Below are 115343 nucleotides of genomic sequence, written 5' to 3'. Positions count from 1 at the left end.
AGGGAGGGCAACTGCGGATTCTGCTCTGCAACGACGCCTCTGAGAGTGAAGAGGGTGCTGACGTAGTCGATGACTTTTGTGCTCTGCTCACGCTGGAAAAGGGGATTGCGTAGCCGTGCGGCTACAATTTTCCACCAAAACAGCTTGGGGGATGCTAAGCTAAATAATCGACGGTTATTGGTGGTTTACATCCGTTTTTTTGACTCCGAACCACTCCGTTTCTGATTTTGCTCGTCTAAACCAGCGAAATTCAACCTGGAGTTCCAGCCTGGAGCCGAACTGCTATCCTTTAAGGCGATGCCAAGAATGAATAGGAAGCGTTGCGGCGGACGCATCGGCTTCTTTTGAAACATTCTCGATTCGGCTCGGTCAAATCCGAGGTAGTCACTGGCAATCAAAACGAAAGTGTGTTCACGGATGGTCTCAAATCGAATGCAATCCACAACAAGATACGAACCCAACCCGACGATCACGCTGCACGGATCTCCGCATACGAATTCCGACACCGAGTTGGTCCGTCGGTATGACGATTTGACCCAATCCCAAAAAGTGAGTTGGACCGGTCACCATCACTTGCTGAGACTTCTCGGACGTGGTGGTCAAGGGGAAGTTTACTTGACCGAGTATCGCGGGACGGATGGATTTACGGTTCCTGTTGCGATGAAGGTTTTTTCCCCCGAGCGTTATACCGATAGCCGCTCCTACGAAGAAGCGATGGCTCGCGTGGCAACGATCGCTGCTCGCGTCGCTCTGATCCAACACGACAATTTGCTCGACGTCCAAAACTTTTTCGAACGTCATCGCATCCGAATCATGATGATGGAATGGGTCGATGGCTACGATTTGAGGCAACTCGTCTCGCCGCAATGTTTGGAACTTTTGGAACACCATGTCAGCCAACGGCGGTGGCGGTACATCAACGAAGTCATTCTTACCGAAGGTCCCGATCAATCGCGTTTCAAGGCTGGCATTGCCGTGGCGATTGTTCGCGAATGCCTCGCATCGCTGGCGGCACTTCACCGTGAAAACATTGTTCACGGTGATGTGAAACCGGCAAATATCATGCTCAAACGATCTGGCCATACCAAGTTGATCGATATGGGATCGGCATTTGATTACACCGATCCACCACGTGACAGTGAATGCACCCCAATCTACGCTGCGCCGGAAGTTCTAGAGAACAATCAAGTCACCCCCCGAAGCGACCTTGCAAGCGTCGGCTACGTTCTGATTGAATTATTGAGCGGCACGAATCCGTTCACGGGCAAAGAAACCTTGCGACAATTGCTACAGGCGAAACGCGAATTGCCATCGCGACTGCACACAGTCCTTCCGGAAGATGTGCTGCGCAACGAATTACTAATGAACTTCCTGCTCGGTTTGATTGCACCTGATCCGAATCGTCGCTTCCCAAGTGCCGAGGCCGCTGAGCACGTGGAACAAGGTGCCGCTGCATTTCATCGACAACTGATTCGCAGCGATATGGCCACCGAGTACGATAATGACATTCGCGTATGGCTCGAAGAGTTACGACAACTCGAGAGCTTTGACCAATGAGTGAATCGAATTTCTGGAGAACCTTACTGCATAGGTTTTGACCCTGATGGACCAACAACACTTGGATGTGGCAATAGCAGCGGCCCAAGCCGCTGCGGTGGAATTAATGGCCCGGCGCGATGATCGCGTCGTCCACGAAAAGGCCCCTAAAGATCTTGTGACCGACGCCGACTTGGCCGCACAAAAAGCGATTCGCTCGATCCTTCTTGAGCGGTTTCCTGACTATGCGTTTGTCGGCGAAGAGGAGGGCGAGACCGAGCCCCCGGAATCGGTTCGCCGGGGCGATGCGGACGCACCGCCGTGCTGGGTCGTCGATCCGCTCGATGGCACTGTCAACTACGTCCATCGTTTACAGAATTTCGCCGTTTCCATCGGACTCTACGCAGCAGGCAAAATGCGTTTAGGCGTCGTTTACGATCCGGTCTACGAAGAAATGTTTACTGCGATCGATGGCCAGGGAGCCACCGTGAACGGACGCCCCATGAAAGTGAGTGGTTGCCGCGACCTTGGCGAAAGCCTTTTTTCATGCAGCTTTCCCGCTGGGATCAAAAGCGACGCGCCGGAGGTCAAGCGATTCATCCAAGTGCTCGAAAAATGTCGCTCACTAAGACGGCTAGGCTCATGCGCGCTGAACATGTGTTACGTCGCCGATGGCCGGCTCGACGGATATTGGGCCACCAGTGTTCAGCCTTGGGACGCAGCGGCCGGGACCGTGATCGCGCGAGAAGCCGGAGCTGCATTGACGCAGTACGATGGCTCGCCACTGGACGACTGGTCACCCCGGTTTTGTTTGACAGCCACCGAGGAACTGCAACAAGAAATGGTTGCTCTGCTGAGCTAGGTTTTCACCGCTAGCCAGGCTTTCACAGCTAGCTAGGCTTTCACAGCTAGCTAGGCTTTCACAGCTAGCTAGGTTTTCACAGCTAGCTAGGTTTTCACAGCTAGCTAGGTTTTCACAGTGAGCAAGATTGTCACCATGAACGAAAACGATACGACGGCTCCCCATTTGCATTCGCTCGGCAAAATGACGGTCTTTTATATTCCGTCACACAAATTGGATGACCCGAGGTTCTATCTCGACGGTTTAACCGCACGGTCGGCCATCCATCGTTTCTTGATGAACCGATATCGTGCTTACACCCAAACGCCAACTCCCGTGAAAGGCTACTGGACAAACGAAAGCAACGATATGGTTCACGATGTGATGGAACGGTTCGAAGTGTCGTTCAATGTTGAATCGGAATTTGACCAGCTGATCGAATTCTTAGTCACTCTTCGAAAGCGGCTAAAAGAACAAGCAATCTACGTCACTCGAGGCGACCGTAGTTACTTGGTTCAGTAGAGTGGTGATTCTGGCGTTTGCTGCAGCCCTAGGTGCTAAAAGCGAATCGTGAGCGATCACGACCAATCACTCGGACAACCCATTTCTTGACCGTAATCTTGCGATCATGGCAAAAACGTTCCCAGTGACAAGACATAAACTGAATACGAAGTAACCGAACACGACATTCAGATTCCCAACATTCGCTGGGTCTTCACTACCTTCGACAAGCTCTGAATTGAGCGGCAAGGCGAACGCTGCAGAAAAAGGACTCGTCACTCCGAACCACTCCGCCCGTGCGATCGACTCGTTTGGAAAATCCAGGATCGCTAAAAGCGACACTACCGTCGGCGGCCCGACGTACAACACCAACAACACGATGTAGGTACACATTAAAGCCATCGATGTTTTGCGTTGAAAAAGGGAACAGGTCAGCGCCACGACAGCGTTTACCAGGCAAACCACCGCCACGATTGCAAACATGCCAATCAGCGTGCCAACGTTGCTCCAGTAGCTATAATTCAGAATCCCGCCAAGCAGCAGTGGCCACAGCAGAAAGCTTGTTAGCACGGCTGAAATGCGGAAACCGACCACGAACTTGCCCCAGATAATTTGCCACGGCGTAAGCGTTGTGGTCAGCAGCAGATCGAGCGTTTGGCGTTCACGTTCACTCGTCATACTGCCTGCGAGGAACACCGGCCCGACCAACATGTTGAAAACGATCACATACATCGTGAACCATGCGATCTTTTCGTCGAGATAAAACAAAAAGACGCCCATCAACGGGATCGCTAGCAGCATGCTAATTTGGATCACCAGACGCAACATCAGCGTCCCTTGGCTGAAGATCTCGCTATGGATTTCTTTGTCATATACCGGGTTGGCTCCATCGGCCATCAACTCCGATTTCTTGGGCGGCGCAAACAAACGGTCGGGGAATTGGTCGGGCTGAATCACCAACCCCACCGCTTCTTCGGCTTCGCGTTTCAAGTCGACAACTTCGTTCCCCTCGCTTCCGACGTCAGGCGGATAAAGCATCCGACCGGCTGCGGCCGCACACATCAAAATCACAGCTGACAGTGCAAATGCGGGGATCACTAGCAGCGCCAATTTCAAACGCAATTCCCCTTGGCCTTCAAGTGAATGCCAGAACAAAATCGCAAGAATAACTAAAGGCAAAATAATCAAGTAGCTAACCACAAGCGAACTACTTGTACGAGAAAAATAGCTACTGCAAAAAACACCGATCGCGCCAAACAGAACCACCGAGACGATCAATCCGAGATAAGCCGCCAACACTTCGTAGACGCTCACTCCACCGAGCGGCAAACAGAGCACGATGATCGGCAACGACGCCAGGATCAACATCCCCAAATGTGTGAGACTGGCAATCATCTTGCCTAATACGATCGCGCCGGGCCGTAGCGGACTGGCCAGCAGCATCTCGTACGTATGTCGCTCTTTCTCTCCCGTGATCGTTCCCGCAGCAAAGCTTGGGGCCATCAACGACGCAATCACGTATTGCCCTAAAAAGAATAGATTAACAAGCTTCGCGGCCGATGGCGGGTTGCTCGTTAAATCCAATCGCTGCTCGCTCGGCCACGCCACCAAGACGACCGACGCAAGTAACAACTGATAGAGCCCGAGCAAAATGAACGCTCGGTGGGTTCGCAGGTTTCCCAACAGTTCGCGCTGTAGGACAGGGTTTTCGAAGATGTACATTACAAAGGTGTCTTTGACGATTCGCCGGCATGTTCAGTAACGTAAGTAGGAACCGCATATCCAGGCAATCGTGATCGAATTTGACTCATCAGCAGAAGGCCTTTTTCGATGGGAACTTCAAAGTGTTTGGTTCCACGAACACGATCGAGTTGGTGCAAATAATAAGGCGTGATGCGGTGGTCGACTAATCTCTCCAGAAACTCGACCAGCGAATCTTCATCATCATTGACACCGCCAAGCAAGACCGATTGATTCAACACCGGGATGCCTGAATCGCTCAACATACTAAGCCGGTTCAGGCAGGCATCGTCCAACTCGTTGGCGTGGTTAGCATGGACAACAAACCAAACATGCGAGTTCAGCCCCTTTAGTTTTTCACAAAACGCACTGGTGATTCGCTGGGGGATGACAATCGGCAAACGCGAATGAATCCGAATGCGTCGCACATGTTCAATCCGGTCAATTTGGTCGAGGAGTTCAAACAGGTTTTCATCGACAAGCGTCAACGGATCGCCACCGCTAAGGATCACTTCGTGAACATCGTCATTGGAGCGAATGTAACCAATCGCTGGCTTCCAATGTTCGCGTCGCGAACCCGCTTCGCTATAGGGAAATTCGCGACGAAAACAGTATCGACAATGGACGGCACAGGCCCCTGAGGCGATCAACAGGACTCGACCATCGTATTTGTGGATCAAGCCACCTGCGGCGAGCGATTCCATGTCGCCAACCGGATCCGAGACAAACCCAGGGTACTCGATCGCTTCGTCAGCACTCGGCAAAACTTGGCGAAGCAGCGGGTCGAGTGGATCTCCGGGTTGGATGCGACGTAAAAACTCCAGCGGAACAAAGGTGCTGAATGCCGGACGTGGCCCGGCTTCACCTACCCCCTCCTCTAAGGGCAATCCAAGCAACAATCGCAACTGCTCCGCCGATCGAACAGCGCGTCGCATGGCCGTCATCCAGTCGACAGACCAATCGATCGAATCGGGATCAAAAATTGGTGAAACACCTGCTGAACCGGGCGGGACAAGATCCGAAATGGTCGTTAGAATCTGGGCCGGCTGACCGGAATAAGGGGCCTCTGTCATGCAATCTGTCCGGTGACAACCGATTCCTATTAATAATGTTTTGACTCGTACAACGGAGCCATCGACTATGGCTACTTATAACACAAGTGACTTCCGCAAGGGGCTGAAGGTCCAAATTGATGGCGAACCGTACCTAATGACGGAAATGACATTCGTCAAACCGGGAAAAGGAAACGCCCTCTACAAGTGTAAACTCAAGAACCTGATTCGTGGCACCACACTTGACCGAACTTACAAAGGCGGTGACTCGCTCGATTCGGCCGACGTGGAAACCACCGAAGTTCAGTTTCTGTATCGTCAAGGCGAAGATTACGTGTTCATGCACGGCGATTCCTTCGAACAATATGAAGTCACTAGCGACGTCGCCGGTGAAATTTGGATGTATTTGAAGGACGGCATGTCTTGCACCATGACCCTCTACAATGGGAACGCCATCGCTGTCGAACCACCTAACCATGTTGAATTGGAAGTCGTCGACTGCGTGCCTGGCACCAAAGGGGACACTGCGACCAACGTCACCAAACCGGCCAAAGTCGAAACGGGTGCAGAATTTGTTGTGCCTGGGTTCATCAAGGTTGGCAACATTATCAAGATCGACAGTCGAACCGGTGAATACATCGAACGAACCAGCAACTGAGTTGGATTTTCTTGTGGCCACCGTCACCTGACAGTGGCTCAAGCGACACCCCCACGCTTTGCCAACCTAACCGCAACCCCCACGCTCCGCCGAGCGTAGCGACGATGGAAAGGTGAGTATCCTAGGAGCGATTGCACATGGTCAACACTCTCTTTCTTCCTGAGTTGCGCGAGATGCTGGCCGCGAACAATCAGGCCGAACTGGTGGAGTTCTGCAATACGCTCAATCCCGGCCGTACGGCTGAGTTTATGGAAGGACTCAGCAACGAAGAGGCTTGGGAGGTTCTACAGCATGCCGATCCATCGAGACGGTCGGAAATCTTTGGATACTTTGCCGAAGAACGCCAATTGGCGATGCTGCAAACTCACGAACCAGCACAAGTCGCCAAGCTAGTCGAAGAAATCCCGGAGGACGACCGGGTCGACCTGCTGCAAGAAATGCCGGAAGAGCGTGTCGATGAGATTCTGCCGCTACTTCCGATCGCGGATCGTCGGAACATCCAACGACTGCGAGCTTACGAAGGCGAGACGGCTGGTGGTTTGATGACCACGGAAGTCGCGAAACTTGCTCAAAACTTGACCGCTCGTGAAGCACTGGAAGAACTCGGTCGGCAAGCGGGCGAATTGGAAACCATTTACTACATATACGTCGTTGATGAAGACAACATGCTCCGCGGCATCGTTTCTACACGTCAATTGGTCTCGTCGCTCGCCAGACCAACCCGAACGCTTGGCGAGATGATGGAAACCGACGTGGTCGTCGCGCTCGCGACCGAAGACCAAGAATCGGTGGCAGAGAAAGTCGAACGCTACAATTTGTTAGCGATACCCGTTGTTGATTCAGGACGTCGACTGTTGGGCATCATCACCCATGATGACGTGATCGATGTCGTTCGTGAAGAATTGACCGAAGATGCTCATCGAATTGCCGCAGTCGCGCCGCTCGAGGACAACTATCTGCAAATCGGTCTATTCACGCTGACTTGGAAACGAGGACTTTGGCTCACGATTCTCTTTTTCGCTGCCTTACTGACTGCGTTTACGCTTCGTAGTTACGAGTCGGAGCTTGAGAGTTTTGCATGGCTTGTTTGGTTCATCCCGCTCATTATTTCGGCAGGTGGCAACTCGGGAAGCCAATCCGCCACGTTGGTGATCACCGCGATGACCAGTGGGGAAGTTGAATTCAGTGATTGGCATCGCGTTCTAACTCGAGAGAGTGTTGTATCGCTGATGCTAGGTGCTTTCCTGGCTTTCATTGGCTTTAGCGTTGCGATCTTTATCGCACCCTCTTTTCGCGGCGCACTGGTCATCCCCTTAACGCTGCTAAGCGTCATCGTTTGTGGGTGCCTGTGCGGTGCAACATTGCCAATTCTATTCAAACGAGCCGGGCTTGACCCCGCTTTGATGAGCAACCCGTTTGTCGCCGGAATTGTCGACATTCTCGGGATTGTGATCTACATCAATGTCGCGAGAATACTGATCGGTTAGTCATCCAATCCGATTCGGATTCCACTGCGACTGCTATCCCTTGCCGCGGCGAGGATGCTTGCCGATCGACAAACATCGTCGAGGTCGCTCATATTCCGCACCAAGCTAGTCACGGCGCGATAGAACTGAGTCAACAATTGTTGACCAACCGGCAATTCCGTTTCAAGCGATTCGAGATGTCGACCAGCATCGTCGAACCAAACCAAAGTTGACGGCAGGTCGATGAAGGCGACACCTCGTTCACAGCAAATTTGCATTGCCGATGGTGGACGAAAGCTGACTGCCTCGTGCCACGTCGGACGAATGTAACTGCCGCAACTAATTTGAGCGGTCACCGCAGGCTGGGTTTGCTGAGCTGCGAATTGCAAACTCATACACTCATAATCCGCCGGCGTTGCATGACTAAGACCGGTCGATACGACCGTCGCCGGCTCTCGTCCAACGACGTAACGACACCAATCAATTAACTCAATCAACTCGTGATGCAACAAATTGTCGTGGCTACAGGCTTGTTTTTGAGACGCGGTTTCCGAATGGATTCGGCGATGGCAGAACACCAATCGCGGCGGACCGAGGCGTGTCGCGATCAACTCTTTGAGCCGAAGCGTTGCGGGCGCAAACCGCTTAGGCAATTCGGTCATAAACGCGATGCCACTGCGATCAATCGCTTCGCGAATCGGTTCTGCTTCGGATGGATCAAAATCCAAATCTCCCGCCCAATAGATCGCTTTGCCTGCTTCGCATGCGGCCAACATCGGTAGCCATCCGAGCCAAGATCGCTGGAGCACAAACACGGCATCGATATCACATCGTGACACAAGTGCTTGAAAACCATCGACCGGATCGGCCTGGAATTCCGCAGCGGCGTTTTCCGCCAATTTTGACACAGGGCTATAGACCGCACGAACATCAAAACGATCATGTAGCATGCGAATCGCAGGGCGATGGCGGGTTTGCCAGGTTTCGCCTAAACCGATCAATCCAATTCGAAGCTTCATAGATAACCCATTGATACGGCACCGTGCGTCAAATGCAATGCTTCCAAGTGTGAAAATGGGTTAGTGGATAGCCCCGAAGCGTATTCTTATCGGCAAATCCGCATCTCAGCACTGCGAAATGGCAAATTATTCTGGGCCTATCTACCCGCCCCACAGCGGGGGCGCATCAAATTGCCGCTTCGTTTTGGCATGCCCCAAATCGTGTCTTCATAACAGTTTAGCGTCTCGGACATCACAAATCATCCTGGCAGACTGCAAAAAAACGAGACTGATGCAAGATCGATTTTGCGAAAAGTTGGTCGGTGACCCTTGTGGCGACCCAAGTGCCCCATAGAATCCTCCCAACTCATCAAAGTCACCTAAATGAAAATACTTTTCTAGCTATTGCATTATGTGATTTTGATGGTCCTGATGCCGCTGGACTATGGCAATGTTGCTTTGGTCTTTCGGAGCTAGTGTCAACCGGTACTCGCGTTGAATCAATCGAACTCTCTCTGACTTTTTTCCGTGTTTGGAAATGGCTTAGAGAGCCTTAAAGCGAAAGATTCGAAACCATGCGAGTCGTTGAAGGAACCTTCCGGGTGACACGATAGGAAATCTTGTCTCGCATTTTTGTGGTCGTCCATTTTCAACTTATCGATTCTTTTCCAGAGTGAAACGACGGATCGAACTTTTCGGTGTGGTGCCGATCCCACGAAGATGCCTTCCATTCGAAAATCTTGGGAGTAGGAATGGTCACGTTGCTGTTAGCCTTGGTTTTGTCGGGCGTTACAAGCGAACATCCGATTCAACATAAATACGAATCCGCGTATAAAGAGTCACTCAGAGAAGACAAGCCACTCATGGTTGTCGTCGGTGCACCATGGTGTCCGGCGTGTAATGTCTTGAAGAGTTCGACCATTGAACCAATGGCAAGAACGGGCGAACTAGACGATGTTTGTGTTGCTGTGATTGATAAAGACCAGAATCCTGAATTGGTCGAACAATTGACAAAAGGGGAAAAAATGCTTCCCCAAATCATTCTTTTCACGAAAACCGAATCCGGCCGCTGGAGCCGCCGCAAGCTAATGGGTTTTCAACCAAAACAGCCCGTCCGTAGCCTGATCAAAAAAGCGATCCACGATCTACGCGGCTAAGAGTGGTTGTCGCCACACGGTGGCGTCCATTTTCGATGGACTCCGCCGCGAGACGACGCAGCCGACTTCATGCTCAAACGAGCAAAATCCTCGCTCCAATGAGCGTAGCCAAAACGTCAGGTGGGAGCTCTTTCAGCTACTCGCCGTGAAGCGTTCACCCAGAAAAGCGTTGACTGTGACTCGGATTCACAGCCAACGCTTTTTTTTGTTAGATGCGGTATCATGGAAGGGAATCAAAACATTCCCTAACATTCCTAACATGGGCCTAACAAGGCAATCTCTCTGATGAACACGAAAGAGGCACAATAGCATGAATTTCCCCGAGGATTTGGATCATCTTGTGCGAACCGACGAACCACTTGCCCCGTTGGTATGGCTTGGGATTGGCGGTCCTGCACGCTTTTTTGCCGAGCCTGTCGACCAACAGGAATTGGCGAAAATCTATCAAGCAGCAACCTCTGCTGGGCTTGCCATACGCATCCTTGGCGGCGGAAGCAACGTGTTGGTCAGCGAAGCGGGTTTTGATGGTCTGGTCATCTCGCTGGCGGCGGCAGCGACCAGCGAACTATCAATCTCCGAAAACCGCTTGACGGCCGGTGCCGGTGCCAAGTTGTCGCACGCGGTAATCAAATCGGTCGGTGCCGGATTGGGTGGGCTTGAGCACCTCGTTGGAATCCCTGGCACCGTAGGTGGTGCAGTTTGTGGGAACGCCTCCAACACAGGCCGTGACATCGGTTCGGTTGTCGAGAGCGTGAAGGTGATCGAAGGTGATGGGACGACTCGAACGCTCACCCAGCAAGAAGCCGGTTTTTCGCATCGCAAATCGTCCTTGGTCGGAGTCGGGGTTGTCGAAGTAACGTTCCTATTGGAACCGCGAGATGTCTCGGCATTGACCAAACGCATGCAGAAACTTTGGATCAGCCGCAATTCGTCACGGCCGACCGAACAGCGACGAATCGCAATGCCCTTTGTCGATCCGGATGGAATGCCAGCAAAAGACTTGCTGCACAGCTGCGGCTTGGCCGGAGTCCGCGAAGGTGACGTATCACTTGATTCAGCGCACCCGCATTATTTGATCGCCCACGACGGTGCGACCAGCGACCAATGTTTACGCCTGATCCAGCGAGTTCGTGAACAAGTGTTACTGCAAACGGGGATCGACTTGCAGTTGAACCTGCAAATTTGGTAAAGACGGGCGAACTTGTTTGAAACGAGCTTTCGTTTCCAAAGTCAATTGGACCAGTCACCCCAACAACGGATGGGAAGGGTTGCAAACGTGGCGATGATATCGGATCGGGATCGTCCTCGCCCTATACGGGATTTGCTGAGGCGTTTGATTGTTGCTCCAGCGGCATTGTCATTCATTTGGCCCGTTTTGCTGATCCTATGCGGGTATATGGCTTGGGATCGATGGGGTGCCGAGCACGTTGCGAGCAAGTATTACGGTGTCGAATTGGCGAAAATTCGCATCACCGATCGGCCGATATTTGTTCGAACGGACGTGACTGAAACCGTTTTCCGGGACACGGCGCTTGATCAATTGTCACTGCTCGATGCTCAGGCGACCGCCAAGATAGCGTCAGCATTTGCCACGCATCCATGGATTCGCCGAGTCATTAGCGTACGAAAATTGCCTGGCGGCACGGTGGATGTCCACGTCGAATACCGAAATCCAGTTGCGATGGTGCTGGTAGCAAAGCCCGCCCCCAAGGAATCGGGGAGTTTTTTCTGCCCGATTGATGGAAACGGCATTCTTTTGCCAACCAGCGAGTTTGCTCCCTCCGAAACGCTCGATTACATCCATATTGAAGTTCCCGACGTTTACCCCACGGGCGTGGTCGGTGGAGCATTTGGCGACGTGCGGGTCGAAGCCGCCGCTCGATTGGCTGGTGTTTTGGCGCGACATCGTGACCAAACGCGAATTCGCAGTATCGGTGTGCATGGCGATTTGCGGCAAAATGACGTGCCACTTTTAGAGTTGACAACGACCGACAACCGCCGAGTTTTATGGGGAAGCCCCCCCGGGCTAGAACAGCGAGGGGAACGGACAGTCGAGATGAAACTGCAGAAACTGCTCAGCGGCGACAAAATCCCCAATTCGGACCTGCGAATTGCTACGATGCCCGAAGAATCCGTCCAAAATTAGGCTGCCGACCCAGAATAGGATTCATTTCGTAGCAAGCATGATCCTGCTCTGCTTTGGATCGCTCTGCTTTCGCATTGTGCAAGAATCTTTCGAACTGTCGTTTTCTTTTCGTTCGGGATGATAAACTAGTGCCTTGCAGCCTAGCGTGTAGGCTCTGAATGTTGGGACAACCTCCGAAAACGATACTTTAGTAACAAGAAAGTTGGCGGCGTGGGCGAAGAGCCTGAACTGATTGATCGAGCACTAAAAGGCGATCGAGATGCATTTGCGAGATTGGTAGAAGTCAACCAAGACCGCTTGTTTGCATCAATGATCCAAGTCACCGGTTCCGCCGATGAGGCTGAAGAAGTTGTACAAGAAGCCTTTATCCGAGCGTTTATCAAACTGGATACGTTCCAACGAAATAGCCAATTCTTTACTTGGCTCTACCGGATTGCGTTCAACAGTGCCCTGACGCGTCGACGTCGCAAGCGGGCACGCGTGTCGCTCGACCAATTCCGTGAACAAAGTGGCATCGAAATATCCGACGACCGCGTTGATAGCGTCGACGAACCGATGCTTCAACAGGAACGGATTGCGATGGTTCGGGCGGCAATGGACCAATTAACCGACGAACATCGCTCGATTCTCGTGCTGCGAGAAATGGAAGAACGGTCGTACGAGACGATTGCAGAGATTCTCGATATCTCGATTGGCACCGTCCGAAGTCGCCTGAGCCGGGCCAGAGCACAGTTAAAACTGGCGCTCGAAGCAATCGAGCGTGCGGAAGAATCTCGCTCCTAGTTTTTACTGCTCTTTACGTCCAAGTTGCTGATTTGCTACCGGCGAATGGGTCAAATTCGGCCGAACGTCGATTTGACCCGCAAAAGTCTCGCGATCGCCGCGAGACTCTCAACCGCCGTGTCATGGAGGATGGCGAGATGTCCGTTTGCGCAAAACTATTTTTTTTGCTCACCACTGCGATGGCACCCTCGGGGGCTCTCCGAGATAGCGGGACGACACGTCAGCAAGTTGACTTGATCGAACTGAATCATTTCATTGACGAAAATGGTCGCGAGGTGTTCCAGCAAGTCATCTTCTATGATTGGTCCAAACTCGATCGCCGATTTCATGTTCGCGCATGGCGACTCATCAAAACGCCGAGCCAATTGCCGGTTCGCAAGTTCGCCCCGCCTCGCTACGAATGCAGCTGGTACGATGACAACCTAAAACGGCTAGTCGTCGCTCGTTCGATGCGAGAAACGTGGTCCCAACAAGACCCCGAACGGGTCAACCGCCGCTTTCTTCCCGAAAGCCAACGCATTCCACTGTGGTCGCCGATCCCCAATGACCAAATCGATGGACAAATCGCCGAGCAAGTTGCCGAGTTAACCCCGTAGCGGCAGTCGCAGACGCTTCGGTTCCAAACCAAGGCTGTTTCAGAGAATGATCCAGCCAAACAATGATCCAGCCCAGACCGTAATCGCCTAACAAAGACATTACGCGTTCCTAACTCTTCGTTTTTTCCTGCACACGCGCCGCGTCTTGCATTCTCTTCACATAACCTTCGTGGCTGAACGAACATGCCTCGATCGATTCGCGATACGGCTCTAATCCATCACCGATCCAATCGAGGATGTTCATAATTTTCAGCGACGCATAGGAATCATTTTCGAGCAATTCGTTCCAGCACTTCCGCGCGGCTTCTTTTTCACCATCACGGTACAAAATCCAAGCCGCCATGATTCGAACGTGGTGCGAAGGGTCCTTGAGAGCCCCATGAAGAATCTTCGGATCCAGCGGTGTTTTTCCATGCAGATTGAAACAACCAACGATCGCCCAATACCGCACTCCCGCGTCCATGGCATTCAGGTTGTTGTAGAAAATGGAGACGTTATCGGGGTCTTGCTCCAGTGCGAGTGCTGCCGCTGTCTGGTAGACCTTTACGTCGTACAGCGACGGATCGCGCACCATCTCATAAATCGTCTTTCCATATTCTTCAGATCGCTTCACCACTTCGCTTTCCGGCAACAAGCCTGCATCAAAAACCTTAAGCTGCCATTCATCGAGAGCCTTGCTAAGTCGCGAAACCTCTTTTGCATACTTCGGTTGGTGGATCAAGTTGTGAACATTGTCCGGATCAACCGATGTATCGTAAAGCTCTTCCATCGGTTTCGTTTGAAAGAACCGACCCGTGATCGAATCGGTTTTGCCTTCACGGTAGTATTCTTCCCAAGCCTGAGTCGCTTTCATTCGCCACAAATATTGAAGGCGTTGTCCCCATGGAGCGTAGGGCATGTAGTTTCGAATGTATAAAAACCGGGTATCTCGCACGGCTCGCACATTGTCACAACGTTCGTCCATACGCCCACGGAAACTAAAGTGATAGTCACGCGTCTCTTTATCCGGGCCTAAGAATATTTTTCCTTGCAAATAGTCAGGCGTTTCCGCTCCACAAAGACTCAGCCATGTCTTGGGCATGTCAATAAAGCTGACAAGGTCGTTCACTTTTGAACCCAGATCGGCTGGCCGCAAATGCTTGAACTTCTCGGGGATGCGAATGATCAACGGGCAATGCGTGCCACTGTTGAACAAGTAACGTTTGCTTCGCGGCATCACCCCACCGTGATCTGAGTTGTGGATAACAATGGTATTTTCGGCCATCCCGCTGTCTTCAAGATTTCTTAGCGCTTCACCAATGTCGGCGTCCATCTTTTTGATTTGGTCGTGATAGTGGGCGTAGTTCTTGCGAATGTCCTCGATGTCCGGATGATACTTGGCTAGCTGAACCTCACCGGGATTATGCTCGGAATGGTCCACATCGCCAAAGGCCTTGGACTCGTGTGATTTTGTATTGTTGATCACCATAAAGAACGGCTGTTTCTGCTTGAGGACGTCCCAATTGACTTTGTTGGTATCCCACGCTTCTTTGTCATCGCGTCCACCGATGTTGTAATCCGTCTTGACTGCGTTACCGACAAAGTAGCCTGCTTCCTTGAGCAAGTCCGGGTAGTACTTGATCGTTTCATGAGGAATCGGATTCCGGCTACGCATCGGATGCGTCCCCATCGAAAGTGCATGCACGCCGGTAATCCAAGTGCTGCGCTGAGGAGCACAAACCGGTGCGTTGGAGTAGCAGTGCATGTACTGAACACCTTCGCCTGCCAATTTGTCGATGTTCGGCGTTTGAGCATACGGATTCCCATAGCATCCGAGCCAGTTGATGTTGTTATCTTCGCAAGTAAGCCAAAGAATGTTAGGGCGATCGGTGCCCGATGCGGTGAGGCTAAACAGCAGGCTCGTTGTAATCGCGAACAGGGTCAAGAAGGTTTTCATTGGAATCGACCGCACGAAGGAGGGGGAGGGAGTCAGACCAGTATATTCTAAGGCACTTAGTAATGCATTAAAACAAGAGACTACCCGAATTGATTACAAATTCATTCATCGCATCAACGACCGTCGCGGCGTAGATCGCAGTAGAAAAGGGGAGCGCCATCTACACCATCGCCGTTAGTTAACCGTGGGCGAAATCACTCGGGCAGCTTCAGCTTGCTTTTGTTGCTTTCGTAGAACTTCGTAATATCGACCCCCGACCGCTGTTCTTCCTCTAGCAATTTGATTCTCGATTCGAGTCGTTCAATCCGTCGAGCCATTTGTGGGATAATTTCGTGGTCACGATCCGGGGGAATGGGACGTGGTACCGCAGGATAACCGAGATGGCGTTGCATTGCCGCGAACAGGTAAAGCGGCTCCTTACGACGATTGCCAAACGCAATACGTCCTTCCTTCTCGCCGAACAAAAACGGTCCTTTCCCCTCAAGCGGCTCCTTTGCTTCGATCAACCGACGTCGGTATTCGTCGCTGGCTAAGAACAACAAATCGGCTAGGTCGATCAATCCCACCTGTGCTCGCAACATCAAAATCCATTTTGCCCAAGTGGCATCGTAGATCGGGTCGTTGCTCATCGCGGTGAGCCCTTTGTCATAGTTCAAACGATTTCGGCAAAGGGCCTCGAATTGATACAAGAACATCCCCGCCGGTGTCGCACCGGCCGCTCGGTACTTCGCATCCGCTTCAAGAATCTGTAACGCAGTAACGGTGTCGAAGCGCCCGGTTTCGCTTTCGGATTCCGAAATCAGGTAGGCTTGATAGGTAGTAAAATAGTGACTCAATCGCTGCATCGCAGGAGCCATCAAACCCGAATGCTTCAGCTCAGTCAGCAGATAATCGATTGCCATCGGCAACTTGGTGGTCGCTAACAACTCGAGCCGAAGCTGCTCAAGCAACTCCTGCATCGGCATCTGCTCACCAATACGTTCGCGCAGAAGTTGAAACAGATACCCTTGCTCTACGAATTCCGGGCGGTCGAGGAGGTCAGGATGACGCGGTGACGGTGTTTCGGTAGTCATGCTTTAAAGTTCGGGCCAGACAAGGCGATTTTGAGGTCAATGGAATAAAACGGGCTGGAGCACACATTTCAATCAATGGGTGATTCCTTTTCGTCAAATCAGCTATTCAAACGGGCTGGCTCGCGATGGTGCTGTACACTGCAACCTAAATTCTAACCAGTTATACTCCACTCTTCGGTTGCTCGATGCAATGAGGGTGTTGCATGGAATCCAAAAACCATTGTTCCCGCTGCGTGACTTCCTATAGACGCGGATCCCATCGATTGTTGGTAAACGGAGTTACATAACGACCCAGAGTGACTTTGTATGACCAAGAGCAATCCCTCATCGTGCCTGCTACTTTTCATGTGGAAGTGGCGGTTTGCTTTGCTTGCCTGCGCCGTGTTCTCGGCCTGGTTGTTGGCAGGTCCGTGGATTCTCGCCAAGACTCCCCTCCGAAATTGGCTTCTACGAAAAATCGCTGGTAGCGAAGAATTCATGATTGAGAGCCAAGACGCATCCTTTGGCTATTTTTCATCTTTGTCATTGAGTGGAATTCGTATTGAAACGAACGACAATCGGGCGAAAATCCATGTTGAAAAAATTGAGGCGGAGCGTTCTTGAGTTGGGTTGTCGGTGTCTCGGCCAGAGCTTGGCGATTTTCACTTTGAACGGCCCCAGGTTGATATATTGATCAAACCATCACAGCCGAAACCGGAAGAAAACACGAGTCCCACAAGTGTGCAACAAAGGACGCCGACCGACCTGCCCACGCTCGCAGCCAGCGTTCGGGATGCATCGGTGGTTATTCGCACGAGCTCAGCCGGTGAACCGCCGATAGAGCTCGAAAGCGTCAGCGTAAGCATGGAACTGCTTCGCCAGCAAAATCAATCGGTCCTTCATGTCGAACCAGCCACCTTGTTTGACCACCAACGAATTACACCCGAACTTTGTGAGCACGGTTTACAGTTGATCGCTCCCCTGTTGGCAGACCAAATCAGTACCGAAGGAGAGTTTTCACTGCGGCTTGAAAAATGCGATATTCCACTTCATTCCGACAACCAACCCAACGCTGCCTCCGCACAAGCGAGAGGTGAGCTGCAGTTGCATCGCGCCAATGCGGGGCTAAAGAACACCATCATTGGAAAGATCATTAGCTAGGTAACCAAGCATTTCGGTAGTGATTCGGCCGGCGACACTCTAACCGTTGCCAAGGACTTGATCGTGCAATTCGAAGTGCGCAACGGAAGGTTCTACCACGAAGGTTTGGCACTGCTATTACCACGAGGTGAATCGTCGATACGAATCGTCTCCAAAGGTTCCGTTGGCCTCGATGAAACCCTTGCCCTGCAAGTCACAATCGACCTGCCCCTGAATCGACTCGGCGACGGACCGATCGCCAATCGCCTTCGGACCGAAGGGGTGACTGTTGACGTCGGTGGAACTTTTGAGCAACCGACCATCCAACTTGAAAACAATGAAGGTTGGCTTGGTGAGTTACTCGGGACTTTTTCAAATGAGAATGATGAAGATGGGGAGCAATCTAATGAGGTACTTGAGCAAGCAGTCGGCGACATGATCGAAGGGTTAATGCAACGGGCTTCGGAAAAGGCTTCGGAGCGAGAAGGTTCCATCCTGCAAGAACCGTTGATCCCGAGACTTCGCGAGCGGTTCCTTAGACGTTGACTCGGACAGCAAGTATTTTAGGCTGCATTCGTTATATCTACCGTTATAATGATCCTTCCCACCGGTGGTTACACCTTCCTTCCCCAACGCGAAAGTCCGTCCTGATGATAAGGCTAAGTATCCTTCTCTGTCTTCTCTTAACCGCATGCACGACATCCGCTGGCGACACGATTATCCCGATTCCCAATGGGGATTTTGAAAAGGGGCTAGATGGATGGAAAATCCCCGCCAGCGAAAAAATCAGTTCACTATCGTCAGACAAGGCTGCGAATGGCAAGTATTCGCTGCGAATCGCGGATCACGATAAGAATCACGGATCGAATGTCACGGGACCAAGAGTCGCGATTCCGGGTAGTGGCTACTACCAAGTACGAGGCAAGGTCTTTGCCGTATCGGGCGAAGGTCTTGGATTGTACCTTCATGTTTTCGATAAAGACGGCAATACAATCAGCCCTGGCGAATACCACGTCTTTGCCCTAGGCGGCAGTGACAAAACATGGCGAAATTTCGAACACCAAATCTACCTTCCCCGAAAGGTTGCCTACATCGAATTGCAGATCCATAGCTATAACGCCGCAATAGTGGATGCTTATCTGGACGACCTTCACATCGTTCGTCGTGACATCGCCACTGATGCGCCACCGTGGAAGGGGCAATACAAGCGGAAGCCTCACGAGCAGGATTCGTTGACGGCTGCGGACGTGGTTGGCCCAGACGGAATCGTCTATCCCGATTGGCGTCACGCGGGTGTTCAGGGTGGTATTCCTAAGGTTGCGGCACAGGCACGTCTGGAGAATTTCGGTGGGATAGCGGATGACGGCAAAGACGATTCCGTCGCGTTACAGACAGCCTGTGATTCAGTCGGCAACTTAGGTGGCGGTGCCGTCATCCTGGGCAGCGGCAACTACCATCTCGACCAACCTGTCACGATCAAACACTCCGGTGTCGTCATCCGTGGTCAGGGGCACCCGAACACGCGGCTTCTCTTTCGCTTCGACATCCCCGCCCCAGGAGCAGCATTCTACGGTATCGATGACGGAAAAGTCGGAAACAATACCATCCTGCAACTTCATTGCCGGCCCACCGACTTGATGACAATGCAGATCGACTGTGATGGCAAAACGCTGGCATCATGGACGAGGAGTACCCATTCAGGGAACACCTACTCGATGTCGATGCATGGCCGCGAGATCAACCAAAAACTTGGCCAGGGCACCCACACACTCATAGGCACGGGAACCTATCGTGATGGGCAATTGGTCTCGTGCAAATGCCTGATCGACGCCAATCCCAACTATACCGAATCAACCCCGCAATCGCGTACGATCGATGGCGTCATTACGTTTTCAGGCAATGGAAAAAGCGGACCGCACATCAAGCTGCTCCAAGATGGCAAACGTGGCGATACAACACTGAACGTGTCCGATTCAAGGAACCTAACTGCTGGTGAGTACATCGCACTCGACGCGCCTGCAACGAAACGTTGGAAAGCAATCACCCAGAATCTTTGTAAGTGGGGCACCTACCGTCGCAACATTTACAAAATCGAGGCGGTAGTAGGCAACATCGTCCAAATCAATCAGCCCTTGCGGATCGACTTTCCTGTCATCGACGGAGCCTACGTACAGAAAACCCACCTGATCGAACGATGTGGCATCGAGGACCTTTACATCGAGCAGACTGCGAACCTGTGGATTACGACAGTCATGTTCAAGAACGCTTCCAATTGCTGGGGTCGTGGTGTGAAAATCAAGAATTGCGGTCGAAATCCAATCTACAGCAATGACGCAAAATGGTGTGAAATCCGTGACTGTGTCTTCGAGGATGCTTGGTTCAAGGGTGGCGGCGGCACTGCCTACACTGGCTGGGAACGGTCTTGGGATTGCCTGATGGAAAATGTCGAAACCTTTCGATTTCGACATGCCCCGCTGTTCCAGTGGGCAGCCAGCGGCAATGTGATTCGGAAGTCCGTATTTCACGACAGCGACGGCCAATGGCACTCGGGCTGGACCAACGAAAACCTGATGGAACAATGCGTAATCACGTCACGCCGAGGCCATGGCGCCTATGGCTACGGTTTGTGGGCATCGCCACCCGAAGATACCGCCCATGGTCCCAATGGCCCGCGAAATGTTGTCTACAACTGCGATATCACTAGCGAACGCGCTGGACTTTGGATGGGTGGTATGAACGAGAATTGGCTGATCCTACACAATCGTTTTTGCGTTGATAAGGGAGAGGGCGTGTTCGCGAAAACAAGCAGCTTTGACCATATCATCAAAGGCAATGTCTTTATTCTGAAAGACAAGCTATCGCCGATGACCACACTCGTAACTTCCGACTGCATCGGAGTCGAGTTGATTGACAATCAAATCTTTGGCGGCAACGGCACAATCGCAAGTGGCGATGGAACTCCCGCTGCCAACCAAGGCAACCGTAGTTTCCCACTTCGCGAGGCTGCACGTCCAACGCCGGACGTTCCATCCATCTTTAAGTGGCAACGCGAAAACCTTAACTAGTGTCCGTCCGGAAATTGCTCGAGTGGCTGATTTTAGCGGATTTCACGTCCGCTGAGTACTTCGAAGATTTAGCTCTGGGGCGGTTTTAGTGGCGAACAACGCTCGTTTTCTACGCCGTTTTCGCCTGGCGCGCAGACCGATAGCCTTCCGTTGCTCCGATTCCAAAGGAGTATTTGCCTACGCCGCTTGGCGATCACTCTGTGCCGAGGCGCTAATGGCATGATGCTTGGCAAGTAACAACTTGCCAAGCGTATGTAGGTTGCGACCAAGTACCGCCAAACCAAAGTAGCGCTCAAAGCCGATCTCACTACGATCACGACAACGTTTCAGCCCGTTGCCTCGCTGTAAAGCACCGATCGCTGATTCCACACCGCTGTGACGTAGACGTGTTTGATGAAACTTCACGCTTCCGTTTTTCAATCGTTCGGCGTACTGATCGGGAGCACGTGGTAAAACACAAACGTCATCAACGATCTCTTGCAATGCCGTCTCATTTTCATCGCTGTGAAAGCCTCGGTCAAACGACGCCGTTTCGATCTGACCCGAATGTTTTCGCTGAGCAATTCGTGTCTGCTCAACGACAACATCTTGGTCTTTGCTGGTGCGGTCCATCAAATGATAGTGACTGATGAATCCTGCGGCGTCTTCGTAGACCAAGACCAAGCGTCCATACTGATTCGGTTGCCCAGCTTTACCGCGACGGTACAACTGCGTGTGAGTTTCAAAAAGACTGAACAGCTTCTCGCTATTGGGAACTCTTTCGCCAAGGAGCACGCGACGACGAGCGGTGTCGCAGACCTGCCGAGTTAGTTGGATCCATCGCTCGATTGCCGCGATTTTGGAGACAATCGCCGTCGAGAACAACTCCGATTTCGCCGTTTTTACCAACTCGTCGGCTCGCGTGAGCAACTGCTCGGTTCGGACAAGCAGATCCATGTAGAGCGATTGCAATGCGTCTTTCTTGACCTGACTCTTGCTCGCGGCGATGCGTCCCATGTTCTGTTTGAGCTTCTTGATCTTCCTCGTCAAGTGATCGGACTGACGCCAGCCATCAATCTCAAGCATGCCAGCCAAGTCAGCGCAGAGCGGAACAAACTTGCGTACCCCATCGAAGATCAAACTACTTTCGGTCGGATGATGAATGTTGGTTTCGACAACGAACGAATCGGCACGAACCGAAGCGGCAGCCTCAGGTGCAATCTCCTGTCCGGAGGTGACGATGACTTGATTAAGCTTCTCGATCGTTGCAGGCTTGAGTTTGCACAACGTGTCGCGAATGCGTCTGAAGGTGAATTCGTCGGCGTCCTGCCAATCGCCAATTCCCATGATGCCTCTGAGCGAGCGATGGTTCTCGACTTGGTCTTGGAGTTTGTCGTAATCGAAGTTGCACCCCAACCGAACAGCCGCCAAAACAACGACGTGCCAGTCATCCATGCCGGGCCTGCCGATATCTCGACGAGAGTCTTCGTTGAGATCGGCTGCGACTAACTTGACAGCTTTGTGACGAAGCTTGTTGTTGGTATAAAGGAACTGCAGACCCGCGAGGATCGGAACGATTTCGTCGCGGCATTCCAAGTTGAGTTGTACTTGTGCGACAGGGCTGCAATCGAAGCGATGCTGAGATTGATAGTGCTTTCGGACCACGTTCACTCCTCGAAGATTTGCGTTTGAAATTGCTTTTAGTCAACAATTCCAACGCCCGAACCTGCTTGCGGGTTCGATCTTCGGGGAGCTTTTTCTCAAAAAACATCGCAGTTTATGCGGCCATTCAATTTTTGGACGGACACTAACTAGTGCTTTGATCTTGTCCACGCTTGGATTAGTGAACAAGGACGATTCCCTTGGTGCCAAAAACCAAGGGACCGTTCGGGATCGGCTGACACGTTACGGTGAAAAACCGTTGCCTACCGCAGTCTATCGATTCGTTCGAAAAAAGTCGCTTCGGGCATATGACCCAGCCAACCTCCACCATCATCCGCAAATTCATTCTGCTATTGACGCAAACTCGGTGCGACATTCGAACGCTCAAGTATGACTACAACCGATGGACATGAAACGCATCATTTTGGAGCGTCTGCGTGGCGAGTTCGACGAGATGCTCGTGATGGGTGAACAGGATCACTTGCGTTCGCGATGACAACTCGGACAACGTTACAAGGGATGCTTTGGATCGCTCGTCATCGAGATTCACCATGCAATCGTCTACGATCAGTGGCAACGCATGTCCGCGAGAGAGTTGGTGATCGATCGATGCGAGCCGAAGCGACAAGTAAAGTGCGTCCGCCGTTCCGGTACTCATTGCATTGGCTGGCACATCGGGTTCGGCTTCGGCATTTCGAACTCCAAATAACATCGCTTTTCCACGAGCATCGAAGTCGACTTTCAATGACTCGTATTCGCCCAATGTCAATCGCTGAAAAATGCCCGACGCCAAACGAAGCACTGGACCTGAATTTTCTTGACGATAATGGTCAATCGCTTGCTGCAAAAGCATTGCAGCGATCTTCACTCGCGAGTATTGCTCGACCTCATTTTCCATTTGCCCCGCTAACAACTGTATTGATTGGGACAACTCCGAGGCTCGCGAACTGCCGTCCATTTCCTCCAAACGATGCCGAAGTGCGCCGACCTGTTGCTGTGCTTCGGAAAGCTGATCTTGTGTGTTGGACAAATCGGCTTCAAGGGTTTCAATATCCAAATCAACGAGTTCGGATTGCTGCAACTCTACTTCTGCGGCGAATTCCTCAAGCGATGCTCTCCCCGACAAGATCCGCAGTTGTTCCTCGGTTCCCCGAAGTGACGTTTCAAATTGTTGCCGTTGTTTCGATCGCCGTTCGACTTCCGCCAAATCTTCTGGCGAAGAACAACCGGCTTCGTCACAGAGTTTTTGCAGCGTGACGGCTGCTTCCGCTGCGTTTTGCTTCGCTTCTTCAAGCTGGTTTGTGACGGTATCACGTTGGTGACTCAGCGCAACACGCTGTTTCGCAGCAGAGCGTTCCGCTTGCATCCGCTGGAACAATTGCTTCACGACACCGAACACGTCGCTTACCTCACCTTGATCGCTGGGCAGCGTGATACCAAGATCCTTTACGAGCCGCCGGACATCAGCCTGATAGGCTTCGTTGTCTTCACGGATCGATCGAATTCGAACCGCCAAGATATCCCGCTCTCGTTTTTGGTTTACCAATGCATCGATTTGAGCGACTTTTTCGACTACGACCGCAGGTGTCCGATCGACGTTTTCCGACAGCGCCGACGTCGCCTCGGCCCAATCCGTATGCCATTGGTCCAGTTCCTTTTGTCGTGACTCAAGCCGTGTCTGAACCTCGGGCAATTCGTCTCGGATCGTGTCCCGCTTTCGCAACAAGTCCTCGTGCCGCTTTTTCGCATCTCGCAATTCGCTTCGCAGGGCGCCAGCGGAATCGTACAAGGAGGCAAAATCATCACTTGGCTCATGGAGATCAAACAAGGTCTCGCCATCGGGCGTCACTGGAACCACCGATGGAGTCGATGCCAATTCGATCGCCCGTCTTAATCGCTTCGATGAAAGCTCTAACCGTTCTTTCATCTGCTCAAGCTGCTGTGTTTCCTCATCAAAATTTGCGACGGAATCGACCAATTGTGCATGATTGGTGATCCAGCGGTGCATTCGATCGGGAGTTGGAGCGATCACTCCGGATGCTTGCCACAAAGCTTGCCAATTGTTTGTGGCTTCTTCAACCGCCGTCTTGACTGTTTCGCCCTCTGATTGACAGGTAACCAATTCTTGTTCGATCGATTGCAACACCGCTTGAATCGAAGCTTGTTGGTGCAATTGTTCGTGATGCAGTCGCATTGCGTCGACAAGCTCGTCTGCTTTTCGAGTCCATTGTTGCAGTCGGCTCATTGTCTTGGTTTCCAAACGCCCCGCTTCGTTGTCCGCAATGATTTGGCAAAAAGCGTCATCACGTTCCCTACGGGCTTCGGCCAATTGCTCGGTGGTTGGTAACGACACGACCGATTGAACCGTTTGCAATCGTTCCTGCTGTTCCTTTTGTCGCGTACTCAGTTGTTTCCATTGATCGCTCACGCGTTTCAAAACACTTTCGCGTCGTTCGAGCTCTTCGGCCGCTAATTCGATGGACTCTTCGCTCGGTAATCGTAATTGAGCAGCCTCAGCAAAGGTGCCATCGAAACCATCTAGTTTTCGCGACAATTGAGTGCAACGAGATTGAAGTTTCGTTATCGTTGCGTTTTGCTGTGCCAGATCCGAAAGCACCGAATCGGGCGAACCAACCGATTCGAGAACCTGGCTGATCGTGTTAGGGTCCGCTGGAACAGACTGACGCTCAAGCAGCTGCTCCGTCTCCGTTAGCTTTTTCGATAGAGTCCGCGTTTGTTCATCGGCATCGTCACGCTGCTGCACAATCATCGCGTATTTCTGCGCCAGCTCATTGACTTTTGTTCGCACTGAATCAACGACTTTTAGACGGGCAACCGATTTGTCGATTTTCTTTTTGATTTCATCTTTGTCATCCCCTCCAATTTCGATCGAAAGCTCCTGCAACGCCTCTACCATTCGGCGATCCATGTTGGACCGTTTCCGTTCCAAGTCGCCACGATGTTTTCGAGCTTCGTCGCGTGCGCCAAGTCGTTCGAACAAGGATTCGATTTCGGCTTCATGGATCATGATCGATTCATCATCGCCGAGCGACCGTAGTTCACCGGCCAATTCTTCCAATCGATCAGTCAACGAAACCGTTTGCCGAGTGGCGATTTCACGATTCGTTTCGTATGATCGCCGTCGTTCTGTGAACGCATCATCCAATTGCGGCGCGTCCGCCAATTCCGCTAGAGAGTCTCTTAACGCATGCCACTGTGGCACTAGCGGCAACGCTTTTTGAATCGCTCGCAATTTAGCGAGCTTGACAACTGCCAATTTCACCGACGAATTCATTTCTTCGGTTCGGGCACATTCGTTTTTCAGTTTCGTTCGAAGGTCATCGAATTCACTCGGCGGGACCTTTAGCTCCTCAAGCTCCTTCTTCTTTGCCGCCATTTCACGAATCAATTGATTGAGCGAACCGTTGCGCCCACCAGAAACGAACAATTGCTTTCCAAGTTCAGTCAACTGCTGTTGCACCGCACGAAGCTGACTGACCCCCGCACCGGCCGCAAATAGGATTTCCCCTAGGTCGCCTTCGCCTTCAAGGATCGCCCTACCACCTTTGACCAATTCCTCATGCGACAAACCAAATCGATGTTCAAATGCTTCGCGATCGATTCCGCCCAGCATTTTCTCGAGCACCGAATCGTCGACCGGTTTATCGTCATTCGCGTCTCGAAGCGTTGCTGCGCGGCCGCGCCGACGAATACACTCGAGCGATCCGCTGCCGTTTGACAATACTCCACCGACGCGCATTTTGGCATTTGGATGAACATAGTTGTCCAGTGCCGTTGGTGGCATTCCGTAAAGCAACGATGTGATCGCCCGCAAACTCGTCGATTTGCCCGACTCATTGGGACCATAGACAATATGGAACGGCTTCCGAGCGGCAGAAAAGTCGATCGAATTATTGGTGAATCGTCCAAACGCCTTTAGATCTAATCGTTCAATTTTCATTGTTTTGTCGCTTCACTTCCCTGTATTCGCCCCAGTAAGTCTGCTGCTGCGGATTCGATGAGTTCATCGGTTTGATCAAAGTTCTCCGTCGAAAATGCGCCGCTATAGGCGTGCAGCTCCAAAGGCAGTTTTGTCAACAAAGACGACAATTCCCGCTTGACCAAATCCGCTCGGTCCTCTGACAACCGAATGTCGTCAACCACTTTGGCAACACTGGCTAGCGGACCTTCCAAATCGCCTACGTCGATAGTGTCGTTGGGCGTCGTTGTTTTCATTCGCAATTTTTCGAGCCACGCCTTTCCGTCTCCGTGAGCGACAGCGATGGCTCGTAAGGATGATTCGATGCGATTGCGGTTTTGGTGCAGTGCATTGTGAATGTTGCAAGGGCCTTCAACCGAGACTCGCGAAACGATCATCCGCCCGGCAGCTTCGCCAATTTTCTGATTCAACCAACTTTCGAATTGGTCGATAATTTCGTCAGTATGCTCGATCGAGCGAGCATCCAAGTGGCACACTTCCCAGCGCACTACATCGAGAGGATGAAAGCTATGTGTGGCTTCGTTACGTGAATCGATATCCACGATAATGCAGCCCTTTTCACCCGTTTCGCGAATATGGCGTCCTTGGACGTTGCCACTAAAAACGATCGGAGCACCTGCTTCGATTCCATGGCTGCCTCGCAAATGAACATGTCCCAGCGCCCAATAGTCGTACTCTTTGTCCGTCAATTGAATCGGCGTACAGGGCGAATAGCTATCGTGACCCTCGGCACCCGTCAAACTGGTGTGCAGCAAACCAAGATTGAACATGCCCGCATGCGGTTTCGGATAACGTTTGGACAGATCTTTTGTTTCTGCACGCTTACTAAACGACCGTCCGTGAACCGATATCCCTAGCGACTCGAAGGTACGGCAATCGACCTTGGCAGACGCCATCATGATGTCACTGCCGTCCGGGTTTTTGGGAAGTGGCAATGAGGATGTCATGATATTGGCGGCATCATGGTTACCACGAATGACCACCACGGGGATGCCCGCACCCACAAGTTTCGCAGCTTGACCGACGAAGAACAAACCGGTGTTCTGATCCCTCCAATCACCGTCATACAAGTCGCCGGCGATGACCACTAGGTCGACCGCTTCGTCGATAGCAAGCTCGACCATGTTTTCCAAAGCCCGTCGCGACGCACCACGAATTTGGTCCACCGGAGCGTCTTCGTAAGACTGTAGCTTCTGCAAAGGGCTGTCAAGGTGAATGTCTGCCGCATGCAAGACACGACGTTTCCCGTTTTTACTTTCCATGTCTTTTCCTATCCTCAATTCTTACTGTTGCTCTCAATCTTAACCTCAATGCTCCACTCCTTTATCCCCCCACACACCCCATCCATCCCGAACCGGATCGAATGCAGGGATCAAACCAGCCAACCTTCATCGAATTGTCGCATGTCTGGGCCAATACCGAGGGGATTGAAAGCTATATGATGTACGGGGGCTGTTTGTTTTAGATAGTCGTTGCGGATCGATTCGCACTCCGTCTCTGCTCTGACGTTGCGTGGCGGAATTGAATCTGAACTTTCTTTACCGGAACATCTGCATTTTCCATCACTTGATCTTTGTTGGACCAATCCGAGTGTCCTGATTCATACAAAACCGATCCGCTTTCCGTTGGGTCTTTTTCGCATCCCACGGCGTGGTAAATCAGTGATGCTGCGGTCTTTGTGCTGAATTCCTTTTTGTTGCTCGGTTGGACGACGATGTAAAGTGCTTGTTTGGCTCGTGTGATCGCGACATACAGTAAACACAACGCTTCGGTCATCGCACTAGCCCCTTGGCTTCCGAAGGCGTGTTGCCATTTTTTATCCAAAAAATGCCAGTAGTCTTGCCCAATATAACGCGTAATCCCTTGCGGCGATTCGCTCAGCGATTTCGCATCCGCAACGCAGTTCCCACTTGAACGGGTAAGTGGTCCATCGAGTTGCGGCAGTACCACAACGTCAAATTCAAGCCCCTTCGATTGGTGAACCGTCATCACCCGCACTTGAGCTTGCTGCGGGCGTTCGATGCGTTTTTCTCGCACCAAACGAACAAAATCGCGTAGCCGTGGCTGTGGATTATTTTCGTATGCAATCGCAAGCCGAGCCAATTGCCGCAGTCGCAGAGTATCTCGAGCGGTACAAATCGGCGCGAGCGTGCCGCACAGCCTCTCCACCGTTTGGGCGATTCCCCGTTGTTCCACCATTCGGCGAATTGAATCCGCAGTGAGCGTCGGATCCGCGACCAGAAGCGTTTGCTCTACATGAAAACGCCAGCGACCGTCGCCCGGATGCTCCGCCATCATCAGTGCCGACAAAACGGTCTCCACCGCAGCGGAATCCGTAAGCGGGTTGCCCCCTTCCTGGCTGACTTCCACGTTTAGCGATTCGAGCATGTTGATTAGTTGAGCCACCGCCGAGTTGGTTCGGGTCAGCACACCGATCTTTTTCCCAGACGCCTCCTTAGCGATTTCAGCAATCTGTTTCGCCGCATCCTCTAAACACGCATTGTCGTTCGCTTCCTTATCGCCACCTTCGACCTTCATGCTGGTTTGAATCCGGACATACCCTTTCAGTGACTTTTTGAAGGCCGTGTGGTCAGGGAACTGACTCGCAAAACGCCGGATGGCAGTTGCCTCGTGAGCGGTTTTGTCGGAAGGATCTTTTGGGTCACCTTCGGAGGAAAGCGGATGTCGCGATAGATTGCGAAACACAAGATTGACAAAGTCGATGATGTCGGGGCTACTTCGAAAGCTTTCGTTCTGTTCTGTCTCGGCGATGCCATCAATTTCATCCGTTACGGCATCAAATATTTCGGCAACGCCACCACGCCATCCATAAATTGCTTGCTTAGTATCCCCCACACAAAAGAAGGAACGACCGATTTGCCGCTCGGATCCGTCCTCGACTGCCGCCTCGACATTACAAGCCCGTACGGCCAACGGCCTAAGGACTTGCCACTGCGCAGGCGAGGTATCTTGGAATTCATCTAACAACACGTGGTCTATCGCGCCATCCATTCGATTGATCAATGCTTGTGGGTCAATCCCCGAAAAGAGCCGAGACAAACGCACCGCGACATCTTCAAAACTAAGCACACGCGAGGATTGCTTGAGAGTATTGACGTGAAAATCGTAGGCAGCCAAGATCTTCGCCGTTGCTTCGTTTTGCGAAACAAGAAGTCCTACCAATTCAGTGCGGACAGCCGCATAAACGACGTCGAGCGCATCATCGAGTCCATCAGGGAGCTTCGACCTACCAAACTTGACTTCCGCATGAGTCCGACGAGCCTTGGCAATATTCCGGATCAAGGTGTCGTCGACCAATGAATTAAAATCACCCGTTTCGATTGCATCCGCAAGCTTTTGAAGCTTTGCTCGAACCGTTTTTTGAGAGGGATCGGCTTGGCGAAGCTCTCCCGCGACCTTTGTGATCTCTTTTTGATCCGGTCTTTTCGGGGCAACCAATTTCATCCAAGCATCCGACGTGCTGCGACGATGGATACCATACGCAGTATCGACCACTTGCATCAATTCTCGCTGGATCGAGCGTTTAATTTCGCCCTTACCGAGCATGGTCAACATGGTCGTCATCTCGCTCGGGTTCAAAATCGAAACGACATTGCTGACCGCCCTCTCTTGTATCCAAACTTCCTCGATCTCGTCAGTCAACCGCCACGCAGGCGGCAAACTCAACTCGAAGGGGAACGAACGAGCGAGTTGAGTAAAGAGACTGTCGAGCGTGCAGATACGTAAACGGTGGATATTCTTGAGGATTCGGTGCAGTTGTTGCCGGCATGTTTGATGCTGCAGCGACGGGATCCCCACCTGTTCTTGAAGTGCTTTCAGAGATGCCTGATCGTTGTCATCCCCCGCTTTGGCGAGCACTTCCAATACACGATTCAATATCTCGCCTGCCGCTTTACGAGTGAACGTGGTCGCAAGGATGGTCTCGGGTGGAGAATCCTGCAACAAAATTCGCAATAACCGTGCGGTCAACTGATAAGTCTTTCCAGTACCCGCCGAAGCACGGACGAGTGTAGGGTGCAGAGCGCCGGTGATAGTTTTTGTAGTCACGTTGTTTTGTTAGTTGGGTGGGGTGTTGGCCAAACGCTCACATCGTTCCTGTTTGCAATATCATGTCATAGTCGTCGTATTGGATTGGCTTATCCGATGGCTGGAAGTCACCGTCACGGATTCTTCGCACACAGTCGTATATTAATTGTTGGGCTTGATCCATTAACGCTTCGTCAAATACTGCGATATTGATTTTTGTCTCGGCATCTTTGTCACTAATATTGAAGTAACCCAATTGCACATCCTTCACATCCGCTTCGATCCCAAGATAGGGAATCATCATGCGGTAAAGTGGCAACTGCAAATCGATCCACTCAGGGCCGTTCTCGGTTTTCTTCAAATGCTTCTTTTCCGGTTTGTGACCATGCGTCTTGTAATCAAGAATCGCCCATTTCCCTGATCCGGGGTGAAAGTCAATGCGGTCCAACCGGCCGCGAAGTCCCATCTTAAAACCGTCGACTTCAATGCAAGCTCCCATCTTTTTATCGTCAACCGAGGCTTCGGATTGCTTAATGAACCAACCTTCGGCCATCCGTTTGGATTGTTCCCTCGCTACGATGCTCAATCGTCGTTCGGCTTGACGAATTTGCAGAGCGACGGCTGTTGATGCGGCATAGCCATAATGGTCGTCCGCATAAGCGTGTAGATTTTGAAGTAAAAGCTTGTAAATATTTTTTTGATCGGATTCGTCACGGTCATCTGATTCGCCGAATCGCTCGAGTGCCCCGTGAATCAAATCGCCAAATTGGTTAGCTGCCAATTCGCTAGAAACATCGTCAAGAGGTTTGAGTTTCAAGACGTGACGCAAGTAGAAACGATAGGGACACGCCAAGTAATCACGAAACGCCGTAACGCTCATCGCTTTTACCGGACACTCACCGCTTGATGGTGGTAATGCCGGGATCGGCAGAGCAGCGGATTCGTTGGTGATGTCCCAGCGGTGTTCGACAATGATTCGCGGGCGTGGCACTTCCAACAGCGACCGGATCCGACGTGCGATGTCGATATCGGACGCAGCAGCCAATAAACGACTTGGCGGTGTGGGGGATCCGTCGGCAGAGTTGCGTCCGATGATGAAACGAACCGATTTGCGAGCTGAAAGAAGCAACTGCATGTTGTAGACATCACGTGCGTATCGCCGATCGTTGTCGGCCATGCGAAGTTGTGTCCTCAAATTGCCGGGCAAGAACGCGTCACTGGTCACCGCCGCTGGCACGAACGGATGATTCAATCCAACGACGAGCAACGCCTCCGCATCATCAAGTGCCAAATCGAGCCAACCGAGGATTTCAACATCGTCACATTCCATCGGCTGGACGACTCGCAATTCGCCGGTGCGATTGGCGATCATCTGCATGGCCGTGGCACCATCGATCTCGAAGTCCAAGTTTGCGTTGACTTCGCTAAACCGCTTTAAAAGTCGCAAAACCGATTGTAAAGCCATCGTGGTCCGGGCGACTTCCAGCGGAAAACTGTGATCGTCATCGTTTTCGCCCTCGTCGAATAGGCTCGCCAGCCATTTGGAGATCGTTTCACACCAACGGGCCAACGGACGTGTCGTCTTTTTGTTGCTAAAGGGGGTCAACCATTTTTCAACCAAGGTGGCGACCGCAATCGCTTGCGGGTAGTTGTCTTTTGCCTCCTTGGGCAAGTCCGCATCGATTTGGATGGGATAGTGGTTCGCTAGGAGCTGATCGAGTTCGATGAGCCAATCAACTTGTGCGTCCTTTGATTTCGCAGAACCTATTGATTTAGCAGGGTGCTTTCGCTGAGCAAGCGTTTTGGTAATCCAGTCATGCACATCGCTATGCCGGACGAGCGTCGCCAGCGATTGCCATGAGTGGCTTTTCAAATAGGCGGCCGCCAACTCAATCAATCGTCCCACCGCCGTACGACTAACGGTCCAACCAAGATGACGAAAAGTGTCGACCCCGCAACCTCTGAGTTCCAATTCGATCGGTCCGACTTGTGATTCATCCGTCACACCAATGGTGATTTCGTCGGCGGGGAAATCCGTCGCCAGTTCCGCCAAACTTTCCGCTACCGCGCTCGCTTGATCCGCGATGTCACCCGCCGGGATGAGTTGATTGTCCTCGACGGGCAACACGTAGTTGGTCCACTTTTCTGTGACGATACATCCGAACTGATCAAAACGATGCGTTTGGTTAGTCGGCGCGGCAACGAACGGCATGATCTCTGCTTGAACGGCATCGAGCATGGCGGTTTGAAGTTGACTGAGGTCACTGGTCCCAATCAACACAATTGTCTTGTCGGTATTGCATGCGTGGTTTTGCAGCGCATATTGACGCTCATGATGTGGGTCGGCTAAGCCAGCTTGATCGAGTGCTGTCAAAAAGCCGTCAAACAATTTGGCCAACAACTTCCATCGCCGCTTGTCGCTTTCGGCTTCAGAGACTTCTGCGACCGAAAGAAACGACAATTGATTCGACGCGAGCTCTTCATGCAGTCCCCGGATCGTAGCGGCAAGTTCCATCCACGAATCAACCTCATCGGAATGCGGCAATGTCGGAACAAGGGGGGCCAACTCATCGGGGTGGGCGGAAGCCAGGACCCGCGACCATGCTAGTGTTTGTTCAAACTCGATCGCCAGCGGTTTTCGTGGCCGGTAAAGTTGCTCGGGAAGTTGTCCGAGCGTCAAAATTTGGGGAGGGCACAGCGACAAGCCAGCTTCATCGGCACGATCGCCGAGCAATAGTTCGAACCGATGCGAGCCGAAGGAGGTAGGCAAGACACAGAGAAATCGAGAGAGGTTAAGCGCTTCGCCCGAAGCAAATCGTCTGGCAAGAATGTCGGCCACAAGCGGGATCAAGGGTTTATCCCAGCCGAGAAATTCAGGATCGCTGGAGGGAAACAGGGAATTCACGTTGTGTCTCGCGGGTGATTATTTGTATCTGTTCTGACGGGGCGTGATCCGTCTCACATCCGTTAGTTTCGCAAACCGTTTTGACAAGTCTGGTCACGGAGCAGCTGGATTTTCCGAAAATCCAGCCAAAAGGACAACGAGCAAGCTTCGCATCCAACCCATTTGCCCCATTGTTACCCCGTTAGGCATAACAGACGACCGGGATGAGAAAATTTACCGTCTGTACTGAATATCCGGGCTAAAGATAGCCGATAGACCTTTCGATATGGAAACCCAGGGAACCCACTTCCGTGCGCATGGAGGCGCACCGCAATGATCATCTGGTCCATCAAACTACTGAGTAACGTCCGAAAAGCGATCGCCGGTCGCCAATACCCACACCAACTCGCATGGGCGGTGGCGTTAGGCGTATTGCTAGGCATCATTCCTCACGGAAACCTAGTCGCGTTGGCGGTTCTGGTCGTCGTTCTTTCGGTTCGAATCAACCACGCGATGGCGGCGCTTACCGCGATAGGCGTCTCGTTTTCAGCAACGAAACTCGATCCCTATTCGCACCAAATCGGCGAATATGTGCTGTCGCATGAAGCTCTTGCGCCCCATTTGGCCAATGCATGGGGTTTGCCGCTCATGCCTTGGACCGAAATGAACAACACGGTCGTAATGGGAAGCTTTCTGATTGGCGTCGCTGCACTGCTGCCAATCTTCATCATCACTTATCCGTTCTTTCGCCTGTTCAAACCAAAACCAATCGAAGAACTCGATTCGCCCGCTCCCGTAACGGAATCGGCGTCGAAATCAGGGAAAGAAAAAGTGGTTGTCGTTGATGGAGGACACCAACGTGTTTCGGGTCCTCACCGGGTTCCCTCTCAAGCACCAAGCGCACCTTCGGCCGCTGACTTTCATCCTGCTGATTCGCACAGCAGCCAAGCGGTCGAAACTCGCATTGACGTGATACGCATGAAAGACTCTCCGGTCGCCGAAACACCGACCACGGAACAACCGACCGATTCCATGGATACCACTTCGGAGTCCAATACGGACACCGAATTAAATGAGCAGCAACCGATGGACGAAGCACTCAATTACTTGCTTCGTCAATTGCGCACCTCTCAGCAAAAGGATGCAGCATGATTCGCTGGAGTTTTGTGATCACCCGTTTGATCATCGTCGTCGCCATTGTGATGTTACTGCGTTGGGGCCTCGGCCCTGTCGCCAGCTACGTAACGATTAGCGGCTTAGAAAGTGCCACCGGCGCTAAAGTCGAAATTGGCAGCGCCCACGTTGGTCTGTTTCCACCAAGCATTCGCTACTCTGATTTTCACGTTGCCGATCCACGCGACGAGAAAGACATGCGGGATGCGTTTCGAGCCGAATCGATCGAGCTAACGCTTGATGGTGACGCACTGTTGCATCGCCGCTGGGTTGCTCGTGATGGCAAGATCACTGGCATCCAAATCGGATCGCACCGCGATTATTCGGGCAAACTTGATCAAACGGATGAGCCCGAACCGATCGATACGGGCGAACCATCGATCTTGACCAAGCTTTTAGACGCGACCACCAATAAGCTTGGCGACGAAGCGAGCGCGTTAACGGAGAACCTCGAAACGGTTCGCCGAAGCAAAGAAATCCGTAGTCGATGGGAAACTGAATACGAATCGCTCGTCGTTCGCGCCCGCAACCTTGAAGAACAAGTGCGTACCGTTCGTGACGAAGCTCGCGGAATCGACAATCCGCTTCGCGATTTACCTCAACTGCAACGAACGCTGGAAAAGGCTCGCGAAGCTCGCAATGAGTTGATGGCCGTTCGCCAAGCGATCGATTCGCTGCCGGAACGATTACAAAACGACCTCGCGTCACTTGATGAAGCGAAAAAGATCGACATGGCCAAGGTCGAAAAGTATGTGCCGGGTGGTCTCGAAGATTCGGACAACTTTGGCGTCGATCTGCTCAAACGCGCTGTGGGCGAGCAAGTCTCGCAAATCCGCAGCTACCTCGATGGCGGCCGGACGATTGCCAACTACACGATCGTCGCCCCCGAGACCGACCGAATTCGTGGTGAAGATATCGACTTGATCGGCAACGACCGGCTGCCCGATGTCTTGGTTCGCCATTGTGAAGTTGGTGGACTGATGCGAGCCAATGGCAACACATACGCGTTGACTGGCTTTGTCGAAAACATGACTCCCTCGCCTGAATTGCTTCGTGAGCCAAGCGTTGCAAAGTTGCAACTCGAAGGCCCCGAACTCGTCCGAGTCGAATACGTTCGTGACCGACGACGTGGTGCCGATGTGGATCTATTGACACTTCATTGGCCACAAACCGAGGCGAAGCCACTTCGCTTGGGCAACGAGCAGGACGCTGGCCTGCGTATCACAGGCGGCCAACGCGAGTTGTGGGTTCAATTGCGTAGCGAAGGGGACCAAGTGCAAGGACGGTTCGTCAGCAAGCAAACGGGATTGAAGATGCAACTGGCTCTCGATTCAAAACATGCCAAATCGGCGGCAGCTCAATCGATGCAAGCAAGCCTTGACTCAGTGGATCGAATTGAAATCGATGCAAATTTCGAAGGCAAATGGGAAGACTTGGCTTTAGACCTGCACACCAATCTTGGGCAAGTATTTCGTCGAGCGACCGAAGATGCCGTCAACGATCAATTGGCTGCCTCGCAAGCGAAGCTGAAAGCCAAAATTGACCAAGCTCACTTGGAACAAACATTGGCCCTTCGTGAATGGCTAACGTCACAGCAAAGCGAAGCGCGATCGCTGCTGGCGAGTGCCGACAAGTCGATCGAGGAAATGAGCCAAAAAGTGATGAACGAAGTAGGCGACGCCGACGTTTATCTAGGCCGGCTACGCGGTGCCCTGCAAAAACAACTTCGATAAACCGTACGACTACAGAACCGGGCCGGATTGGTTCGCGTAAATCTTGAAATCCTTTGCTGTTTGCTGTGGATCGAAGGCTCCTTCGTAGAGCATCACACGGCAAAGGACTCTTAGCGTACTACCGGCTTGAATCGTCACTCCCTCGGTCGGTTTGCCACCGACAAAGTGATGAACCCCGAATGGGTTGGCAGCGAACAATCCATACGTCCGCACATGCCAATAGCACGGGGACGCAAAACTTGATGGGTGGTAGAATACCGTGATGCCAACTTGGTCCCCATCGACAGGGCCATTGTAGTCAACCCAGTTGGATTTCTTTCCCCACGCCTTCGCGTCTTGAAGGCCCTCGGCATTGGTGATTTTACCACCGAGTTTTGAGTCGACTTTCATCGTTCCAGCGACACGGATTCCAAAGCTACCCTCTTTGGTGTCGCCAAAGTTCACGTCGCCATCGGTCGCTTTGAGTTGAATTTCGCAATCGATGATTCGCTTGTTGTCGAATGTGCTAAACCGAAATTGACGTGTGTCGCTTAGAAGCCGCTTATTGGCTGCGTCACGCCATTCGTTGTCGGTTGTGATCGTGACAACATTCGACTCTGGATCGGATGTTGTCGCACCTGCGAGTTGGATGATTTGTCCACAACCTTCCGTCTCACCCCAAAAATCGATACCGTTCACATCGCCGTGAGTGAACCACAATGAACGATGATGGATATGGTCGTGCTTTTCCCCACCAGTGGCATCCGACATGGGGTAATCACGCGTCATCCGCTGTCCGCCAGGCCCGATGATTGGATAGATAACCGACTTATGTCCACTTTTTGCGATGAACCCCGCGAAAAGTCGCTCTCCATCCGAGACCGTCCACCCTTCGGGTGCATCGCTAGGTTTAACGGATACTTTCGATGTGACGAGCGGTGACTCACCGTTCGCCATGGCTGGCATTAGGAACAACCCGAAAACCGCGAGATGCAAATACTTGTGAGCTGACATGATGCTTCTTGGGAACGATGCTTCTTGGGGACGATGCGAAAACGGCTGTAACGAGGACCATTGTAACTAGTTCGTCCCAAAATCGAAATTGGCCCCCCAATGAGTTAAACTGAGCGTTCCTGCCCTCCACCTTACCTCGCCGCGGGGTCCAATTCCATGAAAGTTCGTTTGCCAATCGATTCAATCTTGGCTGTTCTTTGGAGCATTCTCCTTGTTCCGCCCCCCGCTATGAAGGCCCAAGAAAATGAGATTGAAGGTTTTGATCGCCCCTTTGTGTTCTGCTATTTGTCCTGGGAAGGAAAGGTAGCAACCGAAAAGGGAGTGGCGGTGATCCGAGGTGTCGACAACCAAGGTGGCGCGGGAATCAATGGCAAATGGGATATTGCCGCCAATGCGGAGATGACCCCCGTACTACGCATCAAAATTGGCCCGGCCAATCAAGCGTCTGCGATTGTGCTATTACTAGGTGACTCCGAGCAGCGCCAAGGACGATGGACGTTTCCACTTCCTCAGCAAGCAACTTCCGAGTTCATTGAAATATTCCCGAAAGAGGGTGCGTCATTTTCCGAACCGAATGCGGTTGGAGATGATGGTGGCAAACCCGATCTTGAAAATCTGCGACAAGTGCAATTGATCGGTGATTGGTCCGGCGCCAAGGAGGTTGACGTGGAAGTCGATGCCGTTTTGATGCAATCGCCGAGCGAAGAAGTCCTCAACGCTCGAGCAGCGAAAAAAGCTCGCTTACTTGCCGAAGCGAATCAAAAAAAGCAACAACAAGAATCGCTCAAGGCACGATTCGGAAAGCGATCACAGACATCACCCACGGTGCAGCATATCTCGATGGTCGCCAATGATGTGATGGCAATTGAAATTCAAGCCGGCACGCTCATTCCAGCTGAATTCTCCAAATACGAACCAATCGCAGGAGATCAAAAGCGAGAAACAAAAAATGAGCAAGGTGAGATCAAAAAAGTAGAACTCTTACGCGACGACCAGATTGTCGGTTGGTTAATCGGTCCCGATCGTGGTTGGTTGACCACCTACGAACAAATCGCTGGTGATCCCCTACTCGACTTCGTCGCTGACAAACCTGAAACCTATCGAATCAAATGCGGTGACGACGCCGAATCAACGCCAACGTTGAAGCCAATTTCGGTCGGCCGAAAGAGTCACGTCAATGCTTGGGCACAGGGCCCCTCCACCGTTGGCGTCCGACACACGCTTTACCTGCGACTGCCAAAGCCTCTTACCGAAGGAAAAACGTACCGAGTTAAATTTGGGACGCTCAATACCCGCCGAAGTGAGATTGCTTTTGAGTTCCGCTCAAACAAAATCCGTAGCGAAGCGGTGCATGCTCACCAAATCGGCTATCGACCAGATGATCCGGCCAAGCAAGCCTTCCTTTCGTGTTGGCTTGGTACCGGTGGCGTGCTTCGGTTGCCCGAGTCGATGCGTTTTTCGCTTGTCGACGAAGCATCGGGTCGGATCGTTTTTGAAGGTAGAAGTGAGCGGCATTTTCCGGCGGATCAACCTGAGTTGATGGCTCGTGATGCGAACTTCAACGGCACCGATGTAGCTCGATGCGACTTTTCACGCTTTAGCGAACCGGGACGATACCGCGTTGTGGTCGATGGCGTCGGTTGCTCGTTCCCCTTTGAAATCGGTGATCACGTATGGCAAACGGCATTCTTAACACAAATGCGAGGACTGTATCATCAACGCAGCGGTGTGGAACTTGGGCCTCCTTACACCGACTTTCGCAAACCGCGTGACATGCACCCTGCGGATGGCTACCCGGTGACCCAATCGAAATATCGATCGGTAGAAAGCGGTGGCGAATCATTTGCGTCGATTGTTGACGGTGACACCGGAGAACCGCGTGCTGGTGGATGGGGTGGCTATCACGACGCGGGCGATTGGAACCCGCGTCGGGTCACGCACATGAAGACGACCATGGCGACACTTGAAATATTCGAATTGTTCCCCGACTACTTTGCTGCTTTAGAGCTAAACATTCCCAAGACAGAAGGCTTGCCTGACATCTTGACCGAAGCAATGTTCGAGTTCCAGTGCTTTGAGCGATTGCAACAATCAAATGGCGGCGTCGGTTTTGGAATCGAGAGTAAGGGCGATCCGCTTGTTGGCGAAGTGAGCTGGCTTAACGGTTTCAGCAGCTACATCTTGGCTCCCGATTATGCATCGAGTTGGTATTATTCCGCCGTAGCCGCGCGACTCGCACGACTGCTCAAACCCTACAACGCTAAGCGAGCAAACGTGATTCGCGACAGCGCCATTCGTGCTTTCCAATTTGCCGAACAAGACTATGCACGCGACAAGACGGCGGGCCATACAGCGAAACGTGACAACACATGGCAAGCCACGGATAGTCGCAATTTGGCGGCACTCGAACTTTACCGGCTAACAGGTGAGCCGGATTATCACGACGTCTTCCTCAAAGACTCTGCACTAACCGATCAAGTGCCCGATTTATTCGTTTGGGGAAAGCACGTCCAGCGCGAACAAGCGTTCATTTATGCAAATTTACCTGATGGACTGGGCGAACCGGAACGAAAGCAGAAAGCCGTCGAAGCGATCGAGGTGGTCGCTCAAAGGGCTCTGCAATACGCGGAGGGCAACGCATTTAACGTCACGACTTGCGATAGGGGAAAACCTCAATTCATCGGCCACTACACCGTGCCTGATGCCGCCGACCTAACGCGAGCCCACTTCTTGACTGGCGATCCTCGCTACCTGGCCGGAGCAGTGCGATCGACTCAGTTTCAAAGTGGATGCAACCCAAATAACCTTGTCTACATGACGGGGCTAAGTACGAATCCAGTCAAGAATGTATTCAAACTCGATGCGCGACGAACGGGACAAGCCGTACCAGCGGGCTTGGTTCCCTATGGCAACATTGACTTTCAAAAATGGCACGACAATGGAGTGATATGGCCGATTACCTGGGTGATCGGCAAAGCGACGGTGCCCGATGCCTACGCATGGCCGACCCACCAAGCATACTGGGATCTCGGTGGCTGGCCAATGCTTGAGGAGTACACCGTCGACAGGTGGGCTCCCAACGTCTTGGTATGGGGATATTTGGCAGCCCGCGAAAAGGAAATGCAACAATAAGAATGCGTAGAAGCAGAGCACTAATCGGAATCAGGTGTTTGAAAATCATCTACCGCATAGGCTTCGATCTCGAACGGGTTTTCCCGGTATCCGTCGCGGCCTTTTAGATACAAGAAAGAAAAAAAGAGCAAGTACATGGGCACGAATGCTGGTCCCCATCGTTCGTATTGCCGAACGTGAACGCGTTCGTGCGCGCGCGTGATGTCCAACGCGGCGGTCGTTTGGCCGAAGACGACATGTCCGAACGTGAGTGCCATCGCAGGAACATACATTCGGTGAAGAACATCACCGATTCGTGGGCCACTGATCTCGATCACACCCTCGATACGCTGAAAACGTCCACCTAGCAGAAGACCAATCGTGATCCCCGTCAATGTGTAGGGAGAAGCCCATAGATAGGCCGCAAATCGAATGAAACGTTGCAAAGTTAGCGTACCAAAACCGAGAACAGCCCGAGAACCAAGTGGGTTATTGTACCACCCAGGCTATCAGGCTGTTACTATTTTTGCGATTGATTGGCTGGTTGACCACGTCCGCTGGGGAACACCTACTTCCTTCGCAGACACACCTGCTCCGATTGCGAGTACACCTACGCGTCGGCCAGTTCTTCTTCGAGATCCGCCTCAAGGTCCTCACTCGAATCGAAATCATCTCCACCGTTGTCTTCTTCGGCATTCAAGTCGAGAGCATCGAATTGCTCGCGAGTCAGTTGGACATAACCCAGTGCCCGGATGACTTCGAGAACTTCGCTGCAAGTTGGGAACATACGTCCGGCAGCTCGTTTGTAGTCGTCCATCGCCCGCATGAACTCGATTTCTTGTTCGTTGTAGTCACGTTCGCAGGTCGTTGGATCGATGTGACGACGACGTTGCTTTTTACGGCGTGGCGTTTCCATCATGCCAGTATCGACAGCTTCTGGGTTCCCTTGGCGGCGATCATTGGTGCGGCGATCGAGAGTGATGATGTTCTGGTCCTCGGATTGCTCAGCAGCGTTGGCTTTAGACATGACTTTGTCCCTATGGGTTGGAAGAGCTCGCAGTGTCAAACTGTATCGAAAGCTCTCAAGGAAGCGGCGGTAGGTGTGGGGCCAAAAAAACATAGCACGCCGCTTGAGGGAAAATGGCCTATTGAGTCCACTTTTCTGCTTAGTAAAGCTTTAGCGACTGGCGAAAAGGACCGTCTGTGACGATTGTGCGTTGTGTAAGATCGGAAGCTCGGTTGGACTCCCCACTTCCGGCGCCCATCGGATTAGAATAGCAGCCCTTGGTCCACCTAAATTCAACCTCCGTTTCAAAGCGCATACGATGACCTCACTGAATCGCCGCCGATTTATTGGAACCACAACCGCCCTGTCTGTTGCCGCATCCGTTGGCTTTCACTCGTCGAGTGCCGCAGAGGAAAAATCAACTGTCAACTTTGCTCTCGTAGGCCTAGGCAGCTTGAGCACCAATCAAATTGCTCCTGCACTGCAAAAAACGAAACACGCAAAATTGGTTGGCATCGTCACGGGGACACCCAAGAAGGAAAAAATTTGGGCAGACAAGTACGGCATCCAACCGCAAAACATTTACAGCTATGACACTTACGACAAAATCGTCGACAACGAGTCGATCGATGTGATCTACATTGTCTTGCCAAACGGCATGCACAAAGAATACACCATCCGGGGCGCAAATGCGGGAAAGCATATTTTCTGTGAAAAGCCGATGGCCAATAGCAGCCAAGATTGTCGTGACATGATTGCGGCGTGTAATGAAAACAAGATCAAACTTGGCGTGGGGTACCGATGTCAATTCGAGCCACATCACTTGCACTGTATCGAATTGGCGCGGAGCAAAAAGTTTGGGTCACTCAAAGCGATCGAAGCCGGGTTCGGATTCAAAATTGGAAACCCGAATCAATGGCGACTCAAGGCTGACTTGGCAGGAGGTGGTGCGATGATGGACGTTGGCATTTATGCCATTAACGCGTGCCGCTACTTGACGGGGGAAGAACCCATCGCGGTAACAGCCCAAGAAACGAAGACGGACCCGAAAAAGTTTGCGGAGGTGGACGAAACGATCACCTGGACGATGACAATGCCAAGCGGAGTGAATTGTTACTGCAGCACGTCCTATGCCTTCAACGGCATCAATCGCTTCAATGCTTACGGCGATAAGGGGTGGTTCGGTTTGGATCCGGCGTTTGGCTACGGAGGCATCAAAGGAAGATCAAGTGCCGAATCGATCGAATTTGACGCCACTGACCATTTCGCAAATGAAATGGACGCCTTCGCAAAGTGCATTCTGAATAACACCGAAACCAAAGTCCCAGGCGAAGAAGGCTTGAAGGACTTGCTTGCGATTGAAGCGATCTACAGAAGCATTCAAACGAACAAAAAATGCGAGGTCGCTACGGCGTAGAACGTGCAGTTAGTAAACCACTCGCGTCGCCAACCGTTTCTTCGATGCTTTCGTTAACAAAAAAACGATCGGCCGACGAAGTCCAAGAATTCAAAATTACTGGTTTGATACGTTGAAGAACTAAGCAGCGTTCTTGGCAACTTGATCCCAGTTAACAATTTTCCAAAACGCATCGATATAGTCGGTGCGACGGTTTTGGTAATTCAGATAATAAGCGTGCTCCCAAACATCGAGGCCAAGCAAAGGCTTCTTTCCTATTGTGATGGGACTGTCTTGATTCGGAGTCTTCATCACTTCCAAGCCAGCATCTCCTTTTACTAACCAAGCCCAACCGCTACCGAATTGAGTCGCTGCAGCAGTCGCAAACTCACTTTGAAAGTTCTTGAAGGATCCAAACGTTGATTTGATTTGTTCCGCCAATGCTCCCGACGGTTCTGAAACGTCGCCGGGTGCCTTCATCACCGTCCAAAACAGAGAATGATTCGCATGACCACCTCCGCTGTTCCGCACGGCTGTACGGACAGACTCGGGCAATTTGTCGAGGTTTGCTAAAAGTTGCGAGAGTGTCATTTTGGCCAAACTTGGCTCCGAACTTAAAGCGGCATTCAACTTATTCACGTAGCCCTGATGATGTTTTGTATGATGAATGGTCATCGTTCGAGTGTCGATTACGGGTGCCAAAGCATCATAACCGTATGGCAAAGCGGGCAACGAAAATGGCGCTGACAATCCAAGGGCCTCTTGCGCATTCGCAGATTGCGCCAAGGCAGACCCAACGACTGTGGCAGTCACCAATGCAGTCGATTGACCAAGGAAACGACGACGGCCCAAAGTAGCGGTCGATGCAGATGGATTGACTTGGGAAGAAGGATTATGTGACATCGAATACCTGTTTTTTTCATCGAGGAAGAATCAACTTTTCAGTGCTCTATCATACCAGATCGTCAACAGGGAGAGGGACAATTCGGTTTCCTTCCTCGCCATACTTCGTTGCAACGTCGACTCCGATAATCCACAAACGCACAGGTGCAAAATTCTCCATTTGACTCGCGTGGGAAACAATTTCCAACTCTGCGGGAGATTCCTAACACATTCGGGAAATGGTTGGAAGCTCTAGAACGCAACCGCCCTGCGAGGCTCGACTCGGATACTACGGATCAAACGAAGAGCAACAAGTAACAACTGGATAGTCTTCCCAACTAATCCTGTTGGAAAACGATCGGTTCAAACAGGTTTCGCCAATTGAGCGTTGTCCCGAAAGCAACAAATCGATATGCGGCAATTTCAATCTCGATCACATACCGATCCAGCCCACTAAGTTGGCCGAGTATTCCAATCCTCAGATCCACGGATTAACCAAATCGCTTCATGCAATTGGCGGGACAGTGCCTCCTCAGCGTGATCACTGAAACGACGTTGAGCCAACCAATCAGATCCAGCAGCGTTACGCACGGTACTATTTACCACCGCGAAGCTATCGACTTACCACCGCGAAGCTATCGACTTACCACCGCGAAGCTATCGACGCAGTGCTCGGCGAGTTGCTTTGAGACAAGGCGGTAACGATCTAAACCATGTTTTCAAACGCCCTCATCTCTTCAGGCCAGAAGAAAATGCAGGCATCAAACGGAGCCAGTACTCCCGAGCCCGCTGCTTCCTTTCCATGGCACGACACCCTGAAAGGGGTCCAGAACTTGCCACAAGAGGTACAGAAGACTAAAATCCATTCACGCCGGGTGGCTCCACAACTCCCCACCGGCGGATCTCGTCACCTGCAACGTCTGGAGAAAGTCGTGCCAAAGACAATCGACACGAAAGTGTGCTTGAATTGCGTCAATATGAATGCTCGCGGGAAACGACGACCGCCCTGCCTTGAGCTTCACCGCCGTGCGAACGCGGGCAAGGGACTGACGGTTCTGGGGGTTCCCTCGTTTGAGGTTGGTGGCGGCTCAGGGAGTTGTCCTTGGATTGCATCTTGGACAGAGGTTTTGGCCACGTTGAAGGCGATGGAAACTGGCAAGGCAGTGTATGCAAACCCGACGGGGCAAACCACGCTGCGCCGCATCAAGCACACGTTTGATAACTATGAAGAAAAGCACAGTCGCGCCAAATGGAAAAATCTCGATAAGGACTACTGGGCAAAACAAGCAGACTATGTGGTCAACAACGGGCGCCCCGAACATATGGGTGACTGCATGCTGTACACCACATCGGGCACCTCATCCACGTGGTCGTCGTTTCTACAAGAATTTGCCGCGAAAGTGTCGGTTCCTGATCTTTATTGCTGGGTTGGGGTCGGAATGAAAATTGGGGGCGTTGCACCAGGTTGGCCCGAAGGTCGGGATTACATTCAAGGCCAAATTTGGAACATGGAAACGATGATTGGAAAATCGATTCAGCTCTCGTCAGAGAAATTCGCTTTTGGAGCTCAGGCGAATGTCGGAACACCAGTTGTCATTTTGATTGGCGGAACAAAGAGCCCGGCCGATCTTGTTGGTAAAAAATTCAAGGGAGGATTCGACGTCGGTTTCTCGACCGGCATCGGCTGGACGGCATTGGTCAAGTCCCTATTTCGCAAAGAGGGTTTGTCGGGTTGTAAAGCTCTTATCAAAGGATTTAAAGCATCGGGAAAAGACTTCATCCCATCCAAGTCCGACTTGAAAATCTCAGGGATCAAATCGGCAATGTCGGTGAGTGGCTATGGGAAACGCGAGGCGTCGCTGATCGTTCTCGACTTTCCCGCTGGAGCGTGTGTGGAGCTTACGGTCACTCTCAACTCGACAACCAAGGTGGATGAAGTCACGTAGCGTGCCTATGGTATAGCAGATCGAGGGTATGACAGATCGAGGGTATGACAGAGGCAGCATTCGCCATCATTCCAAGTTGCGATAACGACTTCATGGGAGCGGCTACCTTGCCATAAACAATCGCTTGGTCAACAACCGCGGCGCTCGGATAATTAAGTCCGTTTCATCGTCTTCACTTTCGATATTGTTGTCAGGCGTACTGTCGACGTCGAATTGATCGGTCGCGACCAGTTGCACCGGAATGCTCTTGACACCTCGCTCGTCAACGCGTGCGGACAACACTAATCGCTGTTCCGATTCTGCCGCAACCGACCCGACCGTCCAATCACCGGTTGCCGGATCGTACAAGCCACTTTCGGGGTTGGACAACAACAGCGTTAATCCATCCGGAATCAGTACTCTGACGACCACTCCGGTCGCATTGGCGGGGCCCGCATTGGCAACATTGACGGTGATCCCAATCGCATCTCCTTCTAAAGGTGCGTCATTATCGACGGATGCTGCGACGGAGATGTCGACGACGACTGGCGTCACTGTCACCATCGCTTGGTCGTCTTCGTCCTCGGTATTGTTCCCTGGGGTACTGTCGGGATCAAATTGACGAACATCGGTCAATTCGGCGCGATTGGTCGACGAACTTGCCGACTCGACCGATGCCACGACGACCAAGGTTGCTTGCCCGTTGGCAGCAATTTCAGAGATCGACCAAAGCCCACTATCCGGTGAATACTCACCAGCACTCGCGTTTGCTGAAACAAATTGCAGACCTGGTGGTAATTGGTCGGTCACATCCACGTCGGTCGCAGCGTCCGGCCCCACATTGGACACTCGCACCGTAAAGGTGACATTGTCTCCGCGATCGGGCGACGGTTGGTCGACCGTTTTGGTCAACGACAAATCCGCAACAGGTGTTGTGAATGCGACCGAGGCTTGATCATCTTCAGCAGCGACGTTGTTACCGGGTGTGCTATCAAGATCGGCTTGATCGACAGCGGTGACTTCGGCCGTGTTGGTTTCACCCCGCGTATCCTGAACCACTCCGCGAATGGCCAAGCTTGGGATCGTATCCATCGCAACGGTTCCGATAGTCCAAATGCCCGTTGACGGGTTATAGTCCCCTTGGCTTGGAGTCGAAGAGTTGTACACAACATTCGTGGGCAACAAATCAGTCACGGCCACACCGGTTGCCGTCGAAGGACCTGCGTTGGAAAGTGTCAGCGTGTACTCAATGGTATCGCCAATATTCGGCCGTGGCTCGTCAATGATTTTCTCCAAAGCAAGATCGACAAGTTGAGGCGACAACGTCACCGACGCTTGATCATCTTCGTCCGGATCGTTGTTCCCCGGTACACTATCGGGGTCAAATTGATCTGACACCTCCACTTGGGCAGTATTGGTTTTATCCCCGAGCGAAACAACGGCCGCAGTGATTTGCAGTGTTGCCGTGCCGTCACTTGGCAAAGTAGGGATGGTCCAACGCCCCTCTAGCTCATTGTAAATCCCCTCGCTTGGACTGGCACTGACAAACGACATTCCCGCCGGCAATCGATCCATCACGACGACATCACTTGCCGCATCAGGTCCCGCATTCGCAGCGGTCAAGGTAAACACGACATTCGAGCCAACATTGGGCGCCGCATTGTCAATGGTTTTGGCAAGCGACAAGTCAGCACTCGCCGGTGTGATTGTCACCGAAGCGTAATCATCTTCGGTCGCAACATTATTACCTGGAACACTATCAGCATCACTTTGTTCCGCAGCAACAACTTCGGCGACGTTCGTCTTTGCCTCGAGCGATGTGACAGTCGCTGTGATCGTCAATGTCGCCGACGTGTTCGACGCGAGAGGTCCGACATTCCACTGACCGGTGCTTTGCGTGTACGTGCCAACGGTCACCGTGCTACTAACGTAGGTCAAACCATCCGGCAGCAAGTCCTTGACCACAACACCCGTCGCATCGTCTCGGTCGCCGTTACTAACGGTGACGGTAAAATCAACATTGTCACCAAGCGAAGGACGGTCCGCACTCGCTGTTTTGGTGAGCGACAGATCAATGATCGGCGGCGTGACGGTGACTTCGTCTTGATCATCCTCGGCAAGGACGTTATTCCCCGGGGTCGAATCGGGGTCCGACTCACTGGCCGCAGTAACGCGAGCTACGTTCGTTTTGGGATCTGGCGTGTCGATGGTTGCGAAAACATCAAGCGTTACCATCGACATTGCGGGCACGGTGCCAATGTTCCAAATCCCAGTTGATGCATCATAGGTGCCAGCGGTTAGACTGGTCGAAATGAACGATGTCCCAAGCGGCAAAATATCGGTAACGCGAACACCCGTTGCCGCATCCGGACCGTCGTTCGTTAGCTCTATCCGAAACGTCACCGTCTCGCCCACATTTGGCGACGGATTATTGACGTTCTTGACCAATGATAAATCGGCTACGGGAACTCGGAAGGAGACGCTCGCTTGGTCGTCTTCACTTTCGAGGTCGTTCGCGGGAGTGGAATCCGAATCCACTTGCGCCGCAGCAGTCACTTGCGCGGTATTGGTATAACTGCCAAGTGAATCGACGCGGCCGACGATTGTCATGGTTGCGGATTCTTCCGAACGGATCGCGCCGACGTTCCATACTCCTGTTGTTGTATTGAAACTGCCTTGCCCCGGTGAGCTACTGACGTACGTCACTCCGGCCGGCAATTGGTCGGTCACGAACACTTCGGTGGCGTGACTTGGCCCTCCGTTGTTGACGATGATCGTGAACGTCACTTCTTGACCAAGATTCGGTAAATCGTCATCAATCGCTTTTGTTAACGACAAATCGATTTGTTGGGCCTGCACGGCGACTTCCGCTTGGTCGTCTTCGACTAGCACATGGTTATTCGGTGTCGAGTCAGGATCGAATTGGTCCGCGGCAATAATTTCGGCTGTATTGGTTAACAAATCCGTCGATTGCGCTGTCGCTTCTATCGCTAACGTCACCGATTCGTCAGCCGGAATCGTTGCAATCGTCCAACGTCCGGTTGTTGCGTTATAGTCTCCGACGCTTGGGATTGCGTTTACGAAGTCCAAGTTCGCTGGCAGTAAGTCCTGGACGACGACACCGGTTGCCGTGTCATTATTGGCATTAGAAACCGTAACCATAAAGATCACATTTTCACCCACATTGGGAACGCCATTGTCGACCGTTTTCGTCAACGACAAGTCCGCCGTGGCAGGCGACACGCTAGCGGCGGCTTGGTCGTCTTCGACCGTCGCATTGTTCCCAGGTGTGCTATCAATATCAAATTCGTTGGCTGCAATGATTTCCGCCAAATTGATGACCCCGGTGTTTCCATTATAGGTCGCCGTGATTTGGAGTTGCGGGTTATCAGTCGGTGCAATCGCACCAACCGTCCAACGTCCGGTGGTATTGTCATAAGATCCCGTACTGGCCGTAGCCGACACGAATGCCAATCCAGCAGGCAACAAATCCGCAACGACCACTCCGGTTCCCGTGTCGGGGCCAGCGTTCGCCACACCGACGGTAAACACGACGTTTTGCCCTGCGGCAGGACGAGCATTGTCGACGGTTTTCGTTAACGACAAATCGATCGACTTAGGAATAACCGCGACCGACTCTTGGTCGTCCTCGGCTTCGACGCTGTTGCCGGGAGTACTATCAGAATCAAATTGGTCCGTAGCAGTGATGCTAGCGGTGTTGGTGATGGCCGAGAGACCGTCAATCCGAGCGTTGATGGTCAATACAGGATTGGCACCAACGGCGACATCACCCACAGTCCATACGCCGGTAGATACGTTGTATTCACCAGCAGACACCGTCGAGGATACGAACGAGACACCGGTAGGCAAGATATCTGTCACCGAGACACCGGTCGCAAGCGATGGTCCAGCGTTATCAAGTGTGATCACAAAACTGATCGGTTCATCGACATTGGGACGATCGTTGCTGACACTTTTCGTTAATGACAAATCCACAATTGGTGTGGCGATCGTAACGGAATCTTGATCGTCTTCGGTCGGGATGTTGTTGTTCGGCGTGCTGTTGGTGTCGGTTTGATCTAACGCGGTGACTTCCGCTGTATTGGTGACGGCCCCTGACGCATTAACCCGTGCGACAATCGAAAGCGAGGGAGTTGCACCAACCACAACACTGCCCACCGCCCACAATCCATTGGTCGTGTTATAGCTTCCCTGAGTGGCCGTGGCAGAAACGAGCGTTAGCCCGGAAGGCAAAACATCACGAACAACGACCCCAGTGGCTGGCGATGGCCCCGAGTTAGAGGCGGTAACCGTAAAGACAACGTTTTCCCCCACATTCGGAGCCGCGTTGTCGACCGTTTTGTTTAGAGCGATGTTGACCGTTTGCGGCGATACAGTGACGCTGGCGATGTCGTCTTCGCCGAGGACTCCATTATTTGGTGTACTATCAGCGTCAACTTGATCGGCAGCTGTGATCTCGGCTGAGTTCGTCTTCGCGCCAACTGCCGACACTGTCGCGACGAGGCTCAGCGTTGCAGTCCCTAGATTTGCGATCGATCCGAGATTCCAGATTCCCGTCCCGGCGTCGTAGGTTCCTTGAGATGGGTTGCTGCTGGCGAAAGTAAAACCGACGGGCAACAGGTCCGTCACTTGAACGCCCGTCGCCGTGTTTGGGCCGCGGTTGTTAACCGAAATCGTGAACGTCACGTTTTGCCCCACAGTGGGCTCCGCGTTGTCGACGGTCTTTGTAAGTTCTAAGTCGGCAGTTTCAAAATTGTCAAAATCTTGGGTCAGTACCGTTGAACCTATCGACCCGACCAATTCCGCAGTACCGTTCACATTAGTTGCACCACTAATTTCTAACTCGATCGCATCGATGCTGGTTATATCCGCTCCGGCACCACCACCAACGGTGAAGTCGCTGAACGGCAGGAATTCGGCGGACGAGGGATCACCGCCTGTTGGTGGAATGTTCAACGTCGCAGTACTGAACCGCGATGCCGTCGCCGCATTGCCATCGTTGGTATAGAAACGAACGATCGCCGTTCCTCCGGCGAGGTCAGCACCAACCTGCAAACGGATCCCCTCGGCGGTGCCACCACGAGTCATGTCGATACCGGAGAGTCCCGTATCATCGACCACGATAGCATCACCATCAGGACCATCCCAAGTTACCCTTCGTTGGCCGTTGCCTGATAAAATGGAATCGAACGTCAGAAGATCCGGTAGCAGTGGGTTATCAACACTCAGTTGGACCGAACCGTTGATGCTTGTCTTGTTGACGAATAAATCACGCTCACCTCCAATCACCTCGGGAGCGGCAACAGACGATGTCACCGGAATCCCGTCGTTGGTGTCATCAAGGACCAATTGAGACGTTTGATCAAAGCTGTCGATCGTGTCGACAATAACTCCTTGCACTTGATTGGCACTAATACTGATCCGTGGCGAAACGGTTTGAGAAAGCGTTCGTCCATCGATCGTTTGGCCAGGCTGGAAGACGAAGTAGGAATCGGCGGTGAGGCGATCGAACGTGTAACGACCATTGGCGTCCGTGGTTGTTGTACCTGCGGAAGTATCACCTGACGCAGGATTGAATGTGCCATCGCCATTGTCACGATAAAGCTCAACCGCAGCACCGAAAACTTGTTCGCCAGCAGTGAATCCATCGCCGGTGATGTCTTTGAAGATTCGTCCCTCGATCGATGCCAGATCGATTGCCGCAGCGAGCACGCGGCGGTCTTCCAAAAGTTCCAATGCCAATCGCCTCCGGCTTTGCTTTACCGTTCGCGTGGGCTTTGCTGTCCGTTGGGGATCGCCAAGCAAATTTGCAAGGATGCGCCGCTGGGAAAACCGCTTTAAAAACCACTGCTGAGACATCATGCACACGCCAATTCTTAGGAAAATGAACAGCCTAAGTGCATTGTTTGCCATATAGAGGGCATCAAAACAAGATGCCTAGGCAACCTAGAGCGATTGCGAAAGATAGTCAGGACCGCTGCGGGATCATGACGGAGAGTAAATTCGTCGCCTTTTACGAGCCAAAAGTGCGTTTCAATCGATCGCCTTCGCTGAGCGAAGGGCGAAGACAAAAATGGCGAAGATAGCGACGAAAGAAGCCAATCCTAGTGATCAGCGACAATCACTACATGTACGTTGGCCCGTCGACATGGACGACCATCGCTCCGGGCTGAGCGGCTCGGGTGCTATAGTAATCCGGTGCCCAACGTCCAAGCTCAACGATCATCAGGATGACGGCGATGAGCAAAAAGAGAACACTGAGCAACAGCATCACCGTGTACACACTGGTAGGTTGCTTACCGGAGTGTTTCGGTTCAATCGAGGGTAGTGTCGACACGGTCGTTCTCCTGAATGATTCCTTGGCTATAGTCCGGCAGAATGCTTGCCACGGCGTGGTCGGGTTCCACTTGCAGCACTTGCAGCTTACCGACATAGCGGCCGCCACGAGTCACTTCGAGCTTGTGGCCTTTACGCAATCCATCGTCGTATCCGATCGAAATCTCGACCAACTTTTTCGGACGATTGATAACCAACACTGTTCCATTGCGTTCCGGAGGTGCACCGTCAAGCGAGTCATTGATGTCGATGCCACGAGCATCGATGACTTCTTTGTACCGAGTCACTTGAGCCATCAATTGGTCGTTTCTATCTTGTTGAATGGAAACGATTCCACGTAACTTGTTCATTTGGTCGGTCAATTGCAGCGTTTGAGTGAACAATTGATCGCGGTCTTCTTGTTCTGACCGAATTTGTTCGCGAAGCCGTTTGGTTTCTGCTGTTAACTCTTCAAGGTATTGGGCACGGCTACGGTCGGTTTGCGACAACTCCGTGTTTTGACCTTCTAGCTTTTGAACCGTCGCTTCACTGTTTTGAAGTTGATCTTCCTGCTGGTCAAGCTGAGTTTGCAAAGCAGCAAGAGCGGTCCGCCGAGCGGCCTGCTCACGACTTAGGCCCGCTTCCGCCTTTTGCTTCTGATCGCGAAGCTGTTGGCTGGATGACTCCAAGCTCTGAATTTTCTCTTTGTATCCTCCTGGCCCCATAACCACGTCGCGCCAATTGCGGTGCGATGCATTAACGGCAAGAGCCAGAACCATAAAGGTCAAGCTGAGGATGAGAATGATGACTGAGAACGACTTCCCAAGTAGGGTCATTGCGAAGATTCCGTATTACGTTCCGACCGACAAGGACTAAATATAGGCGGCAAAGTGACTCAAATTGGCAAATGGGCCGGACAAACGATTTGGCCGTTTGTTTTGCCTGTCCAGCGATACTTGCCTCACTTAACACGACTAAAGAAGTATAGTTAGGGGAGAAAACGAATGTCAACGAATTCGTCAGGAAAAGCTTGATTCTACCGGTCGATTTCTGCGGAAGTTGGATTATGCCGGTCGTTTTCAGTATTCTGCTCTGACCGTTTTGATCGATTGGATGAACTGTTCGATCGTGGGAGTCCGTTCGTCGACCTTGGGGTTTAAGGCCGACATGATCGCCCGCGAGAGCTTGGGATCAATGTCGGGGCAATATTCCATCAAGTCCGTCGGGGGGGCAGCATCATGATACAGAGCTGCTCGTCCGTTCACTTCGTCACCTTGCCACGGGTGCTTGAAGCTGCACAAGCAGTAGCACGTCACACCGAACGAAAAAATGTCGACGCGTTTGTCCGTACGTCGACGCCGCACAATCTCGGGCGACATGTAAAGCGGCGTTCCCGTCCGATTTCCAGGAGTCATGAAGGGTGGGGTCGCCGGCAGGGTTAACCCAAAATCGATGAGCTTAAGGCCACTCATATCCGGCAAACAAATGAAATTTCGCGGGCAAATATCTCGGTGGATGTAGCCGCGATTGTGGACATATTGCAACGCTTCGGCCATATCACGAATCAGCATCAAACGCCGATCATAAACGAGAGCTTCTTCCTTGTTGACAATGATATATTGGAGGCTTGGACCTTCGATAAACTCCATCACCAAGATTGCTTGCCCCTTGGTCGTCACACCGGCCTCGTAGGTTTCAACCACTTTGGGGTGGACCATTCCCATCGCGATTTCACCTTCGCTGGGTTTATTGAGACCTTTGAATCGAGACTCGAACAGCTCCATTTTCTCGATGTCGAGCAATTTTACGCCGACGGTTCGATTGTTTTCTCGATCGTGTGCAACGAAAAAGGTGCACATCGTCCCAACAGCACTGGTCCGCGTCCGTTCAAACCGTGCTTCCACGTTGATCCGGCTTGTAGCCTTTAGCCCCGAAGAGCCGAACCGTGACATGATCGAATCGATTAGACCCATAACGCTTGTGCCTTTCCCAAAAAGGCTCTCATTTTCCGCAATAATCGATCGCCCGAGCGATCTCTGTTTTCAAATTCTTCCGTGTGACGATTCGGTCGATGTAGCCGTGCTCAAGCAAAAATTCGCTCGTTTGAAAGTCCTCGGGCAACTCAATCCCGATCGTTGCTTTAATTGTTCGCGGCCCAGCGAATCCGATCAATGCTTTCGGCTCGGCAAAAACCAAATCTCCCAGCGACGCGAAGCTAGCGGCAACGCCTCCCATGGTCGGATTGGTCAAGACACTAGTGAAAAACCCACCCGATTCGTCATACCGAGCCAATGCGGCAGTGACTTTTGCCATCTGCATCAGAGATAAAATCCCTTCGTGCATCCGAGCACCACCACCACTAGCACTAATAATAATCAAGGGTAGCTCATGTTCGGTGGCAAACTCGACCAATCGTGTTAAACGCTCCCCAACGACCGAACCCATGCTGCCCATAATGAAGGCGCTATCGGTCACCGCAAATGCAATACGGCGGGCACGAACCATGCCTGTTCCCGTGACGACCGCGTCGGTCAACCCAGTCCTCTTTTGTTCACCAACCAAGCGTTCAGCGTATTTTCGGCGGTCGGCAAATTCCAGCGGGTCGGTTGACCGCAATTGTTCGTTCATCGGCTCAAACGTGCCATCATCGAGCACTTGAGCGATCCGATCGTGGGCCGAAACATAGAAGTGATATTCACATTTCGGGCACACATTCAGCCGCTGGGCCACTTCCTTTTTGTAAACCGAGGCCGAGCAGCCCGGGCATTTCAACCACAGCCCTTCGGGAACGCCACGTTTTTTGCTTTGCGTCATATCAATTGGTTTCGAATCAACGGCAGACATAGTTTCCCCAGAAGTGGGATTTTGGTTTATTTTTTTGGAGGAGCTCAAAAAGTGTGCTGCGTGTACTTTACTCAGTTCTGTAAGTTTCCGCTGCCTCAAATTCAACTTGGTGCCCAAGCCAGCGGCGACATTCCATCCACCATCCGTTAGGGGAACAGTAGATCCGCAGCGACCATATCAGCGAACAAAATTCCCTTTTTACTGAGTCGAATACGCGTATCGGTTCGGATCATCAGCCCACGATCGACGGCATCTAGAATCGCCTTTTCGCACTCGGTCCACAAGTCGACTCCCGTTTCTTGGCTAACCCGCGTTAAATCGATCCCGTCGATCATACGGATTCCAAACGCGGCTCGTTCACGAGCGTATCCAATTCGGGTCAATCGGTCCGATTCCGCCACCGCAGATTCCCCTTGCTCGATTCGGTGCAAATAGGTCGTCGTGCTGCGGTGATTCAAATCGCGGGAACCATCAACGAATCGCGCCGCACCGGGGCCCGCCGCATACCAGCCACGCCCCTCCCAATAGGCGATATTGTGCCGGCTGCGAAATCCATCGAGCGCGAAGTTGGAAACTTCGTAGTGTTTCATCCCTCGCTCGGCCAGCATTTGCCGAGTGATTTGGTACATCTTGACTTCGGTGGCTTCATCAAGCCCCTTCATCCGCCCGTGCAATCGAGCATTCCAAAACGGCGTGCCTTTTTCAAAAGTCAACGCGTAGGTTGAAAGATGTTGTAGCGGTAAATCCAAAGCAGTGCGTAAATCGGTTTCCCAGTCGGAAACCGCTTCCCCAGGAGCGGCAAAGATCAAATCAACCGAGACATTTCCGATACGCTTGGCGGACGCCTCAATCGCTTCGCGAGCACGATCGCCATTGTGGCCCCGCTGCAGCAATTCCAGCTTGTCTGTTTGAAACGACTGCACGCCGAGACTAATTCGATTGACTCCATGGTCGGCCAATACGCTTAGCTTATCCGCTTGGATGTCTTCCGGATTTGCTTCGACACTGAACTCGAAATCGTCGCAAAGTTCGAAACGTTCGGCGAGCATCGTTAAAAGCCGCGACAATGCATCGACCGACAAATGGGTGGGCGTTCCGCCACCGATGAACAAGGTGTCGATCGAAGGCCGGCCTAGCGGTGCCAGTTCACGATCAATCGCTTTAAGAAAACGCTCGACAAGATCATCCCGGTCCGCAATCACGCTAAAATTACAATAACCACAGCGATGGCGGCAAAATGGCACGTGAATGTAAGCCGATCGCGGGATCGGCCAAATAAAATCTTCGCTACTCATAGCCAAAGCTTTAAGCGACCACCAAGCATGTCGGGCAGCACTCTACTTACAAGTCGTTTGACCTGAGTGTCGTTGTACCGAGTACTCAAATGGGACGCAATGATCAGTTCATTATTGAATCGATCGGCTCGTTTCAAATAGTCGTCGACGTGCATATGGCCATGTTTATGAATTTTGTCTTTGCGATGCTCGGGCGCGACAAATGTCATTTCGCTGACCAAAACTTTAGCATCGAAAAAGACGGGATTGTCATCGAGCCCAGGAGGCGAAGTATCACCGGTGTATGCGAGCACCGGTACGCGAGACTCTTCGGTGATTTCCGTCCCGGATAGTTTTAGCTCGCGAAGTTGGTTCCCTTCGAGTCCAACGTATTGCGGCTTTAATTTGTGCCGCCGTTGGTGGATAACAAACCCTAACGATTGGATCGTGTGCCGGGTCGGTAGCGACGTAACGACATACTCGCGACTGATCGATGTTTCGTCCCCGGGAAGCAAACCGATCAATTCGCATGGCATCGCTCCACGGTCGAGCCGGCGAAACATTTGCAGCATATCCCAAGCATTATCAACGGCCGAATCAGGCATATAGATCACGGGCGGATCCATTTTCATCATTCGCCGTCTCGAGACATAAGCCGGCAAAGCGGCAATGTGATCAAGGTGCGCGTGAGAAATAAACATGGTTGAGGTCCCCATGAAATCCCAAGGCTGGATACCACAATCGAACAGGACTTTTAATTCGTTCACCCGCCAACACGTCTGCACTGCCGCACGCGAATAACCTTCGATCGTTAGACCATCATGGTGGTGACGAAGCAGAGGAACATTTTCAACCATCGAAAAACAAACAGGGGCTGGCGAGGAGGCGGACACGGGTGCGAAGCAGTAGAGACAATGAGGCCAAGATAGCGAGAATGAGCGAGTCAATGTACCGGGCGACTTTGTACCGGGCGACTTTTCGTATCGAGCGACGGCTATCGCATTCGGATTGGCATGTTGCTCGCTTCGATCTTGGCGGCACCGTAGTTGTCGACTTCATTGACATCCAACTGTTCGCTATACGTTCCGGTTCGGACCACAACGATCTCACCGTTTTCGTCCTGCTCGACGGCGGCGCCGTGATGCCGCGTCAATTCGAGCGTCGCCAAGAACCATCCGATGAGTGACGATTTGTGAATGCCACCGGTGACCAAATCCATTAACGTCACCTTCTCGGTGTCTCGCAACCGTGTATGGATTTTCTGCATATAGACGTGGATCGGCGTGTCGTCATAGATCACCTCAGTCACCGGCGGACCGGCCGATTCACGCATGATCCGGCCGAACGCACTGACTAGGTCCCAAATCTCCAAATCGACGATCGGTTGGTCGCCAGGATCGATTCGACGCGAGGGCAGATCATCGCTCATTCGTTGGTATCGCTGTTGCCAACGTTGGCCCATTTCGTCCAAGATTTCTGCTGCGTCGCGGATTTCCTTGTACTGAAGGAGTCGCTCGACCAGCTCCACTTGCGGATCAACGATTTCCTCTTCTTCGGATTCATCGACTACTTTTGGCAAAACCGCCAAGCTTTTCATCTCGACCAGCGTGCTGGCCAAGTCAATGAAATCGCCCACGTCCCCCAGATCCAATTCCTTCAAAATGTCGAGATATTCAAGGTATTGCTCGACAATTTTGGAAAGGGACATCTCCGACAACGAGACCTCTTGCCGCCGCACAAGGTACAGCAGTAGATCCAATGGTCCGCGATAGGCTGGCAATTCGATACGAAAACTCATCCGATTACAGGCTACTCGGGTTTCTTCTTGCGAAACACAGCGACGACATCGTCAACGGGGACGACAAAGAGTTGATTATCGTGCTCCAAATCGACCGGAATCGCGTTTTTTGGGTGAAATAGAATCTTGTCGTATTGGCGAAGCGGTAATTCTTCGTCGTTTTCGACCACCGCACTAATAGTAACGATGCGACCGGTGATGGTTGGAATTTCAGCGGCGTCCGGAAGTGCAATCCCACCTCGGGTCTCGCGTTTTGGTTCGTCTTTTCGGACCAACACTCGATCGCCGATCGGTTCGACAAACTCGAAAGTCGTGTTCGAGCTTTTTTTGGCCATTGTTTTCCTGACTTTTTCGTTAACGACGGATAAATTACGCAGCCCTATTTTCACCGCGATTGAGCGCCGCGTCGAGGGTAGCAGATATCTAGTGGGGCACGAAACGCTTGGCGTGAGCTTCCCGTTTGGCGATTTCCAAATCGTGTTCGGTCATGATTCGGGCCAATTCTTCGAAATTTGTGGACGCTACCCAGCCCAATTTTTCCTTTGCTTTCGAGGGATCGCCGAGCAGCAAATCAACTTCCGCGGGTCGGAAATAACGAGGATCGATTTCAACGTAATCCTCGTAATTCATATCCAATTGCTGGAAAACCAGCTTCGCGAAATCTCGCACCGTTTCGGTTCGTCCCGTTGCGAGCACAAAATCGTCTGGTGCGCTGTGTTGTAGAATTCGCCACATCCCCTCGACGTAATCTTTTGCGTAACCCCAATCGCGTTTGGCATCCAGATTGCCAAGATAAAGCTTCTCTTGCATGCCCATCTTAATCCGCCCCGCCGCGCGGGTGATTTTGCGAGTCACGAAGGTCTCGCCACGTCGCTCGGACTCATGGTTGAACAAAATCCCGTTGCTGGCGAACATCCCGTAACTGCGGCGATAATTGACCGTTTGGTGAAACGCGTAAACCTTCGCACACGCATAGGGTGACTGCGGATTAAACGGCGTCGTCTCGTTTTGCGGTACCGCCATGACGTCGCCGTACATCTCGCTACTGCTCGCTTGATAAACCCGAACTTCTTTTTTCTTGTTAAGTAGTCGAGCCGCTTCGAGCACATTCAATGCTCCGACTCCAATGGTTTGTAATGTGTAAATGGGCTGATCGAATGAAACACGAACGTGGCTTTGGGCCCCCAAGTTGTAGATCTCGTCCGGCTCAATCTCTAGCACCAAATTGGAAAGCGCTTGTCCGTCGGTCAAATCACCGTAATGAAGAAGCAACTTAGGATGCTCATGAACGTCTTGGTAAATATGGTCAATCCGCTCGGTCGAAAACGTGCTGCTGCGGCGGACCAAACCGTGGACTTGATACCCCTTTTGGAGAAGCAATTCCGCGAGGTAGCTGCCGTCTTGACCGGTAATTCCAGTGATAAGTGCATTCTTGGTCATGCGGTTCTGTCTTTATAGAAAGGGGTAAAGCGGAAGCCAAATGGGATAAAACCGTCAAACCGAGCGGACTTGACCCGAAGCGACTTCACGGAGGTAATGCTCGTACGTGGTTTTCAGTCCTTCCGTTAGTTCGACGCGGTGCTTCCAACCGATCGCATGCAAACGCGACATGTCGGTGCATTTGACAGGCGTGCCGTCGGGTCGATGAGGGTCGGTTACGATGTCCCCAGCATAACCAACCGTCCGTGCTACCAGAGAAGCGAGTTCGAGGATCGACAAGTCGACCCCCGTGCCGACGTTGACCCAATCGGGTGGATCGGATTGTTTCAAAAGAAAAACCAACGCGTCGGCCAAATCATCGACGTACAGGAATTCGCGACGAGGCGTGCCCGTCCCCCAAATCACCACTTCCGAATCGTTACCCTGATTCGCTTCATGAAACCGACGAATCAGGGCCGGCAAAACGTGACTGTGTTCGGGATGGTAGTTGTCACCTGGACCATACAAATTGGTGGGCATGGCGCTGTGAAAAAGCACCCCATGTTGGCGGCGATAATATTCACACAATTTTAAACCGCAAATTTTTGCTAACGCGTAAGCTTCGTTCGTTTTTTCGAGCGGACCGGACAGCAACGAATCTTCGACGATCGGTTGGCCACAATCGCGAGGATAGATACACGTGCTGCCGAGAAACAGAAAACGCCCTACTCCCGCTTCATACGCGGCCTGAATCGACGCGACGGACATCATTACGTTGTCCGACAAAAACTCGACCGGAAACGTGTTGTTCGCCAACACACCGCCCACTTTTGCCGCTGCGAAGATAACCGCGTCCGGCTTGTGTTCTCGGTAAAATTGCCTGACAGCATCAGGATCCGTCAAATTCAATTCGTCTCGCGTGGCCGTCAAAACCTCGCACGATTCGTTTGCCAATCGGCGACAAACGGCTGAACCCACCATCCCACGGTGACCGGCAACGTAAATTTTTCCAGAAAGTCGAGTCATGGGCTAAACAAAAACCTTTTTGGGGGAGCAATCTTTACGCTGCGTCGATTCTGGTTGCATGATGCCAAATAGACAGAGGTGATCAAGCGGATAAGAGACGAGAAGGCCCTGACGAGGACGAATCGTCGACATTTTCATTACAAACCGAAGTCTTTTCGGCATGACGATCACTCACTTCAGCTGATCGCCGCGCCACTCCAAACTTTGCGGATTAGGCACTCTAAGGGGTATCCACCTATTTATTGGGACAAGGCACCATCAATCATCCCGAGGGGGCGTCTACGCCGATTCAAGTGTACAAAGACCCGAACGATTTGCCATGGATGGTGAACCCTCGATTCGGCTCGTCTTCTAATCTTCTCCCTCCCGCAAAAGATAAAGTCGAGACTGGGATGCTCAAGGACGTAAAAAAATCACTCATTCTTTGGCCGCTCACCGCTTCGGTGATCGTGATGCTCCTGTCGTGGTTAGGCAGCAACAATGAATCGTTTATTCAGTGGGTCGCACAAACCAAACAATCGATCACGTTGGCTTTTGGCGACGAAGCAATTGAAATCACCCCGATTGCCGAAGAGACGGTCCGAATCGACCACTGGGATTTAGTGCGAGGAAGCTCAACTCTCAAAACTAGCGTGGCGGTGATGCACCGTCAGGTTTCGCCACCCAAACAAAGCACGGTCGCTGTCGAACGCCCCGAACATGGCTCACGAGCGCTCCGAGTCCCCGATCGCCTAGAGCGAGAAATCGGCGGCAATCCATCGGCCGATCATGTCCGCCCCATTGTTTCGGTCCCTGCGCCGGTCCGAAACGAAACTCAAGAGTTAGCTGGGCACCAATCAGCACCATCGTTGACTTTGCCAACACTTCAGCCACAGATGCCGCTGACGATCACGCCAATTGGCACTTCGATGTCTCTTACCAATGCGACCGAATCGAATACGCATGACTCCATTTTGCCCAAATCGATTTCCGTGCTTGGCAAACGCATTGTGCGAACGAAGCCAGACATTAAGAAAGACGAAACCAACGTTTACTTAGAAACGTATGCTCCACCATCAGCGGTGGACTCCTACGGAGAATCACTTGCTCAACGACCAGTTCAGTCACTTGCTCAGCCGCCTGCTCAGCCACCGGTAGAACCAACCGCAGGGACCTACGAACCGACTCACCGGTCGCCACAATTCAGTCCAGCCGGGTGGCCCGTGACCAGCAAACTTGATCAGCAACTCAATGGACTCGAACAATTCGCAACAGGCACCGACGCGCATACGTTCGAAACCACCACAATGGTCAATTGGATCCACCGCGTCCAAGCGACGCTCGACCAATTGCGAAGACTACCACGATTGGGGCACCCCGACGCGGGCGAAAAGCTTGACCAATTGAAACGTTTGTTTGTCGAGGGCCACGTCGCGGCCGAGGCAATGCCGGATCGCGAAGCGCAAATACTCTGGCTCCACGCCTGCTACGCCGTCGAACGTCGAGCGGCGGTGTGGAAACCGGTTTGGAACCTAACCTCTTCGGGCCAGACCGAGCAAGTCTTGGGGCAAATCGATCCTCAAACTCTTTTGCAGGCGGAGCAATACGTTGCCCAGGTTCGTGAAATCCTGCCGGAAACTCAGGATGTCGAAGGCTGGAACCGTTACTTGCTCCTCGACGAACTTGAACGATCCGCAAACGAGTTTGAAACCAACAACCGTGCGATGCTGGCCAAACGATTCCTATCACGGCTACGTTGGCACGGATTACACCCTGAGCATCGCGATTGGCTCGACAATGACGCGATCGAACAACTCGCTAATGCCGTACGTCCTTGGACGCGAGGGGCGGTCGACTACGCCAGTTTACTAAATCAAATTGAGCACCAAGAAGCAAACGAAATTGATACGGTTTCGGTCGAAATCGCTGAGGCAGTTCAAACCTTGCAGCACGCCGAAAGCCCTCAAGCGGTCGAAATCGCTAACGTCATCGACACGTACTATCGCAACGCAAACATCCGCGTCGCGATGAGCGAAGGTTTGCTAGAACGCATGTTGCCTTCGATGGATACAAAAACCGTTCCCGTGCGGACAACCATCCTTGGTAGCCAAGTGACCGGCGTCAGCCAAGTTGACAGCAGCCTACAAATTCAGCTGAAACCGACCCCTGATCGCTGGCAAATTGAACTGCAAACGCTTGGCAATGTTCACACACGCTCGCTCGGAACACAGGGTCCGGTGTCGGTGAGGACCGATGGAGATTCGAACTTCTTCGCGACGACGCCAATCGAAATCAGCACCAACGGAATTCGCAAAGGTGAATCTTGGGTGGACGTCCAAGGTTCGACCCGATTGCGGGGCATCGAAAGCGATTATGATCGATGGCCGCTGCTCGGACCACTCGTTCGCAGTATCGCCCATTCACGATATGACTCGCAAAAACCGGTCACCAATCGACTTGCTAGCGCAAAACTGCGGGAACAAGTCAGCAGCGAAATTGATGAGCAAGTTCAAACGAAACTGAATCAATCAACCGACCAATTGGCCCAAGTGGTCCTTGGTCCGCTCGGTGCTCTTCGGCTCGACCCGAAAGTCGTTGACATGCAAACAACATCCGAGCGGTTGTTGGCTCGCTATCGCTTAGCAGGCGATTGGCAAATCGCCGCGTTCACGCCGAGGCCACGAGCGTTACGCGACAGTTTGATGAGTGTTCAAGTGCATCAATCAGCGATGAACAACATGCTTGAACAATTGGTGCCTCGCGATCAACCGCTGCTGATTAGCGACATGATCAACCAAGGAGCGTTACTATTCGGCCAAGATCCATCGACGTTGCCAGAAGACATTCCTGATGATGTGATGATCCAATTTGCGAAGACTCGGCCAATCACTGTCGAGATCGAAGACAACAAAATGTGGTTGACGCTTCGTATCGTCCGACTGACTCGCGGCGATACGTTAGATCTTCGTCGCTTTATCGTTCGTGGTGCTTATGTGCCGCACGCGGAAGGACTCAAAGCATCTTTGGTTCGCGACGGGCATTTGCGCATCAGTGGCCCCAGCTTGTCGATGCGACAGCGATTGCCGATTCGAGCGATCTTCAACAAAGTGTTGTCGACCACGCACGGCTTTCCGTTGACGGCCGTTGCACTCGAGCACCATCCCGCGGCAAGCAACTTGGTGATCAGCCAATTGGAACTTCGTGAGGGATGGATGGCGATGGCGGTAAGCGAAGCCGAAGCGGCCCGGATCGCGACAAGACCGTAGTCGATCCGGAGCTAGAAACCAAGCTTCGGCGTCGCCCGACCAGACAATCTGATAGCCAGGCGATCCTAAAACAGAAGCGGCGAAAGCCTGAACACCAACTTCGAGACACCAATACCCAGCCTAGAAGCTTACCTCCAACTCGATTTTGCCCGATTCGATGGCGGTAATAAACTCGGGCAAACTCGGCAGCATGTTTCGCATTTTCCGAATTTCTCGACTCGTTAACCAATGAAATTCGGCCACTTCATCGGGATTCGCCACCGGAATCACGTCCGCATCGACCGAGGCTAGCCACCATGCGAGGGTCGTTCCCCAAGGGGTAACACTTCGCCAACACAATCGAATTGGCGAAACATCGATGGTCAATTCTTCTCGCATTTCGCGAACCAGTGCGAACTCTTCGGTTTCACCTTTTTCAATGGTGCCGCCCGGCAAACAGAGCTTTCCCGGTGCCGGAACCGTTAGCGAGCGACGAATCGTCAATAGCCTTTGATCGCGGACGATCACTCCCACGACACCCCGCTTCTTCGGAAATTTCGGTCGCTGCCTGTTCATAGCGTGCTTTTAACCAAGGGCTCGCTCGGGCACAATCTTAGTTCACCGAACCGCCTATGATTCGAGCCTCGCCCAAGACTCCAACAACATAAACGCATTGAAACCAAATACCACCCCATTCGATTTCCCCGTTGACTTCCAAAGCGATGAAGATGCCGCCGAAGCGATCCGGATCATCGATCGGCTGCGAGAAGCGGGATTCATTGCCTACTTCGCCGGTGGCTGCGTCCGCGATGCGTTACTGGGCAACAAGCCAAAGGATTACGACATCGCTACCGATGCGGTTCCCGATGCAATCCAAACCGTTTTTGGCAAGCGTCAAACGCTAGCCTTTGGTGCTAGCTTTGGGGTCATCGGCGTGTTGCCATCAAAAGAGCGACGCCAACGAGCAGCCATCCCACTGCAACCGATCGAAGTGGCAACCTTTCGAAGTGACGGGACCTACACCGATGGACGTCGCCCCGATAGTGTCCATTTTGGCACCGCCGAAGCAGACGCGGTGCGCCGCGATTTCACGATTAACGGACTGTTCTATGATCCGACCGAAGCAATCATCGTCGACTACGTTTCCGGAACGGAAGACCTAGACAAGAAAATCCTGCGTACGATCGGCTCGCCCAATCAGCGGTTCGACGAAGACAAACTGCGAATGCTCCGCGCCGTCCGATTTACTACAACACTCGGTTTTTCAATTGCCCCATCGACTGCGGCGGCAATCCGAGAAAACGCGGCCAAAATCGATAGTGTCAGCAGTGAACGCGTGGGGGTTGAAATGCGGCGCACCATGATGTCAGAAAACGTGCTCGACGGCATCGATCACCTCACATCCCTTGCTCTTGGATCACACGTCCTTCCCGAAATCGAAGACATCAACAGCGAACAATTTCATCGGCTTTTCGCGATAAAAAAATCTCGCCCCTTCGTCGTAGCATTGGCCGGATTCCTGTTTGCGACCAAACATCCGCGGAAACATTTAAAGGCAATCACGCGGCGTTGGAGACTTTCAAATGTAGAAGTCCGACAAGTGGATTCAGCGATTCGATTCGCGCCAATCATTGCCGAAGCGGATCAAAGGGCTTGGTCCCAAATCCAACCGATTCTGATTGACCGAGATGCGAATATCATCCTCGAAGTCAGTCGCATGATTGCCGGAACCAATAACAAGGGAGTTGCTCTTTCAACCGAAGCGTTGCGATGGTCAAACGAGCGTCTCGACCCTCAACCGCTAATCGGTGGGAGCGACTTGGCATCACAAGGCATCCCCAAAGGGCCTGCCTATGCCAAAATACTGAAGCAAATCCGCGACTTGCAGCTCGATAACAAACTGCATTCAAAAGACGAAGCACTCAAGTACGCAGCGAAGATTCACAAAACAGATCAACCGTAACTCCAAGGAACATCCACATGGCAATTTGCCGATTCACCGACGAAAACGGTCATTCCCAATTCGCCATCTATGATCGCGAACGAATCTGTCCCCTTTCGACGCTTCTTGGTAAACCGATCGACCAAACTCAACTCTTTTCACGCGGAAACAAGTGGCTAGAAAGCCTCCCTGCGCCAACCGAATCCCAGTGGTTGACGACGCCCTCCACGTTACTACCACCGATCGCTGATCCAGACAAAATCATCTGTATCGGCCTGAACTATCGTGACCATGCGCTCGAAACGGGATCGGAAATTCCGACGGAACCGGTCGTTTTTAGCAAATTCAACACAGCCCTTATTGGACATGGCGACGCGATTCGACTTCCAAAGATCGCAACAAAAGTCGACTACGAAGCCGAGTTGGTCGTGGTGATCGGGAAGAAGGCAAAACAGGTTTCTCCGAATGACGCGATGCAGTACGTGATGGGGTATAGCTGTGGCCACGATGTCTCGGCACGAGATTGGCAAAAAGGGCGTCCCGGCGGCCAATGGCTGTTGGGGAAAACGTTCGACACATTCGCTCCGGTCGGCCCCTGCTTGGTCACCACGGCGGAAATGCCAAACCCAAGCCGAGTACGAGTGCGAATGCACCTCAACGGCGAAACCGTGCAAGAGAGCACAACCGAGCAATTAATCTTCTCGATCCCCGAGCTCATCTCGCATCTTTCGAATATCGTCACGCTCAAACCAGGCGACTTGATTTTCACCGGAACTCCTCCTGGGGTCGGTGTGGCCAGGAAGCCGCCCGTGTTCTTAAAGGCTGGTGATACTTGTAGTGTCGAAATAGAGGGCATCGGAACACTTACTAACTCGTGTGTCGATGATTAGCAACGAATATCGCCTTTCGCTCCGTGCGACACCGCACACTATAACGGTGGTTCGTTTGCACCTATAATATTAGAAGCGGATTCAATCTCTCACTTCCCTGATTGATAGGTGCAAACATGGCTGGTCTACATTCCAAAAAAGCAGTTGCCCCGGTTGACTTTAGTGACTTTTCCATTGCGTCGGTTGATCGCGCTCTTGAGATCACCGAGGAAGATGGCGTGGTACATGTCGTCCATGTGTTAGCCGAGGTCAACTATGCTGATCCTGGCATGATGTATGCGGGCGTTTCGAACGAAGAACGCGTCGTCGAAGTCGAGCGGCAACTTCGCGAACGGATGTCGGACGCAAAATACGCCAAGGTGCAAATCGCAGTACGCATCGGTGACCCTGGACGCGAGATCGCTGTCTATGCGGAAACCGAAGCAGCGGACTTAGTCGTAATTGCCTCACATGGTTATGGTTTCTTTAAGCATATGTTGCTTGGTTCGGTCGCAGAGCGAGTTGTACGACTCGCCCATTGCCCCGTCCTTGTGCTACGAACCTAGAATGTTGCCAATCAAATCGCGCCGCTTTTCGCTCTGCGAAAGCGTGTTTCGAAATGTGCTCCAATGCAGCACACTCCACTTATCTACAACGCGGAACGCGACTCGTCCTCTGCAAGGCGTTGCATCTCGATTTTCACCGGTTCGTAGAAGTCGTCAACATTGCGGATGTATCCTTCAAACCGCATTTGAGTCGCACGCGAGCCAGCATAGTTTGTCGGCTCACAGTATGCCCAACACGCCATCGAAAGCAGAAACGCCGCGAGCGATGTGACCGTCAGTGTCCCGATCGAATCAGCGATATCTTTGCGCCACACACAGACGACCGCCGCAATTACGCCAAAGATCCCAACTCCCCAATAGCCTCCGTCGTTGACATTCCACTGGGTCATCGCTTCGGCAAGCTTCGCATGCCCCGGGAACCAATCTTCCCACGCCGAGGGGTTTAGTCGACCGACCAAATCGAGTGTCGTGTTCGAAGATGCATTGGCTTGGATGGGCAAGCCGATCGATTCCCACCCGAGTTGCCAATGAATAATGATCGGCAATAAGACTGCGACAACCGTGCTCGCAATCATCAACGAAAGAATACTAAACTGAAATCGGTATCGCATTCGAAACGCAACGCCTGCCCCCAACGAGAGCAGCATCACGCACAACCCGATCGTGAAACACCAATGCTGAGCCTTCTCCGAAACAACCTCCGCTGGCCCCAATCCGAAAAAGAAAAAGCTCAACCCGACACCGACGCCAAGACTTGCGATCGGCCAAATCTGCATTTTCAGCTGACTGGCTTGGCGAGAAAGAATCGCCCAAAGGAAAGTAAAAAAAACCGTGGCTAACAGGAGGGGTTTGATGAGCGACACGGTATCGAGACTGATGAGCGAAACCAATTTCGTTGACGCTGAGAGATCGTTCTTGCTAACATTACGATTGGCTTGCCCGAGCCGTGATTTCCACTCCAAAGCTTCTGCGAGGCGGCGTGCCGTTTCAGCGGAAACCTGTCCGTTTTCCGATTCGTTCTTTTGTATGCTCTCAAGAACGGACACTCGCATAGGTGCAACCATACCAACATTGTATCGAACGGAATCGTCGGATCGATTCAATGCCAATTGCATGATCCCGTCGGAGAGTTCAAGCAACCTCCTTCGATTGTCTTGATTCGGCAAATCACCTTTTATTTCAACCATTCGCAAAAGTTGCCTCGCCCCCAAAGACGCATGACTCGCTGCACGCGCCGCGACAAATCTTGCCCGCAGTGATTCAATCGTTGTTGCTTTGGGATGGCCTGCTAAATCATGAAGCCGCAACAGTCCGTCGATGCCGGGTTCGCCGAGCGTTAGCGTGGGTGCTTCGCCGATGCCCTTTGCCAATTCAAGAACGGCATCCCAAGCCCGTTGGTCCACGATAAAAAAATCACCTTTGTCATCAAAATCAAAATCAAGAGCCTGGAGTTCGAGACTCCGCATCTGCAACAAGTCATACAGGGCGTTGCCGGGGTCATGAACTCTTGCCTCGTCGAGAACGGCCAACCAATCGGCAACACGAGCCTCGTCATCGCCTGGAGCCTCTCGTGGTGGCCACAGCAATATCGCTCTCAATCGCCACCATCGCGGATCGTCGGGAGCCATCTGGGTCGCTAACGCCGTCAATTCGGGGACTTGTCTCGATGCGTTCTCTTGAAACGCAACTTGCGACTGGTCAAGCCGATCAAAGAACAGTTTCGAAAAGTGGAATGTATCTCCACCAGTATCTTTTAAAGTCTGCGATGCCAACTTCGCCGCATAGAGCATGCTGGGTTGATCGAGAATCAACGCAGCTGCCGCGTGAAGTTCAGCATCATCAGGATGCTCCGCCAAAACGCGATCGATCTTAGCCTTCCAAAATGCCAACTGCTGATCAGGCTCCTTCTCAGCCGGCGTTCGACAATCCCAAATCATTCCAATCGTCCACTGGCACAATGAATGAATCGAAGTGGCGAATTCTTCGGATCCACTTTGTGAAGCCCAAGCCATGCGAACAACCCCAATACCAAACACAACCAACAACAGCCCCAAAACCCAAGTCGTAAGTCGGGGAATCGATTTCATGGACGTGGCAAGCTGTTTTGGGAAGCGTTTGGAAACAACGTGCGTCAATTCTAGTGGATGGCGACCACCGTTTCGTGGCTTGCTGCTTAGGGTTGACCGCTGAAACAGTGAAAAACGGCAAGAACATTGCGATTCAACTGCGTGGCCTTTCGTCGCACCGAGGTTTCACCACAGCGACTTAAACCGCCACGTCATAGAAGCGATCGTATCGACTGATTTTCAAAAACTCGCCTACGTGTTGCCGCTTTGGCTGCTCGCGTTAACATAATGCCTTCAAGACCACTCAATCCACTTGGCTTTTTTTGTGAGACATAGTTGTGCGTATCGGTGTTTTTTGTAGCGGCGGGGATGCTCCGGGGATGAACGCTTGTGTTCGAGCAGCGGTTCGCTGCGCGACATCCATGGGACACGAAGTTGTGGGGATCAACCGTGGCTACCAAGGTTTGATCGACGAGAATTTCTACGTCAATTCTGCAGGCGAGCCTCGAATGACCGCTCGCAGCGTCTCGAACATCGTCCAACGCGGAGGAACGATTCTGCGAAGTGCCCGCTGTCCTGCTTTTCTGACCGAAGACGGGATGCTCAAAGCGGTCCGCAATTTAAAGAAACACGGAATCGATGCACTGGTTCCCATCGGTGGCAACGGAACGTTTCGGGGTGCAGCCGAATTAATCAAACGATGGGAGGGCCGTGTTGTGGGTTGTCCTGGAACCATCGACAACGACTTGCTCGGCACCGATTATACGATTGGCTTTTCAACCGCCGTCGCAACGGGTGTCGAGGCAATTGACAAATTGCGTGATACCGCCGAGAGCCATCAGCGACTGTTCTTGCTCGAAGTGATGGGACGCCACAGCGGCTTCTTGGCACTCTACACCGCGCTAGCGGGCGGCGCAGAATTCGCCTGCGTCCCCGAAACGCCGACGGATATACCTGGAATTGTTCGACATCTTGAACAGCTTCAAAAGACAGGAAAGAAATCGATCATCGGGGTCGTGGCTGAAGGCGATGAAGAAGGAGGTGCGACCATCCTGCAAAAGAAACTAGATGACGCAAAGTGTACCTTTTCAACTCGTGCAACCATTCTCGGGCACATTCAACGTGGTGGCTCACCAACGCCTGATGATCGGATGCTCGCCACAAGGCTCGGCGATTTTGCCGTCAAGTCGCTCGACTTAGGTGCTACGGGAGTGATGGCAGGCGAGATCAATAGCCGATGCGTTTTGACACCGCTTGCGGATACCTTCGCACAACACAAGCCGCTGCCTTCGGAATTGATCGATCTTTTGGATCGCATGTCAAATTAGGATCGAGCGAAGCCTCTATTGCGTTTCATCATGTTCTATCCGGCGGTCAATCCCCGTCGTGAACGTCCTTTGCTTAGGGATGATGAGTTCGATCGCGAGTGATTTCCATCGGTGAAAGGTGTTGAAGAAATGAATGATCCTGTGCGAAATCCATACTTGAATCGCGAAGCGGCGGCATCGTCGCCCGATCAACTTCGTGGATTCGTCCGTACGAATCAAATCATTTGGTTCGCGCTGATCCAAGGGACTGTGTTGATCACTGCGATCCTTGGTTATATGTCCTTCACATCGGAACCGTTGGCAGAGCGACCACCCGATGCGATGCCCGCGGGATTAGGTGACTATGTGTTGCCAATGGTAGGCGTCACGTTCGGTGTCGGAGCGATTGTCGTCTCGCTTGTGCTAACGCGAATGCTACGTCAAACGGCGATCAACAAGTTTGCTGCTTGTAACGAAAGCGTCCAGCGACCAGTCGACGAAAACGTGCCCCTGACTCACGCGGTCACTCAGTTACTTAGCGCTTCGTCCGCCATGAGTATCGTCGGCATGGCGATTCCGGAAGGAGCAGCGGTATTGAATGCGGTTTTGATGTTGATCGATGGTCAGCCGTTGATTCACTTGTGCGTCATCATCGTCTGTGTCGCGGCGATTGCAGTTCAGTTCCCTACGACGCAAAAGAAGTTGGATTTGATCGAAGCAGCGTCGAGGTAAGTGCGTTTGCCTTTCCTCATCGAGAGAAAATACCAATGGTACCGCCGAAATAGGTCGAGTCCGAATCGCGTCCCTCGGTGGTGACCAATTCGCGTGCAAAAACACTCAACCGCACTTTCGGGGTCCACCAAAAATGGACACCGATTTCGGGATAAACTGCCGCGAGTGCGCCGCTGAAATGGTCTTCCTCTTCGCCTCGTTCATCAATCCATCCATTGTCATCGTTGTCGACGCCATCGTTATCGGCCAACCGCGTTTCTTCGGCATACCCGGCAAACAGCCCCAAACCAACAAACGGTGCCAAGCGGGTTGGTGCCTGTAAACGAATGCCCGTTTCGACACCTAAATAGACGTCGTCGTCATTCGCTGCTGCGACTGCGCCGATTCGGTTAGTGAAATAGCTGGTCCAGTATCCCGTCACGCCCGCTTCGGCACTGGCCATGGGATTGCCACCATCGCCGAACGAACTCATCCCCGCAGAGCCATAGAAACCGTACGATTCCCTGACGAACCGTGCATCGGCGGCTTGTTTAATTTTGCCAGCGATATTGGTCTTTTCCGCACCGCGGGCGTACTTCTCCGCATAGATCGGGTCGTCCATCGCCCACCGCGATCGAGTCAAACCATCCGGTAATTGAGCAAACGCATCTCGACCGCCAATCAAGACGATCAACGCAAACATCAAAATGCCTAATCGAGCCAAGAGTTTCGTCCAAGATGAAGGTGTGACGTACTGCATTCCCTGGTGGCATCTTTAACACAGCCGGGCGGAGAGAGACAAGCGAAATGCTGCGGCGCGAACGTTTGCTATCGTGCTTTGGAAAAACGTAACAGAACTGGCATTGACAGCCATCGATCGCAATTCATAGGGTCCCAAATGGAGTCGAGATTTCGCTTTCAATGAGTCAATTCAGCCATTGTTTTCGTTCTAGATCGACTTGGCTTGACAAAACACCTGAACAAACGCAAAGGATAGCGTTGGTTCAGAATCTAATGGTTCGAGGTAGGCAGGGATGCACACAAAACTTTCGAAAAACCAAAACGTGTTCGCAATTCGTTTTCTCATAACGACTTGCTTAGCTGTTACCTGCACGTCAATGGGATGCCGAAGCAGCATGCGTCCGTTCAGCATGTTCGCACGGCGAAGCGAACCGTCGGCCGAAGCCTTAGCCGGCGCGGGCCCAACGACCACCTACCCGGCGCCGCCTAGTGCATCCGCGACTCCCGAAGCGATCGCATCGGTCGCGGGTGGTACCGCAGGAAGCACGATCAAACCTGAAATCCCCGGCATCAACTCCCAACAAGATCAAATCGCAAGCCTAGGCATTTCGCCCGGTTACGCGGTTCCAGCATCCGCGAACATGTCTGCGGCCGAAGCCAATGGCTTCACCGGAGGATCAAAATCAGCCTCGTACGCCAGCACCAACCCGACCGGCGCAACTACATCGGGTTACCAATTTGGCAAAAAGACATTCACGCCGAAAACAACGCTGCCCGAATCGAGTGCTTCGAATCCTGCTTTAGGCAACTCAACAAATAACTACGCCAAACTCAGCGGCGGCTTGACGGCCCCTTCCGCACAAGGCTCACCTACCGGCGCGTCAACGCCTAGTGTACCAAGCATGTCCGGCTATACGTCACCGGCTTCGTACGCTCCCCCATCGCTGGCGGCATCGAAAACTAGCGAGCCAGCCACACCCAGTTCAGGCTTAGGTGGTTTCACACTGCCCGACTCGATGAAGACCGAAATTGCCACGACCGCAGCAGCACCCGTTGCCGAAGCAAGAACAGCGGCCGTTTCAAACTTGCCTGGACTTGACGCTGGAATGGGGACCGCCAATACAACACCTAGCTACACACCGCCAGCCATGTCGACAACGCCTAGTAGCAGCGGAGGCGGATACATGCCCGGCAGCACAGGCAAAGCATCCGCTTATCCCGGCAGTGGCTCCTCGACGCCGACAAGCAACTCAGGTTCGTTTTACCGATAACGAACAAGTGATCTCTTGTGGTCGACTTTCTCTCAGAGCGAAAGCCGACGCGGATCCCCGCTCGTGCATTCTCGCTTACGACCCGTTTTCGAGGGTCTGTTTCGCTTGAGCCCCGTTTCGACTAAGGCCGCGAGCCCTCACTGGGCTCCGAAAAGACTTCGATACTTCGGAGTTTGCCGCCACCTCGCTTGGGGCTTCCCGCAGCAATGTAGATGCGACCGTCGTAGACCACCGCTTGGCTACCGTGTCGCCCCTGTTGCAAATTGGCCAATCGCGTCCATTTCGGTTCGGTCGGATCGAGTATCCACGTCATGGGAACAGCTGTCTCAGCCGTTTCGCCACCGAAATAGACAATCCGATCGTCGATGACGGCCACGCCTGCTGCGGCGGTTCCAACGGGCAGTGGTGCTTGATTTAACGTGGACCACGATTTGGTTTTAAAATCGTAGATGTCGACCGCAGTTTCAACCGCACCAAAAAACGCGCCAAAGGTCGGCTTGTGTAAGCTCGTATTGCGACCACCAATGCAATAGAACTTGTCGTCCAGAACCACGGCATGAAAATGGTCACGAATATGAGGAGCATCAGGAAGTTTCGTCCAAACTCCCGTCGCGGGATCATACTCGTCAAACCAATTATTCGTGCCGCGAGTGTGACCGTCGGTGATTCCGCAAGCGATGTAGATTTTGCCGTTGTACACGGCCGTCCCCGCACCGCCGCGTCGCCGTAGCTTGGGAATCGCGTCCCCTTCGCTCCAAACATCTTTCACAGGATCATAGATTTGAACTCGATCCATCGGCGGTTCGGTTGGGTAGTTACCTGTCATCGCCCCGACCATGTAAATCTTGTCGTCCCAAACGACTGGTTGGAAATGGTGAATCAGCGGCGTCGTCACGCTCATCTTGTCCCAAGTACTCGACAGGGGATCAAAACGATCGACTTGGCGGGATTCTCGTCCACCGATTAAATAGAACTTCCCACCGAGACGAACCAGCGACGTTTCGTGCCTTCCCGTAGGCTCGCCCATGGTATCGACGGTCTTCCATTGCCAATGAGTCATCGCTTCGGCTGGTGCCAGCGATTGCCCCTGATCAGCGTTCACTACCATCGATCCGAAGCATGCTACAACGAAAAAGACGGCCGCCACGAAAGCCAAATTATTGGATCTTTCCTCAGAGCTCATGATTCACTTTGCTCATGGTTCACTTTTGTGAGGGAGACCGTTGCGATGGTCGCCCGGGGGCACCAAATTAGAACAACCGGCGTCTACCAACAAATGTCTTTTGCGTTAAAGATCGGGCCTTCGACACAAGTTCGTTTATAGTCCCATTGTTCGGGACCATCTTGGCGAATTTTTGCGACACAGGAAAAGCAAATTCCAATGCCACACGCCATCGGCGTTTCCATCGAAACATCGCACGTCACCGATGGCTCCGATTCCGACTGATCCGCAGCTTTGCAAACCTCGGCAACCTTTTCCATCATGATCTCGGGACCGCACGTCGCGACGCGCACCCGCTCTCCCGCAGGCAACTCGGCCAATCGTGCAGCCAAGACATTCGGAACCAATTCCTTGACACCTTCGGAACCATCATCGGTACAAAGCGTGACGTCGAATCCAGCGGAGCGGAAGTCGTCGACTCCGGCCAGCAGCGATTTTCGTCTCGCGCCGTAAATCAACTCGACGTTCTCGCTCCATCGATTCGCTCTTGCCGGATCGCCATACGTTTCGGTCCCAACTGCTTCGCGTCCAAGCGTTAGCATCGGAGTTTGACCAATGCCACCAACCGCCATGATCAATCGGTCGCAGCTTTCGTTATTGAACCCGTTACCGAGTGGTCCCCAAACGGTGATCGCAGTTCCCAGGGCGGATGCTGACAAAGCGCGGGTCATGACACCCTTGCGAAGGTATACCAAATCGATCCAAGTAGGTTCACCGTTTGCATCGCGAACGACATCGTAGACAGCCAAAGCGCGGCCGATCAGCGGTGCGTTAGTTCCTGCCAGACGAATCATCACAAATTGGCCAGGGACTACCATTGCGGCGATTGGCTTTGCCGCAATTCGCAGCCGAAAGGTGTTCTCGCCAACCAATTCGTTTTGTTCGACCGTCGTATGAATTTGCTTCATTCGATCGGCATAGTGTGCGGCGTGTAGCTTCGAAGCGTGCGATTCAGAGGGCATATTTGGCTGCATGTTTGGCTGATGTAATAAGCGATTCTTTTGGCATTGGCGGAACTAACGACCTCGTTTCTTGTTCGCCTGATTCCGACTAGGTCGGGAGGACGACTTACGAGCCGATGCATTCGATCCCCGTTTTCCTGTGGCCTTGCTTCCTGTGGCCTTGTTTCCCGTGGCCTTGTTTCCTGTGGCCCGTTTTCCTGTAGTCCGTTTTCCTGTGGCCCGTTTTCCTGTAGCCCGTTTTCCGGAAGTTCGCTTTCCTGCGGACTTCTTCTTTGCTGGCTTATCGGATTTCGGCTGTGACTCTTCGCCACCGATCACTACGCCCCCTTCGGATTTGGGTTTGTAGCTGGGCAGTCCCTTGATTTGAAGTCGGCCGGATTGAACCTTTCCCGAGGGAGTTGATTTGGTCGCCTTCGTTCGACCGGCTGTCTTTCCGCGGCCAGCGGATTTCGCAGCACCGGCAGGTCGACCACGTCCGGCTGTTTTCTTCGAAGCCTTTTTAGAACGTGAAGGGCCTGATGGCCTCGCCTCGGCAGCCTTTTTGGATGCCTCCGCTGCAACGTGCAGTTTCTGTATTTCTTGGTGAGTCAAAACACGGTAGGAACCAGCCGGCATTTCACCGAGCCGAAGCGGGCCAATCGCGATACGACGAAGTTGTTGGACTTTGTGGCCGAGTCGCGCGAGGACGCGGCGGATTTCGCGGTTTTTACCCTCTTGAAGCGTAATCTCTAACTCAGTCGCTTTCGGACGAGCCTTTAAGATTTTAGCCCCTTCGACCTTCACGTAGCCTTCGGCGATGAACATTCCCTTTTGCATCGACCGCATCGCTTCGGGGCCAACTTTTCCCGCCACGGTGACGCGGTAAACTTTGCGAATCTGGTATTTGGGATGAGCCAATTTTTGACCAAGTTCACCATCGTTGGTCAGCAAGATCAAACCTTCGCTGCTACGATCGAGACGTCCAACCGGGAAGACTCTTTCGGTCGGCGGAACCAAATCGATAACTCGCGGACGCCCCTCGGGATCCGAATTGGTCGTCACCACACCCGTCGGCTTGTTGACCGCATAGTAAACGAGTTTTTGCGATCGAAGAGCGTTGCCATCGACAAGAATTTTTGACGTTTTCGGGTCGACCGAGGTTCCGAGCTTGTCGACGACCGCTCCGTTGACGTGGACGCGGCCTTCCACAATCATCTCTTCGCACATTCGGCGGCTGCCAAAGCCGGCAGACGCCAACAGACGTTGGAGCCGAACGGGCTTGTCCCCATCGCTGAGCGGACGCGTTGGCTTGGGTTTGGAAGCGGATTTCTTGGAAGAGCGGCGTGGCATGTGTGTTCTCGAGAATCGATAGTGACCTAGCCTTAAAACGTACCACAGCGGAACCGGCTTGTGATGCGGGCGCCTGCGGTTGAAGGCTAAACGTGGCGATTACGACGACCAACGTTGTGAAATCGAGGCATTCATGGTTTCTAAACTGAGGTGTGTAACGCTATGCTAATGCGCAGCCATTTTGCATCGTCGGCGTTGCGAATCGATGTATGTCGTAGCGCTGGAATTCCGGACTCCAACTTGCCCAGATAGACGCAAGACCGGACCGGTGAACACAATAGCACCACCCAGGAACCGCCATGTTTCGATCCTATTTCCCGCTCGGCTTTGCCACACTTGTTTGTGCCGGACTTTCAGGCTGTCGAGAGCAGGCGCCCGTTGCCTATGAGCCCAACATCGTCCATGCGATGAAATACGAGATCCAGGAAGGCTTTTCGATGGACCAGGCGTCCGAAGATGCCAATTGGGTTGTGACGGAAATGTTCGGCACACCGAATGAACCGAAAATTCCAAGCCTGAGCGTCGAAGGCGACACCCCCGCCGACATTGGACTTGTTTCGATCGATCGTCTGATTCGGGCATCCGGCGCGCCGGACGAAGAAGGCCGCGGGCTTTATCGCAAACATTGTTCACTCTGCCACGGATTAACCGGCAACGGCCGAGGAACGACCGCAGCAATTTTGAATCCGTACCCACGCGACTACCGAATGGGCATTTTCAAATTCAAGTCAACACCTCTTGGCGCAAAACCGGCACGTGAAGACCTTGCTCGTGCGATTCGCAACGGGATTGCTGGGACCGCGATGAACAAAATCGCGGAACTGTCCGAGGAAGATGTCCAAGCCTTGACCGACTATGTGATCTTTCTGTCATGGCGAGGCGAGTTGGAGCGATCGCTGATCGATGATGCGATTTATGACCTGGATATTGAAGCTGGTGAGCGGATTATCAACTCCGAATTAGCCAATAGTTCCAGCGAAGAAGACAAAGAAACCTTCGACGAGCAGTGGGGATACGCGGTGGATACAGCAAGCTCGATCGCTGATTCATGGCTTGAAGCGGAAGAGGAAACGATTGAGGTTCCTGATCCCCCCGCCGACTTGCCGGTCGCCGGTTCTTACAAAGAATACACCGAAATGCTTCAAGGCGAGCAAGCGGAAGCAATGAAATCGTCCGTCGAGAAAGGACAAGCGTTTTTCGTCGGCAAGATTGCTTCGTGTAGCAAATGCCATGGCGAAAAAGGACTCGGCAACGGGCAAACGACCGACTATGACGATTGGACCAAGGACTGGACTTCGAGAATCGGGCTGAAACCCGAAGAACGAGACACACTAGTGCCCCTATTGGCTCGAGGCGCGTTGCCGCCGATCAATGCGATACCACGAAACTTTGCCGAAGGCATTTTCCATGGCGGATCCGAATCCGAAGACCTGTATCGCCGAATCACGCAAGGCATCGATGGAACACCGATGCCCGCTGCGACGTTTGTTGACGGGGAGTTTGAAGAGGCAGACGTTTGGCATCTAATCAACTTCATCCGATCGCTCCAAACGACCGATCATGATACTTCCACGGACCCTGAAATCACCGAGGCTGTGAATCCCTAATCCATGCGAACTTATCTACAACTTCTCGATGAAGTCCTCAACCACGGACTCGACCGTGACGACCGTACCGGCGTTGGGACCCGCGGGCTCTTTGGCCGCCAAATGCGATTTGACCTCAGCGAAGGTTTTCCGCTGCTGACGACCAAGAAACTACACCTCCGATCGATCATCTACGAGCTATTGTGGTTCTTGCGAGGTGACACGAACGTCAAATGGCTCCAGGAAAACGGCGTCACGATCTGGGACGAATGGGCCGATGACAACGGTGACCTTGGCCCGGTATACGGGAAACAATGGAGAAGTTGGCCCACGGAGGATGGATCGACTGTCGACCAAATTGCGTCGGTCCAAAAGGAGATCGTGCAAAATCCACAATCACGAAGGTTGGTTGTATCGGCTTGGAACGTCGCCCAAGTCGAAAAGATGGCGTTGCCGCCGTGTCACTTGTTGTTCCAGTTCTATGTGGCAGGAAACAAGCTTTCGTGCCAACTCTACCAGCGGAGTGCAGACCTATTTCTGGGCGTTCCGTTCAACATCGCTAGCTACGCGCTGTTGACAATGATGATGGCAAAAGTGACCGGGCTAGAACCGGGTGATTTTGTCCACACGCTTGGTGATGTTCATTTGTACCGAAACCATTTCGACCAAGCTCGCGAGCAATTGACGCGGCACCCCAAGCCGCTGCCAAAGATGGAAATCCTGTCAAGCCCCGAATCGATCGACGGCTTCGCCTACAGTGATTTTCAGTTGACGGACTATGATCCGCACCCGCGAATCAAGGCGCCCATAGCGGTATGAGTGGACAAAAGCATCCGCTCATTGCGCTCGTTGCGATGACTCCCTCGGGGGTGATCGGCAAAGACGGCGATATGCCGTGGCGGCTCAGCAGCGACCTTCGACGATTCAAGCGGCAAACGATGGGCGGCACGTTAATTATGGGCCGCCGAACGTTTGATTCGATTGGGCGACCATTACCGGGACGGCGGACCATCGTGATCACACGAAACGCGGATTGGTCAATCGAGGGCGTAACGCGAGCAGACAATCCGGAACACGCGATCCGGCTTACAGGGGACGATTCACCCGTTTTTGTGGTTGGCGGAGCGGAAATTTATCGCCAATTATTGCCCTTTTGTGAGGAAGTTTGGCTCACTCGCGTCTGGTCAGCGGTTTCCGGGGACACATTTTTGTCAATCGACCTATCCGAATTTGAGCAAATCGAACAAACTAGGTACCCAGCATCTGCAAAAGATGATGTCCCGACGGAGTTAATGAAGCTTCGAAGAAAAATTTCTGGAAAAAACGCGCCGCGTCCCCATTGAGCAAATCGGGGGCCGTTCGCTATAGTTCGGGATTCTTGACCGAAGCCACCTCATGCACCTTGCAGCGTGACCGCTCGGATGAACGTCCCTTTTTCGTGCAAGTCCACCTTTCGATAGATACTTCAGGAGTTCCGCTATGCCCCGTTTGATGGGCGTCGACGTACCAAACGACAAGCAAATCCAGTATTCGCTGACCTATTTGTATGGGATCGGTTTGCATACGGCTCGTGAGGCTTGCGACAAACTTGGAATTGATCCCAGTCGCAAAGCAAGCGATTTGACCGAAGAAGAGTTGAGCCGAATCGCAGCGTTGCTTGAACGTGACTACACCGTCGAAGGTCCCCTTCGTCGTTTGGTTACCCAAAATATTAACCGACTCCGCGAAGTTCGCTGCTATCGCGGCATTCGGCACCGCGTCGGTCTGCCAGTGCGCGGTCAACGTACCAAGACCAATGCACGAACCCGGAAAGGCCCTCGCAAGACGGTTGCCGGTAAAAAGGGCGTTAAGGACTTGCGTTAAGCGTTTGCTTCGTTCGTTCTTGCTTTTAACTAACAATCCTACACTTCACTTGATCGAGGCTTTGCTGTGGCAAAGACCAATAAAAAGAAACGAGTTCGGCGTAACGTCACAAGCGGTATCGCCCACATTCACGCGACGTTCAATAACACCACCGTCACCATCACCGATCCCAAAGGGGATACGTTGTGTTGGGCCAGTGCTGGCACGAGCGGGTTTAAGGGCAGCCGTAAGAGCACCCCGTTTGCAGGCCAATGTGCGGCTCAGCAAGCGGCTGAAAAGGCTGCCAAGTTCGGAATGCGTGACTGCGAAGTCCGCGTAAAGGGTCCCGGATCGGGTCGCGAAAGTGCCATCACGGCACTGCAAGCTGCTGGCTTGAATGTGAAGTTGATCGAAGAAGTGACCCCGATCCCACATAACGGTTGCCGCCCACGCAAAAAGCGACGCGTCTAGTTTCGTCTTTCGGAATCCTTCGCATTGGATTCCCGGATGTCCCTCCATGGCGAAAGTGCCGTTCTGCACTGCGAACTGCACTGCGAAGCCGTCCCGCTGCCTTCAATGCGGGACAAACCAACACACTCAATACCAACAATAAACTTGAATCGAGGACCCATGTCGATGCACATTCGATGGCGTGGTATGGAACTACCCAGCACGCTCGAAGTCGATCGCGAAACCCTCACGTCGACTTACGGCAAATTTTCCGCCGAGCCCTTTGAACGTGGCTTCGGTGCGAGCGTTGGAAACAGCCTCCGCCGCGTGTTGCTCAGCAGCTTGATGGGCAGCGCGGTGACGCAAATCAAAATCCGTGGTGCACAACACGAATTCACGACCATCCCAGGCGTGATGGAAGATGTCACCGAGATCGTCTTGAACGTGAAGAGCTTGGTTGTGAAAAACCATAGCGAAGCAACTCGCGTGATCACCGTCGAAAGTGATAAAGCAGGCGTGATCACCGGTGCGGATGTGCAAACCGATTCGGACGTTGAAATCATCAACAAGAATCATGTGATTGCAACCTTGACCGACGACACTCCCTTTATGATGGAAATGGTTGTCGAGAATGGTCGCGGCTACGTACCTAGCACCGAGCACAGCAGCGTCGACCACGAGATTGGAATCATTCCAATCGACGCCGTATTCAGCCCAATCACTCGCGTTCGCTACGAAGTCGAAGAGACTCGCGTGGGTCAAAAGACCAACTTCGACCGATTGATCCTTGAAATTTGGACCGACGGAAGCGTTAACCCTGAGTTGTCGTTGGTCGAAGCCGCCAAGATTCTTCGCAAGCACCTCAACCCGTTTGTGCAATACCGCGAACTTGGTCCAAGCATTTTCTCGGCCGCTCGAGGTGGCACCGGTTCGCCCGAGGCGCAACTCGAAGCAAAACTGAACATGACGCTTGGCGAATTGCGTTTGTCAGTTCGGGCAAACAATTGCCTCGAAAGCGAAGCAATCCAAACCGTTCGCGATTTAGTTCAGCGAACCGAAGACCAATTGTTGGAAGTTCGCAATTTTGGCGATACGACCTTGAACGAAGTACGTGAAAAGTTGGCCCAGTACGGCTTGCATCTTGGGATGCGAGTACCGAATCAGCCACTTTTTTAAGTTTCCCCACATCCACACTATCGAAATTAAGAGACGAGTAATCCGCCATGCGACACCGACGACGAAGCCGCGTACTTGGACGAAGTCCAAGTCACCGAAAGGCGCTGTTCAAGAATTTGGCAAGCGCGCTGTTCTTGACCGAACGCGATGCAACGCACGATGAAAATGCGCCGAAGGTAACAGGCCGGATTACGACCACGCTGCACAAAGCCAAAGAAGTTCGACCGCTAGTCGAAAAGTGCATTACGATCGCCAAGAAAAGCTTGCCCGCTGCCGAAGAAGCGACAAAGTATGGAACCGATGCTGCGCGAGGCACCGAAGCGTACAAGGAATGGCGAAAGAGTGACAATTGGGTCAAATGGGCCGAAGCTCGTGCTCCGGTTGTTGCTGCTCAACGTCGCGTCGTTCAACTGATCGGTGATCGCCAGGCAACCCAAATCTTGTTCGACACCATTGCAGAGCGTTTCGTCGATCGGCCCGGTGGATACACTCGGATCCTTCGACTTGCAACGCCAAGACTCGGCGATGCGGGAACTCGAGCAATCCTTGAACTTGTCGGCAAGAATGACCGCGTCAAGCGTAAAGCGGAACGCCCATCGTTCGAAGACGAATCGGCATCGGAAACTGAAAACGACGAAACTAGCAGCGAAGAATAGAACCAACCGGTTCCCTGCAAGAAGAACTCACTCCAACGACGGTCTTGATTCAAGGTCGTCGTTTTTTTATGCGCATCTGTTTGATGCGGGAATAGGATCATCGTAGCCCATAACCTGACGTCGCCATACCAGGACACGCCTGGTATACAGCAGACTTAGAAAATCCCCTAGCCGCGGGATTATTCATGCTCCCTGTAAGCCGGACCAAGCAAGTACTTTCTGTGCCGGAACGTTGGTCGCAAGATGGGCGTTTGCCGGGCACGCACCTTGACCATGAGCACAAATTGCGTTTACCCCGTTCCGACAATCGATTGCAACCACGGTCCGGCCAACGGGAATCATGCGAGCTAGAAAGCGGACGAAAAGGGATTTTGAACGCAGGCCATTCGCTTCCTTAAGCACGTAGCCCCTGCGCCCGTCGCCATGCTGACTGCTGCTTTTCTTTTCCCACGCGCTGGGTAATCGCTTGCCATTTTTCGGCGACTTCCGCGAGAGCTGGCTTTGGACCAATCTTGCCATCCAAGGTCCGGCCAACTGCGTCGTCCAGCGTCTCGTAATACTCACTCGCCGCGAGTAACGGCAACGAAGGAACTGTCACGGGCATACCCAGTCGGCCGATCAACCAAGCTTCATATGGATTATCGGCTTGAGGCTCTGTCGCCAAGACCGAAGTCGTCTTGGTTCGTGTGGCGGTGATCATCGAAACTTGGCGGCGGAGCAGTTGACTTCCCTCACCCGCCGACAACCAATTCATTAACCGTTTGGAAGTGGCACTTTGACGGCAGTAACTCGATAGCGAAACCACCGGCGAAAACGGATCCAACATCATTCGAACACGCTGGCCGCCAGGCAGATCGCTGATCGTGACCTGAACATCACTATCCATTTCACTGGTTGGAAACCCAATCCCGCCAGCGATATCCCCTGTGCGAATGCCTTCCCAAATCTCTTCGGGTGTTAATCGACCGGGTTTATAATGCTGAACCGTGTTTGCCATTTGTTCAAGCACATCGACGTACTCGTCCGAATCAATCGTGGGTCGAAAATCCTCGCGCGAAAACAACCAACCTTGCGGAACAGATGAGACCGCACGCCACAAGTACATCACGGCTGCCCAGCCTGCGGCAAGTGGCTCTGCCGCCTTACCATCCAACTCGCTGGCAACCCAACCATCGTAATCGGCCCATGACGTCAATTCAGGCACTTCGCGTGTGCTTAAAAGCCCAGGCAATCGGGCACCGAGAGGCATCGCAACATATTGGCCACCGTAACGAGCGGAGCCATTTCGCGGTGCCGAAAGAACCGAGCCAAGCTCTTCCTCCATTGCCTCGAACTGATCGTCACTGATCGGAACAAGCGTTTCGGCTTGCATCAACTCCGAAACCGCGAACATTGGATAGATCACTACGTCGCAAGCCCGTGCCGCCGTAGTTAACTTCTTCATCCATTCGCCGCCCTCGGTACGCGACGCTGCTAAAACAGAGATTTCGAGTGGTTGTTCATCAACCGACATCCATGCTCGGCGAATCCCCTCGGCATCCTCATCGGTCCCGACCAAGACAATTTTCAGCGGCACATCGCTTCGTTTGGCAGTTGGCTCGAGACTCGCTTCCGGTTCGCTGCGACAACCCGACACAGCTAATGCGGCTCCCGCAGCGGCAAGCATCTCTCGGCGGGTTAGAAAAGTTGCGTTTCGGTACTCAGCCACGTGATTACTTCTATGATTTTGGGTCGGCATGTTTGGTTACGGCCTTGTACGCATTATAGTGTGGGCCTGTTCGTGATCCTTTTTTGATTCTTTATCATCCTTTGGAAACCACCCATGAGTCACTATCTCGGAATCGACGTTGGCACCAGCGGCACGAAAACGTTGTTGATTAAGGCCGATGGCACCGTTTTAGCCGAAGCAAACGCAGAATACCCGATGCACCAGCCCAAACCAGGCTGGACCGAACAGGACCCCGAAGATTGGTGGAAAGCCACCGTTGCGACTGTCCGCAAAGTCATGAAATCGAGTGGTTTAAAACCGGCCGACGTCAAAGCGATTGGGCTAAGTGGCCAAATGCATGGTTCGGTGTTTGTTGACAAAAGCGGCAAGGTCATCCGTCCCGCACTGCTGTGGAATGACCAGCGTACGACGTCGGAATGCGACGAAATCACAAAGGCCGCTGGCGGTCGCAATGCGCTTATCAAAATGGTCGCCAATCCCGCTTTGACTGGATTCCAAGCCCCTAAGATCCTTTGGCTTCGCAATAACGAAAAGCGGAACTTCGACAAACTTGCCAAAGTGCTTTTGCCCAAAGACGACATTCGCCGCCGCTTGACCGGGAATTACGTCAGCGAAGTGAGTGACGCAAGCGGCACGCTACTGCTCGATGTGGTCAAACGAACGTGGTCCAAAAAACTGATGAGCAAATTGCAGCTCGACATGGACTTGTTACCAGAGGTTGTCGAAAGCGACCAAGTGACTGGGACGTTGACCAAGGAAGCAGCCAAAAAACTTGGATTGACCACCGAATGCAAAGTCGTCGGCGGTGCAGGCGATTGCGCGGCCGGCGCGGTCGGAAACGGCATCGTCAAAAAAGGAGTGCTCAGCACCTCCATTGGAACCAGCGGCGTTATGTTTGTTCATAGCGACCAGCCCCAATATGACAAGAGCGGCAGATTGCATACGTTCTGTCACGCCGTCAACGGCAAGTGGCACATGATGGGCGTGAACCTGACCAGTGGCGGTTCATTGCAATGGTGGGTTGATTCGATTTTGCAGGGATTGTCGGGAATCGATAAAGGCAAACGCTATGAAGCAGCGACCAAAGAAGCCCAGGCTGTCGCCGCCGGCAGTGACGGAATCGTTTTCTTGCCCTACCTCAATGGCGAGAGAACGCCGCATGCCGACCCTAACGCTCGCGGCAGCTTTGTCGGCATGAACCTCACTCACACACGCGGCCACATGACGCGAAGTGTGATGGAAGGTATCACGTTTGCTCTTCGTGACAGCCTCGACATCATTCAGTCACTTGACGTTCCGGTCAGACAGATTCGTGCGTCGGGTGGTGGCAGCAAAAATCCGTTCTGGCGCCAGATGCAAGCAGATGTCTTCGGAAAGAAAATCACCCGATTGGAAGTCGAACAAGGAGCCGCATTTGGCGTGGCACTGTTGGCAGCGGTAGGCGATGGAGCATACAAGTCGATCGAAACCGCCTGCACGGCTACGATCAAAGTAGCCGAAGAAACGAAGCCTGACCGAAAAGCCGTTGCCAATTACAACAAGCTGTTTCCGATCTACCGCGACCTATACCAGCAACTGAAAGGCTCGATGGAAGCAATTGCTGAGTATCAGGCATTGTAGACCAAAGCGTTCAACGCAGTGGCGGTGATCCAACAACTGCCGAATGATCAAAACGTAGCCAAACCGGCATGCCCCGGTCACAGGTTCGCCCGTAGCCCGATCCAGTCGCAGTTGCTTCAAAGAGTCCTTCCACGCTCCGACGACGGGCCTATCGAAACGGGCACGCAATACCCGTACCAGGACAACGCCAAGCACGGCAAGCGGCATACGACTGTGCCATTCTTGAATGGCACTATTTGTACGATGACCCTATTTGCACTGGCAAAACGAGCTGACTAGGCGAAAGCTCAGTGGCTTGCTCTTGGAACAGCGGATTAAGCTGAGGCCCCGACGGCGAAGACATTTTTGGCGTCAATGGCGAAGACATCTTTGGCGTTTGTGGCTTCAAAGGCGAAACCGTTTGTGGCGCCGATCGTTGAGTCTCTTCTTCGTCCTTCGTCGAGCCCACACCTGACTTGGATGCGGGATCCCAAATTTTGAACCCAGCAACGTAGATTCCAGTTCCCCGGTTTCGATGATTGCGATTGATGGGGTCCATGTCGACTCTACCCGTCCCTAAATAAACGACGCCTGCAATCAACAAGGAGGCGGAAGACGTGATTAAGCGACGGTTCCTGCTTTTGCGAATGATAAACATGTGTGATGAGTCGATTCTAGAATTGAAGTGGCGGAGGGACACAAAATCCTACGGCGCGTTGATGCCGTGACGGGATTGCATTGAAGCAAGAATAAATTCATCCGATCGATTGATGTTTACCTAATTCCGAATGAGAGGGTTCTAGGGATACTATCGCGCCAATCGAAGTCATGATCCTCAAGCAACTTCAAATCGCCGGCGACAAGGAAGTAGGTTCGTCCACGATGCTCATCCATGAACCACATAACCGCGCAATCATACGCCTACATCTAACCTAGAAATCCACGAAGGCCCATCCATTATTCAATGGTTGTCATGTTTCTTAGGACCATGTTCGTGTTCGCCCCCATTTGGCGATACATCGTTTCACTGAATTACAATTCTGATTAACTGCAATGAAAGGCACCTAACATTATCATTTTTGATGTTTACCGAAATCGCAACACCTTCTGCTGGCGGCATTAACCCATGCCGGCAAGCTGTAAACACAGCTTGCAAAAACAGGACAAGGGGGCCACCAACCCCCTCGTATCAACAGCACATAGGCTCCGCGCAGTGAGACCACCTCGTCGCAAGAAGCGAAAACACTTAGCCGCAACAGGTGTGGATGCTTAGAAGCAACGATTCCCGTCTTCAACACTCGCGTCGCCCGGTTGTTACGGCGAAGTAGCTTGCAGTCATTTGAGTGCAAAGAACTTTGCAAACAAACGCTCAATGCACGCATGTTGCAACGACAATATCGATGCGAAACCCACCAACCGCATACGCCCCCCCGAGACAAATTTCTACCATAACTTTGACAATATCGAGCAATGGTATTCGATACGCCGCACAGTACAATCCAATGGAGACCTCACTCACTTTCGATTGCAACGCAAGGACAATTTTTTATGGGACACGTAGGCATAGGTTTGAACCTCGAGGCAGTCAGGACGTCCCATAAATCATTTGAATGGGGTGTGCAATTCGCTGCGGAGCTCGGCTACGAATATATCGAACCAATGGTACATTGGGGGCGTGAACTACTAAGCGAAGCAAGGTACTTCCACAGTGTATCAATGCTGGATGACCCCTATCGAATCCGTGATGAGGTTGAGAAGCACGGTTTGAAACTCTCCGCTTTGTCCTCGCATAGTCAAGCGTCTAAGCCCGAGATCGCAGTCGAATACTTGAAACAAGCTGCCCGATTTGCAACCGAGGCAGGGGCTCCAATCCTCAATACACACGAAGGTCACAAGCAACCTTGGACCACCATGGAGGAAGACTTCGTGTTGATCCGCTATTCGCTGATGGAAGCGTTGAAGGTCTGCGAGCGTCGGGGGATCAAAATCGGCTTCGAGATGCATCAAACCTACTCGCTCAAGCCTGACCTCTATGACAAGTGCTTAGACCTCGTCGACTCACCTAACTTGGGTGCAAATTTCGACACAGGCAACGCCTATCTGGGAGGGGAAGATCCTCACGAGTGGCTCGAACGGATCAAGGATCGTGTGATTCACATCCATGCCAAGGACATTTCGATTGAACAGTCGGATGCCGAACGAGGCAAGGTGATGGGAACCGCAGTCGGATGCGCTTGCGGTGATGGCGTCGTTGACTGGAAACGTATCGTCGACATTTGTCGTTCCGTACCACAGGACATCGTTCTTAGCGTTGAGTGTGGCACATTGGACCAAGCGGAGCGTAGCATTTCACACCTCAAGTCAATCATTCGGTCAGATCAACGGCAAGTTGCGTTGACGTAAAAGTCATCGGAACGAGCAAGGTTTCGAATCAATGCCTTGGGCGACTGTCAAAAACACACAGCTATTTTCGCTTCGCCCACGCGAAATAACTTTGGAGAACAGGTGATGATCAACAGGTCCCAAGAAACGAAAAAGCCTCAAATAACTCGGCGTGGGTTCCTTCGTAAGACCGCAGCCGTTTCGGCCGCAAGTTTCGCAATTCCGACAATTATTCCTCGATCGGCATTGGCGCAAGGCGACCGCCCGGGAGCCAATGATCGGATCGGCGTAGCCGGTATCGGCGTCGGACGACAGGGAAGCGGTATTTTTCGAGGTGCCGTAAAAGACCCGCGGACTCAAGTCATCTGTGTTTGCGATGTGAATCAACCCCGAGGGGAAGGTATTGCTAAGTCAACCGGCGCCAAGGATGTCTATCAAGATTACCGCCGGGTGCTCGACCGAAAAGACGTGGATGCGATCACAACAGCAACTCCTGAGCATTGGCGAGCGAACATCTGCATTTCCGCTGCCTTGGCAGGCAAGCATGTTTATGCAGAAAAGCCAATGACTTTGACGATTCCTGAGGGTCGCCTGATGGTCAAAGCGGCTCGACGCACAGGCATCACGTTCCAGGTCGGATCGCAGCAGCGTTCGCAGCGTGAAAACTTCATCGGCTGTGAATTCATTCGTAACGGTGGCTTGGGAAAAATTCGCGAAGTGTTTGCGGCCAATTACGAGAGCCCTTGGTTGTGCGACCTTCCCGAGGAAAAAGTACCCGATGGTCTCGACTGGGAAATGTGGTGTGGGCCGACGAAGCTTGTGCCATACAACAAGGAACTTTACGTGCCGCGCGGCAATCCTGGGTGGCTTTCATTTCGACCCTACAGTGGTGGCGAAATGACGGGTTGGGGAACACATGGCTTCGACCAAATTCAATGGGCGCTTGGTCTGGACAGTACCGGCCCAACCGAGATCCTCGTCGATGGCCCTGCTTTGGAATTGCCAACTTATAGCAAACCCGAGTCGATGGACCGCGGCAAGAAAGCGTGCAGAGAACCGAGACTGGGCTATCGCTACGCCAACGGCATCACCGTCCGGTTAGACGACAAAGCGAACCGTGGTGGTGGGATCTTCGTGGGCGAAAAAGGCAAGATGGAAATCTTCCGCGGTGCATTGGGATCCAATCCAAAGGAAATGGCCGAGGAGTTGCTGAAGAAGCATTCACGCCAAAACCAAAATCACGTCGGCAACTGGATTGATTGTGCCATATCGGGCGAACGTCCTATTGCCGATGTCGAACTGGGGCACCGAAGTGCGTCGGTTTGCCACCTACTAAATATTGGGCGTCTATTGGGACGTAACCTGAAGTGGGATCCCGATGCAGAACAATTCATTGACGACGCTGAGGCGAATTCAATGCTCACCCGTGAGATCCGCAAGGGATATGAATGGCCAGAGGTCTAGGCCGTTTCCCATTGAGTTCCTATGAGATTCATGATGTTCAACCGTTATTACATTCTTAGCATCACGCTGCTTTCGGCGACCTTGACGTTTCCCCTGCTATCTAGCGTGGCTGGTGAACCCAAAACCGCCCGCGTTGTCGTGGATGTTAATGACGATGCCGGTAGCATGACGATGACCATCGATGGGAAGACTGCGTTGGTTTACCGGTATGATTCGTCGGTTGACTTGCCCCATTTTGATCCGTTCAACAGTTCAAGTGGAAGGCCGATGACGGTGAAAATCACTGAGCCGTACCCCCACCATCGCTCATTTTGGGTTGCGGAGGAGCGGGTCCATTTGGAGGGACAGCCAGAGAGGGCGGGTATCTACAACGCTCTCTACTCTGGTGTAACAGATAAGACGAAGTCGAAATGGCCGGTTGCTCCCTACAAGAGGCGAGTCGTCCATGTCGAGTTCTCCGGTTTAAAGACGGATGGCGACTTAGCCGAGATCGACGAGAAGCTCACATGGATGAACGGCGACGTGCCTCTCTTGGACGAACTGCGTCACTATCGAGTGCGTGCGTTGGATAAGGGCCAATACTTCCTCGACTTCTCGTTCGAGCTTCGAGCCACCTACGGCAATGTGACGATCACGCGAGACGCATCGCATTACGCGATTCCCTACATACGAATGAACGACACCTTCAACGTGGAAAAGGGTAAAGGAAAGATCGTCAACAGCGAGGCAGGCGAGAACCAAGAAGGAACCCACAATCAACTCGCGACGTGGGTGGACTACTCGGCACCGCTTGAAGGCCAACAAGACTCCGAGGGACTTGCATGCTTCATCCACTCGAGCAAGAAACCGCCGCACCTATGGCTGACACGTGACTATGGCACTTGGGGGCCTCGCGGACCAAAAGGATTTCACGTCGCAACCTTTACGATCAACAAAGGTGAAATCTACGACCAACGGGTTGGCTTGTTGATACACAACGGCGATGCCGAAACCGGCGACGTCGCGAAGCATTACCAAGCCTATTGCAACGGAGGCCTTTAAGTCATGGTGGAAAACGCATTCGCACCGAGACTGGAATCGGTTCCGTCTTCGTTCCGTATGAACCGCAAAACGGCTGGAAGTCGCTTGATAAAAACGCGCGATGGCGATGTCAAAGCCAAGTACCGCCGTCGATGTGAAATCACCGGCCGCATTCAAGACGCACAACCAACTCCGACTTCAAGCAGTGAAAACAGCGCGCATTCATGCTGTTCTCAACTTGCATTTGATCAATTCTGTCTTCTCCAACACCCGAAACGTTCATGGGTGTTTTCTTTGTTTTGTTCACGAAAGGGTTAGAAAGTATGATTAAACGAAAACAAAAGACTGGCTTTACGCTGGTCGAACTCCTCGTTGTCATCGCTATTATTGGCGTCCTGGTCGGATTATTGTTGCCAGCGGTTCAGGCGGCTCGCGAAGCGGCACGTCGCATGAGTTGTAGTAATAACTTCAAGCAAATTGGGTTAGGCCTACATAACTACCATGCGGCCTTCAAGCAATTGCCGATGAACATGGGTGGCACGACGCATAACCCACCCGATTCCAATACATCTAACCGGCTGTTTGCGAGCTGGTTGGTCGGCTTAACCCCGTTCATCGAGCAGCAAGGCCTTTGGGAAGTCATTAGCAACGGTGCTCCTTCAAATCCAATAAGGGTACCGATGGGACCGTGCCCTTGGATGAATTTCGAGCCCTGGCGCACGGACATCCCAAGCTTTCGCTGTCCTAGTGACCCAGGCATTGGACGCCCTGCCTATGGCCGGACCAACTACGCTGCGTGCCAAGGTGATAGTGCTCGTTTGGTTAACTCCGGCGGACGAAATCAGCAAGGTTTCTATGACAGTAATGACGATGACAATTCCGACATCACCGGCAATAACGAGTGGGATGACACCAATACCGCGAAAGAAGCAAGAGGCACCAATCGTGGCGTATTCTGGGCTCGACATGACACTGCATTTCGAGACATTCTCGATGGCACAGCGAACACAATCATGTGTGGCGAAATCTGCTCAAGCTTGGGAGCTCGCGAAGCAAAGGCCAGCAATGCATACGCGGTCAATGATGCGTTAGTCAACCAATCAGGGATGGTGATTCAACATTGTCTCGACATGGTTGACCCATTGCGTCCTCAGTTTTACAAGTCAGGCACCAACCTTGGCGGAAATGACCAACAACGTGCTTATCGTTGGGCTGATGGACGTCTGCAGTACACCGCCTTCCAAACGATTCTTCCTCCGAATCAACCTAACTGCTTCCGCGGTGGAGACGCTTCACAGGGTATTTCCACAGCTGGTAGCCGTCACCAAGGTGGTGCCCATGTACTGATGGCCGATGGCGCGGTTCGGTTTATCACCGACAGCATCGAGGCTGGAAACTATGGTGCGACACCTACCGCAGGTGACAAGAGTCCTTATGGCCTTTGGGGTGCATTGGGAACTCGAGCCATGAAAGAAACGGAAGGGCTCGAATAGGCGGCACGTTACGTTGTCTCGATCAAAAAACAATCGTCACATCGTAAATCCCATAGTAAATCTTGGAGCCCAGCCCATCCACGGCTTGGCTCCTTTTTGTAAAGTGATGAGCGATTCGATGGTGAAACCAACGAAGGCATCGTTAGCTGCCGTCCGTAACGGTGGTGTTTGTGACTGATGTACATGGCCCGCAAATGGCCATGCTGTTATACGAGATGAGTTGGACGTAATTACAACTCACCTCTACAACGGTGGTTTCACAACTCCGTTCGCTCTGATTTCTGTTCGTTTCTATCACATTTTAGATTGGATCTTTAAATGACTTTCTCACACTCACTTCTACTGGTTGCTAGCCTGTTGTTGGTCGGTACCGTTGTTGGTTGTGGCCAACCCGAACCCTTCGTCATCGAACATCAAGAAACAATTACGCCTACGCAAGAAGCTCAACAGCAGACCGCTTACGAAAATCAGATGTCGTCTGACATCTAGGAAGTCGGCGGTAGTTTCTTGGTCGAATGGGCCAAGCCAAAGTAGGTTCATTGGGTGTTGAGATCATTCACCGAGATATCCGTTTGCGTCGCGCCCATGTTCGCGACGCTTAATCGCGTGTAAATATCGAAAATCCAGCAAGGCCGTCATTCGCCTCGCAAACAGCGAAACGACTCTGCCAGCCGCACTGGCACTGGCTCAGCGGCAGCGGCACTGGCTCAGCGGCAGCGGCAGCGGCAAATGCCCCCGTCGTTTGACTTAGTGCACTGGCACTGCGAAATTCGCCGTTAGCAGCTGGCAATTTTTCGTTTCGGGCTTACCCACTCATCGCTCCGGTTCCAGCCTCGGTTTTCATGAGGCACCGGCCGCGTTTCTCGGTCCGCCGGAACTCACGTTCGCGATAGTTTTGATCAAGCAGCTTATCGGTCGGGTCATCGCCAAGAAACCGCGGCAATTCGAATCTTCCAGCTCTTCTCAGTTCAGCCGTCGTTTAAACTTACGATCCGCGCTGCATTTCCAAACCATTCGTGTAGTGCCAATTGTGAATTGAGTCAAATTCTCAGTTGGACTTGGTAATGGTTGCAATTTGTTACATTGAAAAGGGAAGCCAAATTGAAATCAAAAGCGTTTAACTCTGCGGCGTTTTCGGCGAGTTATATGAAAATCTCTTTGGGCATGGTTAGAGAGGTTTTGGAGCTAAAATGATTAGGTTCTCATCGAGAGTGGTGGTCCGGGTGCCTGGGACGGCCATGCTTTTAGCGAAACGGTTTCGAGTGAACTGACTTTACTTTCCGTGATAGAAAACATGATCCTACGCACTTCCATTACCTTCGCATTACTTCTTGCTTTTTCTCTATCGCTGAGCGCAGCCACTCCCGCGGATAACTTGACCAGGAAACCTGATAGTTGGTTCAGCAGCGATGAAGGACGCAAGGCGATGGCTTGCATCCTTTCATGGCAGACCAAGCACGGCGACTGGCCCAAAAACAAAGACACGACTCGCGAAAAATACTCTGGTGACCGCGCTAAGCTTCAAGGCACGTTCGACAACGGCGCTACCGCCGGGGAACTGAGAGTCCTTGCTCGTGGGTTTCGCGTCACAGACGATGTTCGATACAAGCAAGCGTTGCTCGCAGGCTTTGACCATATTCTTGAAGCTCAGTACGCCAACGGTGGTTGGCCCCAATATTTCCCTCTCAGCAAGCAGTACCACCGGCACATCACATTCAACGATGGCAGCATGATTCGCCTGCTGGAATTTTTGTCCGCGACCGCAACGTCAAAAGACTTCGGGTTTCTTGATGAAGGTCGTCGCACAGCCGCGTCCAAAGCAGTCGAACGTGGTATCGAATGCATCATAAAATGCCAAGTCGTTATTGACGGCGTCCCGACAGTTTGGTGCGCTCAGCACGATGAAGTCACGCTCGCGCCGGCAGACGGACGCAGCTACGAACTTGCGTCTCTCAGCGGTGCGGAGAGCGCCGGCGTCCTGAATTTTCTGATGCGTCTCGACTCCCCCAATCCGGAGATCATTCAAGCGGTACACAGCGGTGTTGAATGGTTCGAGTCAGTAAAAATTGACGGGTTTCGTTACAAGAAAAGTGGTAGCGAACGCAATTTAACAGAAGACGCTTCCGCCCGACCGCTGTGGGCGCGTTTCTACGAAATCCAATCAAATCGTCCATTCTTCTGCGGGCGGGATGGAATCGTCAAATACGATATCGAGGAAATCGAAAGCGAACGCCGCAGTGGCTACTCGTGGTATGGCAACTGGGGCGAAAATGTTGCCAATGCGTATGCGAAGTGGCCATATCACAACGGAGAATCGGTTCCCTAACTTGGTAATCCACAGGGTTGACCGTGATCGCCTTCGTGGCAACCAGAAGTTCGCAACCGGTTGGCTCTAGCTCACCAAGTTCAACATCCATCGGGGAAAGCGGGTCGTCAATCGTTCTCTGTCAATTGCATCGTGGCCGACTACCGTTCAGCGAACCGACACGCTGCATCGGTTGCCCGACGTAGAGACTGTTAACGCAGCAACCTCTCGATTTCGAGGCCAGCGATTGCATTGATGCTGATCGGCACGAGTACCGTTAGCAGCGATAGGTGGATCGAGACGGAAAAGAACGCAAGGATACCTTGTTGGTGATTGAACGGTCGAAAGTCAAATGGACGGCGAGAAATTTACTGGCGAGATGACAGTGCCCCCCGTTGGTGAAGGCCAGCGTCTTATGTGTGAGTGGCCTGGCATTAATCAGCCCGTTCACCATACGGATACGCTTGCGTTCTTGTATCTAACTCAGCTTCAAAAACAGCCTTTCTGTGTAAGCGAAACTGTCACAGTGGCATGTTGACTGCGGATGCGTCATAATGTGCGGAGCTCACCTGTAACCCGCCAAGTATCCTTCCTGTCCGTTTGGTTGTCTTTCTCGCGTTGCTGCTTCTGCGGTTTGATGCGTACTCGATAATGGCCTCGCCGAGACATAAATTCAGGTTCTCAAAATCATGCGTCAATCTATCGTTCTCGTCGGCTTGTTGATTTCGATCTCTGCTACCAATGCAGCCGACTATCCAATTCGTCCGGTGCCGTTTACGAGTGTCGAGGTTGGTTCCGGATTTTGGCGCCCCCGAATGGAAACCAATCGCACGGTAACCATTCCTTACTGTTTCGAACGCTGCGAGGAAACGGGACGGATTTCGAATTTTGTCGCCGCAGCAGAAAAGAATCCAGACGGCTTCGAAGGTATCTATTTCAACGATTCCGATGTTTTCAAAATCGTCGAGGGTGCTGCGTATGCGTTAGCACTGAAGCCGGACCCAAAGCTTGACGACTACCTTGACGATCTAATCGCCAAGTTTGCTGCGGCACAGGAACCAGACGGCTACCTTTACACCGTTAAGACATCAGGTTCAAAAAGCCGTTATGGCCAAGAGCCTCGCTGGACAGGTCTCGGACATAGTCACGAACTGTACAACGTTGGTCACATGTACGAAGCAGCGGTTGCCCATTATCAAGCCACGGGCAAACGCAATTTCTTGGACATCGCCATCAAGAATGCGGATCTTATTGCGAAGGTGTTTGGTCCCAAACCGGGCCAACGCACCGATGTGCCAGGACATGAGGAGATCGAAATCGGATTGGTGCGTCTAGCTCGCGCCACGGGGAATCCAAACTACTTTGATCTCGCCAAGTTCTTTGTCCAAATGCGTGGCAACGAATCCAAACGCGTAAAATTGTACGGCCAATACGCACAAGATCACGCCCCGGTGGTGGGTCAATCCGAGGCCGTTGGGCACGCCGTTCGCGGTGGCTATTTTTACGCTGGCGTTGCAGATGTCGCGGCACTGACCGAGGATCAGAGTTATATCGACGCGATTGATCGAATTTGGCAAGACGTTGTTAGTCGAAAGCTGTACCTGATCGGTAGCGTTGGCCAACACGGCGCAGGCGAAGGGTACGCCGGCGCGTATCAACTTACTAACTTGAAAGCCTACAACGAAACGTGCGCCGCTATCGCGTTGGCGATGTGGAACCATCGCATGTTCTTACTGCATGGCGATTCGAAATACGCCGATGTTCTGGAACGGATTCTCTACAACGGTTTTCTTTCCGGCGTGTCGCTCAGCGGAGATCAGTTCTTCTATCCCAATCCGTTGGAGTGCGACATGCAGTTCAAATTCAACCACGGCGACTTGCAACGCAGCCCGTGGTTCGGTTGTTCGTGTTGTCCAAGTAACGTCGTGCGGTTCCTACCCTCGATCCCCGGCTACGCCTACGCTGTGCGCGATAAGAACTTGTATGTCAATCTATTTCTGGCCGGTCAAATGAGGACCGATGTTGACGGTGGCGAGGTCAAATTGAAACAAGACACCAATTATCCTTGGAGCGGTAAAATCCGCATCACGGTCACGCCTGAGGTATCGCGATCGTTCTCACTACGGTTGAGGATTCCCGGTTGGGTGCGTGGCGAAGTGTTGCCGAGTGATCTGTATCAATACGAAGATGCCACACCATCCAAATGGACGGTTAGTGTTAACGGCAAACCAGTCAATGCTGACCTCGTCAATGGCTACGCTGTCCTAGATCGTCAATGGGAAGCCGGTGATTTGGTCGAACTAGATTTGCCTATGCCTGTTCGACGCGTGTTGGCAAACGAGCAGATCGAGTTTGATCGCGGCCGAGTCGCAATCGAGCGAGGACCGTTGGTCTATTGCATCGAAGGTGCCGATCACGACGGTAAAGTCTTGAACCTTTGGCTACCCGATGATTCCGTATTGCATCCCGAGCATCATCAGGACCTGCTTGGCGGTGTAACGGTGCTGCGTGGTGAAGCCAACGCAGTGAGTCGCCAGGAAAACGGGACGATTGCGGATCGTACCGCTGCAATCACATTCATTCCCTATTTTGCTTGGTGTCATCGCGGCGCGAACGAGATGAGGGTGTGGATTCCACGATCGCCTGATTTGGCTACTGTGTCACCAATTCCCACCATCGCTTCGACAAGCAAAGCGACTGCGTCTCATAAACATGGCGCCGACACGATCAACGCATTAGCAGACCAAATTCTACCCGCAAACTCCATTGACCATGAAATACCACGGTTCACATGGTGGAACCATCGTGGTACCCAAGAATGGGTGCAATACGAACTGGACAAACCAACGATGGTATCGAAAGTCGCCGTCTATTGGTTCGACGATACCGGACGTGGCGCCTGCCGAGTACCGAAGTCTTGGAAATTGCTTTACCGTGATGGCGACCAATGGAAGCCGGTCGACAACGCGAATGACTATCGGACCAAGAAAGACGAATTCATTGAAGTTCAGTTCACACCGGTGCAAACCAGTGCTTTACGTATTCAGGTACAACTGCAGCCCTCCTTCAGTGGCGGGATCCTGGAATGGCAAGTCCAAGCCAATCCATAGTGTATCGATCGTAATTCGTTACACGACGGATCGTTCGCCCATAACTCATTGAGCAAATAACCGCAGGTTCATTACGCTATGTACGACCAATGTCTCAATTCCCTTTGATGCATTGAGTCCAATGCGAAAGATGCTCGCACGACCGACTTTTGGGCGGCATCGGAACTTCTACATGGCCAAGCAAATCGACGCCCCATGAAATGAACGGTTGCCCGAAAAGCCATTCGAGCCAGACTCGATAGCATGGCAGGTCGTCGCCCGTTTGGAGACAGATCATCAGCAACATCGCGTGGAACCGAGTTTTTCAAAACTCGATCGTGACGAATTGGGGCAAAGGCCCTGGCGTTCGAGCGGTCTTGGGGTTTGGTGCCTAAAGTTTTAGCAGCGTTGCATTCCATGATTCGCTGCGCAGGGGTAGCGTTGTGACTCGCCGCTCACACGATTCCTTCGAAAATGGCAACACGCTGCGAAGAGACAAAAGAGCTTGTCAACTTAGGGTGTCCATCGGTATGTCAAACGTGTGAACGACCTTCGCTTTCTGTGGGCTCTTCGATAGACACACAAGTCAATCTCAGGTTGACGCGATAAATAAGTTTCACTCAGAGAGTAGCTCTCGAGCTTCTTGTATTAGAAACTCGATTTCAATTTTTTGGTCAAAATCTAGAATGCTTGTCCCTTTTGGCAGCATCAATGCGGTCTCATACCAGAAAACCGCCTTTGCCAACCATGCGGTCGCAGCTTCGCGGTCACTGTCTTGCTCGATAATCGCCATTCGAAGCCAATCTTTCACATGGCCGCCCTTTGGCAAAGATTCTTTGCTAGAAAACTCCCATGCTTTTCGATTAGCTTGAAGCTCGATAGGGGACACTTCGAAAGTAAGGTTAATTGTTCGTCGCGCTGCCGCTTTGTCACCTGCTCGCAATTGGACGCCCGCCAATTCCCTCAAAAAAATAATGTCAGACCACTCAAATTCGGTTTCCTCTAATGTTGATTCTATTTCCTTTGATAACGTTGAAATAATGATTTCGCATACTTCTTTGTTGTTTCCTTTCATTCCACCTATCCTCATTAGACTATGGCAGCTAGATTTCGGAATTTGTGCCGAACTCGACATGTACTCGCCCACCTCATCCAATCTTGCCTCGCACATTTGCTCAAGACCCACTGAATCATTTTGGGCGGAGTACACAATTGCAAGCGCGAGAGTCAAAAATACGTTAGTGTTATGAGTTGTCCACACTCTGTTGAGGTCGGATTGAGCACCTTTGAAATCGCGTTGAGCCAACCTTGCGTATCCTCTAAATTCATGTAATCGGCGAGAATCAGGTTCATTTATTGCGATCGCGTTGGAGAACGCCATTTCCGCATCGGCCCAACGCTCGAGACCGAAAAAACACACCCCAATCTGGCTATTGATATTCGGGGGCGATGATGGCTGGCCAAGTATCTTATCAAAACAACGAAGAACACTTTCGAATTCACTACGTTCGAAATGCATCTCTCCAAGCTTGTACAGCTGATTGCGACGTTGGCGATTCAACTCGCGGCCTTGCCAAGACTCGCTATCGTAACTCGGTACGCAAAGACGAGGCAGAGTCGGGTAGAGTTTTCGAAATCGCATCCAGCGATCGAACCATTCCTTGTCACTTAGCTCAACGGTACCAATAGATACAATTCTTTTTCCAGCCATGATTTCGGCCAACAATACCTGATCCTCTCGACCAACTGTTTTCAATTGCTCGTTTGTCGTTTGATGAAGAGTCTGGATCTCAAAAACATCCATGTCCCCGATTTTTCCCCCGACAATCAGATGATTTCCGTCGGGTGTTATTTCGATCTGGTGACCAATACCAATTTCGGAACCAACAATCGCCGAGATTCGCATGGCGGGCATGGCGAGTTTGCCACTGGTGCTATCCCACGCACGGACAAACCCGTCACCTGAAACCGTCATTAACGACTTGCCGTCCGCGGTGACTCGCGCGTCAAACACTTCATCGTCGTGTTCCAACGCAGGGCACACGAGTGTTCCTGTTCGCCAATTCCAAAAACGTGCCATCCAATCACGGCATGATGTCAAAAGTGAGTCACCGTTAGGGCTAAAACACACAGTGAAAACCCAGTCTGGGTGCGTCATCGGGTCGCTAACCTGTTGGCCGGTGCTGACATTAAAAATTTGCACGCTGTTGTAGGAAGCGACCGCCACCAGATTGCCGTCGGGAGAGAACGTCACATCGCGCACGATGCCGGCTGGGCGAATCTCCTGCAAAAGGTTCCCAAATACATCCCAAATTTGAACGGTACCTGCTCCAGTAGGCCTCTCCGTCGATCCTTCGTCGTCGCCAAAGCCCACGGATGCAAAACAAGTTCCCGATTTTCGGAACACAATCCAGCGATGAGGTTTGAACCCGTATTTACCAGAGGCATGTCCGCCCGCATCAAGCTCTGCCTGGATTCGCCGTTTGGTAGGATCGACAACCAGAATCTCTCCACCCGCGCATCCGACGACAAGCAAGCCACTCACCGGATCAAAGGCCCCATCAATGGGTTCACTTGGTGTAGTGATTGAACTGCCGGATTGTTCCCCCTTTTTCCAATCGAAAAAGGAAATTTTGCCTTCATGCTCCTCCCAACGGTATGAGGTTCCGTACGTGCGCCGCACGTCTCCGGGGTTCGTATGCAGTAGCACAAGAATTGTGTCATCCGGCGAAAATGCTCCTCCATTGATCAAGCCGTGCGCATCAAGTACTGGGCTGGCCGGTTTTCCGCTAGTGACCTGATACACGGTGGTCGATGTTGATTTTCGATCTTTCCACCAGCCAGCAGCAACCGCGAACTCACCACTCAAGCTTAGGACAACTTTGTGATCATCACCTACGGTTGCAAGATGACGCGCCCCTGGCCCCTGCGGCAAACTCCACAATCGGATTAAGCCACTAGACTCCGCCGTTACAAAATGTCGATTATCAGCCGCGAATTCGCTGAAACGCACCGGCGATTGATGCGGAATTTGGGCTAAGAGTTCCCCAGACGTTGTCGACCAAATCCTGACTAGGTGATCGTCACAACAAGTAACGTACAGGCGGCAATCGGGACTAAAGGTTGAACCAAAGACGTGACTCGAATGCGTTAGATCACCACCGATTTTCTGAGCGTTCTCATCCCATAACTCGGCCCATCCATTCCCGGTCATTCCAAAGATTGTTCCATCAATCGATGCCGCGAGATGTTGGAGAATTCCTGGGCCCGCGATTGTCTCAAGCCGTTTGCCCGACTCAATTTCCCAAATCTCGGTGATCCTCTCACTCGCAACGGTCAATAGTTTGCGTCCTTCGTCGAAAAACCATACGGGCCTGGCTTGGCAAGCAACGGTAAGTGCTGCCTTTGCATTGACACGATGTTCGTTCAAAGCAAACACATTCGCATGTCCATCCTCCGATACAGTTGCTAAATACCTCCCATTCGGCCCCCATTTTATATAAGCTAAACGGTCGTGATCGTGAACCTTCGTAACCACACCATCGGGATCGAGATCCCAGACGAAGGCGTGTCTTCCGGCGACGGCGATGGATTCGCCCAACTTGTCAAAAGCCAAAGAGAAAATGGGGCCACCGCAGTTCATTTCGGCAACAGTGTTCCACTCCGGCAACTGCAATAAACGAACGCCACCAGTTGAATCCGCAATTGCCAATTGAGTGCCGTTTGGGTGCCACGCAGCCGCAGTGACTTGTCCCCAAGATGAGATAGAATCGATTTCCTGCTCATCCATCATGTTCCATAGTCTCCAGCGATTCCCAATGTTCTGAGTCAGAAGGAAACGGCCCTCGGGATGAAGTAAAAGGCCAATGATCTCCTCCTGCAACTGCAACGCGCGAATGGGGATTGGGGATTGCCCTACCCAACTCCGAAACCGTGCCATGCTGGCGTCGAATCGCCATTCGGTTGCAGTTCGCGCGACATCAGCAAACCAGAGCGCAGCCTCGCTTGGTCGGTTTTTTTCAGCAGCCGTTAATCCATAAACTGTCTTCATATCCTCTAACGCTTCACTGCCTTTTTTCGCGGCCTCTGTCGCTTGGATCGCGCGTTGGTAAGCCATGCCACTTGCGGCATTCGTCTTGAAATAAGCAACCGGTATCACAACAGCCAGCGTTAAAATGAGAACTGCCGCAAGTGCGAACAACGACGCAATCAATGGTTTACGTTTCGTCCAGCGAAAGCCTCGCTGAAGGAAACCAATTGGCCTCGCAGTCACCGGTTGGCCAATCTTAAAACGCTCTAGATCGTCGATTAGCTCCTCTGCGCTACCGTACCGCTGCAATGGATGTTTTTCGAGACACTTTAAGCAAATGCTATTCAAGTCTAACGGAACAATTCTGCGAATCTGCTTTGGTGGTTGTGGAGGTTGCTGCAATATCGCGTGCAACAGATCGAACTGTTGGTTAAAACGAAACGGTGTGGTTCCAGTAAGGAGGTTGTAAAGCAAAACACCAATGGCATAGATGTCTGTCGCAGCCGAAATCCCTGCGATCGAGGCGTCAAGCTGCTCAGGTGCCATGTACTGGGGCGTGCCAACAGCATGTCCCGTCTTTGTAACGTCCTCCGGCGTCTGCACGTTTTTCGCTAAACCAAAATCGACAACTTTGACTTGGCCATTTTTATCAATCAACACGTTAGCCGGTTTGATATCGCGATGAAGAATATTGGCACTGTGTGCGCAAGCGAGTGCCTTCGCGACATCGCAGACAATGTCGATCACTTGATCGATATCCATTCCACCACGCGGTACGAGCTTGTCGAGTGTCTTGCCCTCGACATGCTCCATCGAAAACCACAAGATCCCCTGATCCGTTTCACCTTCTCGCAAAACGCCAACGACATTCGGGTGACGCAACTTAGCAACCGCTCGAGCTTCGTTAAGAAATCGTTTTCGCGCATCGTGGGATTGAACAAGACCACCACGCATCAGTTTGATAGCGACGTTGACTTGCAGGCCTTCGTCAAAACCCTCGACTACAATCCCCATGCCACCTTCGCCAAGCACACGCGTCAGACGGTGCCCCGGAATGTCCGGCAATTGCATTGGGCTAGAATCGCCGTCATTGGGATGTTCGTTTGATTGTGAGTTTGTGATTTCCGTGCCCACGCCGAGATTGTCAGGGGTATCGCCCGTGCCGTCGACTTGGTGAACATCTCTCGGTCGAATTTCGGACCACAATTCCGAGAACACATGTCCCTTTTTCTCGTCGCTCAGCAGACCGAGAACCAAGTTGACTGCTTCCTCGTCATCGGTAAAAAAATTCCGAACGAACGACGCGTGCTCTGACGGAGGTAGCAACTCGGCCTGGCTCAAGCATTCAGCGATTAAGACATCGCGATCGGATTGATCGCCTTTTGCGTTATTCATCTTGTATCGCTTTCTCAACGAGTTGCTTCGCGAGTGAAATCAACTGCGGCACCGGACACGGCGGCGACTCTATGATTCCAGCGACTTCTTCTTGAGTCCAACCACTAAACGCCCACAGGTCAAGTGCTTCCATCGCCTTGGAATGGGATTCCAATAGTCGGCCGCTTTGGTCGCTCAACTCGACGATCTGCGAAGGGCTCCTCACGTTTACGTCGGCAAGAATGGCGCCGCCTAGCAGTATCGCATCACGATCGATCCGTCGCTTCAGGGCATCCAAATTGCGGTAGTGATTTGCAACGTATCGTCGCATCGAAACCGACGCGGTGCGTAAGAAATGCCGACGATTGATCCAGTTGAACTTATTCGGCTCGATCAGCTTCAAGAAGATCTTGTCAATCACTCCCGTTTCCGCTGGCGATCGATCGGCTCGATGCCCACGGAGCAGCCGCTTAGCCATCATGCGAAATCGTGTCTCGATTCGTGCGTAGGGTAGATCCGTATTAATACCGACATCGCCCTCGCGCGAGGAAACCTGTTGCAACAACCGTTTCATGGAACCCGAAGTATTCGTTGGTTCCGTTTCAGATTCATTCATGATCTTCACCCCAATCAAACCTGCGTCAACGCACCCAAAACTCAACGTCTCGATGTGCGCTTCTTGCATCGCTCAATATACTTGATGCGGATCCAATCTGGAACTCGGGTGCAGTAACTAGGACGCAAAATCGAGCGTTAGCCAACGTTCAGCATTTCTGCAAATCTCAAGAAAACCCCCGTTTTCTTCGCGGGTGACGCACGCTTATCGGATTGCTTCGTTTGATGGAAGCAAAAGGCTCATGGGCCAATCCGGTTGGCATTGCTCATTCGCCCCACCAATCGCTTTCCTCATCTGGTGCAATCGACCTCAACACCAACGTAAAATAACCGACCACATGCCGTGTCAGAAAAATAACATTGTTCAAGGAGGCCGGAGCAATCACAGCGACTTGAGAGTATGTTTTTCTAGATCGAGAAGTGCCGAGTCAACTTATCGTCGACACGCTAGCGGACGTCTGCTCACCGGGAGTAATTCTCAATGAACCAACGACGGGAATTACTACATATAATCGAGAGCAACTGCTAAAGGTTCAATCGCCTTGCGCACTATGTACAATTCAGGAGAACGTGCCGCCCCAACCTAGACGCGGGATAGTAGCCTGAGCCAACGCCGGAGCATTGGTGAAAGTCACCATGGAATCAGGCAAAGGGGACCAATCATGACCGGGAAACGCAGCATCGATCGATTCCCAAATGGGACAGCAAAGTCAGAGGAGTTTCCGTCGTTCCTTCAGTGGGTGCGTCTGATTCTCCTATGGAGTGTTGGCATGTTAGTTCTGGGGTTTATTGTCTATCCGTTGATATTGCGACTTGCCAGTTGGTTCCTGCTAACTCACGCAGATCCAGGGCTGAATGATTTACTGGCGAGAAGATTTGGTCGGTGGCGTAGGGCGAGCGATCCACGGCTTCTTGGCTTCTTACTGTGTTACAATGCGTGTCTAATCCTCACGTACCCAGTCTTTACGATGCTGTGGCGTTTCGAAACATGGGTAAATGCCTTTCGCCACCCGCCAAACGCAAAAATAGAAAAGAAGAAACGCATCGAGTGAACTGTTCGTCTTGATATGGATTAGAGATGTCGCGCAGTGCAACGATTATCCACGGCACTCACAAACTGCGTGCCTTGCTCGTCTTAGATCGGTGTTGTAGCTAGCCTCTGCATCGCATTGAACAGGTTGCGAATTTAAATCTTGACCAAACGGTGTTGTTTGAATTGGAAACGCAACTCGGCAAGAGGCATCTCTTACAAGAAGGCACACTCGGGTGTGTTGACTTGCACACTGCGCCCGTTGAACGCACGTTAGTACGTGATCGCAAGCGGCATTGAAAACAGCCAGTGATGGAAACTTGAGATTTCTTTAAGGCCGCCCGTTGGTCAAACGTTCGATCGGATCCCGTTACCCGACTCCGTTCTACCACTCCCTTCTCAGTGGGCGGGCGAGTGTGCGACTTCTTGCCGCACACTTTTGGAACGGCGTGTGCCGCAGACCGACCCAAACCTCTTCCGCTGATTTGACAGTATTGCTCGCAGGAAACGGGGATTAGGAACGGATGGCTATCCGAATATCATCCGTGAACTTGCAACGAAGCTTTCTTGTTCCGAAAAGGAAAACAGCGAGTGAGACCAGAGAGACGTGAAGTGGGCAAGGAGCAGCAAACAAATTTGCATTGTGAATCACGGCCACTCATCGAGCCGGCAATGCGAATCACCACCGAAACGCAAGATTTCTAAACCCATCTTGCGTCGTTTGAATATCTGTATGCACTGCGTTGTGTAACGCAATCCAAAGTGCACCGTGGCGAAACACCATTCATTTCTTAAGAGAGTTCGTCCATCATGTTTATCGATCGATTGCAACCAAAGTCCCAACGCCGCCAACTCAAGTCACGCAAGGCGATCCAGTCAAACCGACGTTTCCGTGCGCGGCGCGCAATCATGGAAAAACTCGAAGACCGCCGACTCTTGGCAGCCACACCGATCACACCGATCCATGACGTTTCACTCAACGGCAACGATCATTTGGAGCGAGTGATCGTTGTTTGGAACGACCATGTCGAACATTCGCGTGCGATCACTGAGAGCCATGTTCGAGATTGGGGTGGGCGACTCGCGCATGTTTTTGAGCATACGGTCCATGGATTCGCAGCCGAACTGTCAAGCGAAGCATTGCACTTGCTCCGTGATGATCCTCAAGTCAAGCGTATCGAAGCGGACCTGCCGATGGAAGCATTTTATCAACTCTTGCCAACGGGTGTCGATCGGATCCAAGCCGACCTGAATTCAACCGCAAAGATCGATGGTTCGGACGACTTCCTGGATGTTGACATCGCTATCATCGACTCGGGAATCGATAGCGACCATCCCGATTTGAACGTGGTGGGTGGCTTCAATTCCATTTTGGGAACAAGCACCGGATGGGACGATGACAATGGCCACGGGACACACGTTGCGGGAATCGCCGCTGCCGTCGACAACGGGATCGGCGTGGTTGGTGTGGCTCCCGGTGCACGGCTTTGGGCCGTCAAAGTATTGGACAGCAACGCTAACGGTTACGTGTCAGACATTATCAAAGGCATCGATTGGGTTACGGAAAACGCCAATACGATCGAGGTCGCCAACATGAGCCTCGGTGGTCTTGGGGTGAGCCAAACCTATCACGACGCGATCAAAGCAAGTGTCAAGGCTGGGGTTGTTTATGTTGCTGCGTCGGGGAATTCCTATCGCGACATCATTGGGCGTGACTTTGAGTTTGGGACTTCCGACGACACGATTCCTGCGGTCTATCCTGAAGTCGCCGCGATTAGCGCAATCGCTGATACGGATGGACAACCGGGAGGCTTCGGTAGCAATACAAACTACGGAGGTTACGCCGACGACACCTACGCTGACTTCAGCAATTACAGCAACGATGAAGGACCTGCGTCGGGCTATCAATCATGGTACGACGACAATAACTATGTAACCTCGCCCGGTTTGGGCATTGACTTAATGATGCCAGGCGTGGATATCTACTCGACGTACAACGATGGCGGTTATGCAGTCGGTAGCGGAACGAGCATGGCTGCACCGCACGCCGCGGGCCTTGCGGCGCTTTACATCGCCCAGAACGGTCGGGCCACAGACGCATCGGGGGTTTACGCCATTCGCCAAGCGATGATTGATGACGCAAAGGCTTGGACGAGCCCCGAAGGACTTCAGCTTCCCGATCCTCCGACCCCAAACCCAGACAGCCCCGACAATCACATCGAAAAACTAGGCTGGGCGGAAGACTATGAACCTTTCCCACGGTTCATCATCAGCCCAACCGCAGGTCTGATTACTTCCGAGTCCGGACAGACCGCAACGTTTGACGTGGTCTTGGACACCGAACCAACAGCGGACGTCTCGTTCTCGCTTTCCTCGAGCGACGAGACCGAAGGCACGGTGTCTCATTCGAGCCTGACCTTTACGCCGATCAACTGGAACGTGCTTCAAACGGTCACCGTCACAGGGGTAGATGACGTCGGTGTGGACGGAGATATTTCCTACACGATCGACACCTCGCCCGCGACAAGCGATGACCCGGACTACGATGAATTGAACCCACCAAACGTCTCGGTCGTTAACTTGGACGTCGAACCTATCCTGTTTGCTGATAGCTTTGAAAATGGCCAATGGAACAGCAAGTGGGTTGAAGATAGCCAGAACGATTGGTTCACGTCCACTCAGCGAGAGAGTGATGGCAACTACTCGGCCGAGGTGGATGGATGGGCGTCCAACGCAACTCTTACCATGGCTCAGTCGGTCGACATGACGCCATACGGAAGTGCCGAACTTTCCTTCGATTGGTATATTGAGAGCGGGTTCGATGCGGGCGAATACCTGGCCTTGGACTTCTCGGCCAACGGTTCTACATGGACCGAGATGGCACGACTCGATGGCAACCTCAGCACGGAGAATACTTGGCACAACGAGTCGATTGCGGTCGACCCTGACTACCTCACCGCCGAATACAAAATCCGCTTCCGCGCCAATGTCAGCAATTCGCGTGAAGATGCCAACGTCGACAACGTCCAATTGGTTGCAACCAGCCTAGCCGCCCCACCGAACGAAGCACCGGTCGCGGATGGGCAAACGGTAGAAACAGCCGAAGATATCTCACTGTCGATCACCCTTACGGGCTCGGATGCGGACCAGGACCCACTTACGTTTCAAGTGATTAGCCAACCGCAACACGGCACGCTGACCGGTACAGCACCGCATCTCACCTATACACCCGACGTGGATTATAACGGACCAGACGCTTTCACGTTCAAAGCGAATGACGGGACCGACGACAGCGCGATTGCCACCGTTTCGATCACAGCCACTCCCGTAAACGATGCGCCGAGAGCCGATAACCAATCGGTATCAGTCAAGGAAAGCACGGCCAAAGCAATCACGCTTACAGCCAGCGATGTGGACGGCGATGCCGTTACCTTCACCATCATTAGCGGTCCGAGCAGTGGCGTCCTGAGCGGTAGTGCGCCAAATCTAATCTATACACCCGACATTGATTTCACCGGTTCAACCAGCTTTTCGTTTCGCGTGAATGACGGGAACGTGGACAGCAATGTTGCCATCGTTTCGATCAGCGTCGCCGCAAACCAAACGCCGGTAGCAGATGAACTATCGGTAAGCACGACCGAAGACACGGCCAAAGCCATTACCCTGACCGGATCGGATCCCGATAGTGACCCGATCACGTTCGTAGTACAAATCGATCCGCAACATGGTACGCTCAGCGGCTCGGCACCAGACCTCACCTATACGCCAGATATCAACTACAACGGATCGGACAGTTTTACATTCACAGTTAGCGACGGTACCGATGTTAGTGAACTCACAACAGCGTTGATCGACGTCACCCCCATTAATGACGTGCCCGTTGCCGATTCGCAGTTGATGACGACCGACGAAGATACGGCGGTGGAGATCATTTTGACGGGAAGCGACATTGAAGGTGACCCGCTCACCTACAGCATCGTCAGCGGTCCCGCCTCGGGTAGTTTGACTGGCATCGCGCCGGACCTCACGTACGTGCCCAATGCCGATTTCAACGGTTCTGATAGCTTCACATTCAAAGTCAACGACGGTAGCGACGACAGCCCAACCTCGGTTGTCTCAATCACTGTCACGCCAATCAACGATGCACCAGTGGCACTCGGCCAATCGGTCACGACCACTCAGGATACGTCCCTCGCCATCCTGCTTGCTGGCAGCGATATTGACGGAGATGCACTGAATTTCACGGTCGCCACCGAGCCTTTGCATGGCGTACTTAGTGGTAGCGGGCCAAACCTAACTTACACGCCCGAGACCAGCTACATCGGCCCCGATAGCTTTACCTTTGTTAGCAATGACGGCACGCAAGACAGTGCTTTGGCAACCGTCACGATTGACGTGACGCCAATCGCATCTGGACCGAAGCTGAGTTACGGCGTCGTCTCGGGCGTTAGCAGCAACGGTTGGACCACGGTGACGCTCAGCCGTACGTATACCGACATGGTCGTGATTGCCACGCCCAACTATGACTCAGGCGACGCTGCGGGTGTCACCAGAATTCAAAACGCCACGGGCTACAGCTTTGACGTTCGCGTCGACGCAGCCGGAGGAGCCCCGCTAAGCGGCATCGACGTGCACTATGTGGTGGTCGAAGCAGGGGTGTATGAAGAGGCCGGATACAAAATGGAAGCCGTTAAGTTCAACTCGACCCGTACCGACCAAAACAATTCATGGGTTGCCGAATCCCGTAGTTACCTGCAATCGTACAGCAATCCCGTCGTGATCGGGCAAGTGATGAGCTACAACGATTCCGATTGGTCGGTCTTTTGGGCATGTGGCAGTCGGCGCTCCACCGCGCCAACCAGCAGTGTCTTGAAGGTTGGCAAGCATGTGGGTGAGGATTCCGATACAACTCGTGCTGATGAGACGATCGGTTACCTGGTAATCGAAACTAGCACGACGGGCACGGCAGAGATCGATGGTATGAAGTATGTCGCTGCCTTGGGAGGTGATTCAATTCAGGGAGTCAGTAATTCGCCCGCCTACAACTACAGCTATTCAGCAATGTCAAATTCTCAGACGGCAGTTGCCAGTCAGGCTGCAATGGATGGTAACAATGGCGGTTGGGCCATTCTGTATGGAGACGACCCGATCACTGCAACTGGCAGCACACTGAAATTGGCGATTGACGAAGATCTGGCGTATGACACCGAACGCAAACACACCACCGAACAGGTCGCCTACTTTATCATCGCCCCACCGGTTGAACCACTTCAAACCTCCCATGTCGCAATGGGTGTTCTTCATGACGGCGTCGTAGCGTTGATCGATGAGCTGCCTGTGATGAGCTGGCTTGATACGATCCCGTCCGAAGCGATACCATCACACATGCGTCTGCACCGCGATGGTTTTGTGACTGCGTTCAAGGCACGGCTAACGACCAACCACCTCAATCATCAAACCACCGGTGTTGCCAAGACTCCTGCCGCAATGGATCCACAGGCCCTCGACCAACGATGGGCATTGGATGACGAAGACGAGAACGATGTTTGGCTAGATGAGGAATTGCTTGACATCTTATTATCATAAACGCACACGATAGGCCTATCCGCATACCGGATAGCTGGCGGTCTCGCACAAAGACACCTGCCAAGGATGCCATGTGTGATTTCCACGAATCCATTGCACTTGCTGCATGTTTCAATGAGGCCGTGGTTGTTGGATCACGAACCGACGGTTAGGGCCGTGCCGCTTACACTCCCGCTTTTAAAACGGATTGGCCCTGGTCACAATTCCCATCGTCATGAAAAATGGGGTGGTATCCGTCACCACGCCTGAGGAGGTGATTAATCGACACAGAAAACAGCACAAGCCAACCATCCAAAAGGTTCCGAGAAACGAAGACCGTCTCCGAACTTTATCTCATTGCAAACCGCAAATCGCACCTGACCCGCGAAAGGTCACCGTCGCTCTACTTGCAAACCAGCCGTTTGGAAACACTGACAATCAATCAACCGTCTACCTAGTTGGCAGGGCCTAGAACAACCGGAGTAATCAATGGCGTATCACTGGACAATCCCACGCGAGGGCGGATCATTGGCATTTGATCGGTCACTTCAGAAATCGTTTGCCCACTTAACCATTGTCCAAGTTGAAACCGCAATTCCCCAAGCCGATCGCTCAGCTTGCTATCGTAACGAGACGAACCGGCATCTGCTTCGCTTAAGCGAATTGTTTGGCTATCGAACCGTAATTTCGCAAGCAAAACATCTCCAATTTGTTCTGCATACACATTGCCAATGACACTTCGGAAACACTCTAGATACTCTACAAATTGTTGTCCCTGACGAAACGACTTGAGTCGCAAACTTGGAATGGGTCCGAACTCGGATGGATAAATGACCGAAAGTGGATCGAGTTGCTGCCAGGATTTATCGTTTCCAATTGTTTGCCAAGGCACAACGCCGACCGCACCCCGTCCCCACGTTTCCACGCACCAAGCGACGTTCGTGCTGCATGGAACATCAAACTTATTGGCCGAGCCATACATATAGACGAGATTATCATAACGGTGTGCGCGATTGATGACACGTCGACCATAACTGCGGAGCGACCCACTGACAATTTCAACACTGGACACACCGTCTAGCAAGTTCCGCTGCCACTGAGGACGTGAGATGTCAACTCGCATCGCAAGTTGTGGCCCTTCGATCCCCAAAACGCCCTGCCAAAACTCGACGCCAAAACGACGCAGTGCCCAGAAGTCTTGAGTGTTGACTGGTTCATCAAAAACCCAGGCTGCAGAACATGCGTCCCAACGCCCATCACGTTGCTGTTTGAAATAGACCTTGTTGTTCAAATAAAATTCGAACATTGTTTCATCGTAACCAGACTCAGCCAAATGTTGCGCAAACAATCGAGCCGCATCACGAAACTGTTCCCAATAGGCGTCGTCATATGCATCTTCGATCCAATAGCCACCACGAAAATGTTTTTCATGGTTCATCGGCCAATTCTCGTTCAGCGGCAAATAGAACGCCTCAATCGGAATTGCACCTCGCTTGGATTTGGCAAACGCTGAACCGTCCAGCAGCGGTCCAAAGCGGCGATCCCATTTTGTCCAATCCCAACTGCCGTTGGCTTGACGCGTGGGAATCGCGTCTGAATTGACCTTGCCCGACCATCCGTAGCGGAGCCGATTCAGCGTGGTGCGATGATTGTGACACAACTGAAAAAAGGGAATCTCGTTTTCAGGCAAACTGTAGCAATTCATTTGTGGAATGAATCGCAATCGATCTGGCAATGTGAACTGCCAAACACTCAACTGTAATTTCAGCGGTTGATTATCAACCAACAACTGCAGCTGATGCTGACCGGCTGTCGTTGTTTTCTCAGCATACACATCCACACAGGTCTTGATCGCACGGTTTCGACCGCGAATCCACTTTGGGTCGGACCATAGAGGTAGTGGCACGGCGGGATCGAACTTTGATTGCACTGCCGGCAGCGCATAAATCGCCACGTCAAAACCGTCCGGCGCAGCAAATTCCACTTGTTCGGGTGCCGCATCCACCACAAACGCAATCGTTTCGCCTCGGGCCATACAAAGATCACGCGATTTCAGCGGCTGTAGATCAAGATTCAACAAACGCGGCGAAATCAATTCATCACCAAGCGGTGGCTGTTCGCGTTGCAGGCTAGCCAGCGTCTCTTTAATTTGCTGCCGTTTCGCGGCCAGTTGTTTGCCAGCAGTGTTGGCTGAAATTTGCTTCTGTGCAGGAAGCGAACTATCGCGATTGGACAACCACAAACGAAAGTAAGGACTTTGGCTACGGTTCTTATCCCGACTGGCTAGAAAACGATTAACCATCAAGTGGTATTTGAAATCGTTACCATCGCGAGTGTACTCGCTGCCAAGATCGTCAACCAAAAGGAATCCAAAACACTCGTTGTCGATTCGCGACTGCACGATCGCCGGATCAATCGGGATACGTTGCCAGCGATTCGAATCTGGCGGCGAGCAGTCACCGAAACACCACTGCGATCCACCATTCCCAAGAGTCACCGAAGTCAAGTCGCTAGTAGGGCCAGCCCATCGCTTTCGCTTTCCCTCGGCCCACAGAAAACTGGCACCGTTGGAATTTTTGTCGTAGTTATTCCCCTGACCTTCAACCCAATCCGCCATCACGGTTGAAACGGTAACACGATCCAGAATCGCGTCACCTTCGACACGAACCCATAGTTCCGCGCGTTCAACGTGTTTGCCCTGCAGTTCACGGGCGTCAAAGTCAACCAGGGAAAACTCTTGAATTCCCTTCAGCTTCAAACGATGGCTGCCACCATTGTTACCTTCAACCTCGGACGGATAAGCCGACACCCAGGCATCACGTGAAACCTCCACACGTACCGGTTGCTCAGCAAACAACGCCGCGGCCCCCATCGAAAAACCAATTAGCACACAAAAAACGCGCATTGTTGAGAACCTCCTATTGAGTGAGAGGGACCGACTCTTACGATTTCCTCCGTTGTTTTGCTTCGGCTTCCAGCGATGCAACTTCATCTTCGAGTTACTTCCGTTCCTGTGAGGCGTCCGTTTACTCACGACTTTCAGCCAATTGCGAACGTAACGTTTGTAGTCATACGTTAATCACATAACGTCGTTTCATGGCTTTCTTGTCGATGATAGTCCGCCTAGCTTTAATGATGATCCGTTGTCGCCACAAGTACGCGCCAATTGTGGTGTAAAATCAATTGTAACGGATCGAGGCCAAGGAGATTCCCAAGGATCAATTCAGGAAAAATACGGTTCTCAATCCAAGACCTCATCGCTTTGGGCGTCGATACAGTCCATACACCAAGGCAGTTGGTTCTGTGCTGCTTTCTTTTGGCCACCTCGCAGTGGTAACGTGCGGTGATGACTGAAGCCAACCTAGCGTGGGAGAAATCGAAGCGCTGAGGGGTCAGTTCTGGCGTGAAAGAACCATTCTGAAGACAGCGATTTTTGAATTCAAAAATCCCGTCTTCGTTGAGCACGATGAGATGAGACGTGCGGTGGAATTAGCTAACATGACTATCTCAAATAACGGCTTGTTGTTTTGTATTTTTGGAAAGGGTCTCTTTCACCAAGATCATTTTGATACCATAGTGAGATCACTCAAATCATTGGGCGATTGTTTTAGAACAGGGTCTCCCATCCACCGTTGATCGCGTGGGCCCTATCACGCGGGCCAAATCTCGCTGGCTTTATCAACAATATTTCACCGTATTCAGCACGCCATATCAATCGAGGAATGAACAAGATGCAACGGACGCAGGAAAAGATTACTGCACTCACCGATGCGTTGTCCGGTGTAATCCGTGGCAACCGCGAGTGCATCGAAGTGTTGGTAATCGCGCTGTTGTCGAATGGGTCGGTGTTGATGCAGGATGTCCCGGGTGTGGGAAAAACGACGTTGGCCAAGGCGGTCGCCAAAGCAATCGATGTCAAATTCCACCGTATCCAATTCACTCCTGATTTGCTGCCCGCCGATATTCTGGGGTCGTCGATCTACAATCCCAAAGAAGGTACGTTTGACTTTCGTCGGGGTCCGATTTTTTGTCACGTTTTATTGGCCGACGAGATCAACCGTGCATCGCCGCGAACGCAATCAGCACTTTTGGAGGCGATGAGTGAGATGCACGCGACGATCGAGGGCGTGCAGTACAACCTTCCTTCTCCGTTTCTTGTATTAGCGACCCAAAATCCAGTCGAATTTCACGGCACTTACCCGCTTCCGGAAGCGCAACTGGATCGTTTTCTGGTGCAGCTGGAATTGGGATATCCCGATGCGGAAACGGAGGTCCAGATTCTTCACGCCCAGGCGGTCTCACACCCGTTGGACGATCTCAGTCCGGTTTTAACGAAGGACGACGTAGTCGCCTTTCAAGCGATGGTGCGAAACATTCGCGTTGACGAGATCATTTCGCACTATATCGTTGAGATTATTCATCAAACACGACAAGACTCTCGGTTGAAATTGGGAGTCAGCCCGCGAGGTTCGTTGATGCTGTTTCGTGCTAGTCAAGCGGCGGCGCTCGCAGCCGGTCGCGATTACGTTTTGCCAGACGACGTCCAGCGATTGGCACCTTACGTTTTGTCACATCGTTTGATCATGACGCCGAAAGCGAAATATGGGGGCGCATCCGCCAAAGAGATTGTTGCGGAAATTCTCCGCAAAGTGAAAGTTCCGTCATGATTTTGGAACGCTCGCGTGCGTATCATTATCTGCGTTTTCTGTGGCAATTTCGGTTCACCACGGCCGGCAAATGGTTCGTCGCGGGACTAATCCTTTCGGCTATGCTGGGAAGCGCTTCCGTCGAAACGCCTATCTATCAATTATTTTGCGCATTGGCAGCGTTCTTTTTTATCGACCGAATCGTGGGATATGTGATGCGGCCAAAGCTACGGTTGCAGCATGACTTGCCCGATCGCACGACTGCGGGCCAAGATTTCGCTGGCACTTTTACGGTCGTCAACGAAGGTAAACGAACGGCCTATGACGTCTCTGCGAGCTTCTTTGGGCTACCCAAAAGCTTTGAGTCGCTCGACAAAGAAACGACGCACGGAGATTTATTGCCAGGCGAGTCGCTTCAGACAGCCGTGCGACTGCGTACTTGTCGACGTGGGATCTACACCTTGCATCGACCGCGTGCGTATTCCACGTTTCCCTTTCAATTGTTCCGTGATGGTCGCTGCCAATCCGATGCTCCGACGCTACTTGTGCTGCCGCACTTTCATCCATTGATCGGTCTCGACTTGCCCGTCGGTGCACGCTATCAACCCGGTGGCGTTGCTTTGACATCTAACATTGGCGAATCACCCGAATACATTGGTAATCGCGAATACGTTGCAGGTGACTCGTCGCGCCGCATCGATTACCGATCGTGGGCACGCTTGGGACGTCCGATCGTTCGGGAATACCAAGAAGAGTATTACTGTCGTGTGGCGTTGGTTCTCGATACTTTCGTCCCACCCGATCGAAAAGCGGGCCGCGAGGGTTTTCCCGATTTGGAAGCGGCAATCAGTTTGTCCGCTGCGATTGCTGACGCATTGTCCCGCGGAGAGTACTTGATCGACCTGTTTGCAGCAGGACCGGAACTGT

At 52.4% G+C, this 115343-nt stretch carries 81 protein-coding genes (1 of these 81 cut by a window edge); 44 read left to right on the top strand and 37 right to left on the bottom strand.

Translation table 11 applies throughout. From position 1 onward, the window contains the following. Nucleotides 1–432: 432 nt before the first annotated feature. The 3 genes from CA13_RS23260 to CA13_RS23250 all read left to right on the top strand — a co-directional run bounded on the left by CA13_RS23260 (nt 433) and on the right by CA13_RS23250 (nt 2899). Nucleotides 433–1557, top strand: coding sequence for a serine/threonine protein kinase (locus CA13_RS23260; RefSeq protein WP_146400758.1), 1125 nt, complete (start codon nt 433–435; stop codon nt 1555–1557). Nucleotides 1558–1603: 46 nt separating this feature from the next. Then, nucleotides 1604–2398 carry an inositol monophosphatase family protein gene (locus CA13_RS23255; protein ID WP_146400756.1) on the top strand — a complete coding sequence of 265 codons (795 nt, stop codon included), beginning with the start codon at nt 1604–1606 and terminating at the stop codon, nt 2396–2398. 117 nt (nt 2399–2515) lie between these two features. After that, a complete protein-coding gene (locus CA13_RS23250; protein ID WP_146400754.1) occupies nt 2516–2899 on the top strand; it encodes a hypothetical protein in 384 nt (127 codons plus the stop codon). Nucleotides 2900–2965: 66 nt separating this feature from the next. Here the strand turns inward: CA13_RS23250 and CA13_RS23245 are convergent, their stop codons facing one another. Both CA13_RS23245 and epmB read right to left on the bottom strand, forming a co-directional pair. Beyond that, entirely contained in the window at nt 2966–4600 is a 1635-nt protein-coding gene (locus CA13_RS23245; RefSeq protein WP_146400752.1) for an ABC transporter permease subunit, read from the bottom strand. Further along, nucleotides 4600–5691 carry an EF-P beta-lysylation protein EpmB gene (gene epmB / locus CA13_RS23240; protein ID WP_146400750.1) on the bottom strand — a complete coding sequence of 364 codons (1092 nt, stop codon included), beginning with the start codon at nt 5689–5691 and terminating at the stop codon, nt 4600–4602. The genes CA13_RS23245 and epmB overlap by 1 nt, the downstream gene beginning before the upstream one ends. Before the next feature lie 67 nt (nt 5692–5758). Between epmB and efp the strand changes: the two genes are divergently transcribed. Both efp and mgtE read left to right on the top strand, forming a co-directional pair. Continuing rightward, on the top strand, nt 5759–6328 hold the full coding sequence (gene efp, locus CA13_RS23235) for an elongation factor P (RefSeq protein ID WP_146400748.1): 570 nt from the start codon (nt 5759–5761) through the stop codon (nt 6326–6328). Nucleotides 6329–6465: 137 nt separating this feature from the next. Then, nucleotides 6466–7815: a magnesium transporter gene (gene mgtE, locus CA13_RS23230; RefSeq protein ID WP_146400746.1), complete on the top strand. Its 1350-nt coding sequence runs from the start codon at nt 6466–6468 to the stop codon at nt 7813–7815. Here mgtE and CA13_RS23225 read toward each other — a convergent pair. Beyond that, the gene (locus CA13_RS23225; RefSeq protein ID WP_146400745.1) at nt 7812–8813 is read right to left on the bottom strand and encodes a Gfo/Idh/MocA family protein; all 1002 of its coding nucleotides are present in this window, start codon (nt 8811–8813) and stop codon (nt 7812–7814) included. The genes mgtE and CA13_RS23225 overlap by 4 nt on opposite strands. A gap of 731 nt (nt 8814–9544) precedes the next feature. Here CA13_RS23225 and CA13_RS23220 point away from each other — a divergent pair. The 5 genes from CA13_RS23220 to CA13_RS23200 all read left to right on the top strand — a co-directional run bounded on the left by CA13_RS23220 (nt 9545) and on the right by CA13_RS23200 (nt 13474). Continuing rightward, complete coding sequence (locus tag CA13_RS23220; RefSeq protein ID WP_146400743.1) at nt 9545–9949, top strand: thioredoxin family protein; 405 nt, start codon at nt 9545–9547, stop codon at nt 9947–9949. Between the two features lie 310 nt (nt 9950–10259). Further along, the gene (locus tag CA13_RS23215; protein WP_146400741.1) at nt 10260–11138 is read left to right on the top strand and encodes a UDP-N-acetylmuramate dehydrogenase; all 879 of its coding nucleotides are present in this window, start codon (nt 10260–10262) and stop codon (nt 11136–11138) included. A gap of 93 nt (nt 11139–11231) precedes the next feature. Next, nucleotides 11232–12095, top strand: a complete 864-nt coding sequence (locus tag CA13_RS23210; protein ID WP_419195147.1) for a cell division protein FtsQ/DivIB — start codon at nt 11232–11234, stop codon at nt 12093–12095. Between the two features lie 210 nt (nt 12096–12305). Then, on the top strand, nt 12306–12878 hold the full coding sequence (locus CA13_RS23205; protein ID WP_146400737.1) for an RNA polymerase sigma factor: 573 nt from the start codon (nt 12306–12308) through the stop codon (nt 12876–12878). 137 nt (nt 12879–13015) lie between these two features. Then, nucleotides 13016–13474 (top strand): hypothetical protein, encoded by a 459-nt coding sequence (locus CA13_RS23200; protein WP_146400735.1) that lies wholly within the window; start codon nt 13016–13018, stop codon nt 13472–13474. A 109-nt stretch (nt 13475–13583) separates the two neighbouring features. On the opposite strand, the gene CA13_RS23195 is transcribed toward CA13_RS23200, so the two are convergent. Then, a complete protein-coding gene (locus CA13_RS23195) occupies nt 13584–15410 on the bottom strand; it encodes a sulfatase family protein (protein ID WP_146400733.1) in 1827 nt (608 codons plus the stop codon). A gap of 194 nt (nt 15411–15604) precedes the next feature. Then, on the bottom strand, nt 15605–16483 hold the full coding sequence (locus CA13_RS23190; protein ID WP_146400731.1) for a hypothetical protein: 879 nt from the start codon (nt 16481–16483) through the stop codon (nt 15605–15607). 720 nt (nt 16484–17203) lie between these two features. Here CA13_RS23190 and CA13_RS23185 point away from each other — a divergent pair. From CA13_RS23185 to CA13_RS23175, 3 genes are all read left to right on the top strand, one after another. After that, a complete protein-coding gene (locus tag CA13_RS23185; protein ID WP_146400729.1) occupies nt 17204–17623 on the top strand; it encodes a hypothetical protein in 420 nt (139 codons plus the stop codon). Nucleotides 17624–17686: 63 nt separating this feature from the next. Further along, entirely contained in the window at nt 17687–18148 is a 462-nt protein-coding gene (locus CA13_RS23180) for a hypothetical protein (RefSeq protein ID WP_146400727.1), read from the top strand. 104 nt (nt 18149–18252) lie between these two features. Continuing rightward, nucleotides 18253–20667, top strand: a complete 2415-nt coding sequence (locus tag CA13_RS23175; RefSeq protein ID WP_146400725.1) for a right-handed parallel beta-helix repeat-containing protein — start codon at nt 18253–18255, stop codon at nt 20665–20667. Between the two features lie 177 nt (nt 20668–20844). Here CA13_RS23175 and CA13_RS23170 read toward each other — a convergent pair whose 3' ends face one another. The 5 genes from CA13_RS23170 to CA13_RS23150 form a co-directional block, all read right to left on the bottom strand. Continuing rightward, nucleotides 20845–22311 (bottom strand): ISNCY family transposase, encoded by a 1467-nt coding sequence (locus CA13_RS23170; RefSeq protein WP_146393859.1) that lies wholly within the window; start codon nt 22309–22311, stop codon nt 20845–20847. 391 nt (nt 22312–22702) lie between these two features. Beyond that, a complete protein-coding gene (locus CA13_RS23165) occupies nt 22703–26269 on the bottom strand; it encodes a YhaN family protein (protein WP_146400723.1) in 3567 nt (1188 codons plus the stop codon). Continuing rightward, on the bottom strand, nt 26266–27570 hold the full coding sequence (locus CA13_RS23160; protein ID WP_146400721.1) for a metallophosphoesterase family protein: 1305 nt from the start codon (nt 27568–27570) through the stop codon (nt 26266–26268). The genes CA13_RS23165 and CA13_RS23160 overlap by 4 nt, the downstream gene beginning before the upstream one ends. A gap of 199 nt (nt 27571–27769) precedes the next feature. Beyond that, nucleotides 27770–30376: a UvrD-helicase domain-containing protein gene (locus CA13_RS23155; RefSeq protein WP_146400719.1), complete on the bottom strand. Its 2607-nt coding sequence runs from the start codon at nt 30374–30376 to the stop codon at nt 27770–27772. A gap of 37 nt (nt 30377–30413) precedes the next feature. Further along, complete coding sequence (locus CA13_RS23150; protein WP_146400717.1) at nt 30414–33260, bottom strand: PD-(D/E)XK nuclease family protein; 2847 nt, start codon at nt 33258–33260, stop codon at nt 30414–30416. 312 nt (nt 33261–33572) lie between these two features. Between CA13_RS23150 and CA13_RS23145 the strand changes: the two genes are divergently transcribed. Further along, nucleotides 33573–34391 carry a TIGR03546 family protein gene (locus CA13_RS23145; RefSeq protein WP_146400715.1) on the top strand — a complete coding sequence of 273 codons (819 nt, stop codon included), beginning with the start codon at nt 33573–33575 and terminating at the stop codon, nt 34389–34391. Next, nucleotides 34388–36145: a TIGR03545 family protein gene (locus tag CA13_RS23140; protein WP_146400713.1), complete on the top strand. Its 1758-nt coding sequence runs from the start codon at nt 34388–34390 to the stop codon at nt 36143–36145. Before CA13_RS23145 ends, CA13_RS23140 begins: the two co-directional genes overlap by 4 nt. A 9-nt stretch (nt 36146–36154) precedes the next feature. On the opposite strand, the gene CA13_RS23135 is transcribed toward CA13_RS23140, so the two are convergent. Next, a complete protein-coding gene (locus CA13_RS23135; protein ID WP_146400712.1) occupies nt 36155–37138 on the bottom strand; it encodes a DUF6807 domain-containing protein in 984 nt (327 codons plus the stop codon). A gap of 156 nt (nt 37139–37294) precedes the next feature. Here CA13_RS23135 and CA13_RS23130 point away from each other — a divergent pair, with 156 nt between their 5' ends. Next, entirely contained in the window at nt 37295–40270 is a 2976-nt protein-coding gene (locus CA13_RS23130) for a glycoside hydrolase family 9 protein (RefSeq protein WP_146400710.1), read from the top strand. 20 nt (nt 40271–40290) lie between these two features. Here CA13_RS23130 and CA13_RS23125 read toward each other — a convergent pair whose 3' ends face one another. Both CA13_RS23125 and CA13_RS23120 read right to left on the bottom strand, forming a co-directional pair. After that, complete coding sequence (locus CA13_RS23125; RefSeq protein ID WP_146403848.1) at nt 40291–40683, bottom strand: hypothetical protein; 393 nt, start codon at nt 40681–40683, stop codon at nt 40291–40293. A gap of 176 nt (nt 40684–40859) precedes the next feature. Further along, nucleotides 40860–41276: a hypothetical protein gene (locus tag CA13_RS23120; protein WP_419194725.1), complete on the bottom strand. Its 417-nt coding sequence runs from the start codon at nt 41274–41276 to the stop codon at nt 40860–40862. Between the two features lie 298 nt (nt 41277–41574). On the opposite strand from CA13_RS23120, the gene CA13_RS23115 reads away from it, so the two are divergent. After that, nucleotides 41575–42672 carry a Gfo/Idh/MocA family protein gene (locus CA13_RS23115; RefSeq protein WP_146400708.1) on the top strand — a complete coding sequence of 366 codons (1098 nt, stop codon included), beginning with the start codon at nt 41575–41577 and terminating at the stop codon, nt 42670–42672. A 120-nt stretch (nt 42673–42792) separates the two neighbouring features. On the opposite strand, the gene CA13_RS23110 is transcribed toward CA13_RS23115, so the two are convergent. Further along, a complete protein-coding gene (locus tag CA13_RS23110) occupies nt 42793–43554 on the bottom strand; it encodes a superoxide dismutase (RefSeq protein ID WP_146400706.1) in 762 nt (253 codons plus the stop codon). 317 nt (nt 43555–43871) lie between these two features. Then, entirely contained in the window at nt 43872–44021 is a 150-nt protein-coding gene (locus CA13_RS35525; protein ID WP_419194724.1) for a hypothetical protein, read from the bottom strand. Nucleotides 44022–44285: 264 nt separating this feature from the next. Here CA13_RS35525 and CA13_RS23105 point away from each other — a divergent pair, with 264 nt between their 5' ends. Next, a complete protein-coding gene (locus CA13_RS23105) occupies nt 44286–45479 on the top strand; it encodes a hypothetical protein (RefSeq protein ID WP_146400704.1) in 1194 nt (397 codons plus the stop codon). Nucleotides 45480–45581: 102 nt separating this feature from the next. Here the strand turns inward: CA13_RS23105 and CA13_RS23100 are convergent, their stop codons facing one another. The 11 genes from CA13_RS23100 to CA13_RS23050 form a co-directional block, all read right to left on the bottom strand. Beyond that, complete coding sequence (locus CA13_RS23100) at nt 45582–51341, bottom strand: DUF11 domain-containing protein (protein WP_419194723.1); 5760 nt, start codon at nt 51339–51341, stop codon at nt 45582–45584. Between the two features lie 262 nt (nt 51342–51603). After that, nucleotides 51604–51816 (bottom strand): hypothetical protein, encoded by a 213-nt coding sequence (locus CA13_RS23095; protein ID WP_146400700.1) that lies wholly within the window; start codon nt 51814–51816, stop codon nt 51604–51606. After that, complete coding sequence (locus tag CA13_RS23090) at nt 51794–52630, bottom strand: hypothetical protein (RefSeq protein WP_146400698.1); 837 nt, start codon at nt 52628–52630, stop codon at nt 51794–51796. Before CA13_RS23090 ends, CA13_RS23095 begins: the two co-directional genes overlap by 23 nt. A gap of 243 nt (nt 52631–52873) precedes the next feature. Further along, on the bottom strand, nt 52874–53746 hold the full coding sequence (locus CA13_RS23085; protein WP_419194722.1) for a serine/threonine protein kinase: 873 nt from the start codon (nt 53744–53746) through the stop codon (nt 52874–52876). Between the two features lie 49 nt (nt 53747–53795). Further along, the gene (gene accD, locus CA13_RS23080; protein WP_419194721.1) at nt 53796–54638 is read right to left on the bottom strand and encodes an acetyl-CoA carboxylase, carboxyltransferase subunit beta; all 843 of its coding nucleotides are present in this window, start codon (nt 54636–54638) and stop codon (nt 53796–53798) included. Between the two features lie 146 nt (nt 54639–54784). Further along, nucleotides 54785–55933, bottom strand: a complete 1149-nt coding sequence (hemW, locus tag CA13_RS23075; RefSeq protein ID WP_146400692.1) for a radical SAM family heme chaperone HemW — start codon at nt 55931–55933, stop codon at nt 54785–54787. Continuing rightward, nucleotides 55930–56769, bottom strand: a complete 840-nt coding sequence (locus tag CA13_RS23070) for an MBL fold metallo-hydrolase (protein ID WP_146400690.1) — start codon at nt 56767–56769, stop codon at nt 55930–55932. Before CA13_RS23070 ends, hemW begins: the two co-directional genes overlap by 4 nt. Nucleotides 56770–56906: 137 nt before the next feature. Next, entirely contained in the window at nt 56907–57710 is an 804-nt protein-coding gene (locus tag CA13_RS23065; RefSeq protein WP_146400688.1) for a segregation and condensation protein A, read from the bottom strand. An 11-nt stretch (nt 57711–57721) separates the two neighbouring features. Continuing rightward, entirely contained in the window at nt 57722–58045 is a 324-nt protein-coding gene (locus CA13_RS23060; RefSeq protein ID WP_146400686.1) for a co-chaperone GroES, read from the bottom strand. Between the two features lie 88 nt (nt 58046–58133). Further along, on the bottom strand, nt 58134–59150 hold the full coding sequence (gene gmd, locus CA13_RS23055) for a GDP-mannose 4,6-dehydratase (RefSeq protein WP_146400684.1): 1017 nt from the start codon (nt 59148–59150) through the stop codon (nt 58134–58136). Between the two features lie 54 nt (nt 59151–59204). Beyond that, nucleotides 59205–60155, bottom strand: coding sequence for a GDP-L-fucose synthase family protein (locus CA13_RS23050; protein ID WP_146400682.1), 951 nt, complete (start codon nt 60153–60155; stop codon nt 59205–59207). Nucleotides 60156–60547: 392 nt separating this feature from the next. On the opposite strand from CA13_RS23050, the gene CA13_RS23045 reads away from it, so the two are divergent. Continuing rightward, the gene (locus tag CA13_RS23045; protein ID WP_146400680.1) at nt 60548–63400 is read left to right on the top strand and encodes a hypothetical protein; all 2853 of its coding nucleotides are present in this window, start codon (nt 60548–60550) and stop codon (nt 63398–63400) included. Nucleotides 63401–63520: 120 nt separating this feature from the next. Here the strand turns inward: CA13_RS23045 and CA13_RS23040 are convergent, their stop codons facing one another. Further along, nucleotides 63521–63955 (bottom strand): NUDIX hydrolase, encoded by a 435-nt coding sequence (locus CA13_RS23040; protein WP_146400678.1) that lies wholly within the window; start codon nt 63953–63955, stop codon nt 63521–63523. 97 nt (nt 63956–64052) lie between these two features. On the opposite strand from CA13_RS23040, the gene CA13_RS23035 reads away from it, so the two are divergent. The 3 genes from CA13_RS23035 to CA13_RS23025 all read left to right on the top strand — a co-directional run bounded on the left by CA13_RS23035 (nt 64053) and on the right by CA13_RS23025 (nt 66756). Continuing rightward, entirely contained in the window at nt 64053–65342 is a 1290-nt protein-coding gene (locus CA13_RS23035) for a CCA tRNA nucleotidyltransferase (RefSeq protein ID WP_146400676.1), read from the top strand. Between the two features lie 17 nt (nt 65343–65359). After that, on the top strand, nt 65360–66211 hold the full coding sequence (locus tag CA13_RS23030) for a fumarylacetoacetate hydrolase family protein (RefSeq protein ID WP_146400674.1): 852 nt from the start codon (nt 65360–65362) through the stop codon (nt 66209–66211). 116 nt (nt 66212–66327) lie between these two features. Continuing rightward, nucleotides 66328–66756 carry a universal stress protein gene (locus tag CA13_RS23025; RefSeq protein ID WP_146400672.1) on the top strand — a complete coding sequence of 143 codons (429 nt, stop codon included), beginning with the start codon at nt 66328–66330 and terminating at the stop codon, nt 66754–66756. 83 nt (nt 66757–66839) lie between these two features. Here the strand turns inward: CA13_RS23025 and CA13_RS23020 are convergent, their stop codons facing one another. Further along, nucleotides 66840–68843 carry a hypothetical protein gene (locus CA13_RS23020; RefSeq protein WP_146400670.1) on the bottom strand — a complete coding sequence of 668 codons (2004 nt, stop codon included), beginning with the start codon at nt 68841–68843 and terminating at the stop codon, nt 66840–66842. Between the two features lie 317 nt (nt 68844–69160). Here CA13_RS23020 and CA13_RS23015 point away from each other — a divergent pair, with 317 nt between their 5' ends. Together CA13_RS23015 and CA13_RS23010 are read left to right on the top strand one after the other, a co-directional pair. After that, a complete protein-coding gene (locus CA13_RS23015) occupies nt 69161–70150 on the top strand; it encodes an ATP-dependent 6-phosphofructokinase (protein WP_473087481.1) in 990 nt (329 codons plus the stop codon). 129 nt (nt 70151–70279) lie between these two features. Beyond that, entirely contained in the window at nt 70280–70861 is a 582-nt protein-coding gene (locus CA13_RS23010) for a hypothetical protein (RefSeq protein ID WP_146400666.1), read from the top strand. 16 nt (nt 70862–70877) lie between these two features. Here the strand turns inward: CA13_RS23010 and CA13_RS23005 are convergent, their stop codons facing one another. Continuing rightward, on the bottom strand, nt 70878–71564 hold the full coding sequence (locus tag CA13_RS23005; protein WP_419194720.1) for a hypothetical protein: 687 nt from the start codon (nt 71562–71564) through the stop codon (nt 70878–70880). Between the two features lie 412 nt (nt 71565–71976). On the opposite strand from CA13_RS23005, the gene CA13_RS23000 reads away from it, so the two are divergent. Then, complete coding sequence (locus CA13_RS23000) at nt 71977–72852, top strand: hypothetical protein (protein ID WP_146400664.1); 876 nt, start codon at nt 71977–71979, stop codon at nt 72850–72852. 121 nt (nt 72853–72973) lie between these two features. Here CA13_RS23000 and CA13_RS22995 read toward each other — a convergent pair whose 3' ends face one another. From CA13_RS22995 to CA13_RS22985, 3 genes are all read right to left on the bottom strand, one after another. After that, a complete protein-coding gene (locus tag CA13_RS22995) occupies nt 72974–74035 on the bottom strand; it encodes a Kelch repeat-containing protein (RefSeq protein ID WP_146400662.1) in 1062 nt (353 codons plus the stop codon). Nucleotides 74036–74118: 83 nt separating this feature from the next. Continuing rightward, on the bottom strand, nt 74119–75036 hold the full coding sequence (locus CA13_RS22990; RefSeq protein WP_146400660.1) for a dihydroorotate dehydrogenase electron transfer subunit: 918 nt from the start codon (nt 75034–75036) through the stop codon (nt 74119–74121). A 54-nt stretch (nt 75037–75090) separates the two neighbouring features. After that, nucleotides 75091–76365, bottom strand: coding sequence for a pseudouridine synthase (locus CA13_RS22985; RefSeq protein ID WP_146400658.1), 1275 nt, complete (start codon nt 76363–76365; stop codon nt 75091–75093). Between the two features lie 299 nt (nt 76366–76664). Here CA13_RS22985 and CA13_RS22980 point away from each other — a divergent pair, with 299 nt between their 5' ends. From CA13_RS22980 to CA13_RS22950, 7 genes are all read left to right on the top strand, one after another. Next, on the top strand, nt 76665–77972 hold the full coding sequence (locus CA13_RS22980; RefSeq protein WP_146400656.1) for a cytochrome c: 1308 nt from the start codon (nt 76665–76667) through the stop codon (nt 77970–77972). Between the two features lie 3 nt (nt 77973–77975). Beyond that, nucleotides 77976–78770, top strand: a complete 795-nt coding sequence (locus tag CA13_RS22975; protein WP_146400654.1) for a thymidylate synthase — start codon at nt 77976–77978, stop codon at nt 78768–78770. After that, nucleotides 78767–79294 (top strand): dihydrofolate reductase, encoded by a 528-nt coding sequence (locus CA13_RS22970; RefSeq protein ID WP_146400652.1) that lies wholly within the window; start codon nt 78767–78769, stop codon nt 79292–79294. The genes CA13_RS22975 and CA13_RS22970 overlap by 4 nt, the downstream gene beginning before the upstream one ends. Before the next feature lie 148 nt (nt 79295–79442). Further along, nucleotides 79443–79814 (top strand): 30S ribosomal protein S13, encoded by a 372-nt coding sequence (gene rpsM, locus CA13_RS22965; RefSeq protein WP_146403845.1) that lies wholly within the window; start codon nt 79443–79445, stop codon nt 79812–79814. Between the two features lie 66 nt (nt 79815–79880). Then, nucleotides 79881–80264: a 30S ribosomal protein S11 gene (gene rpsK / locus CA13_RS22960; protein ID WP_146400650.1), complete on the top strand. Its 384-nt coding sequence runs from the start codon at nt 79881–79883 to the stop codon at nt 80262–80264. A gap of 159 nt (nt 80265–80423) precedes the next feature. After that, on the top strand, nt 80424–81419 hold the full coding sequence (locus tag CA13_RS22955; protein WP_146400648.1) for a DNA-directed RNA polymerase subunit alpha: 996 nt from the start codon (nt 80424–80426) through the stop codon (nt 81417–81419). A 47-nt stretch (nt 81420–81466) separates the two neighbouring features. Further along, nucleotides 81467–82075, top strand: a complete 609-nt coding sequence (locus CA13_RS22950) for a bL17 family ribosomal protein (RefSeq protein WP_146400646.1) — start codon at nt 81467–81469, stop codon at nt 82073–82075. Between the two features lie 394 nt (nt 82076–82469). Here the strand turns inward: CA13_RS22950 and CA13_RS22945 are convergent, their stop codons facing one another. Beyond that, entirely contained in the window at nt 82470–83783 is a 1314-nt protein-coding gene (locus CA13_RS22945; RefSeq protein WP_146400644.1) for a hypothetical protein, read from the bottom strand. Between the two features lie 114 nt (nt 83784–83897). On the opposite strand from CA13_RS22945, the gene xylB reads away from it, so the two are divergent. From xylB to CA13_RS35520, 6 genes are all read left to right on the top strand, one after another. Beyond that, nucleotides 83898–85424, top strand: a complete 1527-nt coding sequence (gene xylB / locus CA13_RS22940; RefSeq protein ID WP_146400642.1) for a xylulokinase — start codon at nt 83898–83900, stop codon at nt 85422–85424. Nucleotides 85425–87020: 1596 nt separating this feature from the next. Then, entirely contained in the window at nt 87021–87806 is a 786-nt protein-coding gene (locus CA13_RS22935; protein WP_473087480.1) for a sugar phosphate isomerase/epimerase family protein, read from the top strand. Nucleotides 87807–87911: 105 nt separating this feature from the next. Continuing rightward, nucleotides 87912–89249, top strand: coding sequence for a Gfo/Idh/MocA family protein (locus CA13_RS22930; RefSeq protein WP_146400638.1), 1338 nt, complete (start codon nt 87912–87914; stop codon nt 89247–89249). A 21-nt stretch (nt 89250–89270) separates the two neighbouring features. Next, the gene (locus tag CA13_RS22925) at nt 89271–90290 is read left to right on the top strand and encodes a DUF6807 family protein (protein WP_419194719.1); all 1020 of its coding nucleotides are present in this window, start codon (nt 89271–89273) and stop codon (nt 90288–90290) included. Between the two features lie 302 nt (nt 90291–90592). After that, a complete protein-coding gene (locus tag CA13_RS22920) occupies nt 90593–91762 on the top strand; it encodes a DUF1559 family PulG-like putative transporter (RefSeq protein WP_146400636.1) in 1170 nt (389 codons plus the stop codon). Between the two features lie 318 nt (nt 91763–92080). Beyond that, the gene (locus CA13_RS35520; protein ID WP_419194718.1) at nt 92081–92251 is read left to right on the top strand and encodes a hypothetical protein; all 171 of its coding nucleotides are present in this window, start codon (nt 92081–92083) and stop codon (nt 92249–92251) included. Between the two features lie 109 nt (nt 92252–92360). On the opposite strand, the gene CA13_RS22915 is transcribed toward CA13_RS35520, so the two are convergent. Next, entirely contained in the window at nt 92361–92552 is a 192-nt protein-coding gene (locus tag CA13_RS22915) for a hypothetical protein (protein ID WP_146400634.1), read from the bottom strand. A gap of 504 nt (nt 92553–93056) precedes the next feature. Here CA13_RS22915 and pelA point away from each other — a divergent pair. Both pelA and CA13_RS22905 read left to right on the top strand, forming a co-directional pair. Then, nucleotides 93057–94088, top strand: coding sequence for a pectate lyase (gene pelA / locus CA13_RS22910; protein WP_146400632.1), 1032 nt, complete (start codon nt 93057–93059; stop codon nt 94086–94088). Between the two features lie 668 nt (nt 94089–94756). Further along, complete coding sequence (locus CA13_RS22905; RefSeq protein ID WP_146400630.1) at nt 94757–97177, top strand: glycoside hydrolase family 127 protein; 2421 nt, start codon at nt 94757–94759, stop codon at nt 97175–97177. A gap of 595 nt (nt 97178–97772) precedes the next feature. Here the strand turns inward: CA13_RS22905 and CA13_RS22900 are convergent. Together CA13_RS22900 and CA13_RS22895 are read right to left on the bottom strand one after the other, a co-directional pair. Beyond that, nucleotides 97773–102581 (bottom strand): WD40 repeat domain-containing serine/threonine-protein kinase, encoded by a 4809-nt coding sequence (locus tag CA13_RS22900; RefSeq protein ID WP_146400628.1) that lies wholly within the window; start codon nt 102579–102581, stop codon nt 97773–97775. After that, nucleotides 102574–103176, bottom strand: a complete 603-nt coding sequence (locus CA13_RS22895) for an ECF-type sigma factor (RefSeq protein WP_419194717.1) — start codon at nt 103174–103176, stop codon at nt 102574–102576. Before CA13_RS22895 ends, CA13_RS22900 begins: the two co-directional genes overlap by 8 nt. A 661-nt stretch (nt 103177–103837) precedes the next feature. Here CA13_RS22895 and CA13_RS35515 point away from each other — a divergent pair. Both CA13_RS35515 and CA13_RS22890 read left to right on the top strand, forming a co-directional pair. Continuing rightward, complete coding sequence (locus CA13_RS35515; protein WP_419194716.1) at nt 103838–104227, top strand: hypothetical protein; 390 nt, start codon at nt 103838–103840, stop codon at nt 104225–104227. Between the two features lie 788 nt (nt 104228–105015). Next, on the top strand, nt 105016–109791 hold the full coding sequence (locus tag CA13_RS22890; RefSeq protein WP_146400624.1) for an Ig-like domain-containing protein: 4776 nt from the start codon (nt 105016–105018) through the stop codon (nt 109789–109791). Nucleotides 109792–110224: 433 nt separating this feature from the next. On the opposite strand, the gene CA13_RS22885 is transcribed toward CA13_RS22890, so the two are convergent. Continuing rightward, a complete protein-coding gene (locus CA13_RS22885; RefSeq protein ID WP_419194715.1) occupies nt 110225–112675 on the bottom strand; it encodes a hypothetical protein in 2451 nt (816 codons plus the stop codon). Nucleotides 112676–113501: 826 nt separating this feature from the next. On the opposite strand from CA13_RS22885, the gene CA13_RS22875 reads away from it, so the two are divergent. Next, complete coding sequence (locus CA13_RS22875) at nt 113502–114437, top strand: AAA family ATPase (protein WP_146400617.1); 936 nt, start codon at nt 113502–113504, stop codon at nt 114435–114437. After that, nucleotides 114434–115343, top strand: partial view of a DUF58 domain-containing protein gene (locus CA13_RS22870; protein ID WP_146400615.1) — the 5' portion only. Its footprint extends 329 nt past the window's final position; the window shows 910 of its 1239 coding nt (coding positions 1–910); it begins with the start codon at nt 114434–114436; the stop codon falls past the right edge of the window. Before CA13_RS22875 ends, CA13_RS22870 begins: the two co-directional genes overlap by 4 nt.

The sequence above is a fragment of the Novipirellula herctigrandis genome, assembly GCA_007859835.1.
GTDB lineage: Bacteria > Planctomycetota > Planctomycetia > Pirellulales > Pirellulaceae > Novipirellula_A > Novipirellula_A herctigrandis.
The sequence above is the reverse complement of the archived record's forward strand: the minus strand, read 5'-3'. Positions and strand labels throughout refer to the sequence as shown.

Bases quoted from the DNA above. Each gene is read 5' to 3' on its own strand.
- CA13_RS23260 (WP_146400758.1), top strand. From the start codon at position 433: ATGCAATCCACAACAAGATACGAACCCAACCCGACGATCACGCTGCAC.
- CA13_RS23255 (WP_146400756.1), top strand. From the start codon at position 1,604: ATGGACCAACAACACTTGGATGTGGCAATAGCAGCGGCCCAAGCCGCT.
- CA13_RS23245 (WP_146400752.1), bottom strand. From the start codon at position 4,600: ATGTACATCTTCGAAAACCCTGTCCTACAGCGCGAACTGTTGGGAAAC.
- epmB (WP_146400750.1), bottom strand. From the start codon at position 5,691: ATGACAGAGGCCCCTTATTCCGGTCAGCCGGCCCAGATTCTAACGACC.
- efp (WP_146400748.1), top strand. From the start codon at position 5,759: ATGGCTACTTATAACACAAGTGACTTCCGCAAGGGGCTGAAGGTCCAA.
- mgtE (WP_146400746.1), top strand. From the start codon at position 6,466: ATGGTCAACACTCTCTTTCTTCCTGAGTTGCGCGAGATGCTGGCCGCG.
- CA13_RS23225 (WP_146400745.1), bottom strand. From the start codon at position 8,813: ATGAAGCTTCGAATTGGATTGATCGGTTTAGGCGAAACCTGGCAAACC.
- CA13_RS23220 (WP_146400743.1), top strand. From the start codon at position 9,545: ATGGTCACGTTGCTGTTAGCCTTGGTTTTGTCGGGCGTTACAAGCGAA.
- CA13_RS23215 (WP_146400741.1), top strand. From the start codon at position 10,260: ATGAATTTCCCCGAGGATTTGGATCATCTTGTGCGAACCGACGAACCA.
- CA13_RS23210 (WP_419195147.1), top strand. From the start codon at position 11,232: ATGATATCGGATCGGGATCGTCCTCGCCCTATACGGGATTTGCTGAGG.
- CA13_RS23200 (WP_146400735.1), top strand. From the start codon at position 13,016: ATGTCCGTTTGCGCAAAACTATTTTTTTTGCTCACCACTGCGATGGCA.
- CA13_RS23195 (WP_146400733.1), bottom strand. From the start codon at position 15,410: ATGAAAACCTTCTTGACCCTGTTCGCGATTACAACGAGCCTGCTGTTT.
- CA13_RS23190 (WP_146400731.1), bottom strand. From the start codon at position 16,483: ATGACTACCGAAACACCGTCACCGCGTCATCCTGACCTCCTCGACCGC.
- CA13_RS23175 (WP_146400725.1), top strand. From the start codon at position 18,253: ATGATAAGGCTAAGTATCCTTCTCTGTCTTCTCTTAACCGCATGCACG.
- CA13_RS23165 (WP_146400723.1), bottom strand. From the start codon at position 26,269: ATGAAAATTGAACGATTAGATCTAAAGGCGTTTGGACGATTCACCAAT.
- CA13_RS23160 (WP_146400721.1), bottom strand. From the start codon at position 27,570: ATGGAAAGTAAAAACGGGAAACGTCGTGTCTTGCATGCGGCAGACATT.
- CA13_RS23145 (WP_146400715.1), top strand. From the start codon at position 33,573: ATGATCATCTGGTCCATCAAACTACTGAGTAACGTCCGAAAAGCGATC.
- CA13_RS23140 (WP_146400713.1), top strand. From the start codon at position 34,388: ATGATTCGCTGGAGTTTTGTGATCACCCGTTTGATCATCGTCGTCGCC.
- CA13_RS23135 (WP_146400712.1), bottom strand. From the start codon at position 37,138: ATGTCAGCTCACAAGTATTTGCATCTCGCGGTTTTCGGGTTGTTCCTA.
- CA13_RS23130 (WP_146400710.1), top strand. From the start codon at position 37,295: ATGAAAGTTCGTTTGCCAATCGATTCAATCTTGGCTGTTCTTTGGAGC.
- CA13_RS23120 (WP_419194725.1), bottom strand. From the start codon at position 41,276: ATGTCTAAAGCCAACGCTGCTGAGCAATCCGAGGACCAGAACATCATC.
- CA13_RS23115 (WP_146400708.1), top strand. From the start codon at position 41,575: ATGACCTCACTGAATCGCCGCCGATTTATTGGAACCACAACCGCCCTG.
- CA13_RS23110 (WP_146400706.1), bottom strand. From the start codon at position 43,554: ATGTCACATAATCCTTCTTCCCAAGTCAATCCATCTGCATCGACCGCT.
- CA13_RS23105 (WP_146400704.1), top strand. From the start codon at position 44,286: ATGCAGGCATCAAACGGAGCCAGTACTCCCGAGCCCGCTGCTTCCTTT.
- CA13_RS23100 (WP_419194723.1), bottom strand. From the start codon at position 51,341: ATGATGTCTCAGCAGTGGTTTTTAAAGCGGTTTTCCCAGCGGCGCATC.
- CA13_RS23090 (WP_146400698.1), bottom strand. From the start codon at position 52,630: ATGACCCTACTTGGGAAGTCGTTCTCAGTCATCATTCTCATCCTCAGC.
- CA13_RS23085 (WP_419194722.1), bottom strand. From the start codon at position 53,746: ATGTCACGGTTCGGCTCTTCGGGGCTAAAGGCTACAAGCCGGATCAAC.
- accD (WP_419194721.1), bottom strand. From the start codon at position 54,638: ATGTCTGCCGTTGATTCGAAACCAATTGATATGACGCAAAGCAAAAAA.
- hemW (WP_146400692.1), bottom strand. From the start codon at position 55,933: ATGAGTAGCGAAGATTTTATTTGGCCGATCCCGCGATCGGCTTACATT.
- CA13_RS23070 (WP_146400690.1), bottom strand. From the start codon at position 56,769: ATGGTTGAAAATGTTCCTCTGCTTCGTCACCACCATGATGGTCTAACG.
- CA13_RS23065 (WP_146400688.1), bottom strand. From the start codon at position 57,710: ATGAGTTTTCGTATCGAATTGCCAGCCTATCGCGGACCATTGGATCTA.
- CA13_RS23060 (WP_146400686.1), bottom strand. From the start codon at position 58,045: ATGGCCAAAAAAAGCTCGAACACGACTTTCGAGTTTGTCGAACCGATC.
- gmd (WP_146400684.1), bottom strand. From the start codon at position 59,150: ATGACCAAGAATGCACTTATCACTGGAATTACCGGTCAAGACGGCAGC.
- CA13_RS23050 (WP_146400682.1), bottom strand. From the start codon at position 60,155: ATGACTCGACTTTCTGGAAAAATTTACGTTGCCGGTCACCGTGGGATG.
- CA13_RS23045 (WP_146400680.1), top strand. From the start codon at position 60,548: ATGCTCAAGGACGTAAAAAAATCACTCATTCTTTGGCCGCTCACCGCT.
- CA13_RS23040 (WP_146400678.1), bottom strand. From the start codon at position 63,955: ATGAACAGGCAGCGACCGAAATTTCCGAAGAAGCGGGGTGTCGTGGGA.
- CA13_RS23030 (WP_146400674.1), top strand. From the start codon at position 65,360: ATGGCAATTTGCCGATTCACCGACGAAAACGGTCATTCCCAATTCGCC.
- CA13_RS23025 (WP_146400672.1), top strand. From the start codon at position 66,328: ATGGCTGGTCTACATTCCAAAAAAGCAGTTGCCCCGGTTGACTTTAGT.
- CA13_RS23020 (WP_146400670.1), bottom strand. From the start codon at position 68,843: ATGAAATCGATTCCCCGACTTACGACTTGGGTTTTGGGGCTGTTGTTG.
- CA13_RS23010 (WP_146400666.1), top strand. From the start codon at position 70,280: ATGAATGATCCTGTGCGAAATCCATACTTGAATCGCGAAGCGGCGGCA.
- CA13_RS23000 (WP_146400664.1), top strand. From the start codon at position 71,977: ATGCGTCCGTTCAGCATGTTCGCACGGCGAAGCGAACCGTCGGCCGAA.
- CA13_RS22995 (WP_146400662.1), bottom strand. From the start codon at position 74,035: ATGAGCTCTGAGGAAAGATCCAATAATTTGGCTTTCGTGGCGGCCGTC.
- CA13_RS22990 (WP_146400660.1), bottom strand. From the start codon at position 75,036: ATGCCCTCTGAATCGCACGCTTCGAAGCTACACGCCGCACACTATGCC.
- CA13_RS22985 (WP_146400658.1), bottom strand. From the start codon at position 76,365: ATGCCACGCCGCTCTTCCAAGAAATCCGCTTCCAAACCCAAGCCAACG.
- CA13_RS22980 (WP_146400656.1), top strand. From the start codon at position 76,665: ATGTTTCGATCCTATTTCCCGCTCGGCTTTGCCACACTTGTTTGTGCC.
- CA13_RS22975 (WP_146400654.1), top strand. From the start codon at position 77,976: ATGCGAACTTATCTACAACTTCTCGATGAAGTCCTCAACCACGGACTC.
- CA13_RS22970 (WP_146400652.1), top strand. From the start codon at position 78,767: ATGAGTGGACAAAAGCATCCGCTCATTGCGCTCGTTGCGATGACTCCC.
- rpsM (WP_146403845.1), top strand. From the start codon at position 79,443: ATGGGCGTCGACGTACCAAACGACAAGCAAATCCAGTATTCGCTGACC.
- CA13_RS22955 (WP_146400648.1), top strand. From the start codon at position 80,424: ATGTCGATGCACATTCGATGGCGTGGTATGGAACTACCCAGCACGCTC.
- CA13_RS22950 (WP_146400646.1), top strand. From the start codon at position 81,467: ATGCGACACCGACGACGAAGCCGCGTACTTGGACGAAGTCCAAGTCAC.
- xylB (WP_146400642.1), top strand. From the start codon at position 83,898: ATGAGTCACTATCTCGGAATCGACGTTGGCACCAGCGGCACGAAAACG.
- CA13_RS22930 (WP_146400638.1), top strand. From the start codon at position 87,912: ATGATCAACAGGTCCCAAGAAACGAAAAAGCCTCAAATAACTCGGCGT.
- CA13_RS22925 (WP_419194719.1), top strand. From the start codon at position 89,271: ATGAGATTCATGATGTTCAACCGTTATTACATTCTTAGCATCACGCTG.
- CA13_RS22920 (WP_146400636.1), top strand. From the start codon at position 90,593: ATGATTAAACGAAAACAAAAGACTGGCTTTACGCTGGTCGAACTCCTC.
- CA13_RS35520 (WP_419194718.1), top strand. From the start codon at position 92,081: ATGACTTTCTCACACTCACTTCTACTGGTTGCTAGCCTGTTGTTGGTC.
- pelA (WP_146400632.1), top strand. From the start codon at position 93,057: ATGATCCTACGCACTTCCATTACCTTCGCATTACTTCTTGCTTTTTCT.
- CA13_RS22905 (WP_146400630.1), top strand. From the start codon at position 94,757: ATGCGTCAATCTATCGTTCTCGTCGGCTTGTTGATTTCGATCTCTGCT.
- CA13_RS22900 (WP_146400628.1), bottom strand. From the start codon at position 102,581: ATGAATAACGCAAAAGGCGATCAATCCGATCGCGATGTCTTAATCGCT.
- CA13_RS22895 (WP_419194717.1), bottom strand. From the start codon at position 103,176: ATGAATGAATCTGAAACGGAACCAACGAATACTTCGGGTTCCATGAAA.
- CA13_RS35515 (WP_419194716.1), top strand. From the start codon at position 103,838: ATGACCGGGAAACGCAGCATCGATCGATTCCCAAATGGGACAGCAAAG.
- CA13_RS22890 (WP_146400624.1), top strand. From the start codon at position 105,016: ATGTTTATCGATCGATTGCAACCAAAGTCCCAACGCCGCCAACTCAAG.
- CA13_RS22885 (WP_419194715.1), bottom strand. From the start codon at position 112,675: ATGCGCGTTTTTTGTGTGCTAATTGGTTTTTCGATGGGGGCCGCGGCG.
- CA13_RS22875 (WP_146400617.1), top strand. From the start codon at position 113,502: ATGCAACGGACGCAGGAAAAGATTACTGCACTCACCGATGCGTTGTCC.